General features: G+C 65.4%; 102 protein-coding genes (1 of these 102 only partly in view). 50 read left to right on the top strand and 52 right to left on the bottom strand.

The features are described from left to right. The 4 genes from K7G82_RS06490 to K7G82_RS06475 all read left to right on the top strand — a co-directional run. Positions 1–238: hypothetical protein (locus K7G82_RS06490; protein ID WP_222989004.1), on the top strand; the 238-nt coding region annotated here is incomplete at its 5' end. Position 239: 1 nt separating this feature from the next. Then, positions 240–506 (top strand): hypothetical protein, encoded by a 267-nt coding sequence (locus tag K7G82_RS06485; protein ID WP_222989003.1) that lies wholly within the window; start codon positions 240–242, stop codon positions 504–506. Positions 507–538: 32 nt separating this feature from the next. After that, the gene (locus tag K7G82_RS06480) at positions 539–802 is read left to right on the top strand and encodes a hypothetical protein (protein WP_222989002.1); all 264 of its coding nucleotides are present in this window, start codon (positions 539–541) and stop codon (positions 800–802) included. 13 nt (positions 803–815) lie between these two features. Continuing rightward, positions 816–1,052, top strand: coding sequence for a hypothetical protein (locus K7G82_RS06475; protein WP_222989001.1), 237 nt, complete (start codon positions 816–818; stop codon positions 1,050–1,052). An 838-nt stretch (positions 1,053–1,890) separates the two neighbouring features. Here K7G82_RS06475 and K7G82_RS06470 read toward each other — a convergent pair. Beyond that, a complete protein-coding gene (locus tag K7G82_RS06470; protein WP_222989000.1) occupies positions 1,891–2,301 on the bottom strand; it encodes a lysozyme inhibitor LprI family protein in 411 nt (136 codons plus the stop codon). Positions 2,302–2,675: 374 nt separating this feature from the next. Here K7G82_RS06470 and K7G82_RS06465 point away from each other — a divergent pair, with 374 nt between their 5' ends. Continuing rightward, positions 2,676–4,106: a purine-cytosine permease family protein gene (locus K7G82_RS06465; protein WP_222988999.1), complete on the top strand. Its 1,431-nt coding sequence runs from the start codon at positions 2,676–2,678 to the stop codon at positions 4,104–4,106. 99 nt (positions 4,107–4,205) lie between these two features. On the opposite strand, the gene K7G82_RS06460 is transcribed toward K7G82_RS06465, so the two are convergent. The 4 genes from K7G82_RS06460 to K7G82_RS06445 form a co-directional block, all read right to left on the bottom strand. After that, entirely contained in the window at positions 4,206–4,358 is a 153-nt protein-coding gene (locus tag K7G82_RS06460; RefSeq protein ID WP_222988998.1) for a hypothetical protein, read from the bottom strand. After that, complete coding sequence (locus K7G82_RS06455) at positions 4,355–4,672, bottom strand: hypothetical protein (RefSeq protein WP_222988997.1); 318 nt, start codon at positions 4,670–4,672, stop codon at positions 4,355–4,357. The genes K7G82_RS06460 and K7G82_RS06455 overlap by 4 nt, the downstream gene beginning before the upstream one ends. Continuing rightward, on the bottom strand, positions 4,669–5,091 hold the full coding sequence (locus tag K7G82_RS06450; protein ID WP_222988996.1) for a hypothetical protein: 423 nt from the start codon (positions 5,089–5,091) through the stop codon (positions 4,669–4,671). Before K7G82_RS06450 ends, K7G82_RS06455 begins: the two co-directional genes overlap by 4 nt. Before the next feature lie 104 nt (positions 5,092–5,195). Then, positions 5,196–5,579: a hypothetical protein gene (locus K7G82_RS06445; RefSeq protein WP_222988995.1), complete on the bottom strand. Its 384-nt coding sequence runs from the start codon at positions 5,577–5,579 to the stop codon at positions 5,196–5,198. Between the two features lie 241 nt (positions 5,580–5,820). On the opposite strand from K7G82_RS06445, the gene K7G82_RS06440 reads away from it, so the two are divergent. Beyond that, positions 5,821–6,318, top strand: coding sequence for an FKBP-type peptidyl-prolyl cis-trans isomerase (locus K7G82_RS06440; RefSeq protein WP_222988994.1), 498 nt, complete (start codon positions 5,821–5,823; stop codon positions 6,316–6,318). A gap of 136 nt (positions 6,319–6,454) precedes the next feature. Here K7G82_RS06440 and K7G82_RS06435 read toward each other — a convergent pair whose 3' ends face one another. From K7G82_RS06435 to K7G82_RS06420, 4 genes are all read right to left on the bottom strand, one after another. Then, entirely contained in the window at positions 6,455–7,192 is a 738-nt protein-coding gene (locus K7G82_RS06435) for a VOC family protein (RefSeq protein WP_222988993.1), read from the bottom strand. An 11-nt stretch (positions 7,193–7,203) separates the two neighbouring features. After that, positions 7,204–8,706, bottom strand: a complete 1,503-nt coding sequence (locus tag K7G82_RS06430; protein ID WP_222988992.1) for an amidohydrolase — start codon at positions 8,704–8,706, stop codon at positions 7,204–7,206. A gap of 11 nt (positions 8,707–8,717) precedes the next feature. Continuing rightward, entirely contained in the window at positions 8,718–10,970 is a 2,253-nt protein-coding gene (locus K7G82_RS06425; RefSeq protein WP_222988991.1) for a TonB-dependent receptor, read from the bottom strand. Between the two features lie 551 nt (positions 10,971–11,521). Next, the gene (locus K7G82_RS06420) at positions 11,522–12,001 is read right to left on the bottom strand and encodes an Lrp/AsnC family transcriptional regulator (protein WP_222988990.1); all 480 of its coding nucleotides are present in this window, start codon (positions 11,999–12,001) and stop codon (positions 11,522–11,524) included. A gap of 276 nt (positions 12,002–12,277) precedes the next feature. Between K7G82_RS06420 and K7G82_RS06415 the strand changes: the two genes are divergently transcribed. The 8 genes from K7G82_RS06415 to K7G82_RS06380 all read left to right on the top strand — a co-directional run bounded on the left by K7G82_RS06415 (position 12,278) and on the right by K7G82_RS06380 (position 25,062). After that, positions 12,278–13,774, top strand: a complete 1,497-nt coding sequence (locus tag K7G82_RS06415; protein ID WP_222988989.1) for a S10 family peptidase — start codon at positions 12,278–12,280, stop codon at positions 13,772–13,774. Then, the gene (locus tag K7G82_RS06410) at positions 13,771–15,858 is read left to right on the top strand and encodes an amidohydrolase family protein (protein WP_343228535.1); all 2,088 of its coding nucleotides are present in this window, start codon (positions 13,771–13,773) and stop codon (positions 15,856–15,858) included. Before K7G82_RS06415 ends, K7G82_RS06410 begins: the two co-directional genes overlap by 4 nt. Then, complete coding sequence (locus tag K7G82_RS06405; protein ID WP_246623307.1) at positions 15,842–17,350, top strand: S10 family peptidase; 1,509 nt, start codon at positions 15,842–15,844, stop codon at positions 17,348–17,350. The genes K7G82_RS06410 and K7G82_RS06405 overlap by 17 nt, the downstream gene beginning before the upstream one ends. Further along, entirely contained in the window at positions 17,347–18,681 is a 1,335-nt protein-coding gene (locus K7G82_RS06400) for an APC family permease (RefSeq protein WP_222988988.1), read from the top strand. Before K7G82_RS06405 ends, K7G82_RS06400 begins: the two co-directional genes overlap by 4 nt. A gap of 98 nt (positions 18,682–18,779) precedes the next feature. Then, positions 18,780–19,949, top strand: coding sequence for a pyridoxal phosphate-dependent aminotransferase (locus K7G82_RS06395; protein WP_246623306.1), 1,170 nt, complete (start codon positions 18,780–18,782; stop codon positions 19,947–19,949). 252 nt (positions 19,950–20,201) lie between these two features. Next, positions 20,202–22,478, top strand: coding sequence for a TonB-dependent receptor (locus K7G82_RS06390; protein WP_222988986.1), 2,277 nt, complete (start codon positions 20,202–20,204; stop codon positions 22,476–22,478). Positions 22,479–22,511: 33 nt separating this feature from the next. After that, positions 22,512–24,311: a M61 metallopeptidase family protein gene (locus tag K7G82_RS06385; RefSeq protein WP_246623305.1), complete on the top strand. Its 1,800-nt coding sequence runs from the start codon at positions 22,512–22,514 to the stop codon at positions 24,309–24,311. Positions 24,312–24,594: 283 nt separating this feature from the next. Further along, positions 24,595–25,062: a GNAT family N-acetyltransferase gene (locus K7G82_RS06380; RefSeq protein WP_343228534.1), complete on the top strand. Its 468-nt coding sequence runs from the start codon at positions 24,595–24,597 to the stop codon at positions 25,060–25,062. 100 nt (positions 25,063–25,162) lie between these two features. Here the strand turns inward: K7G82_RS06380 and K7G82_RS06375 are convergent, their stop codons facing one another. Continuing rightward, a complete protein-coding gene (locus K7G82_RS06375) occupies positions 25,163–25,717 on the bottom strand; it encodes a putative immunity protein (protein ID WP_222988985.1) in 555 nt (184 codons plus the stop codon). Positions 25,718–25,846: 129 nt separating this feature from the next. Between K7G82_RS06375 and K7G82_RS06370 the strand changes: the two genes are divergently transcribed. The 3 genes from K7G82_RS06370 (at position 25,847) to K7G82_RS06360 (ending at position 30,066) form a co-directional block, all read left to right on the top strand. Continuing rightward, on the top strand, positions 25,847–26,389 hold the full coding sequence (locus tag K7G82_RS06370) for an RNA polymerase sigma factor (RefSeq protein WP_222988984.1): 543 nt from the start codon (positions 25,847–25,849) through the stop codon (positions 26,387–26,389). After that, a complete protein-coding gene (locus tag K7G82_RS06365) occupies positions 26,386–27,489 on the top strand; it encodes a FecR family protein (RefSeq protein ID WP_222988983.1) in 1,104 nt (367 codons plus the stop codon). The genes K7G82_RS06370 and K7G82_RS06365 overlap by 4 nt, the downstream gene beginning before the upstream one ends. A 99-nt stretch (positions 27,490–27,588) precedes the next feature. Beyond that, positions 27,589–30,066 (top strand): TonB-dependent receptor, encoded by a 2,478-nt coding sequence (locus K7G82_RS06360; protein ID WP_222988982.1) that lies wholly within the window; start codon positions 27,589–27,591, stop codon positions 30,064–30,066. Between the two features lie 19 nt (positions 30,067–30,085). Here the strand turns inward: K7G82_RS06360 and K7G82_RS06355 are convergent, their stop codons facing one another. Then, a complete protein-coding gene (locus K7G82_RS06355) occupies positions 30,086–31,378 on the bottom strand; it encodes an MFS transporter (protein ID WP_222988981.1) in 1,293 nt (430 codons plus the stop codon). A gap of 55 nt (positions 31,379–31,433) precedes the next feature. On the opposite strand from K7G82_RS06355, the gene K7G82_RS06350 reads away from it, so the two are divergent. Together K7G82_RS06350 and K7G82_RS06345 are read left to right on the top strand one after the other, a co-directional pair. Then, positions 31,434–32,021 (top strand): TetR/AcrR family transcriptional regulator, encoded by a 588-nt coding sequence (locus tag K7G82_RS06350; protein WP_222988980.1) that lies wholly within the window; start codon positions 31,434–31,436, stop codon positions 32,019–32,021. A gap of 77 nt (positions 32,022–32,098) precedes the next feature. After that, on the top strand, positions 32,099–32,740 hold the full coding sequence (locus K7G82_RS06345; protein ID WP_222988979.1) for a GNAT family N-acetyltransferase: 642 nt from the start codon (positions 32,099–32,101) through the stop codon (positions 32,738–32,740). A gap of 244 nt (positions 32,741–32,984) precedes the next feature. On the opposite strand, the gene K7G82_RS06340 is transcribed toward K7G82_RS06345, so the two are convergent. Further along, a complete protein-coding gene (locus tag K7G82_RS06340) occupies positions 32,985–33,197 on the bottom strand; it encodes a DUF4287 domain-containing protein (protein ID WP_222988978.1) in 213 nt (70 codons plus the stop codon). Positions 33,198–33,301: 104 nt separating this feature from the next. Between K7G82_RS06340 and K7G82_RS06335 the strand changes: the two genes are divergently transcribed. Genes K7G82_RS06335 through K7G82_RS06325 form a run of 3 tightly spaced genes read left to right on the top strand, consistent with a single transcriptional unit; the run spans position 33,302 to position 34,669 of the window. After that, positions 33,302–33,613, top strand: coding sequence for an ArsR/SmtB family transcription factor (locus tag K7G82_RS06335; RefSeq protein WP_222988977.1), 312 nt, complete (start codon positions 33,302–33,304; stop codon positions 33,611–33,613). Further along, positions 33,613–34,011: an SRPBCC family protein gene (locus K7G82_RS06330; protein ID WP_222988976.1), complete on the top strand. Its 399-nt coding sequence runs from the start codon at positions 33,613–33,615 to the stop codon at positions 34,009–34,011. The genes K7G82_RS06335 and K7G82_RS06330 overlap by 1 nt, the downstream gene beginning before the upstream one ends. A gap of 46 nt (positions 34,012–34,057) precedes the next feature. Next, positions 34,058–34,669 carry an ATP-dependent Clp protease proteolytic subunit gene (locus K7G82_RS06325; RefSeq protein ID WP_222988975.1) on the top strand — a complete coding sequence of 204 codons (612 nt, stop codon included), beginning with the start codon at positions 34,058–34,060 and terminating at the stop codon, positions 34,667–34,669. 14 nt (positions 34,670–34,683) lie between these two features. Here K7G82_RS06325 and K7G82_RS06320 read toward each other — a convergent pair whose 3' ends face one another. After that, positions 34,684–35,067, bottom strand: coding sequence for a VOC family protein (locus K7G82_RS06320; RefSeq protein ID WP_222988974.1), 384 nt, complete (start codon positions 35,065–35,067; stop codon positions 34,684–34,686). 149 nt (positions 35,068–35,216) lie between these two features. Here K7G82_RS06320 and K7G82_RS06315 point away from each other — a divergent pair, with 149 nt between their 5' ends. After that, entirely contained in the window at positions 35,217–36,227 is a 1,011-nt protein-coding gene (locus K7G82_RS06315; RefSeq protein ID WP_222988973.1) for a hypothetical protein, read from the top strand. Between the two features lie 62 nt (positions 36,228–36,289). Here the strand turns inward: K7G82_RS06315 and K7G82_RS06310 are convergent, their stop codons facing one another. Together K7G82_RS06310 and K7G82_RS06305 are read right to left on the bottom strand one after the other, a co-directional pair. After that, positions 36,290–36,682 carry a VOC family protein gene (locus K7G82_RS06310; protein WP_222988972.1) on the bottom strand — a complete coding sequence of 131 codons (393 nt, stop codon included), beginning with the start codon at positions 36,680–36,682 and terminating at the stop codon, positions 36,290–36,292. Then, on the bottom strand, positions 36,679–36,984 hold the full coding sequence (locus K7G82_RS06305) for an ArsR/SmtB family transcription factor (RefSeq protein ID WP_222988971.1): 306 nt from the start codon (positions 36,982–36,984) through the stop codon (positions 36,679–36,681). The genes K7G82_RS06310 and K7G82_RS06305 overlap by 4 nt, the downstream gene beginning before the upstream one ends. A gap of 287 nt (positions 36,985–37,271) precedes the next feature. Here K7G82_RS06305 and K7G82_RS06300 point away from each other — a divergent pair, with 287 nt between their 5' ends. The 3 genes from K7G82_RS06300 to K7G82_RS06290 all read left to right on the top strand — a co-directional run bounded on the left by K7G82_RS06300 (position 37,272) and on the right by K7G82_RS06290 (position 45,114). Beyond that, positions 37,272–39,581, top strand: a complete 2,310-nt coding sequence (locus K7G82_RS06300) for a TonB-dependent receptor (protein ID WP_222988970.1) — start codon at positions 37,272–37,274, stop codon at positions 39,579–39,581. Positions 39,582–39,592: 11 nt separating this feature from the next. Then, entirely contained in the window at positions 39,593–40,978 is a 1,386-nt protein-coding gene (locus tag K7G82_RS06295) for a M14 family zinc carboxypeptidase (RefSeq protein ID WP_222988969.1), read from the top strand. A 239-nt stretch (positions 40,979–41,217) separates the two neighbouring features. Continuing rightward, entirely contained in the window at positions 41,218–45,114 is a 3,897-nt protein-coding gene (locus tag K7G82_RS06290) for an Ig-like domain-containing protein (protein WP_222988968.1), read from the top strand. A 208-nt stretch (positions 45,115–45,322) separates the two neighbouring features. Here the strand turns inward: K7G82_RS06290 and K7G82_RS06285 are convergent, their stop codons facing one another. Beyond that, on the bottom strand, positions 45,323–45,895 hold the full coding sequence (locus K7G82_RS06285; RefSeq protein WP_222988967.1) for a bifunctional transcriptional activator/DNA repair enzyme AdaA: 573 nt from the start codon (positions 45,893–45,895) through the stop codon (positions 45,323–45,325). 127 nt (positions 45,896–46,022) lie between these two features. On the opposite strand from K7G82_RS06285, the gene K7G82_RS06280 reads away from it, so the two are divergent. From K7G82_RS06280 to K7G82_RS06270, 3 genes are all read left to right on the top strand, one after another. Continuing rightward, positions 46,023–46,421, top strand: a complete 399-nt coding sequence (locus K7G82_RS06280) for an SRPBCC family protein (RefSeq protein ID WP_222988966.1) — start codon at positions 46,023–46,025, stop codon at positions 46,419–46,421. 94 nt (positions 46,422–46,515) lie between these two features. Beyond that, positions 46,516–47,463: a M14 family metallopeptidase gene (locus tag K7G82_RS06275; RefSeq protein ID WP_222988965.1), complete on the top strand. Its 948-nt coding sequence runs from the start codon at positions 46,516–46,518 to the stop codon at positions 47,461–47,463. Between the two features lie 55 nt (positions 47,464–47,518). Then, positions 47,519–48,148 (top strand): hypothetical protein, encoded by a 630-nt coding sequence (locus tag K7G82_RS06270; protein WP_222988964.1) that lies wholly within the window; start codon positions 47,519–47,521, stop codon positions 48,146–48,148. On the opposite strand, the gene K7G82_RS06265 is transcribed toward K7G82_RS06270, so the two are convergent. From K7G82_RS06265 to K7G82_RS06235, 7 genes are all read right to left on the bottom strand, one after another. Then, positions 48,120–48,869: a hypothetical protein gene (locus tag K7G82_RS06265; protein WP_222988963.1), complete on the bottom strand. Its 750-nt coding sequence runs from the start codon at positions 48,867–48,869 to the stop codon at positions 48,120–48,122. The genes K7G82_RS06270 and K7G82_RS06265 overlap by 29 nt on opposite strands. Further along, complete coding sequence (gene asd, locus K7G82_RS06260; protein ID WP_222988962.1) at positions 48,866–49,735, bottom strand: archaetidylserine decarboxylase; 870 nt, start codon at positions 49,733–49,735, stop codon at positions 48,866–48,868. The genes K7G82_RS06265 and asd overlap by 4 nt, the downstream gene beginning before the upstream one ends. A gap of 16 nt (positions 49,736–49,751) precedes the next feature. Further along, positions 49,752–51,383 carry a serine hydrolase domain-containing protein gene (locus K7G82_RS06255; RefSeq protein WP_222988961.1) on the bottom strand — a complete coding sequence of 544 codons (1,632 nt, stop codon included), beginning with the start codon at positions 51,381–51,383 and terminating at the stop codon, positions 49,752–49,754. A 371-nt stretch (positions 51,384–51,754) separates the two neighbouring features. Next, a complete protein-coding gene (locus K7G82_RS06250) occupies positions 51,755–52,999 on the bottom strand; it encodes an SEL1-like repeat protein (protein ID WP_343228533.1) in 1,245 nt (414 codons plus the stop codon). Beyond that, entirely contained in the window at positions 52,996–54,069 is a 1,074-nt protein-coding gene (locus K7G82_RS06245; protein ID WP_222988960.1) for a tetratricopeptide repeat protein, read from the bottom strand. Before K7G82_RS06245 ends, K7G82_RS06250 begins: the two co-directional genes overlap by 4 nt. Before the next feature lie 139 nt (positions 54,070–54,208). Further along, on the bottom strand, positions 54,209–55,042 hold the full coding sequence (locus tag K7G82_RS06240) for a hypothetical protein (protein WP_222988959.1): 834 nt from the start codon (positions 55,040–55,042) through the stop codon (positions 54,209–54,211). 40 nt (positions 55,043–55,082) lie between these two features. Continuing rightward, the gene (locus K7G82_RS06235) at positions 55,083–55,631 is read right to left on the bottom strand and encodes a hypothetical protein (RefSeq protein WP_222988958.1); all 549 of its coding nucleotides are present in this window, start codon (positions 55,629–55,631) and stop codon (positions 55,083–55,085) included. A gap of 56 nt (positions 55,632–55,687) precedes the next feature. On the opposite strand from K7G82_RS06235, the gene K7G82_RS06230 reads away from it, so the two are divergent. After that, entirely contained in the window at positions 55,688–56,137 is a 450-nt protein-coding gene (locus K7G82_RS06230; RefSeq protein ID WP_222988957.1) for a hypothetical protein, read from the top strand. Positions 56,138–56,171: 34 nt separating this feature from the next. Here K7G82_RS06230 and K7G82_RS06225 read toward each other — a convergent pair whose 3' ends face one another. Together K7G82_RS06225 and lspA are read right to left on the bottom strand one after the other, a co-directional pair. Then, positions 56,172–56,555 (bottom strand): hypothetical protein, encoded by a 384-nt coding sequence (locus tag K7G82_RS06225; RefSeq protein ID WP_222988956.1) that lies wholly within the window; start codon positions 56,553–56,555, stop codon positions 56,172–56,174. Between the two features lie 384 nt (positions 56,556–56,939). Beyond that, complete coding sequence (gene lspA, locus K7G82_RS06220; RefSeq protein WP_222988955.1) at positions 56,940–57,446, bottom strand: signal peptidase II; 507 nt, start codon at positions 57,444–57,446, stop codon at positions 56,940–56,942. Positions 57,447–57,592: 146 nt separating this feature from the next. Between lspA and K7G82_RS06215 the strand changes: the two genes are divergently transcribed. Then, on the top strand, positions 57,593–58,195 hold the full coding sequence (locus tag K7G82_RS06215) for a zinc metalloprotease (RefSeq protein ID WP_222988954.1): 603 nt from the start codon (positions 57,593–57,595) through the stop codon (positions 58,193–58,195). Between the two features lie 149 nt (positions 58,196–58,344). Here the strand turns inward: K7G82_RS06215 and K7G82_RS06210 are convergent, their stop codons facing one another. Then, the gene (locus tag K7G82_RS06210) at positions 58,345–58,770 is read right to left on the bottom strand and encodes a hypothetical protein (protein WP_222988953.1); all 426 of its coding nucleotides are present in this window, start codon (positions 58,768–58,770) and stop codon (positions 58,345–58,347) included. After that, a complete protein-coding gene (locus K7G82_RS06205) occupies positions 58,754–58,951 on the bottom strand; it encodes a helix-turn-helix transcriptional regulator (RefSeq protein WP_222988952.1) in 198 nt (65 codons plus the stop codon). The genes K7G82_RS06210 and K7G82_RS06205 overlap by 17 nt, the downstream gene beginning before the upstream one ends. A gap of 612 nt (positions 58,952–59,563) precedes the next feature. On the opposite strand from K7G82_RS06205, the gene K7G82_RS06200 reads away from it, so the two are divergent. Then, the gene (locus K7G82_RS06200) at positions 59,564–60,439 is read left to right on the top strand and encodes an OmpA family protein (RefSeq protein WP_222988951.1); all 876 of its coding nucleotides are present in this window, start codon (positions 59,564–59,566) and stop codon (positions 60,437–60,439) included. A gap of 143 nt (positions 60,440–60,582) precedes the next feature. Here the strand turns inward: K7G82_RS06200 and K7G82_RS06195 are convergent, their stop codons facing one another. Together K7G82_RS06195 and K7G82_RS06190 are read right to left on the bottom strand one after the other, a co-directional pair. Next, positions 60,583–61,779, bottom strand: coding sequence for an acetyltransferase domain-containing protein (locus K7G82_RS06195; RefSeq protein ID WP_222988950.1), 1,197 nt, complete (start codon positions 61,777–61,779; stop codon positions 60,583–60,585). Positions 61,780–61,868: 89 nt separating this feature from the next. Continuing rightward, positions 61,869–62,180, bottom strand: coding sequence for a hypothetical protein (locus K7G82_RS06190; RefSeq protein ID WP_222988949.1), 312 nt, complete (start codon positions 62,178–62,180; stop codon positions 61,869–61,871). 999 nt (positions 62,181–63,179) lie between these two features. On the opposite strand from K7G82_RS06190, the gene K7G82_RS06185 reads away from it, so the two are divergent. Together K7G82_RS06185 and K7G82_RS06180 are read left to right on the top strand one after the other, a co-directional pair. Beyond that, entirely contained in the window at positions 63,180–64,523 is a 1,344-nt protein-coding gene (locus tag K7G82_RS06185; protein ID WP_222988948.1) for an AAA family ATPase, read from the top strand. After that, positions 64,523–65,167, top strand: a complete 645-nt coding sequence (locus tag K7G82_RS06180) for a hypothetical protein (protein WP_222988947.1) — start codon at positions 64,523–64,525, stop codon at positions 65,165–65,167. Before K7G82_RS06185 ends, K7G82_RS06180 begins: the two co-directional genes overlap by 1 nt. Positions 65,168–65,298: 131 nt before the next feature. Here K7G82_RS06180 and K7G82_RS06175 read toward each other — a convergent pair whose 3' ends face one another. After that, positions 65,299–65,736 (bottom strand): hypothetical protein, encoded by a 438-nt coding sequence (locus tag K7G82_RS06175; RefSeq protein ID WP_222988946.1) that lies wholly within the window; start codon positions 65,734–65,736, stop codon positions 65,299–65,301. A gap of 158 nt (positions 65,737–65,894) precedes the next feature. Here K7G82_RS06175 and K7G82_RS06170 point away from each other — a divergent pair, with 158 nt between their 5' ends. Beyond that, a complete protein-coding gene (locus tag K7G82_RS06170) occupies positions 65,895–67,034 on the top strand; it encodes a nucleoside hydrolase (RefSeq protein WP_222988945.1) in 1,140 nt (379 codons plus the stop codon). A 13-nt stretch (positions 67,035–67,047) separates the two neighbouring features. On the opposite strand, the gene K7G82_RS06165 is transcribed toward K7G82_RS06170, so the two are convergent. Beyond that, a complete protein-coding gene (locus K7G82_RS06165) occupies positions 67,048–67,272 on the bottom strand; it encodes a hypothetical protein (protein ID WP_222988944.1) in 225 nt (74 codons plus the stop codon). Between the two features lie 30 nt (positions 67,273–67,302). Continuing rightward, positions 67,303–67,446 carry a hypothetical protein gene (locus K7G82_RS06160; RefSeq protein WP_222988943.1) on the bottom strand — a complete coding sequence of 48 codons (144 nt, stop codon included), beginning with the start codon at positions 67,444–67,446 and terminating at the stop codon, positions 67,303–67,305. A 190-nt stretch (positions 67,447–67,636) separates the two neighbouring features. Here K7G82_RS06160 and K7G82_RS06155 point away from each other — a divergent pair, with 190 nt between their 5' ends. Further along, entirely contained in the window at positions 67,637–68,002 is a 366-nt protein-coding gene (locus K7G82_RS06155; RefSeq protein ID WP_222988942.1) for a hypothetical protein, read from the top strand. 85 nt (positions 68,003–68,087) lie between these two features. On the opposite strand, the gene K7G82_RS06150 is transcribed toward K7G82_RS06155, so the two are convergent. Then, on the bottom strand, positions 68,088–68,597 hold the full coding sequence (locus K7G82_RS06150) for a hypothetical protein (RefSeq protein ID WP_222988941.1): 510 nt from the start codon (positions 68,595–68,597) through the stop codon (positions 68,088–68,090). Between the two features lie 281 nt (positions 68,598–68,878). On the opposite strand from K7G82_RS06150, the gene K7G82_RS06145 reads away from it, so the two are divergent. The 5 genes from K7G82_RS06145 (at position 68,879) to K7G82_RS06125 (ending at position 76,072) form a co-directional block, all read left to right on the top strand. Then, on the top strand, positions 68,879–71,224 hold the full coding sequence (locus K7G82_RS06145; protein ID WP_222988940.1) for a TonB-dependent receptor: 2,346 nt from the start codon (positions 68,879–68,881) through the stop codon (positions 71,222–71,224). Further along, positions 71,214–72,701 (top strand): esterase-like activity of phytase family protein, encoded by a 1,488-nt coding sequence (locus K7G82_RS06140; protein WP_246623304.1) that lies wholly within the window; start codon positions 71,214–71,216, stop codon positions 72,699–72,701. Before K7G82_RS06145 ends, K7G82_RS06140 begins: the two co-directional genes overlap by 11 nt. Positions 72,702–72,786: 85 nt before the next feature. After that, the gene (ggt, locus tag K7G82_RS06135) at positions 72,787–74,529 is read left to right on the top strand and encodes a gamma-glutamyltransferase (protein WP_222988939.1); all 1,743 of its coding nucleotides are present in this window, start codon (positions 72,787–72,789) and stop codon (positions 74,527–74,529) included. Between the two features lie 9 nt (positions 74,530–74,538). After that, positions 74,539–75,267 (top strand): hypothetical protein, encoded by a 729-nt coding sequence (locus K7G82_RS06130; protein ID WP_222988938.1) that lies wholly within the window; start codon positions 74,539–74,541, stop codon positions 75,265–75,267. Positions 75,268–75,508: 241 nt separating this feature from the next. Further along, on the top strand, positions 75,509–76,072 hold the full coding sequence (locus tag K7G82_RS06125; RefSeq protein ID WP_222988937.1) for a hypothetical protein: 564 nt from the start codon (positions 75,509–75,511) through the stop codon (positions 76,070–76,072). Positions 76,073–76,101: 29 nt separating this feature from the next. Here K7G82_RS06125 and K7G82_RS06120 read toward each other — a convergent pair whose 3' ends face one another. The 4 genes from K7G82_RS06120 to K7G82_RS06105 all read right to left on the bottom strand — a co-directional run bounded on the left by K7G82_RS06120 (position 76,102) and on the right by K7G82_RS06105 (position 78,250). Further along, the gene (locus K7G82_RS06120) at positions 76,102–76,449 is read right to left on the bottom strand and encodes a hypothetical protein (RefSeq protein WP_222988936.1); all 348 of its coding nucleotides are present in this window, start codon (positions 76,447–76,449) and stop codon (positions 76,102–76,104) included. Positions 76,450–76,461: 12 nt separating this feature from the next. Continuing rightward, complete coding sequence (locus K7G82_RS06115) at positions 76,462–77,262, bottom strand: hypothetical protein (protein WP_222988935.1); 801 nt, start codon at positions 77,260–77,262, stop codon at positions 76,462–76,464. A 2-nt stretch (positions 77,263–77,264) separates the two neighbouring features. Continuing rightward, positions 77,265–77,552, bottom strand: coding sequence for a hypothetical protein (locus K7G82_RS06110; RefSeq protein ID WP_222988934.1), 288 nt, complete (start codon positions 77,550–77,552; stop codon positions 77,265–77,267). A gap of 209 nt (positions 77,553–77,761) precedes the next feature. Further along, on the bottom strand, positions 77,762–78,250 hold the full coding sequence (locus K7G82_RS06105; RefSeq protein ID WP_222988933.1) for an Lrp/AsnC family transcriptional regulator: 489 nt from the start codon (positions 78,248–78,250) through the stop codon (positions 77,762–77,764). A gap of 129 nt (positions 78,251–78,379) precedes the next feature. Between K7G82_RS06105 and K7G82_RS06100 the strand changes: the two genes are divergently transcribed. Together K7G82_RS06100 and K7G82_RS06095 are read left to right on the top strand one after the other, a co-directional pair. Further along, on the top strand, positions 78,380–79,429 hold the full coding sequence (locus K7G82_RS06100; RefSeq protein WP_222988932.1) for a Glu/Leu/Phe/Val dehydrogenase family protein: 1,050 nt from the start codon (positions 78,380–78,382) through the stop codon (positions 79,427–79,429). A gap of 154 nt (positions 79,430–79,583) precedes the next feature. Further along, positions 79,584–81,320 carry a serine hydrolase gene (locus K7G82_RS06095; protein WP_222988931.1) on the top strand — a complete coding sequence of 579 codons (1,737 nt, stop codon included), beginning with the start codon at positions 79,584–79,586 and terminating at the stop codon, positions 81,318–81,320. 143 nt (positions 81,321–81,463) lie between these two features. Here the strand turns inward: K7G82_RS06095 and K7G82_RS06090 are convergent, their stop codons facing one another. Further along, a complete protein-coding gene (locus K7G82_RS06090; RefSeq protein WP_222988930.1) occupies positions 81,464–82,783 on the bottom strand; it encodes a hypothetical protein in 1,320 nt (439 codons plus the stop codon). Between the two features lie 330 nt (positions 82,784–83,113). Here K7G82_RS06090 and K7G82_RS30185 point away from each other — a divergent pair, with 330 nt between their 5' ends. The 4 genes from K7G82_RS30185 to K7G82_RS30180 all read left to right on the top strand — a co-directional run bounded on the left by K7G82_RS30185 (position 83,114) and on the right by K7G82_RS30180 (position 86,449). After that, complete coding sequence (locus tag K7G82_RS30185; RefSeq protein ID WP_222988929.1) at positions 83,114–83,608, top strand: helix-turn-helix domain-containing protein; 495 nt, start codon at positions 83,114–83,116, stop codon at positions 83,606–83,608. A gap of 209 nt (positions 83,609–83,817) precedes the next feature. Further along, positions 83,818–84,087, top strand: a complete 270-nt coding sequence (locus K7G82_RS06080) for a hypothetical protein (RefSeq protein ID WP_222988928.1) — start codon at positions 83,818–83,820, stop codon at positions 84,085–84,087. A gap of 85 nt (positions 84,088–84,172) precedes the next feature. Next, the gene (locus K7G82_RS06075; protein ID WP_222988927.1) at positions 84,173–84,400 is read left to right on the top strand and encodes a hypothetical protein; all 228 of its coding nucleotides are present in this window, start codon (positions 84,173–84,175) and stop codon (positions 84,398–84,400) included. A 156-nt stretch (positions 84,401–84,556) separates the two neighbouring features. Beyond that, positions 84,557–86,449 carry an N-acyl-D-amino-acid deacylase family protein gene (locus K7G82_RS30180; protein WP_222988926.1) on the top strand — a complete coding sequence of 631 codons (1,893 nt, stop codon included), beginning with the start codon at positions 84,557–84,559 and terminating at the stop codon, positions 86,447–86,449. A gap of 105 nt (positions 86,450–86,554) precedes the next feature. Here K7G82_RS30180 and K7G82_RS06065 read toward each other — a convergent pair whose 3' ends face one another. After that, the gene (locus K7G82_RS06065; protein ID WP_222988925.1) at positions 86,555–86,941 is read right to left on the bottom strand and encodes a hypothetical protein; all 387 of its coding nucleotides are present in this window, start codon (positions 86,939–86,941) and stop codon (positions 86,555–86,557) included. 151 nt (positions 86,942–87,092) lie between these two features. Here K7G82_RS06065 and K7G82_RS06060 point away from each other — a divergent pair, with 151 nt between their 5' ends. Next, positions 87,093–88,019 carry an alpha/beta fold hydrolase gene (locus tag K7G82_RS06060; RefSeq protein ID WP_222988924.1) on the top strand — a complete coding sequence of 309 codons (927 nt, stop codon included), beginning with the start codon at positions 87,093–87,095 and terminating at the stop codon, positions 88,017–88,019. On the opposite strand, the gene ilvD is transcribed toward K7G82_RS06060, so the two are convergent. Beyond that, the gene (ilvD, locus tag K7G82_RS06055) at positions 87,950–89,803 is read right to left on the bottom strand and encodes a dihydroxy-acid dehydratase (RefSeq protein WP_222988923.1); all 1,854 of its coding nucleotides are present in this window, start codon (positions 89,801–89,803) and stop codon (positions 87,950–87,952) included. The two genes, K7G82_RS06060 and ilvD, sit on opposite strands and share 70 nt — an antisense overlap. Positions 89,804–89,912: 109 nt before the next feature. Between ilvD and K7G82_RS06050 the strand changes: the two genes are divergently transcribed. Continuing rightward, positions 89,913–90,839, top strand: coding sequence for a LysR family transcriptional regulator (locus K7G82_RS06050; RefSeq protein WP_222988922.1), 927 nt, complete (start codon positions 89,913–89,915; stop codon positions 90,837–90,839). Between the two features lie 6 nt (positions 90,840–90,845). On the opposite strand, the gene K7G82_RS06045 is transcribed toward K7G82_RS06050, so the two are convergent. From K7G82_RS06045 to K7G82_RS05990, 12 genes are all read right to left on the bottom strand, one after another. Then, positions 90,846–91,610, bottom strand: a complete 765-nt coding sequence (locus tag K7G82_RS06045; protein WP_222988921.1) for a class I SAM-dependent methyltransferase — start codon at positions 91,608–91,610, stop codon at positions 90,846–90,848. A gap of 148 nt (positions 91,611–91,758) precedes the next feature. Further along, positions 91,759–92,742, bottom strand: a complete 984-nt coding sequence (locus tag K7G82_RS06040) for an MBL fold metallo-hydrolase (protein WP_222988920.1) — start codon at positions 92,740–92,742, stop codon at positions 91,759–91,761. Further along, positions 92,742–93,398, bottom strand: coding sequence for a Rossmann-fold NAD(P)-binding domain-containing protein (locus K7G82_RS06035; protein ID WP_222988919.1), 657 nt, complete (start codon positions 93,396–93,398; stop codon positions 92,742–92,744). The genes K7G82_RS06040 and K7G82_RS06035 overlap by 1 nt, the downstream gene beginning before the upstream one ends. 63 nt (positions 93,399–93,461) lie before the next feature. Next, positions 93,462–94,094 (bottom strand): hypothetical protein, encoded by a 633-nt coding sequence (locus tag K7G82_RS06030; RefSeq protein WP_222988918.1) that lies wholly within the window; start codon positions 94,092–94,094, stop codon positions 93,462–93,464. 112 nt (positions 94,095–94,206) lie between these two features. Continuing rightward, positions 94,207–94,542, bottom strand: coding sequence for a GIY-YIG nuclease family protein (locus tag K7G82_RS06025; protein ID WP_222988917.1), 336 nt, complete (start codon positions 94,540–94,542; stop codon positions 94,207–94,209). 159 nt (positions 94,543–94,701) lie between these two features. Further along, positions 94,702–95,751, bottom strand: a complete 1,050-nt coding sequence (locus tag K7G82_RS06020) for an alpha/beta fold hydrolase (protein WP_222988916.1) — start codon at positions 95,749–95,751, stop codon at positions 94,702–94,704. A 70-nt stretch (positions 95,752–95,821) separates the two neighbouring features. Further along, positions 95,822–98,131 (bottom strand): TonB-dependent receptor, encoded by a 2,310-nt coding sequence (locus K7G82_RS06015; protein ID WP_246623302.1) that lies wholly within the window; start codon positions 98,129–98,131, stop codon positions 95,822–95,824. Positions 98,132–98,287: 156 nt separating this feature from the next. Then, the gene (locus K7G82_RS06010; protein ID WP_222988915.1) at positions 98,288–100,858 is read right to left on the bottom strand and encodes a TonB-dependent receptor; all 2,571 of its coding nucleotides are present in this window, start codon (positions 100,856–100,858) and stop codon (positions 98,288–98,290) included. A gap of 178 nt (positions 100,859–101,036) precedes the next feature. Then, positions 101,037–102,098 (bottom strand): FecR family protein, encoded by a 1,062-nt coding sequence (locus K7G82_RS06005; protein ID WP_222988914.1) that lies wholly within the window; start codon positions 102,096–102,098, stop codon positions 101,037–101,039. Next, entirely contained in the window at positions 102,098–102,718 is a 621-nt protein-coding gene (locus K7G82_RS06000) for an RNA polymerase sigma factor (RefSeq protein ID WP_222988913.1), read from the bottom strand. Before K7G82_RS06000 ends, K7G82_RS06005 begins: the two co-directional genes overlap by 1 nt. 64 nt (positions 102,719–102,782) lie before the next feature. Continuing rightward, positions 102,783–103,928, bottom strand: a complete 1,146-nt coding sequence (locus K7G82_RS05995) for a serine hydrolase domain-containing protein (RefSeq protein WP_222988912.1) — start codon at positions 103,926–103,928, stop codon at positions 102,783–102,785. A 120-nt stretch (positions 103,929–104,048) separates the two neighbouring features. Next, positions 104,049–105,593 (bottom strand): serine hydrolase, encoded by a 1,545-nt coding sequence (locus tag K7G82_RS05990; protein WP_222988911.1) that lies wholly within the window; start codon positions 105,591–105,593, stop codon positions 104,049–104,051. Between the two features lie 113 nt (positions 105,594–105,706). On the opposite strand from K7G82_RS05990, the gene K7G82_RS05985 reads away from it, so the two are divergent. Continuing rightward, a protein-coding gene (locus K7G82_RS05985) for a nucleotidyltransferase family protein (RefSeq protein WP_246623300.1) crosses the window boundary here: on the top strand, positions 105,707–105,906 show its start. It continues 433 nt past the right edge of the window; 200 of the gene's 633 nt are visible here — the first part of the coding sequence; its start codon is at positions 105,707–105,709; the stop codon falls past the right edge of the window.

Genomic DNA, 105,906 nt, shown 5'->3' with positions numbered 1-105,906 from the left:
ACTCCGGCGACCAGCGCCACAGAAGCAAGTTTCCAGTCATTCAGCCCCCTTTGGGCCAAGGCATAGCGTCTGCACGCCTCATTTGCACGTGCTCTCACCAGTCGCCTTTATGGGTTCACAGCCTAAAAATACTTGGACAGGAAGGATTGCATCTGATTTAGGGTATACAGTAGTTGATGGACCTTTTGATGGTTATGGTTGTACAAAATTTGTATTTTTGAAACCGAAGGAGGATTGATGTGGATTTTGAAAAAATTCTATCCGGTTATCGACCATCAGATATTTTCAAGAAGTATCTCACTGAGAATCCTGGATCTTCAGGAGGTGAAATGGGAATGGATTTTTTTGCGGCTTTTCCAGAGGTGGACAGGTCATTTCAGAGTGTGATCTGGAACTGGAAAGGGGCGATAAAAAAAAGAAGGCCGGGAATTTCGGATGAGGTGTTCGATAAAGAAACGATAATATGTCTCAAAGAGGCTGGATATTTTGTTTTAAAAGACAAGTAGTTGCTGTTTGGAGCTGGGCGTGAAAGCCTTAGGTGATCGTGCTCGATATGGTGCTTAGTGCTATCCGTCGTTTGGAGGCGTATGGTGTAAAAGTCAAAGGTATAAGAGGGTATTGGATCAAAAATGATCGCAGTGATAATTTTAAAGAATACAATAAAAATATAGATTTGGGAATGTCTCCAAAGGAATCTACTTTAAATGCATGGAATGGAAGAATTTCAAAAGATCTTGGGTATGGATTGGTTGGTGAGCCGATATATGTAACAGGAAATATTTTGGTTGTGTTATCAAAATAAGGATTGTTTTATAATGGGGTTTGCAGAAATTTTATCCGGTCATATGCCATCAGATATATTTAAGGAATATGTATTAAAAAATCCGGGAATAAATAGGCTGGATCTGGGTCTGGATTTTGACAAATTTTTTCTTGGGCTTGATGGGCTCTCTCAGATTGTAGTTCGGAAATGGAAAGATGGGGTGCTCGATGATAATGAGTTTGATGAAGTTATGATCTATATTCTTAAAAAGGTAGGATATATAAAATAGTATATTTTAAATTGCTGTGGCATGTGCGGTAATTCCTAAATCTTCGGTTTTGGCTCGCGTTTTCGAGGTTTGAGGGTGCGCTATTGTGCAACGGTGCGTCCGAAGATATCGTCGTGGTTGACCAGAAGAGCGGCATTCGTGGATCGTGCGACTGGGTGTGGCTGGACGTGACCGAATGGAATGATCACGCAGGGCAGTAATTACGGTGCTAGTTTACTAAATTTACGAAATAGGAGCATGTTGCACAAATGGCCCGCTTGCCCCGCCTTGTCCTGCCGGGACTTCCCTATCATGTGACGCAGTGCGGCAATCGTCGGATGCCAGGCCTTCTTCGAAGGCGGCCGAACGGGCCGGGACGGAGATCTGGTGCTGTTGCCTGATTCCCAACCATGTGCATATGATCGTGGCACCGTCCGATGAGGACGGGCTGAGCCGCGCCTTCGTGGATGCGCACTGACGCTATGCCGGGTTCATCAATGCCCGAAATCGCTGGACAGGCCATTTGTGGCAGAGGTGTTTCGGTGCGGTGGTGGTGGGCGAAGAGCATCTGCCGCATGCCGTTCGCTACGTATCGCTCAACCCCGTGCGCGCGCGGTGAGGAGGCAGCCTGGTACGGGTTGCGCCGGTCTTCGATCGCTCTGGCGCCCTTGCTGAGTTCCTGTCCGATCCTGCGGGCGATAGCGCGGCATTGCGCGCGCTGCGCAGATCGGAAACCTCTGGCCGTCCCATCGGCAATCCAGCCTGGGTCGCCGACCTTGAAGCCCGGGCTGGCCGTATTCTCACCCATAAAGGTGCGGCTCTAATTTGCATATTTAGTAAACTGGCACCGTAGTTTCCATCATCTGGTTTTGTATATTTCCAGCCATATCAAGCGCTTGATGGTTTCATACGTAATGCATCCATTGTATAGTATCGTCCAAAACGACCCACCTTCCTCTGATTTTGATTCATTTTTACAGGTTGTGTCGCGATAGTGAATCCATTTTCTCTGCGAGGTTCGTAATTTTATTTTGTATTGATTGGGGAGATTTGACATTGTTATCTTGTAAATATTGTTAAGTTTTGTGTCGTGTAGATCGATTTCTGCTAATTGGCAGTTGACCGTGTCACTCGTCGTTTGAGACATATCTATGCAGCGGCCAAATTCTCGCGAATAGCGTGCATCGATTTCCTCCGGCGTTTGCGCGGCTGCGGGGATGGCGCAGAACAACCCGATCATCATTGCGGATAAGGTGATCGCCCGCTTCATCTTCGTTCCCTTGTTACCGGATGGCATGATCTCGATCCTCCCGCTGGGCAGTCGCTGCCCAACCGGTTTTGATGGCGGCGAGGCCGGTTGCAGGACATCAGATTAGGATCGGGAACGGATCTGTAAATATCCGACCATGTCCATTATCGATCAAAAATTCCCGGCGGTTTCTATTTACAGAGCCCGCAGAACGTGCCGGCGATCGGCTCTCTCAATCTCGCACATTGCGTGGCGGGGCATCCGGATAAGCCGTCCTGTCGATACGCAACTCCATCGCCGCCACCCGTCAATGACATTGACATCGCGATCGGGCGATGGCTGATATGTATATACATAAATGCGCGACAGGGCTGCATCGCGAGGGGGAGGCTGGAATGGGCGCTGGCGCCGGAGGGAAGGGCATCAGCGAGACCCGGACGATCGACCGGATTCCGGAAAACGAACGCCATGGCCTGCCGCGCGATCAGTTCACACTCTGGTTCGCGGCCAATCTCCAGATCACCGCCGTTGTCGATGGGGCGCTCGCCGTCGTCTTCGGGGCGGAGGCGCTGACGGCGATCATCGGCCTTGCCGTCGGCAACCTGTTCGGCGGCATCGTCATGGCGCTGCATTCGGCGCAGGGGCCGCGGCTGGGCCTGCCGCAGATGATCTCCAGCCGGGCGCAATTCGGGGTGAAGGGGGCGACGCTGCCGTTGCTGCTCGTCATCCTGATGTATCTCGGCTTTTCGGCGACCGGCACGGTGCTGTCGGGGCAGGCGATCAACCTTTTGCTCGGCGTCGAAAATCCGGCGATCGGCATGATCGTCTTCGGCGCCGCGACCGCGATCATCGCGATCTTCGGCTACCGGGTGATCCACCTGATCGGCCGGGTCGCCACGGTCATCAGCATCCTTGGCTTCGGCTATCTCGCCTGGCAGCTTTTCCGGCAGCACGATGTTTCGTCAGCCTTCGGCCAGCAGCCGGCGACGATGGCGAGTTTCCTGTTCTCCGTGGCGCTGTCGGCGGGCTGGCAACTCACCTTCGCCCCCTATGTCGCGGATTATTCGCGCTACCTGCCGTCCGGCACCTCGCCTGTGCGGACCTTCTTCTGTACCTTCCTGGGCTCGGCGATGGCGGCGCAGATCGCGATGAGTTTCGGCGTGCTCGTCGCGGCGCTCGGCGCGAAATTCCTGTCGAACCAGGTGGGCTTTCTCGGGGCGCTGGCGGGGCATGGCGCGCCGCTCGTCTATCTCGTGATCGCGTCCGGCAAGCTGACGGTGAACTGCCTCAACGCCTATGGCGGCTTCATGGCGCTGCTGACCACCGTCACCGCGTTCAACCGGCAGAGCCGCGTCTCGCCATTGGCGCGCGCGCTCTGCATCCTCGGCTTTGTCGGCCTGTCGCTCGTCATCGCGCTGCTCGCAAGCGCGAACTTCCTCTCCATATTCAAGAATTTCATGCTGTTGCTGCTGGCGGTCTTCACGCCCTGGAGCGCCGTCAATCTCGTCGATTATTATCTGATCTCGAAAGAGAAGGTCGACGTGCCGGCGCTCTACGATCCGGCGGGGCGCTACGGCGCCTATAACCGCACCGCGCTCGGCTGCTATCTGTTCGGCATCCTCATCCAGATCCCGTTCCTCAACCAGCCGCTCTATGAGGGACCGATCGCCAGTATGCTCGGCGGCGCCGATATCTCGTGGATCGTAAGCCTCGTCGTGACGGGGCTGCTCTATTACCTGATTAAACGCAATTCGCCGGCGGTGCCGGAGAGGATGATCCTCGATGGCGTGAACCGCGAAGGCGCCGATGGGCTTGCGCAATCATAGCCCGATTACTTTGCCCGATTTCGCCGGTTTCCTGCGATTTTGCGCCAGGCCGGACCGGCCTGGCGCGCATGCCGGCACTCACCCGGAGGCGTTTGCAGGTCAGCGCTCCTCCTCGATCCGCCGCAGCTTCGCGGCGGCATCCGAAAGCGCACGCATCGCGGGCGTCGGCCGCTCGAGCGCATCGAAGAAGGCGCCGAAACCGCGTTGCGCGGATGCCATGCAGGCGGCCTGGGTGCGCAGCCGCCGCGTCACGCCGCCGGGCTCCGGGCCGCCCAGATCCGGTCGATCTCCTCCGGCAGGATCGTGCCGGTCGCGGCGGTGGGAAAGCCGAGATCGACGGCGCGGCGGAAATGCCGCTCCGAATAAGGGCGGAAGGGCGACCAATGGAGCGCCCGCCGTTCCCCCGCACGTTCGGCGAAGTGCGTGGTGCCGTGGCGATCGGCATCGCTTTCATCTTCATGGACGTGCGACCAGCCGCGATGGACCCAGCCGCGGCGGGCGGAAAGGGGCGAAGGGGCGGGGGCCGCCGAAACAGCGCATCCCTGGCCGGGGGCTGCATGCGTCACGCCGCACCCGCCGGTTTGCGCCGCCGCGTTGCGGCGCGCACGGTGGCCGCCGTGCGGGTGGCGGTTGCCGCAATCTGGATGCCGGTGGTGCGTGCGCCCGTGCCGCCGCTCTTGCGCCCGGCCTTGGTGCCGGGCTTGTCCGCGCCGGCCAGTGCCGCGTCGCGCTCCGCCAGCGCCTCGCCGAGTGCGCGGCCGGCGGCGCGGGCATTGCGCGTCAGCCGCTCGATCTCGCGGTCTCGGGCCAGGATGGTGCCGGCCTGGCGGACCAGATCGCCTTCCAGCCGGCCGACCAGCGTTTCGAGCTGAACGATCCGCGCATCGCGCCGCTGGATCTTGCCGCCGCAATGCCAGCCACAAGCGAGCGCGCTGAGTGCCGCGCCCGCAAGCCCGGCGACCGGGCCGATGATGAGTGCATCCAAGATATGAACCCTTCCTGCGCCGGGATTGGCGTGGGAAGTGCTGTATGACGGATATTTCCGTCGTTCAAGTAAAATCGACGGAGATTTCCGTCGATTGCTCTAGGTCAGGACGGTCCGCATCGTCCACCGCCGCCTGTACGGCAAGCCCTGATCGCTTCGATCAGCGCCGCGCGAAGCTGCTCGCGGCGGCGGTCCCAGCGCCCGACGAGTTCGTCGGCACCAAGCCCGGGTTCCTGCCGCATCTGTTCGGCGCGGAAGGCGTTCTGGGCCTCCATATTCTCCTGATAGCAGAGCTGGAGCGCGGTCTCGGCGATGCGATCGGGGCCGTCGTCCGCCTGTTTCGCCGCCAGGCCCAGCGCATGGCCGGTCGCGCATTGCCGCAGTGCTTCGGAAAGATCGGATGCCGGCTCGGCGGAGTGGGCCGCGGGAACGGCGAAGGCAATGGCGGCGAGAGCGGCTACGACTGTGGCGGGGAATCGGCTCGGCATGGGCATCCTCGGCTCCGGGTTTTTCCGCACTATCGGGGCGGTCAAGGCTGGATGCTATTCCCGAGTGGCCCGGTTCGCGGAAGCGGGCGGTGCCGAAAGCGGCGGCGCACCGGATTGCCTATCGCGCATCAACAGCCTACCGGCCACCAACGCCCGCACGCGTCATGTGCGGACGTCGCGCGCTCGCGCATCATGTTCGATGTCGGCCCGGTGCGGCGCGACGGTGAAAGGGGAGGTTATGATGGGTTTCACACGGATCGCGCCGGCCATGGCGCTTGCGCTGGCCTGCACCGCGCCGGCGGCCGCGCAGCCGGCCCAGCCCGAGGGGCCGAGCCAGGACGCCGCCTATCATAACCGCCAGATGCTTTATCTGCTGACGCTGCCCGCATCCGAAGGCTGGCGGGCGACGGCGAGCGGCATCCGCTATCGCCGGGTGAAGGGCGACGGATCGGGCCCGCGTCCGACCGTCGCGGATGTGGTGACGATCCATTATGCCGGGCGGCTGATCGACGGCACCGAATTCGACAGCTCGATCGCGCGCGGCGAGCCCGCAACCTTTCCGCTGGGGGGACTCATTCGGGGGTGGCAGGAAGGCGTGCCCTTGATGAGCGTCGGCGACACCTTCGAATTCGCGATCCCGCAGAACCTGGCTTATGGCCCGATCGGGCGCGGGCCCATTCCCGGTGGCGCGACGCTGGTCTTCACCATCGAATTGCTCGGCATCGTCGGGCCGGAATGAGATCGGCGTCGGGTATGGCGCCATCCGACAATTCCATCCGTCATTCCGGCGAACGCCGGAATCTCCTTCGACGTAGAGCGGGAGATTCCGGCTTTCGCCGGAATGACGGGGCAGGTGTGTTTGCAGAGCTCGCTCGTCAGGTGAGCCAGACCTTGCCCGCCGGTGTGTTGAGCTGGAGGTGGATGGCGTGTCGTGCCGCGCGCACGACGGGCGTATCGATGCCCAGGCCGCGGAACACGTCCGCCAGTTGATCCGCCTGTGGGTGCGCGACCACGAACGACGCGATCGTCGCGCCCTTGGGCGAGCTTTCCGACGGATGCGGTCTGGAGCCCAGCCAGTCGATGAAGAAGGGCAGGGCGTCGTCGAACGGCGTGCCCGTCACGTTGAGCAATTCCCAGTTCACCGCGCCGCCATCGGGGCGCACGCGGCCCATCGCACGTGGGCCGGTGAAGCCAAGGCCGTTCGCGGCGATCGCCGTGCGCAGTTTCTCGAAGCGATCGGTGGCGCGCAGCGCATAGCTGACGATCCGGGATTTGCCATCGGCGATCGCCTCTCCCCAGCGCCCCCCGCCGCCGGCGCGCGCCGGCGAGAAGATCTCGAAATAGGATCCGCCGCCAAAGCTCAGCAGCGCATTATGCGGCTGTTCCCGGCCCGGCGCCTTGCCGCCCGAAACCGGCGCGATCCCGGTGAGATCGGTGATCTGCCGGACGGCGGCATCCAGATCCGGCACCGCCCAGACGATATGATCGAGGGCAAGCCCGCTCCTGGCAGGCGAGCGCTTCGCGGCATTGACGAGCGATGCGCCGCCCAGCAGGCCGGCACCCAGGCCGATCCCGGCCAGGCGGGACAGGTCGCGGCGTGAAAAGTCGTGCATGGTGAACCTCCTTATCGATCGGTGTAGTCGAGCGCGGGTTTGCGATCCCCGGCCAGCGAGACATATTTGAAGTCCGGCCCCCGGCGCTGTTCGAACTCGGCCTTGGCGGCGGTGATCGCGTCGGGCGTCAGGAACAGCTCGGCGGCGGTCAGCGCCATCGTCTTGGCGGCGACGAGGGCGCCTTTCTCGCCGATCGGGGTGCCGCTGGTCGCGGCCGCCTGCCAGCTATGCGGCGATGTGCCGCGCACGAAGGTGGCGGTGGAAAGCGACGCGGTCGGCGTCACCCAGCTCACATCGCCGACATCGGAGGATGCCGATCCCTTGCGTTCGGGGCCGAGCGGTTCGATCGCCGAAGGGTCGCTCTCGGCGATCCCGCGATCGGGATAGGTGGCGATGATCTGTTTCGCGAACGCCGCGTCCGCCGGCGTATAGGCATAGCCGCCGACGCGCGTGAGCGCGTGGTGGACGATGCGGTTGAGCGTAATATTGGGGAGCGTGTCGTAGGCGCCCGAGATCAGCTCGACCTGGACGCTCGTGCCGGTCGCCAGCGCCGCGCCCTCCGCCGCCTTCCTGATGCGGCCCCAGATATCCTTGACCACCGCGGCATCGTGGTGGCGGACGAAATAGAAGCTCTCCGCATTGGCCGGCACGATATTGGGCTGGCCGCCGCCATTGGTGATCACATATTGGATGCGCGCGTCCGACGGCACATGCTCGCGCAGGAAATTGGCGGCGACGTTCATCACCTCCACGCCGTCGAGTGCGGAGCGGCCGCGTTCCGGCGCGGCGGCGGCATGCGATGCCACGCCCTGGAACCGGAACTTGCCGGAGATCATCGCGAGCGAACGCCCCGGCGTCGCGCCGTTGCGGTCGCCCGGATGCCAGGTCAGCGTCAGGTCGACATCCTTGAAATAGCCGTCACGGACCAGATAGACCTTGGAGAAGCCGCCCTCTTCGGCGGGCGTGCCATAGAGCCGGATCGTGCCCGGCACCTTGTTCTTTTCCAGCCAGCCCTTGATCGCGATCGCCGCCGTCACCGATGCCGCGCCCAGCAGGTTATGGCCGCAGGCCTGGCCCGCGACCTGGCCCGCGATCGGGCTTTCATGGGGCACGGCGGCCTGGGCGAGGCCGGGCAGCGCGTCATATTCGGCGAGCAGCGCGATGACGGGGCCGCCCGATCCCGCCTCCGCGATGAAGGCGGTCGGCATGCCGCCGGCGCCGGGGGTGATCCGGAAGCCCGCCGCCTTCAGCTCCTGTTGCAGCCGGGCGCTGCTCTTCACTTCCTTGAAGCCGATTTCGGACAGGCTCCACACCTCGCGCGACACGGTATTGAGGCGCGGTTCGAGGGCGGCGGCGATCGGCAGGATCGTCGCCGCGCGGTCCTGCGCAGCAGCGTCGGGCAGGACGGGCGTGTCCGCGAGCGCAGGGGCGTCGGCAAGCGCTGGGGCGGCGGTGCTCGCCAGCAGCAGCGCCGCGCCCAGTTTCGGTGTGCCCAGTTTTAGTATGAATGCCATCGTCATTCCCCTCAAATGCCGAATTTCAGGTTGAGGCCGATGGTGCGCGGCGCGATGGTCGTGATCTGCTCGATCGTACCGCCCAGCACATTGCCCGCCGTCGTCCGCCCGCGCACGTCGAACAGGTTGGAAACGAACAGATAGGCGCCCCATTGATCGGTGCCGACGCCCGCGCGCGCACCGACGGCGGCATAGTCGCCCAGCCGGCGATAGGCGGTGGAGGTGGGGCGGAAATCCGCATAGGAGCGGCCGACATAGTTGAGGTCGCCGCGCACCAGCGCCTTCAACCCGCCGACATCCCATTCATACTGGCCGGCGACGGTGTAGCTGATGTTCGGCGTCTGCGGCACGCGATCGCCCTTGCGGCCGCTGGCGATCACCAGATCGTTGATCTGATCGGTGGTCAGCTTGGCGGAGAGCAGGTTGATATTGGCGGAGACTTGCAGGCCGCGCGTCGGCACCGCGACCGCTTCGACCTCGATGCCCTTCACCCGCGCGTCGCCGGCATTGGTGAGGAAGGCGAAGGTGCCGCTGGTGCCGTTGACCTGCAGGTTCTTCCAGTCGGTGATGTAACCGGTCACGTTGAACAGGAACTGGCCGTTCAGCAGCGTCGCCTTCGCGCCTGTTTCATAGGTCCAGAGCTTGTCCGATTCATAGGGCGTGAACGAGCTGGGCAGGCCGAGCACCTGGTTGGCGCCGCCGGGGCGGAAGCCCGAGGCCGCCTGCGCATAGACGAGCAGCCTGGGCGAAGCCTGCCAGGCGATATTGGCCTTGTAGAGCAGCCCGTCCTCGCGGGTTTCGCGCACCGTCCAGGGCTGGACGGCGAAGTTGATCAGGTCGAAGCCCTTCTGGGTGTCGCCCGCCACGATGCGCTGATAGTCGTAATAGCGGATGCCGCCGGTGACGGTCAGCCCGTCGAACGGCCGGATGGAGACCTCGCCGAACCCGGCGAGCTGGCGCAGGCGATCGCGCACCTGGCGCGTATAGACCAATGGCTCGTTCTCGCGCAGGTCGCCATGCGCATCGACCAGCACGCCGTTCGACCCGACCCAGGAACTGCGCCGCGACCAATAAGCGCCGACCGTCCAGCTCAGGAAACCGTCATCCTTGGATTGCAGGCGGACTTCGGCGGTGCCGTTCTTCATCGTCTGCGGCGAGACATAGGCGACCGGCGTGACGCTGGCGACATAGGCGTTGAAATCCTGGATGCCCTGCGGCGTCGCGCAGACCGCGGCGGTGAAATGACGGCGGCAGAAGGTCTGGTTGTTGGGCGCGCCGGCGAGCAGGTAATAGGGATCGCGGATGAACAGGCTGTCGCGGTCCTGATAGGCGCCGGTCAACACGAGATCGGCGAAGCCGAGATCGGCCTTGGCGGTGCCGGTGTACAGCCGGTTCTTGTCGCGGAAATCCAGATTGACGCGGTTGGCGCCGACGAATTCGCCCAGCCCCGGCGCCCAGACCGGATTGGCGCCGGTCGCGTCGTAATAATGGAAACCGAGATCGAGCGTCAGCCAGTCGGTCGGCTTGGCGCGCAGCAGCAGGCGCACGCCCTCGGTCTCCTCGCGGTTCGTCTTTTCCTGGCCGAGCGCGGGATTGTCGATCCAGCCGGCATTTTCGCGACGGAAGTAGACCGCGCGCACCGCCAGCCGATCGCCGATGATCGGCACGTTGACCATGGCGTTGGCCTGGTAATTCTCGCCGGCATGGCGCGTGGTCGAACCCACCAGGTCGACACCGGCCTCGAACCGGTCGCTGGGCTTGGCATGGATGACGCGGATGGTGCCGCCCATCGAACTGGCGCCATAAAGCGTGCCCTGCGGACCGCGCAGCACCTCGACGCGATCGACGTCGAACAATTGCAGGTCGCCCTGGTTGCCGCCGGAATCGCTCGTCGTGCCCGGCGCGCCGGCCAGCGGGGCCTCGTCATAATAGATCGCGACCTGCGGCTCGCCCGACGAGCGGATGCCGCGCAGCGACACCCGGCGCTGACCGGGGCCGGCATCGGTGACGACCAGGCCGGGGGCGACCTTGGTCAGATCGTTGAGGCCGAAGACGGCCGCGTTTTCGAGCGTCGATCCGGTGACCGCCTGGATGCTCGCCGGGGTCTCCTGCAAACGGGTCTCGCGCTTCTGCGCGGTCACGACGATGTCGGTGTAGCCGCTGTCCTGACCGGCCGGATCGGCGGGAGCGGCCGCCTGATCGGCGGTTTCCGCATCGACCGCCTCGGCATGCGCGGGAATTGCCGACAGCGCCAGCGGAGACACAAAAAACAGTAGCGCTGAGTATTTATTGTTTATTTTCATGGTGTTGATTGTCCGGTCTGGATTCGAGAAATGTCTACCTAATCAATAGACATTATCGGTCAAGCGCATCCGGACGATGGTTCCGGCGCAAGCGGGAAACCATTTCTTCGCTATCGGGAAGGATGGCTATTGCAGTGCAGCAAAAGGGGGGGGCAGGGAATGGCGCGCTCAACGACCGCCAAAGGCCGTACTCCTCCTCCCGGCGCGTAGCGGGGGGAGGGGCGACGCGAAGCGGCGTGGCGGAGAGGAAGGGCGATGTCGACATCGCATTCAGGTTCGGGATGTGCACCAATCCCAAGGATCGGCGGCAAATGCCGCACGGAGGGATGCGCGGCATTTCCCCTCCACGACGCGACTGTGTCGCGCGGTCAACCCACGGCGCGGCAGGGAGGAGAAATAGCCTTCACCTCAAATCCACATCGCGGCGCCCGTGATGTTCAGCGTGCCGCGCGAACGTGCTTGTTCGCTTGAGCAGTGCCGGATTCGCGCCGCGTCGCCGCGATGGGGAGCGCTCAATACCGGCTTTTGCGCACCGGAATCGCCGTGGTCTGCTTGATCTCGGCCAGCGTCACGGTTGACTGGACATCCTGCACGCCGGGCAGCTTCAGGATTACGCGGAAGATGAACTTCTGGTACCATTCGAGCGATTCGGCGATGATCTTCAGGATGATGTCGCGTTCACCGAAAATGGTGTGGCATTCCATGATCTCGGGGATGGTGTCGATCTTGCGGTTGAACGCGGCGCGCTGTTCCTCGCTCAACGTCACCATCTTGAGCGTCGCGAAGATATAGAGGCTGTCGCCGAACTTCTTGCGATCGAGCACCGCGACCTGACCGGTGATATAGCCTTCGTCACGCAGGCGCTGCAGCCGTCGCCAGCAGGGCGATTGCGACAGGCCGACGCGCTCGGCCAGTTCGGTGGTCGATAGCGCCGCATCCTTCTGCACCTGTTCCAGGATCTTCAGGTCGATCGGGGTCAGTGCTTCGGTCATGGGGCTCATCCTTTCCGCGCCATGTGGCGCCGGGGGCGGCGAAGGCGCAACATAAATTTGCCGGCGATCCCGGTGATGCGCGTGAAACCTATTTCAGGATCGCCGGTCCTGCCGTGATGATGTTTCGCGCGCGGGCTGGATTTCGCCCATATTATCGGCCGATGGGGCGGGTGGGCGAGGAAATTCTATGCACGCTTCGGTCGGGTTCACCCGATCTTCGAATAAGTATTTCGCTGGCGGCTCCATAAGGTGGCGGGATCGGAGGACCAATCGCAGATGAAAACCATCGGATCACAGCTTGCCCTGGCGTTCGGCACCGCGCTCGCGCTCGCGCTGGCGGCGCCCGCCGCCGCGCAGCAGCCCGGCGCCGGACCCGTCACCGATCAGGTGGATCATCCCGCCGTGATCACGCACCACCAGGGGCGCTTTGGCGGGCAGGCGGTCGCCTATACGGCGACGGTGGAGGGGATCGCGATCTCGACCGGCCGGAACGAAGCCGCGCGGATCGTGAGCTTCGCCTATACGCGCGACGGCGTGGACGCCGCGACGCGGCCGGTGATGTTCCTGTTCAACGGCGGGCCGATCGTCGCCGCGCAATATCTGCATATCGGCGGCATCGGGCCCAAGCGCGTCGCCTATCCCGACGATGTCCGCGCCGCTCCGTCGACCTTCCGCCTGGTCGCCAACGAATTTTCACCGCTCGATGCGGTCGACATGGTGTTCGTCGATCCCGCCTCGACCGGCTTCAGCCGCGTCGCGCCGGGCACCGATCCCAGGGCCTATTTCTCGGTCGAGGCCGATGCGCGCCAGTTCGCCGCCTATATCCGCGCCTGGCTGAAGCAGCACGGGCGCGAGGGATCGCCCGTCTATCTGACCGGCGAAAGCTATGGCACCAATCGCGCGGCGGAGATTGCCGGCCAGCTTGCCGCCGGCCCCGATCCGCTGCCGCTGGCGGGCATCTTCCTGTACGGCCAGGCCGCCAATATCGTCGAATATTCGCAGCGCCCGGCCAATGTCACCAGCTATGTCGCATCGCTGCCGACGGTCGCGGCGATCGGCTGGTATCACGGCCGCGCCGATCGCAAGGGGCGCGGGCTCGATGCCTTCCTGGCCGATGCGCGCGCCTTCGCGAAGGGCGATTATCTGACGGTGCTTTACCAGGGCAGCGCCGCGTCGGACGCCGATAAAAGACGCGTCGCCGCGCGGCTGGCGGAGTATAGCGGCATCCCGGCCGACTGGTATCTCGCCAACGGGCTGAAGATCAGCAAGGAACGCTATCGCGCCGAACTGTTCAAGGATCGCGGGCTGCTGCTCGGCCGTGCCGATGCGCGCTATACCGCGCCGATCACCGACAAGGGCAATGCTCCCGATCCGTCGGATGTGCTGATGCAGGGCGTCCAGAAATTCCTGCCCATCTATCTGCGCGACGATCTGAAGGTGACGTGGAGCGATCCCTATGTGCCCGCAGTCGGCATCACCAGTCTCGAGGATTGGGGGTGGGGCGACGGCACGAGCCCCTTTGCCGATTGGCCCTATTATCAGGGGATCAGCGCGATGATGGCGCGGAATCCCGATTTCCGCCTGCTGATCGGCAACGGCATCTACGATACCCAGACGACGATGGGGGCGGCCGAACTGCTGGCGACACAATCGGGCTGGGATCCGGCGCGGGTGACGCTGCGCTATTATGACGGCGGCCATACCGGCTATTCGGTGGCGGCGACCGCGAAGACGATCGGCGACGATATCCGCACGCTGGTGCGCCGGCCGTGAGGGGCGTTTTCGCAGGCGCGCTCGCCGCCGCTTTGCTCCTCGCCGCATCGCCCATGGCCTTTGCCGCGACCGAGCGGCTGTCGATCCTGTCCAATGGCGAGAGCGTCGGCTCGCTCGTCATCGAAAGCGAGGGCAGCCGCGCCACCGTCGATTACCGGATCGACAATAACGGACGCGGCCCCAAGCATCGCGAAGAGCTGACCTTCGACGCACAGGGCATCCCGATCGCCTGGACGATCAAGGGCACGTCGCTGATGGGCGGCGCGGTTGTTGAAAGCTTCGCCTGGTCGGGCGGCCGCGCGCGCTGGACGAGCCAGGCCGATCGCGGCGCCGTCAAGGCGGATCGGCCGCCGCTCTACGTGGTCAATGACGACAGTCCCTATGCGATCTGGGTCTATGCGCGCGCGGCGCTCGCGGCGCCGGATCACAGCATCGCGGTGCTGCCCTCGGGCCGGATCACCATGGAGAAGCTGCGCACGCTGACGCTGGGCGAGGGCGCCGCCGCGACGGAGGTGACGGCGTGGCGGCTGACCGGGGTCCAGCTCAATCCCAGCTATCTGCTGCTCGACGGCGAACAGAAGCTGTTCGCGCTGTTCGGCCCCTCGGCCGAAGGAACGACGATCCGCGCCGGCAATGAAGCGGCGGTGCCGCTGCTGGGCAAGCTCGGCTCCGAACTGGAGACCGAGCGCGCGCTGCAACTCCAGCGGAAACTGGCGCACCGTTTCGACGCGCCGGTGCGCGTGCGCAACGTCCGCGTCTTCGATCCCGAAACGGGGACGCTCTCGCCGCTGTCGAGCGTCGTCGTCATGCGCGACACGATCGCGCAGGTGACGGCGGAGGACGGGCGGCCCGTGCCGGCCGACGAAGTGGTGATCGATGGCGAGGGCGGCACGCTCTATCCGGGGCTGCACGACATGCATTCGCACGCGACGCTGCCCGCCGGGCTGATGTACCTGGCCGCCGGCGTCACCGCGACGCGCGACATGGGCAACGACAATGGCTTCCTCCAGGGGCTGTTGACGAAGATCGACGCGGGTGAGGTCGCCTGGCCGCGCATCGTGCCCAATGGCTTCATCGAAGGGCGCAGCCCCTATTCGGCGCGGTTCGGCTTCATCCCGGCGACGGTGGAGGAAGCGCTCGGCAATGTGCGCTGGTATGCCGATCGCGGCTATGCCGAGATCAAGATCTACAATTCGATGAACCCCGATTGGGTGAAGCCGATCGCGGCGGAAGCGCATCGGCTGGGGCTGAAGGTGACGGGCCATGTGCCCGCCTTCACCTCGCCCGACCGGATGATCGCCGACGGCTATGATTCGATCGCGCATATCAACCAGCTCATGCTCGGCTGGATCCTGAAGCCGGAAGAGGACAGCCGCACGCCGCTGCGCCTGACCGCGATGGCGCGCGCCGGATCGCTCGACCTGAATGCGGAGGCTGTGCAGCGCACCGTCGGGCTGATGAAGACGCACGGCACCGCGCTCGACACCACCGCCGTCATCCTGGAACAGCTCATGCTCAGCCGCGCCGGACAGGTGCCGCCGGGGCAGGAGGATTTCCTGTCGCACATGCCGATCGGCTTCCAGCGCTATCGCAAGCGCTCCTTCGTGACGATCGCGAACAAGGCAGAGGACGCCGCCTATCAGGCGGGCGTCGCCAAGATGCTGGAGACGATCGGGATGCTGCACAAGGCGGGCATCCGCCTGCTGCCCGGCACCGACGACGCGACGGGCTTTTCGGTGCAGCGCGAGATCGAACTCTATGTGAAGGCGGGCCTGACCCCGGCCGAGGCGCTGCGCGCCGGCACGCTGGGGGCCGAGGAATTTCTGGGCCGTGCGGACCGGCTGGGCAGTATCGCGCGCGGCAAGCTCGCCGATTTCGTGCTGGTGCCCGGCGATCCGACGCGCGACATCACCGCCATCCGCCGCCCGCGCATGGTGATGAAGGGTGGGGTGGTCTATTTTCCGTCCGAGATCCACGCGGCGCTGGGCATCCAGCCCTTCACCACCGCGCCCGCGATCCGGCCGGCGGAGAAACTGGCGGCGCGCGAAGGGAATGATCATGGGGGGCATGAAGATGCATATTGATCGCGCCATCGCCGCCTTGGCGCTGTTGCTGACGGCCGGAACCGTACAGGCCCAGACACCGCCGTCGCCTCCGCCTCCGCCGCAAACCACGGCGGAGCCGCGCATCTTCCGGTCGGAAGGGCAGGCCGAGATCGGCGGGACGCGGTTGCGCTATGCCGCCGCGGTCGAGGAGTTCCTGCTGCCCGGCGCGAGCATCTTCGCGACCAGCTATGTTCGCGGCGACGTGAAGGATGTGAGCACGCGTCCGGTGATCTTCGCGTTCAACGGCGGGCCGGGTTCGGCCTCGATCTGGCTGCATCTGGGGCTGATGGCGCCGCGCCGCGTCGATTTCGACGATCCCGCGAACCCGCGCACCGTTCCGCCCTTCGGCACCGTCGCCAATCCGGACAGTCCGCTCGATATGGCCGATATCGTGCTGATCGATCCGCCGGGCACCGGCTATAGCCGCGTGCTGCCGGGCGCCAAGGTCGAGCAATATTATGGCGTCGAACAGGATGCGAAGGCGATGGTGGAGGTGGTGCGCCAATGGCTGCGCCGTCATGGCCGCGCCAATTCGCCCAGATATCTGGTTTCCGAAAGCTATGGCACGATCCGCGCGGCGGTGATGGCGCGGTTGATGGCGGGCGGGCCGACCCAGACCGGCGGGATGGACGGGCTGGCGCTCAACGGCGTGGTGCTGCTCGGCCAGGCGCTCGACATGGCGCGCGGCGCGGAGGGCGACGACCGTCCCTATCTGAACATCCTGCCGTCGCTGGCCGCGACCGCCTGCCATTTCGGCAAGGTCGCCGCCGGCTGCACGGCGGAAGGGCAGGGGGATGCGGCGCGCCGCTTCATCGAGGGCGGTTATCTGGCCGCGCTCCATGCCGGTTCGCGCCTGCCCGCCGATCGCAAGGCGGCGGTCGCGCGCGAATTGTCGGCGCTGATCGGTATCGCCGAAAAGGATATCCTCGCGGCCGATCTCCGGATTTCCGGCGCGGCCTTCGCCAGGCTGCTGCTCGCCGATCGGGGGCAGCGCGTGGGCATGTATGATGCGCGCTTCGTGCTGCCGTCGCTGGGGGCGGGCAGCGATCCCGTCGCCGACGATCCCGCCATGGGCCAATATGTGCCCGGCTTCGTCGCCGCATTCGGCGATTATGCGACGAAGACGCTGAAGGTGACGCTCGACCTGCCTTATGAACCGATCGCTTTTCGCGAGGTCAACGGGCGCTGGGATTACGGCTTCGGCCCCGGCGTGCCGGTCGGGCGCAATTACGGCACCGATCTGGCGGCGGCGATGAGCCGCAATCCGGCGATGCGCCTGATGGTCGGCACCGGCTGGTACGATCTCGTCACGCCGATCGGCAGCGCCGAATATACGCTGGCCCATGTCGGCGTGCCGCTGTCGGCGACGCGCTTCCATGCCTATCCCTCGGGCCATATGCCCTATGTCGGGGCGGAGGCGCGCGCCGCGCTGATCCGCGATCTGCGCGCCTTTGTGGGTGGCCGCGAATGACGACGGGGGCCCAGGGCGCCACGCTGCGCAAAAGCGTCGGGCTCACCGGCGTCGTCACCTTCGGTGCCGGCACCGCGATCGGCGTCTCGATCTTCTCGATCCTCCAGCCCACCGCGCAGGTGGCGGGATCGGGGTTGCTCGCCGCGATCGGCGTGGCGGCGCTGCCGATGCTCGTCTTCGCGGTCGCCTATGCCTATCTCGGATCGGCGCTGCCGATCTCGGGTGCATCCTATGAATGGCCGAAACGCTTCATCCATCCCGGCGTCGGCTTCATCATCGCCTGGCTGCGGATCGTTTCCAATGTCGGCGCGCTCACCATCCTTTCGCAGGTGATGATCAGCTATCTCGGCATGGTCGTGCCGGTGCCGCTCAAGCTCGGCATGGCCGTCACCATCACCGCCGTCTTCGCGCTCAACTATGTCGGCGTCTCGATCGCCGCGCGGGTGCAGGCGCAGTTGATGGCGCTGTTGCTGATCATCCTGGCCGTGTTCGTCGCGACCGGCCTGCCGCATTTCAACGGCGCGCTGGTCGACAATCCGCTCGATACCCCGCCGCTCGCTGTCCTGGCGGTGGTGCCGCTGATGATCAGCCTGTTCCTGGGCATCGAATCCGCCGTCGAGATCGGGGAGGAAGTGCGCGATGCGCAGCGCAACGTGCCGCTGGGCATCGCTCTGGCGATCGGGTTGACCGCTCTGGTCTATGGCCTGGTCGCGGTCACCGCGCTCGGCCTGGTCGGGCCGGAGGCGCTCGCCGGGAGTTCCGCGCCGCTGCTCGACGCCGCGAAGGTGTCGCTGGGCGATCTGGCGGTGCCGCTGATCGTCGGCGCTGCGTGCTTCTCGATCGTCAAGTCGATGAACGCCGCGGCGCTCACCTTTTCGCGCAGCCTGTTCGCGATGGGCCGCAACGGCGCCCTGCCGCATGCGATCGGCGCGATCCATCCGCGCTTCGGCACACCGCACCGGGCGATCCTGTTCGGCTATGTCTGCGCGATGTCCGGCCTGCTGATGCCGCCCAGCCTGATCTTCCTGCTGCTCGCGGTCAATGTGCCGACAATGCTCAAATATATGGCCTGTTCCTATTCGGCGACGGTGGTCGCACGCCATCATCCCGAACTGCATGCACGATCGGCGCTGCGCCTGTCGCGCCGGACGGTGGTGATGGTCGGTTATGCGGGCGTGGTCTGTGCGCTGCTCGTCGGCGTCTTCGGGGTGGAGGCCGATCCGCGTCCCTATCTGCTGGTCGGCGGCTGGCTGGTCGTCGGGCTGGTCTACTGGTTCGCGAAGGGGCGGCGGGACTCGGCCGAACAGGCCAAGCGCGCTTTGGGCGAATAGCCGCGCAAATTATGCGCAATCGGCGCCGGCGCGCCCGAGATCGAATAATTACTGCCCGCCGCTGCCGGTAGACAGGCGTCATGTTCAAGGAAGATCAAATGCCGGCCACGCCGCCGATGCCAGAGGGTGAAAGCTATGCACGATGGGTGCGCGGCGCGCTTGCCGTGGCCCGCGCAAGGGACGGGCAGGCTGTCAGCCTGTTCGAAAGCTCGGTGCCCGAACCGCGCGAACTGCTCCGCCAGATTGTTCTCGAAACCGCCGAGCCGCGTTTCTCGAGCTATTATGTGAGCGCCTTTGGCGACGGCAATCCGTTCGTTCTCGACATGCTGGCCAGGCGTTACGGCGTCGGCCGCGATCAGTTGCTCTGCACCACAGGCGCCACCGGCGGCCTCTCGCTCATCTATCGCGCCTATGTGCGCGCCGGCGATCATGTGCTGATCGAAACCCCGGGTTTCGACCTGTTCGCCCATCTCGCCGAAGCGTCGGGCGCGGCGGTCGAGGCGTTCCGTCGCCATGGCGACCGGTTCCTTGTCGACGTCGCGGAGGTGGAGGCGAAGCTGCGCCCCAACACCCGGCTGGTCGTGCTGTCCGACCTGCACAATCCGTCGGGCATGGCGACGCCACAGCCGGTATTGCGGGCGCTGGCGGATCTCGCCGAGCGGCGCGGTTTCCTGCTCGTCGTCGACGAGGTCTATGGCGATTATGCGCCGAAGGACCGGCGCCCCGCCGCCGCGGCGGCGCTGTCCCCGGCGGTCGTCAGCCTGTCGAGCCTGACCAAGATCTATGGGCTCGGCGTGCTGCGCTGCGGCTGGATCGTCGGTGCCCCCGCCGTGATCGAGCGGCTGAGCCGATTGAACGGCCAGATCGAATTCGGCATTTCGACATTGTCGCACGCGGTTGCCGCGCACGTCATGGCCAATGCCGGATCCTTCGAGGAACATTCGCGTCGCGTCGTTGCGCGCTGCCGTCCGCGTTTCCAGGCCTGGTTCGAAACCATGGTGGCCGAAGGGCTGATGGGCGGCGAATTGCCCGATGACGGCTGTATCTGTTTCCCGTCATTGCCGGGCATCGCCGACAGCCGGGCCTTTTCCGAATGGCTGATCGCGCGTTCGGGGGTGATCGTGGCGCCGGGCGAATATTTCGGCGCGCCGGGCCGGATCCGCATCGGTTTCTGCCAGGAAGACGATCGCCTCGATGCCGGGCTTGCGGGGCTGGAAGAGGGGCTGCGCGCCTATGTCCGCGCGGCGCAGCCGGCGCTGGGCGGGTGACGATGCGGGAAATCTTGATCGATCCGGCGCGCGATCCGCGAAAACTTATGCGCGAAGCGGGGCGCGGACCCCGATTCCGAATAAATATGGCGGCGGCGCGCCCGTAAAATTCGCCCGGCCTCGAACAAGGGAGGCCCGCCGGGGAGAGCGGCACTGCACTTCCCGAAGGGCTGGAAACAAGAGGCCGAACCGGATGGCCGGTTCCCCGTCGGGGGATCGTCCGCCCAGGAAGATTCAGTGGAGGCCAGAAGAATGAAGAACCGGAAACTTGCGATCACGATGTCGGCGGCGGCCCTCGCCCTGGCGATGTCGATGCCGGCGATGGCGCAGGACGCGGAGGCGACAAATGAAGCCGTCGAGTCCGGCGAGATCATCGTCACCGCGCAGAAGCGCGCCGAACGTCTGCTCGACGTGCCGGTCGCGATCAGCGCGATTTCGGCGGAGACGCTGACGACGCAGAACATCAACCGCCTCTCCGAATTCTTCGATCGCGTGCCCGGCCTCCAATATTCGGGCCAGCGCGTGTCCTCGATCGCGCTGCGCGGCGTCACCACCGGCGGCGCCACCTCGCCCACGGTTGCGCTGCTGGTCGATGATGTCCAGTTCGGCGGCACCACCGGCACCGGCCAGCCGCCGCTCCCCGATTTCGACGCCAGCGCGGTCAGCCGGGTCGAAGTGCTGCGCGGCCCGCAGGGCACGCTTTACGGCGCGTCCAGCCTGGGCGGCCTGATCAAATATGTGCTGAAGGAACCCGATACGCGCGAATTCTCCGGCCGGATCGAACTGGGCGGCACCGCCGTCTCGCACGGCGACACCGGCTATGCGCTGCGCGGATCGGTCAATGTGCCGATCACCGACTGGCTGGCCGTCGCCGGCAGCGCCTTCAAGCGCGACGATGCGGCATGGCTCGACAATATCAATCCCAAGGCGCTGAAGGCGAAGAACGTCAACACCCGCGAAGTCTGGGGTTTCCGTGGCGCGGCGCTGATCAAGCCGGCCGACAATCTCCGTATCGTGCTCTCGGCGCTCCGCCAGAAGCAGGACGCGATGAACAGCGATCTGGCGATCACCTCGGGCGGCGTGCCGATCTGCGCGGCCTGCACGCTCACCACATCGCCCAACCGCGCGACCGCCGTCACCACCTTCGATCCGGTCTATGGCGATCTGACGCTCAACGCGCTTGATTCGATCAACAAGGCGAAGTTCCAGCTCTACACGGCGCGCGCCGAGCTCGACCTGGGCGGCGTCAACATCACCTCGATCAGCGCGTGGAGCCGCGCGGACAACGTCATCACCAGCGATGTCAGCGCCGTGTTCGGCGGCCTGCTGCGCTCGCTCTACGGCCTGGCGACCGCGCCGACGGTGCAGATCGCCAATTCGGACCGTACGCATAAATTCTCGCAGGAACTGCGCTTCAGCGGCGATATCGGCACCAGCTTCAGCTGGCTGGCCGGCGGCTTCTACACCATCGAGCATGCCGCGACCGATCAGACCCTGATCGCCTCGGGCAGCCTCGACGCCCGGCCCTATATCGGCGAAGGCCCAGGCAGCTATCGTGAATATGCGGGGTTCGCGGACCTGACATGGCACGCCACCGACAAGCTCGATATCCAGGTGGGCGGCCGCTATTCGCGCAACAAGCAGCATAATGAATCGACGCTCAACACGTCCGCGACGGTGGCGCCGGTGTTCGGATCGGGCACCACGATCGGCGATTCGAAGGACAGCGCCTTCACCTGGCTGATCTCCCCCAATTATCACTTCTCGCGCGACATCATCGCCTATGCGCGCATCGCCACCGGCTATCGCCCCGGCGGCCCGAACATCGCGGCGCCGCCCTCGGTGGACGGCTCGTTCGGCCCGGATCGCGTGCTCAACTATGAACTGGGCTTCAAGGGCAAGGTCGTTCCCGGCCTGCTCACGATCGACGCCTCGCTGTTCCAGATCGACTGGAAGAACATCCAGCTCCAGGGCACGGATTCGGTGAGCTCGCTCACCTTCCTGACGAACGGCGGCAAGGCGCGCAGCCGCGGCCTGGAATTCGCGGCGAACCTGACGCCCTGGGCGGGGATGAGCATCGATACCAACCTGACCTTCACCGATGCGACGCTGACGCAGGATCTGCCGACGCTGGCCGGTGCCACCGGCCTCAAGGGGCTGGCGGGCGATCGGCTGCCCTTCGCGGCCAAGGTCACCGCCAACATCACGGCGCAGCAGAGCTTCGCGCTGACCGAGACGCTGGAAGGCAATCTCGGCTTCACGGTGATCTATGTCGGCGATCGTGCCGGCACCTTTGTCACCAACGCCGCCAATGCCACCCGCCCGCGCATCCTGCTGCCCGAATATACCAGCGTCGATCTCCGTGGCGGTCTGACCTACGATCGGGACTGGAGCGTCAACCTGTTCGTCCGTAACCTGTTCGACAAGCGCGGCGTGACGGCGGCGGACAATCGCAACGGCGTGAACGTGCCGACCGCATTGTTCATCCAGCCGCGCACCTTCGGTGTGACGCTGGCGCGGTCGTTCTAAAAGTCCTTGTTCGTCATCCCGGCTTTCGCCGGGATGACGAACGGAAGGTTCAATCTGGCGAAGGATCGGAGCGGCGCGATGCGGCTGGCATTGATCATCACGGGCCTGGCCTCGGCGCCGCTCCTCGCCGCACCCGTGCAGGCGGAACCCGCGCTGTCGCTGACGCTGGCTCCGCTTGCGGCACGCAAGGCGCCGGCGCGGATCGAGACCGTGCGGGTGACGCTGCGGCTGGACGGCATCGCCACCGGGCCGGGCGGCGTGCTGCTCCGCCTGCCCAAGGTCGCGAGCAATGTCGACACCGTCGCCACGGTGATCGCCGGGCTCTCGGCGCGCGATGCCGCCGGGCCGCTGCGGCTGAGCGCCCGCGATGTGGACTTGCCCGAAACCGGCATGCGCGATGCGGTGGGCGGTGGCCCTTCGCGCGAATGGATCGTCGATCGCGCGGTGCGCGGGCCGGTGACCGTGATCTACGACTTGCCCGCCCATGCGACCCTGCCGCCGCGCGGACCCGCGCCGCCCTTCGCCTTTTCCGCCGATGGCGGCGGGGTTTCGGCGGCGGGCCATGTCTTCCTGCTGCTGCCGCCGGGCGATCATCGCTATCGCGCGACATTCGGCTGGGATCTGTCGCGCGCGCCCAAGGGCAGCCGGGGCGTCAGCTCGCTGGGGGAGGGGACGGTCACCGCCGCCGAACCGCTAAACGGCGCCGAATTGCGCATGAGCTTCTTCATGGGCGGACGGATCGGCACCTGGCCGCCGAAGGGACAAAGCCCTTCGGCGGGCTTTTTCGGGGCGTGGCAAGGTGCGCCCGGCTTCGACGCGGCGGCGCTGCTCGGCTGGACGGGCAGGCTTTACGATCATTATGCGCGCTTCTTCGGGCAGGCGGGCGGGCAGCCCTATGGCGTGTTCCTGCGCCATAACCCGATCAATGCGGGCGGCGGCGTCGGCCTTCACCGATCGTTTGTCACCACCTTCGGCGCGGGGCGCGGCGGCGATGTCGCGAAGATCCGCCTGACCCTGGCGCACGAGATGTTCCACACCTTCCAGCCGTTCATCTCGCAGCCGGCGGGGCTGGAATCCTCATGGTTCGGCGAGGGGCTGGCGACCTTCTACCAGGCGCGGCTGCCCTTCCGCTTCGGCATGCTGAGCGCGGAGGATTATCTGGCCGACATCAACTGGACGGCGGCGCGCTACTATACCAGCAGCATGGCGACCGCGCCCAATGCCCAGGTGCCGCTGCGTTTCTGGGCGGATACGCGCATCCGCACTCTGCCCTATGACCGGGGCATGCTCTATTTCGTCACCGTCGACGATGCCTTGCGCAAGGCGAGCGGCGGCAGGACCAGTCTCGACACGCTGATGCTCGCCATGCTGGCGATCGAGAAGGCGGGCAAGGCGACCACCAACGCCGATTGGGAGGCGTTGCTTGCCGGGCATCTGGGGCAGGCGGCGGTCGCGGACTTCCGCGCCTTCCTGGACGGCCGCATGCCGGTGCCGGCGTCCGACGCGTTCGGCCCCTGTTTCCGCCGCACCACGAAAGCGCTGCGCCGTTACGAACTGGGCTTCGCCACCGATGTGCTCGCCCGGCCGCAGCGCATCGTCGAAGGGCTGGTGCCCGGATCGGCCGCCGCGCGGGCGGGGCTGCGCGACGGCGACGAGATCGTCGATCCGGTACCGCAGGACGGCATCCAGGGCGAGCAAGCGGAGATGTTGCGCCTGCGCATCCGCCGCGACGGCAAGATCGTCCCGATCACCTATCTGCCGCGCGGCGAGACGGTCGACGCCTATCAATGGGAACGCGTGCCGGGCACGGATGGACAGGCCTGCGCGCTGTAGGGCGGCGGCACTGTCCGTTTGCTTCGAGCGCAGGTTCGAACGTGCCGGGAGCCGAAGGCGAGAACCCCTTTTCCGCAGCCGGATTCTCGACGGTCGCGTCTCGACAGGCGCGACGTTGCTCCAGGTCGACGGGTTGAGCGGGCTTTGCGCCGACTCCGGACCGGTATCGACACCGGGAAAAGCGCGGCCGGCATGGCGCATCCCTCTTTCGTTCGCTCTGCGCGGGATATAGGCGGAGCAGGGTCGCGCCGGAAGGTCGCGGGCATGACGAGTGGAGAAATGCGTGATCGTTGAAACCATGGCGGACGACTATGCGGCATTGCTGGCCGGGCGCGGACCACGCGGCCTTGCCTTGCCCGATAGCGCGATCGCACCCGACGCGGTGATCGCGATGCTGGCCGGGGTCGCCGCGCAGGTCGGCGAGAGGTTCGCGCCCGCATCCTGGCTGATCGTCGCGGACGGCGAAGTGGCGGGGCTGTGCTCGATCACCCGGCCGCCCGAAAGCGGCATCGTCGATATCGGTTACGGCATCGCGCCCAGCCGGCAGCGGCGCGGGCTGGCGAGCGCCGCGATCGGCGAGATCGTCACCTGGGCGCGGGGCAGGGCCGATGTGTCGGCGCTGACCGCCGAAACCGGCATCGACAATCGCGCATCGCAGGCGGTGCTGGAACGCAACGGCTTTGTCCGGGTCGGCGAGCGGGTGGACGAGGAGGACGGCCCGCTGATCTGCTGGCGTTGTGCGGCGGATTAGAGCATCGTGCGGAAAATATCCGCTCCGCACGGGATATAAAAAGGGTAAGATAACAAATATTTAGAGTGGGCTGTGCGATCCGGATTTCACGCTGCTCGCTTCAGGCTTGATCCTTTTCAATATGGGTGTCGCGAAGCCGGCGGTCCAGCAGGCGGAGCAATGCGCCGACCCGCCCGCCGCCGGGCGGTGGAGGCGGATAGCGACGCAGCAGCCGGACGACCGTCGAAGGCGCGTTCAGCACCGCGCGTTCGATATGATCGGCGCCGGTATCCGGATCGCCCGCCGCCAGTTCGGCGGCATGCGCGCCATGTGCCGCCGCGCCCAGGATATGCCTGACCTGCGTGGCCTTGGGGAGCGGATGAAGCCAGGCGGCGGAGGCGGCGGACATGGCGGATCGCGCGGCCTGTCCGGGGGCGCCGTCCCCGGCGTCCTGCGCGGCCCGCATCGCCGCCCAGGCGGTATCGCGCAGGGCCTTTACGCGCTTGCCGCCTGCCGCGAAGGCGAGCGCCACGTCGATCGCTTCGCGCGGGCGCGGATCGTCCGGCCGGGCGTTTTCGAAGATCGCCAGCACATCGCCGGCGCATGCTGCGGCATATGCGGTCGCGGCGCGCAGATCCTCCATCTCCAGAACGAACGTTTCGGCCATGCCCGTCATCTGATCCTCCTGGAACGAGACGGTTTCTGCACCGATCCGGCCTGATCGCAAAGGGGGCTCGGATGCAGGACGGAGGCGGCTTGCGCGCCGCCGACGCCAGGCGCACCCTCGCGCGCGAGGGAGTGCGATATGGGCGGACAATCCGAAGCGATGGGCTTCGGCGATGACGACAAGGCGGCGCTGGAGCGGCTGAGCCACGGTTTTCGCGGCTCGCTGCTGCGCTATTTCGGGCGCCGCATGCGCGATCCCGCCGATGTCGAGGATATGGTGCAGGAAGTGTTCGTGCGGCTGATCCGGCGCGGCGGCACATCGGCGCTCGAACGCGAAAATCTGCACGCCTATGTCTTCGAAACAGCCAGCAGCGTGCTCAAGGATCGGCTGCGCAAGCGCGTGACGCGTCATGCCGACGCGCACGAACCCTTCGATACCGATCGCCATGCCGATGTGGATTTTTCGCCGGAGCACGTTCTGCTGGGGCGGGAACGGTTGGCGCGTGCGACCGCGGTGCTGCTGGAACTGCCGGAACGGACACGGGTGATCTTTGTGCTGCGGCGGCTGGAAGGCATGAAATATCAGGATATCGCGGTGCGGCTGGGCATTTCGGTGAGCGCGGTGGAAAAACATATGCAGCGCGCCATCACCCATCTCACGCAACGGACCGGCGCGGAATGATCGCGCTCCGCAAATCGCTGCCGATCGGTCTGTCGACCGAAGAAGCCGCCTCGCACTGGCTGACGCGCATGGACGCGGGCAGGCTCGACGATCGCGATCAGGCCGAGTTCGATGCATGGCTCGCTGAATCCCGCGCCAATGCCGATGCCTTCGAACAGGCGCGGCGCGCCTGGTCGCTGTTCGACGATGCGGATGGCGATCCGCATCTGGATGCGTTGCGCGCGGCGGCACTGTCCGCCGGGCCGGAGCCCCGCCGCGGCTTGTGGCTGGGCATGGGCGTCGGCATCGCGGCGTCGCTGCTCGTCGCCATCGGATTGGGGGTGAACGGCCTGCCGGACTGGGGCGGCGATCGCCCGGCCAGCGTCGCGGCGGGGCAGGCGCCGCCGGCTCCGGTTCCGGCGGTGGCCTTGCCTGATCGCGGCGATTTCGCGACGGCCAGGGGGGAGAAACGCCTCGTCAAGCTGGCGGATGGCAGCGCCGTCACGCTTAACACCGACAGCGCCATCCGCATCGGCTATACCGCCGACCGCAGGCTGGTGACGCTGCTGCGCGGTCAGGCGCTGTTCGAAGTCGCCAGGAACAAGGCGCGGCCGTTCGTTGTGCAGGCGGGTGACCGGCAGGTGACCGCGCTGGGCACGATATTCCAGGTTCGTCTGGATTCGGATCGCATGAAGGTCACGCTGGTCGAGGGCAAGGTGGTGGTCGACGGGCTCGACGGCGCAGCCGGGCGGCAGGGTGCTGTGATCGTGCCGACGGTGCTGGCGCCGGGCGAGGAACTGGTGGCGATGCTTGGCGCGCCGCAAAAGCTTGGCCGGGTCGATGTCGATCAGCAGCTTCGCTGGCGTGACGGGTTCGTCGAGTTCGACGACATGCCGCTCGACGCCGCCGTGCGCGAGATCAACCGCTATTCGGGGCGCCAGCTCGTGATCCATGACGGCGCGACCGGAAAGCTGCGGGTCAGCGGCGTGTTCCGCACCGGCGATCCCGAGCGTTTCGCCGCGATCGTCGGAGAACTGCTGCCGGTGCGCGCCCGTGACCTGCCGGACAACCGGATCGAGCTGGTCGCGGCCGGCCCCAATGACGGCGCGACGCCGAAATGAAATAATTCGCGACGGCCGGTGCGGGTTTTTCCCGAGCCCGCGTTCTGGGATCCGAGGCGTCGAAAACAACGGACGCCGGAGAGCCCGAGGGGGGAAGACATGACCGGTTCCGTTTCGAAGCGCGGTTCGTTGCGCGCAAGCCTGTGGCTGGGCGTGGCGATGATCTGCGCCACTGTCGCCGACGCTGCCGCCGCGCAGACCGTCGCCGCCCCCCAGCTCGACATTCCGGCGCAAACGCTGTCGGCGACCCTGACGCAGATCGGCCGCCAGACCGATGCCGAAGTGATCTTCGCGCCTGCCGATGTCCGCGGCAAGCGCGCGCCCGCGCTGCGCGGCAGCTATACCGCCCAGCAGGCGCTGACGATCGCGCTGCAGGGCACCGCGCTCGGCGTGCGCCGCACGCCGCAAGGCGCGTATCTGATCCAGGGGGGCGGCGCGGCGCCGGGGGAAAGCGGCGCCGGAAGCGCCGCGGCGGAGATCGAGAGCGCTGATATCGTCGTGACCGCACAGAAGCGTGAGGAGAATCTGCAGGACGTGCCGATCTCGATCAGCGTCGTCGGCGGCGAGAAGCTGCGCCAGACCGGTGCCAGCCAGTTGACCGATTTCGGGCCGTATGTGGCGGGCCTCCAGGTCGACAGCGGCGGCACGCCAGGCCAGTCGACCCTGTCGCTGCGCGGCATCGCGCCGATCGGCGCGAGCACCACCGTCGGCACCTATCTCGACGATGCGCCGGTCGGATCGAGCTCGCTCTACGCCCGCAGCCCCAGTTTCACGCTCGACCTGCTGCCCTATGATATCGAACGCGTGGAAATCCTGCGCGGGCCGCAGGGGACCCTCTACGGCGCCAGCTCGATCGGCGGCCTGCTCAAATATGTGACGATCGCGCCCGACCTGGACGATTTCTCGGGCAAGGCGGGCGCCGAGATATTCGGCATCCGGCATGGCGAGGACATGGGCTATGCCGGCCAGGCCCGGGTCAACATTCCGCTCGTTCCCGGCAAGCTCGGGCTGGCGGCAAGCTACGCCTACCGCAAGTCCCCCGGCTATGTGGACAATGTCCAGACCGGCAAGCGCGACGTGAACGACTATCGCCAGGAAGGGGCGCGGATCAGTCTGCTCTGGCAGGCGACCGAGGATTTCAGTGTGCGGCTGTCGGGATTGTGGCAGACGATCGACGCCGCGGACACCGCACGGATCATCGAGGATCTGGCGACCGGTGCGCGGATCGGCGACGGCATGTCGAGCTTCTATTATCTCGAACAGCCCTTTCGCAAGAAGCTCCATTATTACGCGGCGACGCTCGATTACGATCTGGGGTTCGCGCAACTCACCTCGGCGTCCACCTACAGCCGGACCAGGACGATGCAGGTGCAGGATGTCAGCCGCATCTATGGCGCGGTATTCCCGCTGTTCGGTGCGCCCGATGCCGGACTGTCACCCGCGACGCTCAACCTCGACCTGAAAAAGGTGACGCAGGAGGTCCGCCTGACCTCGCCGTCGCGCGGGCGGTTCGAATGGCAGCTCGGCCTGTTTTACACCTATGAGAAGAGTGGCAACGACCAGCTCGTCAACGCATATGATTTCGGCGGCGCGCCGATCGCCGGGCTCGATCCCTTCGTTGTCGGATCGCTGCCGAGCACCTATCGCGAATATGCGGTGTTCGGGAACGCCACCTATCGCTTCAGCGACCGGTTCGACGTTACGGGCGGGCTGCGCTGGGCGAAGAACCGCCAGCGTTTCAGCCAGATCAGCGCGGGCTTCCTGTTGCCGCCCGGGGAGGTCCCCGGCCGGTCTTCGGAGGATGTGGTGACGTACAGCGTCAGCCCGCGCTTCCATGTCGGTGACGATTCGATGATCTATGCCCGCGTGGCAAGCGGCTATCGCCCCGGCGGACCCAACCTGACCTTGCCCGGCGTGCCGCCGATGGTGGGTTCGGATTCGCTGGTCAATTACGAGCTCGGCTTCAAGTCGATGCTGTTCGATCGCAGGGTGACGATCGATCTCGCCGCCTTCTACATGGACTGGAAGGACATTCAGATCGGCGTCGTCGTCAATGGCGCGTCCGCTCTCGCCAATGCCGGTTCGGCGCGCAGCCAGGGCGTCGAGGCGGCGATCACCTGGCAGCCGGTCGAAGGGCTCCGGCTGGGCGCCAGCGGCGCCTATACCGATGCCAGGCTGGCCGCCGATATGCCGGCGGGCACGGGCGGACTGGATGGAGACCGGTTGCCGAGCATTCCCAAATGGAGCGGATCGCTCACCGCCGATTACAGCACCGCGGTTACCGACACGGTCGGCATCCGGCTTGGCGCGGGCCTGCGCCATACCGGCAACCGCCTGTCCGATGTGGCGAGCAGCCCGCTGACGCTGCCGATCCGAAGCTACTCGGCGCTCGACCTCAACGCGGCGCTCACCATCGACGATCGCTGGACTGTGCGCGCCTATGCCCGCAACGTCACCGACAGCGGCGGCGCGGTCTCGCGCGGGCTGTCCACCGACGCATTCGGCCAGCCGTCGCATATCCTGGTGGTGCCGACCCAGCCGCGGACCATCGGCCTGGCGGTGGATCTGGCGTTCTGAGCGGGCCCGCGCCGCGCGTTCATCCGCGCAGCGCCCGCCACGCCAGCGCAAATCCACCGAGCGCGACCGTGCCGGCGACGAGCAGGACCATCGCCAGCACGGTCGCCAGCGCATGCGCGCCGCCCGCGCTTTCACCCAGCCAGCCGATCAGCACCGGCGTCAGCGCGAAGCTGATCAGCGCGGTCAGCGCGTTGGATATGCCGAACCACAGGCCACGCAACTCGTTGGGAATGGCGAGCACGCCCAGCGTCGCGCCACCCAGCCCGGCGGCGGCATGCGCCATCATCAGCAGCGCGAGCAGCATGGCGGACAGCGTCGGTGTCGCGGCGAGCGGAAACAGCGCGGCGGGGATCGCCGCCGCCGCCGCGATGACGGCGACAAACACGGCCCCGCCGCCGCGGATGCGCAGCCGGTCCGCCATCACGCCCGCGATCGCCGCGCCCAGCAGCGGCGGCACGAACATCGCGCCGGCGGCCAGTTTGCCGCCATGAGCGGGCGTCAGCCCGAAATCGCGGACAAAGACGGAGACCGACCAGACCGATGCCGCATTGTTGGCTGCGATCATCGCAATCTGCGCGATCAGCAGCGGCCATAGCAGCGCGCCCATCCGCATCAGCGCCGACCAGCTTTCGCCAAAACCCGCGCCCGCCGCCGCACCGCATTCGTGCCGCGCCGGCTCGCGCAGCCAGACCAGCGGAATGGCGGTCGACAGGCCGAGCAGGCCGAAGCCGATCTGGACGGCGCGCCACCCGCCATCGCCCGGATCGCCGCTCCAGATCGCGCCGGCCAGCGGCATCAGCCAACCCGCCAGCGCGAAGCCCAGCGCCGATCCTGCATATTCGCCGACCACGATCAGGATGTTGGCGCGGCCACGCCGTTCGGGTGGAAACAGATCCGCGACGAGTGAGATCACCACCGTTTCCTGGAGCAGCCCAAGCCCGGCGAGCGCACGCGCGGCGAACAGCGTCTCGAACGATGTGGAGAGCCCCGTCGCAGACGATCCCAGCATGGTCAGCAGCGCGAGCACGATCAGGATATGGACGCGGTTTCGCGTGTCGATCAGCCGGCCGAGCCCGATCGCGAGCAGCGCGGACGGGATCGACATGGCAGCCCCCTGGACAAGACCGATGCGGACGTCGTCGAGCGAGAGGTCGCCCCTGGCCAGCTCCTGGAGCGGATTGAACACCGATCGCGCGGCCCAGGCCGATGCCAGCACCGTGCAGAGCAGCACCAGACGGATCACCGCACCGGCGGGCGGTGGCGCATCGCCGAAAGGCGGAGCGGCGGGCAGGGCAGGGGGCAAACAAGCCATTGAGACGGACTAGTCGGTTCCTTATACCCCGGCAATCGAACGAACGGGGACTGCCATGCCGAAACTCGACGAGAAAACGATGCTCCAGCGGCGCCAGCATATCGTCGACGCGGCGATGCGCCAGTTCGAGAAACAGGGCTTTGGCGGGGCCTCGGTCGACGATATCTGCGCGGAGGCCGGAATCAGCAAGGGCGCGCTCTACACGCATTTCCCGAGCAAGGAGGCGATCATGCTGGCGCTGATCGGCCAGCGCGGCGACACCTATCGCGCGATCAACGCGTCGTCGCTGGCCGAACTGGAAGATGTGATCTTCGATCTGATGCTGCGCGGCCTCAGCTATGTCGACAGCCGGCTGGAGATGGAGGCGGTGACGATCGGCGCATCCAACGATGCGGTGCGTGCCGCGCTGATCGCCAATACCGAGCTGTGGGGAACGCGCATCCGCGAGATCGTCGAAGATCTTCATGGCGCGGGCAAGGTGGAACTGGTGAACGGCGCCGATCCGGCCGAAGCCGCGCTGCTCATCCACACCTATGTGCTCGGCCGGCTGTCCCACCAGATCTACAAGACCGTCAATCTCGATGCCGAGGCGCGGCGCGGCCTCGCGATCACCGTTGCCGGAGTGGTGCGCGCGAAATCCTGACGTCGCGCTTTTTCATCTGTCCGATCCCGTGGTGAAAGGATTATGAACCGGCGGCAGGGGGAGAGGGAACAGAGCCCATGGGCGGCACGGCGATCGATCCTGCGATGCTGCATGCCTGGCTGGCCGCGCGGTCGGTCGCGCGCGGGCTGCCGGCGCCCGTCGCCGATCATGGCGGCTACCGTGTCGATACCAATTCGGAAGCGGAGGTGAAGCGCTGGGTGTTTCCCGATATCTGCCCAGGGCTTGCCGAGCTTGCGCGCAGGATCGAGGAACCCCGCCACGCCCTGAAGATGTGTGGCAGCGCGGAGGCGTTTCGCAAGGCGCTGCCACGGCGCTGGCGGATCCACGATCCGGCCTATTTCATGATCGCAACCGGCCGTGAACAGGCGGAACGGCCGATCGCGCCCGGATATGTCGTCAGCACCGAACGCGACGGCGCGGTGGTCGCGGTGCGGGTCAGCTTGGAAGATGGGGAGCAGGTCGCCAGCGGTTATGCGGCGGAGACCGATCGGGCATTCGTCTACGACCGGATCATGACCGCGCCCGATCATCGCCGCAAGGGCGTGGGCAATGCCGTCATGGCGGCGCTGCGCGGCGCGAAACGGAATCCGGAGGCGCCCGAACTGCTCGTCGCCACGGCGGACGGCCGCGCGCTTTACCTGACCATGGGGTGGCGGACACTGTCCACCTATCTTACCGCATCGATCCCCGGGGGATGACGCGGGCCGATCATTGGTTTCCGCATGCGCGGATATGGCGGATGGGACGGCGCGGACGACATGATGCCTGTGACATGGGCGTCCGGGCCGGAGGGCAGCGACACCTCTTGTCCGGTTCGGCCATCTCGCGTTGGGTGTTCCGGGGCGGGGCGGCGGGCGGCGCTTCGCAACCGGCCAATGTCGGCACGGGAAGCATCGATGCGGCAGGGCTTCGGTGCGTCATCCCGTCGGCGCGTCCGCCAGCCTATGCCTTGTCCTGCGCCAGCACATAAGCGACGATCGCATTGGCATGGCCGTGGCCCATACCGTGCTCCTGCTTGAGCATGGCGACAAGCTCCATATGCTTCGCCGGCAACCGGCCTTGCACCAGCGCCGTCCATTCGGCGATCGGCCGGCCATATTTCTTCTCGATGGACGGGAAATAGGACGCGGGGCCCTTGATCGGTTCGTTGGTCATTTCACCATTTGAAGACGCGCGGGCGTTACGGTCAAGCTCTTCGCGGCGTGCGGGTAGGCAATTGGGCGCTTGCGAATCATATAAGTATGTACTTATGTATTGGCATGATCGAGACCGAGATCTTCAGGGCGCTGGCGGATCCGACGCGCCATGCCATTTTCCGGAAGCTGGCGGCCGGCGCCATGAACGCCAGCGCGCTGCGGCAGGGCATGGCGATCAGCCAGCCGGCGATGTCGCAGCATCTGGCGGTGCTGCGCCGCGCGCGGCTGGTGCGGGAGGAACGGCAGGGACGTTTCGTCAATTACAGGATCGATCCCGACGGGCTGGCGCTGGTCGCCCGATGGCTGGCGAAATATCGCGATTATTGGCCAGCGCGCATCGATGCCCTGAAAACCGTGCTGGAGGATATGGACTGATGAGCAAGGCGGACGGCGAGCCGAAACACCGGGCGCGGAAACATGAGCGGGCGGGCCCGCTGGTGTTCGACTATGATCTCGATGCGCCGCCCGAAAAGGTCTGGCGCGCGATCAGCCAGCCGGCCTTTCGCGACAGGTGGCTGCCCAGGGGCGATCTTGCCGGAGCCGAGCCCCTTTCGTCTTCGCCCGGCGAGGAAGTGCGCTATCGCATGCGGGAGCATGAACCGCCTTTCCTCGAAAGCGAGGTGACGTTCCGGATCATGCCCAATGCGATCGGCGGCACCCGGCTCAGCATCGTTCATGGCGTGACGGACAGGCGGCTCCGCCGCGATCCGCCAAGCGCGAGCAATGACGGCGCCTGCATGATGTGTTCCGCCTGCATGATGCGCGCCGCCTGACGCTTCGGCCCGGACCAGTCCATTTCGGAAAGAAAGGAATTCGCGCATGCGCGAAGCGATGCAACTCGTCCCCATGGTCGTCGAACAGTCCAGTCGCGGCGAACGATCCTTCGACATCTATTCGCGGCTGCTGCGCGAGCGGATCATTTTCCTGAACGGAGAGGTGAACGACACCATGTCCGCGCTCGTCTGCGCGCAATTGCTGTTCCTGGAAGCGGAAAACCCCAAAAAGCCGATCCAGCTCTACATCAACTCGCCCGGCGGGGTGATCACCAGCGGCCTCGCCATGTACGATACCATGCGTTACGTGCGCGCGCCGGTGCATACGCTCTGCATGGGCACGGCGCGATCGATGGGATCGTTCCTGCTGATGGCGGGGCAGCCCGGCGAACGCGTGGCGCTGCCCAATGCCAGCATCCTCATCCACCAGCCATCCGGGGGCTTCCAGGGGCAGGCGTCCGACATGCTGATCCATGCCGAGGAGATCAGGCGGACCCGGCACCGCATGACCCGGCTTTACGCCGAGCATTGCGGGCGCAGCTATGACGAATTCGAGCACGCCATGGAACGCGATCGCTTCATGACCGCGGAGGAAGCGCTGGACTGGGGCCTGATCGATCGCATCATCAGCGAACGCGAGATCGCGGCGGAAAACTGAGATCGGCCGTCGCCTTATCCGTTATGGACCACGGCGATCTTGTTGCCGCTCGGATCGCGCAGATAGGCCGCATACCAGTTGGGCCCATAATGCGGGCGCGGGCCAGGCGCGCCGTCATCGCTGCCGCCATTGGCGATCGCCGTGCTGTAAAAGGCGTCCACCTCTGCCGGGGATCCGGCCATGAAGCCGATCATCGCGCCATTGCCGGGCGTCGCCGCCTCGCCGTCAAAGGGCTGGCAGACCCACAGCACGAAACCATCGCCCGTCCCACCTTCCGAATAGGCGCGCCAGCCGGGGAAGGCGGCATGGCTGCTCCAGCCGATCTCCGCCAGCGCCGCATCGTAGAAAACATTCGACGCATCGGCATCGACCGCGCCGACCGTGGCATAGCTGCCCATCGTCCCCTCCATCCTTTCGATCGACGGAGGCTAGGGTTTCGATGTGAACATATCAAGAACAAATATATATCGCGGCGCCGCGCCGCGACTGGCCTGTCCGGCGGGACATCGCTATGGAGGGCGGATCTTCGCCATGGGTGGAGTCTCGAATGAACGCGCAGGCACGTCACATTTCCACGCGCGGGGGGCTCGTGATGCGGGCAGCCCCGGTCGCCATCGTCGCGCTGGCCATATTGGCGGTGCGAACGCCGCTTGCCGCCGCCTATCCCCGCACCGCGCTGCTGCTGTTCCTTTGGGCGGCGTGCGATACGCTGATGCTGGCGGCGATCGCGCGAGCGCCCGGCCGCAATCCCGGCTGGCATGCGGTCCCCGCCGTGCTTGCCGCCGCCAGTCTGATCGTCTGGCTGGGTTCACCCCCGGCGCTTCGGCAGGCGCTGCTGGCGATGCCGGCCATCGCCATCGCCATGATCGCCATGGTGCTTGCGCATATCGCCTGGGCGACGGCACGGGCGCGTCGGATATTCCGGCGCACGCACGCGGCGCCGGGCATGCGATGGACCGCCGCCGCTTCGGCATTCCTGCCTGTTCCGGTCGTGCGCGCCGCAGCCGCCACGCTCTCCATCACCTATCTCTCGCTGGTCCGCTGGGGCGGGCCGGCCGATGTGCCGTCGGGCAGCCGCGCCTTCGCCTATCACAGGCATCTGGCGCCGATGTGCGCGACCATGCTCGTGCTGTCGCTGATCGAGCTTGGCGTCTGCCATCTGCTGCTGGGGCTGTGGAGCCCCAGAGCCGCCCTCATCGTCTCGGCGCTCAGCGGTGCCGGGCTGGTCTATCTGATCGCGCTGATCAAATCGTTCCGCATCCAGCCGGTGCTGATGACGGGGGAGGGGGTGCGGGTGCGGGCCGGGCTCGCGATCGACCAGGCGATCCCGCTCGATGCGATCGCGGCGATCGAAACCGGTTTTGCCGGCAGCGACGTCAACGCGCCCGAAACGCTCAATGCCGCGCTGCTCGCCTGGCCCAATATCCTGCTCCGGCTCCGTCGCCCGATCCCGGGGCGGCGTGGACCGGTCAGCGCCGTCGCGTTCCGGCTCGACGATCCGGATCCGTTCGTGCGGCTGCTCAAATGGCGGATGGAGCATTTTCAAGTTGACCGTTAGCGGTCAACGGCTCGGAAAATGCGACCGCGAAAAACCAGAGCGGAACGCGCTGATCGCGCCGATCAACTCCCCTTCATCTGGATGAGCTGGATCAGATTGCCGCAGGTGTCGTCGAGCACCGCCATCCAGACGGTGCCGGCATCGATCGGCTCGCGCGTGAACGAAACGCCCAGCGAGACCAGTCGCGCATATTCGGCATTGAGATCGTCGACCATGAACGATGTCGCGGGGATACCATCTTCGACAAGCGCGGTTTTCCAGGGCTTTGCGGCAGGATGTTCGCTCGGTTCCAGAAGCAGCTCGGTGCCGTCCGGATTCTCCGGCGAAACCAGCGTCAGCCAGCGATGCGCGCCCATCGGGATATCGTGCTTCACCACGAAGCCCAGCTTGTTCGTGTAGAAATCCAGCGCCCTGGCCTGGTCGTCGACCAGCACGCTCGTCACATAGATCCTCATCGGTCCTCTCCATCAAGATGTTTGCGAAGCCATAGTTCGGCGGCCGCGCGCAGCGGGCCGGGATCGAGCGAATGGAGCTTGGTCCGCCCCGACCATCGGATGCGGACGATCCCCGCCTTTTCCAGCGTATCAAGATGCTGGGTGATCGCCTGGCGCGAAAGGGCGGTGCCGCTTTCGGCGAACGACAGGGCGCAGATCTCGAACAGCGACTGGTCCGGCCGCTCGCGCAACCGATCGACGATCCGCCGCCGGGTCGGATCGCCAAGCGCCTTGAAGACGCGATCGAGTTCGTCCTCGGTCATGCCGGAGAATATGCAATGATATTATTGCATGTCAATGACAGGCTGATCGCCTCCGTCCTCCGTCCTCCGTCCTCCGTTCGCTTCGAGCGCAGGTTCGAGCTTGCCGAGAACCGTAGTCGAGAAGGGGGCGCGCCGTTTCTCGGCTTCGCTCGAAAGGGCTTCTCGACTTTGCTCGAAGCAAACGGGTGGGGGGGGCGTGGGGGCTCTCACTCATACACCCGCTTGCGCCCTATTAGAAAACCGACTAGTCAGTCTCTATAAATCGATAACATCGAAAGGGTGGAGCCATGGCGATTCGGAAAATGCATCTCTTGTGCGCGGGCGCGGCGCTGTCTGTGCTGGCGGTGGCGCCGGCATGGGCGGGGCAGGAAGCCGCGCAGGACAGCGCGAGCGATGACATTCCCGGAGAGATCGTCGTCACCGCGCAGAAGCGCGCCGAACCGCTGCGCACGATTGCGGCAAGCGTCCAGGCGATCGGCGGCGATGCGCTGGAATCGCGGTCGCTGCGCTCGCTTCAGGATATCGTCCGTCTCGTGCCGTCGCTCTCGATCGCGCCTGAAACCGGGATCGGCGATCGCAACATCGTGCTGCGCGGCGTCGCCCCCTCGGGCGGCACCCAGCCCACCGTCGTCACCTATCTCGACGATATCCTGATCCCCAATTCGGTCGATCCCCAGCTCTACGATCTGGAGCGGGTGGAGGTGCTGAAGGGGCCGCAGGGCGATCTCTACGGCGCATCGGCGGCTGGCGGCCTGATCCGCTATGTCGAGGCGCGGCCCGATCCCTCGGGCGTCAGCGGGCGGGCCGAACTCAGCGGCTCCACCATTTCCGGTGGCGCGCGCAACTATGGCGCGACCGGCGTGATCAACCTGCCATTGGGAAGCGACGCGGCGGTGCGCGCCAGTGCGGCATATGACCGGCGCGGCGGCTTTATCGACAATGTCGATCCCTATGACGGCACGATCCGCCGCAACGTCAACGACACCGAGCGTTTCACCGGCCGCATCGCGGCGCTGTGGACCCCGTCCGACACGCTCGAGATCCGCGCCTCCGCACTGTACAATCAGCGCAAGAACGGCGCGCATTCGGAATCCGATCTCAACGACCGGCTGACCGAAGGCTCCCCGCGCGCGCGGCTCACCAGCCGCTTCTTCCCCGAATCCGGATCGGACAAGGCCTGGATCGCCAACCTCACCGCCAATCTGGATGTCGGCATCGGCACGCTCACCTCCGCCACCGGCTATGTCCACCAGAAGATCCGCCGCCGGCTCGACGTTCGCGACATCTACAATCTCGATCCCGCGATCACCGGTTTCGCCTATCCGGGCTTCGATCCGGACGTGAACGGATCCTTCCTCGAGAATCCCAACACGGCTCTGCTGTCGCCGAACCTGACGGGGAACACGCTCCGCCAGTTCACCCAGGAAATCCGCTTCGCATCGGACTGGGATTTTCCCGTCCAACTGCTCGCCGGCGCATTCTATCTTCGCAGCACCACGCGCAGTTACCAGCGGCTGGGCTTCGACGCGCCGATCCCCGAATATAGCGAGGCGATGGGTGGCGATCCCGATGCGCTGGTCGATGCGGGCTTCACCGGCCGCGAAAAGGTGGAGGAACTGGCGGGCTTCGCCAACCTCCGCTGGCAATCCGCCGACGAGCGTGCGGAGGTGAAGGCGGGCGTTCGTTATTACGACCGCAAGAATCCCCGCCATATCGTCGACACGCCGGGATCGCTCTTCCCCGTCGGCGTGGATGCGACTGCGAAGGACAGCGGCGCGCTTTTCTCCGCCAGCGCATCCTACAAGATCGCGCCGACGACCTTCGCCTATGCCCGCTATGCCGGCGGTTTCCGGCCGGGCGTCGGCCGCGTGCTGCCGGGGCCGGTGTGCGGCCCCGATTTCGAAGCGCTCGGCATCGATCCCGCGACGATCCCGCCCTTCACCAAGGCCGAAAAGCTCGACAGCTATGAAGCGGGCATCCGCCAGTCGAGCCGCGACGGCCGCTTCTCCGCCAGCCTGACCGGCTTCGTCATCAAATATCGCGACATCCAGCAGAGCCTGGTGCTGCCGACCTGCGCCAGCATCTTCGACGTCAATGCCGGCCGCGCGACCAGCAAGGGCTTCGAGCTCGAAGCGCGGCTGGCGCCGACGCGAGAGCTGAGCGTGTCGATGAGCATCGGCTATACCGATGCACGGCTGGACAAGGGCGATCCGTTCAGCGGCGGCGATGTCGGCGAACAGCTCCAGTTCGTGCCCGCCTGGACCTTCGCGGTGCAGCAGGATTATCGCACGCCACTGTCGGGCGACTGGGATCTGGTCGTCCGCAGCGATCTTTCCTTCACCGATCGCCGCCAGACCCAGTTCGGCCCGCCGGGCGCGGGGCCGGACCGGATCACCTCGCTCAGGGACTATACGCTGATCAACGCGCAGATCGGCGTCGCGAACCAGGGCTGGGAAGTCGCCGTCTTCGCCGACAATATCGCGAACGTCCTGCCGATCTACGGCACCAACCAGACGCGCTATTTCGGATCGGACGGGCGGACCTGGTCGATCGGCACACCGCGCACGCTGGGCGTCCGTCTGCGATCGAGCTTTTGAGATCGATAGTGATGGCGATGGGGATCAGCCGCCGGACGATGCTCTCCTCCGCCGCATCGACGGTGGGGGCGGCATGGCTGGCGCCCGCATGTGCGCGCGCCGGACAGGCGCATTTCCTTGATGGAGAGGCGCTGGCCGCGATGATCCGGCCGGAACTGACGGTACTGGGCGGCGCGGTTCAGGTGGAGCGACTGGGGGAGAGCGGGCAGGGGCGGCCGATCGACCTGATCAGCATCGGCAACGGCGAGCGTTCCGCGCTGATCGTCGGGGCGCCGCATCCCAACGAGCCGATCGGCTGCCTGACGGTGCTGGCGCTGATCCGGCGGCTGGTGCGCGATCGGCATTTCCGTGAACAATCGGGTTGGCGTTGGCATTTCATCCCCGCGATCGATGTCGACGGGCTGGCGCTCAACCGCGGCTGGTTTTCGGGGCCCCGCACCATCGATCGCTATCTGGCGCATTTCTATCGCCCGGCCTTTGCCCGCCAGCCCGAATATGGCTTTCCACTCGAAATGCCGGGCTATCGCTTCGACGCGGTGGCGCCGGAGGCCCAGTGCTGGCAGCGCGCGATGGAGATCGCCCGGCCCGATCTGCAATCCTCGCTGCATGGCGCCGACAGCGGCGGCTCCTTTTATCTGTTGAGCCAGGATCGGCCCGCGCTGGCCGCGAAACTGTCTCGCCAGCCCGCGACCCAGGGCATCCTGCTCAACGATCTGGGAGAGCCCGGCGCGGAACTGACGCGCTTCGCGCCCGGCGTCTTCTCCTATTTCGATGTCGCGCCCTATGTCGCGCAGATCGTGCGTGAGGGCGGGGCGGTGCAAGACCAGTGGAGCGCGGGCCGATCGAGCGCCGAATTCGCGGCGGAGCGCTACGGCACGTTCAGCGTTACCTGCGAAGTGCCGTTGTGGGAGGATCCCCGCCAGCGCAGCGCCCGGCCGTCCGGCTACAGCATGGCCGATGTCCAGCGCATGCAGCATGCGGCGGCGGCGGAGAATGGCCGGCTGCTCGACGCGGCCGCGCCGCTGATCGCACGCCCCCATGCGGACCCCGAAAGCCGCGCGCTGGCCGATGCGCTGGCAGAGGCGGCGACCCGCAACACCCAGCAGAATGCAGCGCTCGCGGCGCTTATGCGCGCGGGGGCAGGGGCCTCCGAACCGGTGAGCCTGGCCGATCTGGCGCAACTCGAACCCGGGACCGAACAGATGCGCGCGCCCGCGATGCTGGCGCGGCTGGCGCGGCGTCAGGGCGATACCGCCACGGCGTCCGCCGCCGAAACGCTGCTCGCCCGCCGCATCGCCGCGTTGCATGCCAGGTCGCCGCTGCGGCCCGTGCCGACGGATAAGGCGGTGGCGCTGCAGATCCTGTCGATCACGACGGCGATGGAGGAACTGGCATAAGTGCAGGGTATGCGAACAATATATTGATTTTACGTACGTTTCTAACTTCTGCCTTTGGCAGCGGGGCGCGGGATGGTTCCCTGCATGGGCTGCTCTCATGATGCGCGTTTGATCCGGAATGGAGGCGATCGTCCGCCCATTCATGTTGCCAGGCGATCGGGACGGCGGATATGCCCGGTGATGCGGCGCGATCGAAGCTGCCGCACGATCGGCGCGTCGTGGCGTGAGAGGAGCGTAGCTTGAGTTCGATCATCCCCGTCATCGCCCCGCCGGGCATCGCGCCCAACATGGTCGAGGGCATCCGGTTGAGGACCAGCCTGTCGCTCGACGCGAGCGTGGTCCGCTACGGTCAGGCCGAACGCATCAACCTGTATGACACCGATCATGATCTGATCGCCAGTTTCAGCAATGCCGGCATGTTGTGGTCGCAGGCCGGCAACGAAGGCGCGTCGGTGCTGGCGGGCTTCTATATTTTCGATATCCGCAATTCGGGCACGATGGTCGCCAGGTCCGTCGCCGGCAATGTCAGCGGCATCTTCATTGGCGGCGCGGGCGACTATCTGGAGAATAGCGGCGTCATCGCCGGGGTCACCCAGGGCGGGCAGGCCACCGGCATCACGCATTTCGGCCCCGGCATCAGCATCCACAATATCGGCGGCGGCACCATCGCCGCGCAGACGCTGGGCGACAGCCTGGCAGGGGTCGCCGGCTCCATCGGCGTCTACATGGTCAATGGCGGCTATCTGTTCAACGCGCGGGGCTCCTCCATCCTGGCGGAAGGCGGGGTGGCGCGGGGCGTGCATGTCAGCGGGCTCGGCGGCGACATATTGAACGACGGGCTGATCCAGGCGCGGGGAGACAGCGTCGATTGGCCCGCGACGGCGATCTCGCTGAGCTATGCCGCGCCCTATGGATCGCGCGTGATCAACAATGGCACGATCGACGCGGAGATCGCGATCACGGCAAGCCAGCTTTCCTACAATCCGTTCGTCACCGGCACCGCCTGGATCGAGAACAGCGCCGAAGGCGTGATCCGTGGCGATATCCTGCTGGAGCTGGGCGACGATCTGATCCTGAACAGCGGCACGATCATCGGCGATATCTCGACCGGTGAGGGTGATGACCTGGTCGATCTGTCGGCCGGCCTCTGGATCGGCACGGCCGATCTCGGCTGGGGCGATGACGGGCTGATCGGATCGAAGGCCGGCGATATCGTCAATGGCGGGCGTGGCGACGACGATCTGCGCGGCGGCGCGGGCAATGATCTGCTGATCGGCGGCGTCGGCAACGATATGATCAGCGGAGACGGCGGGAATGACGGCCTCTACGGCGAGCAGGACGACGACGTCATTTCGACATCGGGGGGCGACGTCGCCGATGGCGGAGACGGCGACGATCTGATCTTTGCGGGCGATCTGGGCTTCGCGCGGCTGGACGGGGGCGCCGGCTTCGATACGCTCGCATTCGGTACGCAGGGCCTGCGCCTCGATCTGTCCGACGCGCTGGCGAGCGGCCGTATCCATGGCTTCGAAGGGATGATGCTGGTTTCGGGCCAGCAGGTCGCGATCCGCGCGGGCGATGCCGGCACGCTGGCCGACGGCGTGTTGCGGATCGGCGGCGCGGCGGAGGCCGGGGTGGAGCTTGTCGGCGGCTGGACGGACGCGGGCGCCGCGCCGGAGCCCGATATCGGCTATCATCGCTATACGCTGGGCAGCGAAACCATATTGGTGGCGCAAACCGTGCCCGTCACGATCGTGACGACGGCGGGCGCGGGCTTCCACGGGCTCGATCCCGTCGCCGGGGGCGATCCGGCGCCGCTGATCGGATCGAGCGAAGGCGCGATGCCCACCGATGCCGAACTGTCGATCACCGGCTACCGGCTTTTCGGAACGGTGCTGATCCATGCGAGCGAAACCTGGCGCACAAGCGGCGGCGGCGCGGCGTTGCTGGGCGAACAGGATGCCGCGCTGATCAATCACGGCACGATCATTTCCGTCCACGACCATAATATCGTCCATGCCCTGGCGGGCAATCAGTGGGACATTCTGGTCAATCACGGCACGGTGCGCGCGGTCGGCACGGGCAATACCGGCGCTGTCGGCTATGATCCCGGATCGCGCGGGAAACTGGACAATCAGGGGCTGATAGAGGCGATCTCGGACCGGGGCGGCGTGTTCGCCGTCACCGTCGGCGGCGCGGCGGCCGATCCGGCGATCTTTTTCCGGAACTCCGGCACGATCAGCGGGCGGAGCGATGCCGGCGCCGCGGTGGGCGCGGAGATTTCCACCATCGTCCGCGCGGACAATGGGCCGTCGGCGATCAACAGCGGCCGGATAGAGGCGATCGGCGGCGCGGGCACCGTGGCCGTGCAGATGCTGGCCAGCGGGGTGTTCCGCAACGACGGTACGATCTTCGCGGATGGCAGCGCATCCTCGGGTGCGCAGGATGCGGTGGGTGTGCAGCTTTATTACAGCGGCATCAACAGCTTCACCGGGCTGGAGAATAACGGCACGATCGTCGCCGACATCGCGGTGCGCTCCGATGGCGGGGCGGACCGTATCGTCAACACCGGCCGGATCGAAGGCGCGATCCGCCTGAATGCCGACGACGACAGCCTGATCGATAGCGGGGTGATTGTCGGCGCGATCGATCTGGGGGCGGGCAACGACCTCTATGACGGCAGTGCCGCGAAGGCGGCGGCATCGGTTGCGGGCGGCGGGGGCGACGATCGGCTCGTCGGCACCGCGTTCGACGATATTCTGGTCGGCGGCGCGGGCGACGATGTGATCGACGGGCGCGGCGGCGGCGACATTGTCCAGATCGGTGATGCGCTGTCCGATTGCACGATCAGCTTCGACGGCGCGGTGTGCGTCGTTACGACGAAAACCGAGGGTGTCGACCGGATCGCCAATGTGGAGACGATCGCGTTCGCCGGCGTTTCCGTCAGCGTCGCCGCGCTCAAGGCGCAATATGGCGATACAACCGCGCCGTTGCTGCAAGGCATATTGCCCTCTGACGGCCGGACCGCGGTCGCGACCGATGCTGCGGTCGTGCTCGCCTTCTCCGAATATGTCGCGCGCGGCAGCGGGGAAATCCGGATCGTTCGCAGCGATGGCCGGATCGTCGAGCGGTTCGATGTCGCGACCAGCGATCGCATCCGCATCGATGACGGCGTTGTGACGGTCGATCCGCTCTATGCTCTCGCCGCGGGCACGCGATACCGGATCGAGGTGGACGCGGGCGCGATCACCGACCGGGCGGAAAATCCCTATGCGGGGCTCTCCACCCACGGCTTTACGACGCTTGCCGCTCCGTCGCCGGCGACGGGGCAGGCGCGGCTGATCGCGACCGGCGCGCTGACGGCGGAGATCGGCGGCGATGCACTGATATTCGGCACGATGCACGGGCAGGATATCCGCATCGCCGATCAACCCGGCGCGATCGAATTCGACGGGTCGTTCGCGCGCGGCGGCGATGTCGTGCGGTTGACGGGCGCGGCCGCCGATTATCAGGTCAGGGTCGCCGGATCGAATATCGTCTTCGATGACGGCGATACCCGGATCGTCATCCCGGTCGGGATCGCGGGCATGGCGCTGTCCTTCGACGATGGCGTGCGCACGCTGATCTTCGCCGATGGCGCGGTGCGGATCGGCGGGCAGGCGGTGTCCGACAGCTTCGCGCCGCTCGGCAGCCCGGCGGAAGCGCCGCCGCTGTCCGATCCCCCGGCCATTGTCGGGGCGGGGCGGCTGGTTCTTCATCCGGGGGCCGTCGCCACGGTCGCGGGCGATATCGAGATATTCGGCAGCAATGCGGGGCACGAGACGCTGGAGATCCGCGGCGGGGCGATCCGGCTCGACGGATCGTTCGCACGCGGTGGCGACACGATCGTGCTCGACGCACTGTCCGGGGCGTTCGATGCGCGCCTGGCCGGCAGCGCGGTCGAGATGCGATCGTCGGGCATGACGGTCTCCATTCCCGTGGGCACGGCGGGAATCACGCTGCGCTTCGTCGATGGCGATCGCACGCTCGCCTATGACGAGGCGGCCGGAGCGGTGAAGATCGGCGACCAGATCGTCGGCGCGCAATCGATCGGCCTGACCGGCCCGGTGGAGATACCGGTCACGGCATTCGCCTGACGCCCCACCGGATCTGCACGGGGCATCCGGCCTCGTTGTCGGACCGGAACGAGGTGACGGGCGGTTTTTTTACGCACCGTTCGAAAATCGTGGAACCGGATGCTTTCTCGTGGGTTGCGCACCGAACGATCCTGCCCGGTTCCCCCACGACCGGGTACAACTGCCCCGGCCCCCCACGCCGGGGCAGTTTTTACATGGGGGCTCCGTTTCAGCCGCGCAGCGAACTCGGAGCGCGGCGATATGTCTGCCGGAACGCGGCGTTGAAGGTGCGCAGGCTGCGGAAGCCCGATCGATAGGCGATCTCGGTCATCGGCAGATCGGTCTGGTCGATCAGCCGCTTCGCCCGCTGGATCCTGGCCGTGCGGCCCGCCGCGGCCGGCGTGGTATCCAGATGCTTGCGAAACAGCCGGGCAAGCTGGCGCGCGCCGATGCCCAGCCTGTCCGCAAGATCGTCGACGCCGCCGTGGTCGAGCGCGCCTTCGTCGATCAGCCGCAGCGCGCGCGTCACCGTGGCGCGCGTACCCGTCCAGGCGGGCGAATGCGGCGCGGTTTCGGGGCGGCAGCGCAGGCACGGCCGGAAGCCGGCATCCTCGGCGGCGGCGGCGCTCGGATAATAGCGGACATTGCGGCTCAGCGGCTGGCGCACCGGGCAGACGGGGCGGCAATAGATCCGCGTCGAGGTGACGGCGATGAAGATCACCCCGTCAAAGGCGGGATCGCGCGCATAGCGGGCGCGCTCGCATGCCTCGAAATCCAGCGCGAGGGCATCGGCGTCGGTCATCTGGCCGATCATATCTCCGTCTGCCGCCGATGTCGCGGCCGGGCAATGACGAGGTCCGTTTCCTGCCAGCATGGCCTGTCCGCAGGGGCTATTGCCGCATGAACGAACATGATCGGGAGCTTGCGGCATGCCATCCGTCCATCACTGGATCCGTATCGAACGGCCGGCCGAAGCCGTCTGGGATGCTGCGGCGGATGTGGGCGCGCTCCACACCCGCCTCGTGCCAGGTTTCGTCGTCGCCACGGAAATGCTGGAGGATGTGGCGCACCCCACGCGCCGCGTGACCTTCGGCGACGGCACGATCGTCGACGAAGTCATTGTCGATATCGATCGCGGGCGGCGCCGGCTGGTCTGGAGCGTTCAGGGCGTCACCCATCACAATGGCGTGCTGACCGTCCAGGCCGACGGCACCGGTGCGCTTGTCAACTGGACCGCGGATGTGCTGCCGGCGGAACTGGCGGAACGGATCTCGCCGATGATGGCGTTGGGCCTTTCGACGATGAAGCGGCATCTGGAGCGGGGCTGATCGCGAATATCGCGGCGGCGCGCGCGTTCATCCTTGCGGTTCGTCCCGATCCGATGCCATCAGGGGCCGACAGGCAACGGCTCCGGATCCGGGAATGACCCACACCAGCTTTTATCCCGTCGGCACCCCGGGCCAGCCCTGGGGCGAGGCGGAACTGAACCAGTGGCGCGCGCGGCAGCCGCGGTTGCGCCGCTATGACGTGGATGTCGTGCCGCGTATCGAGGCACTGGCGAACCGGTTCGACCGGTCCGTTTACGGCCGGACCGACTATGCCGGTGAAGCCTATGAACTGCTCGCGCTCGGCAGCCGCGATTTCGATCCCGCATTGCCCAATGCGCTGGTGACGGGCGGGGTACATGGTTACGAAACCAGTGGCGTGATGGGGGCGCTCGCCTTTCTGGAGGCGCGCGCCGCCGATTATGCGGGCCGGGTCAACCTGCTGGTGGCGCCCTGTGTCAGCCCCTGGGCGTATGAACGCATCAATCGCTGGAATTACGACGCGATCGATCCCAACCGCAATTTCCGTCCCGATGGCCCGGCGCGCGAGGCGACGGCGCTGATCGAACTGGTGCGCGGGTTCGGCCATCCGTTCCTGATGCATATCGACCTGCACGAAACAACGGACAGCGACGAAGGCGAATTCCGCCCGGCGCTTGCCGCGCGCGACGGCAAGGCCTTCGAACCCGGGCTGATCCCCGACGGTTTCTATCTGGTCGACGACAGCGCCAATCCGCAGCCCGATTTTCAGCAGGCGGTGATCGCTGCGGTCGAGCGCGTCACCCATATCGCTCCGCCCGACGCGGCCGGGGAGATCATCGGATCGCCCGTGGTGGCGCATGGCGTGATCGAATATCCGCTGGCCGAACTCGGCCTGTGCGGCTGTATCACCGGCGCGCGCTTCACGACCACGACCGAGGTCTATCCCGACAGCCCCCGCACCGATGCGGAGGAATGCCTGCGCGCGCAGGTCGCCGCGGTGTGCGCGGCGCTGGATCACGTGCTTGCCCACGGATCGCCAGGATCCTCGCGCCCCTCCGAATAGGGCGTCAACGCGTGTCGAACGGCATCATGCTACCGCGTAGGGGAACGCTTGCGAGGTGGCCGTGATGAAATGGTGCATTGCCTTCGCTTGCGCTCTGATGCCGTCGGCCGCCTCGGCATGCCCGCCGCGGAACGAAGAACTCGCCGCGCAGGCGGCGGAGCTGGCGGGGGCGCGGGTCCAGCGATACAAACGGGATGTCATGCAGGCGGACACGATCCTGTACGACGTCATGGAGAGCCGTGTCGGCTACGCGGCGCGTAAATGGCGCAAGACCGGACTGCTTCGCATCCTTCATGTCTACAAAGGGCCTTATGCGCGCGGGCAGCGCATCAGGATCAAGGGCGGATACTCGCCTTTCGCCGAATGCAGCCTGCTGCCACCGCTGTCCTTCAAGGCGGGCAGTTACGGCGTTATCGCATTCAATGCGCCAACCGGCCCCGAAGCGGTCATGCATACGGGATGGCTGACCCGCGAACTTTTCGACGATCTGGTCGCGCAGGGCATTATCCGAAATGCCCGTCAGTCCGGGATGGCCGACCGGCGGGCGGGGGCATCTGCCGGCTCGGGAAACACGACGGACCGGGGAATCCGGAGGCGCTGGAGCGATCTGCGCTTCGATGGAAGCATCGAACGATTCGAGCCGCAGACCCGCGAAGCTAAAAACGCTGTACGGGCACCGGGCTGATCACGCTCACCTCAAATGATTTGCCGATCCTGCGATAGGCGAATTCCCCGCCCCGGGCGCGGGCCGTGGCGGGCTGGCCGGACGGATCGAGCCCCGGGCCATCATGCGTGCAATAGCCGTCGCTCTTTCCATCGACGGTGCGGCAGAATGCCAGCCGGCCATTGCGCGGCGCCAGTTCGAAGCCGACCCGCGTGGGAACGGTGGCGAGCGCCGCGATATCGACCGGGCTGATCCCGGCGGCCGTGATCGGCTTCATTTTGGCCATCGGCACCTTGCGCACATTGGCGAACAGCATGATCTCGTCGAAAAACGGGAACCAGGCATCGAAGCGCCCGTCGCCATCGCGGTCCGCCAGGCAGATATGCGGGCGGCCCGATCGGATCTTCATCCGGTCGATCGTGCAGCCGATCAGCATCCGCGAACGCGCGAGCGCGAGCAATTGCCCTTCCGCCAGATCGAACCCGTCCTCCGCGCTCGCAATCGCCCGATCGAGCCGCGCGGAGCGATCGGCGAACAGGCCGCCCCGAACCCAGCCGCCATCGCTCGTGCGGGTCTCGCCGATGGCCGGCGCATCCTGCGGCACCAGCAGGGTGTGGAACGAATAGACCGGTTCCTGCGCCGGTTCGGATGCGGCGGCGGGCAAGGGGGCTGCGATCAGCGCCGCCATCGCCAGCGCCATAGTCGGCCGCCGACCCGTCCTCATGCCACCGCGCCCGGTCATGCGGGATCCTTGCCCGGGGCCGCACGCATGCCCATCATCTCGCCCAGGCGCACGGGGCGTTCCGGCGCCCAATCCCTGTTGAAGGCGACGATACCCGGCCCGAACAGCATCACGATCGTCGAGCCCAGCAGGAAACGGCCCATTTCCGCGCCCTGCTTCAGTATGATGTCCTGATCCTCATAGGTCCATTCCGATACGGACCGGCCACGTTTCGCATTGACCACGCCGTGCCACACCGTCGCCATGCTGCCGACGATCGTGGCGCCCACCAGCACCATCACGAACGGGCCATGTTCGGGGGATTCGAACACGCATACGACGCGTTCGTTGCGCGCGAACAGGTTCGGCACGCCGCGCGCGGTGACCGGATTCACGGAGAACAACGCGCCGGGCACATGGATCATGCGCGTCAGCCGCCCGTCGCACGGCATGTGCAGGCGGTGATAATCCCTGGGCGAGAGATAGAGGTTGGCGAAACTGCCATGGCGGAAATGCGCGGCCAGCGTGGCGTCTCCGCCGACCAGTTCGGTGGTGGTGAAGTGATGGCCCTTGGCCTGGACGATGCGATGATCGTCGATGGCGCCGAACTGGCTGATCGCGCCGTCCACCGGGCAGATGAAATCGGCATCCGCCAACGGCCGCGCGCCGGCTTTCAGCGGACGGGTGAAGAAGTCGTTGAAGCTCGGATAGCTGGCGATGTCCGGATTTTCGGCCTCGTTCATGTCGACGCTGTAGCGGCGCACGAACCAGCGGATCAGCTTGGTCGTGCGTTCGCCTCCGTGCGCGCCGGCGACGCGGCCGGCGAGCAGGGTCAGCGCCTGTTTGGGCATCAGATATTGCAGCAGGACTTTCAGGCGATCGGACATGGTCGCAAATCCCGCGTCACGAACCCGCCCGCGCATATTTCAGCCCGCGCGCGCGGCCGGCGTTCAGCTCCAGCGCGCTCGCCCGTCCGCCCGCGTCGCGGGTGAAGAGCAGTTCCAGCCCCATGTCCGGCGCCCAGAACCGGTCCGGCCCGGTCTGCACCAGCTTCATCTCGGGCAACGGCCCGGCCTTCAGCGTCAGCGCATCGCCCTGGCGGATCACCAGCGGGATCGTCGCTTCGGTGCCGCGATATTCGCCCGCATAGGCGGCGCCCGCCGCCGCGCTCGCCACCGCCGTCTCCACGCGCGCGAAGCGCCGTTCCGGATTGCCTTCGGAGATCAGGCGCATCGCCTTGCCATCGGCATCGAAGGCGATGCGGGTGCCGTCGGGATCGGTCGGGAAGGCGAAGGTGCTGCCGGCAAGCCGGGCGAGCGGCCGTTCGGGGCGGACGGTGCCGAGCTTTCCGTCCTTCAGCGCGAATTCCAGATAGGAACCGGCGGGATCGCGATAGACGCCCGCGAAGGGCCGCGCCGCTTCTCCCGGCGCGTCGGCGGCCAGCACCGTGGCGGGCTTCAGCTTGCCCTCCAGGAAGATATTGGCGACCTTGCCCGCCAGTTCGGCCGAACGCGCGTCGCCATTGTTGCACGAAATCACGATGCCCAGCTTCTCGCTCGGGATCCACCAGGTCATCGTGCGATAGCCGCCCAGCGCGCCGCCATGATGGACGATCGGCACGCCGCGATAGCTGCCGGGCGAAAGCCCCATGCCATAGCCGGTCGGCGTGCCGTCCTTCAGCCGGGCGGAAACGCGCATCAGCGCCACCGATTTCGCGCCCACCTTGCCGCTGTCCATATTGGCGATCCAGCGCAGCATGTCGCCGGCGGTGGAATAGAGCCCGCCATCGCCCACCACGTCGAGATTGGAGTTGGACAGCGCCCAGCCCGTGGCGCTCTTCACATAGCCATTGGCCTTTTCGGGCACGGGCTGGTTGTGATCGTGTTGGAAGCGCGTCTGCGTCATGCCCAGCGGCGTGAAGATCCGCGCCCGCGCGAAATCGTCGAGCCTTTGCCCCGATACGCGCTGCACGATCATCGACAGCGCGACATAGCCGCTGTTGCTGTAGAGGTGATCGGTATCGGGCGCGAAATCCAGCCCCTGCTGGCGGCCGAGCAGGTCGATCAGGTCCTTCTCGGTATAGACATGGTCGTTCGAAATGCCGCTGAGCGCGCCCAGCGTGAAGAAATCGCGCAGCCCGCTATTATGGGTGAGGAGCTGGCGAACGGTCACCGCGTCGGCATAGGCGGGCAATTCGGGCAGGATCGCGCGCACCCGATCGTCCAGCCCCAGCTTGCCGTCCTCCACCAGCAACAGCACCGCCATCGCCGTCACCTGCTTGGAGACCGAGGCCATGTAGACGCTGGACGTGGGCGTCAGCGCGCGCTTCGCTTCCAGATCGGCGGCGCCATAGCCGCGCGTCAGCAGCGTGCGGCCATCCTGTTCCACACCCACGGTGCAGCCGGGCGTGGCAGGGCCGTAATCGGCGAACACAGCATCCACCTTCGCCTGCCTCCCCGCATCGGGCGCGGCGGCGATGGCGATGGACGGCACGACGACACAGGCGGCGGACGCGGACAACAGACGCTTGAACATGAAGACTCCCCTCCGAGGTGGCGGACATCTCTCATGAAGGGGCGGGGGCGGGCAAGGGGTGGTTTCAGGGAGGGGTATTCCTTCCTGTCATGCCCGCGAACGCACACTGCTGCCCGGGATTTTATTCGGAGCTTGAGGCAGCAAGAATTCTCCTTCCCACGCTGAGCGTAGGGAGGAGAGCTTGGATCGCTTCAGCCCCAGATCATGTCTTGACGGCAAGTTCGTGGGCATCCGCCCAAAAATCATCGGAGCCGCGGGAAATTCGGACAATAAAATCCCAGTCACCAGTACGCGAAAGCAGGAATCCAGCCATTTCGAGAAGCATCCGGAAGGCACGGGATCGGCATCCGGTCGACCAATCGGGCGGGCCCTCAGTCCCGCGCCGCCACCGCCTCCCGATACAACGCCAGAAGCTGGCGGCGGGTCGCGCGGGCCACGTCGTAATCCGCGTCGTTGCGCGCCAGCCCCGCGCAGCTTTCGATGTCGCCATGGTGAGGGGCGTCGCGATCGCAGCGCGTGATCCAGGCCGCGCGGCCCGCCATTGCCCGCTGGTGGAGCGCGCGGGCTTCGGCGCACACCGTCTCCGCCCCGTCGGTGCAGCCCTGCGCGAGCGCGAGATAGGCGACATAGTCCGCCCTGTCGGCGTCGCGGGGGGCAGGGCCGCGTGTTTCGCGGACCGCCCGGGCCAGGAAATGGCAGCCTTCCGGATCGATCATCAGCGCGTCGTTGTGCAGGAAACAGGCGCGCGCCAGCAGATCGCGCGCGGCGGCGGGATCGCGTTCCACCCCGGTTCCGGTGAGCGCCATCCAGCCCAGATATTTGCAGGCATAGGGGCCTTGCCCCGGATCGTCGCCGTCGCACACGCGCGCCAGGCGCTGCCGTGCGCGCGCATAATCGCGCAATTGCCGGTTGTGCAGATAGAGCTTGCCCGCTTCGTAGCAGCCGGCGGTGATCAGCCCGGCCGCGCACGACTTGTCATGATGTTCCAGCGCGGCGCGCAGGTCGCCGCCGCGCGCGGCGCTGACGCCGCTGCTCCAGCAGCTATCGACGTTGGATTCCGCCTTGCACGGGGGCGACCGGGCGGCGGGCGGCGGATAGTCGATGGGATAATTGGGAAGCCACGCGCCGTCCGATCCCTTTTCCCGCCCGATCGCGCGCATGCCCGCCAGCAACCGATCGTGCACGCGCGCGATCGTGTCCGGGCGGCAGGAGAGGGTGGCGAGCGCCTTGCCCGCGCGGCTGACGGTCAACAGGCCGAAGGGGTGCAGCGCCGTGGGATCGGGCGCCTGCCCGTCGCGGAAGCCGGCGGCGAAGCGATAGGCGGTGTCGCCGTTCAGGAAGGTCGCGATCTCGCCGATCGTGTCGCCCGGCCCGTCCTCGCGCCGGTAATCGAGGGTGGAGAGCGGGCTGGCGAGCGTCAGTTCGGGCGCCTGGCCGGGCCGGCCATAGCGATAGATGGCGCGCGTGCCCGCGATCGATATCGCCGCTTCCCGATCCTGCCCGGCGATCCGGCAGCGCAGCACCGCATCCTCGCCGGGCGGTGGCGCCGCGATGGCGGCGCCTGCCCACAGGCACAGCAATGCCGCGCCGAAAACCCGTATCAGCCGTTCGATCACTTGTCCGTCGCCTTGCCTGTGCCATCGGCCGGATCGCCCGCGCGCGCCATCTCCAGCGCCTTCGCGGCCTCTCCGGCGGATTCGGTTCCGGGATCGAGCGCCAGCGTGCGTTCCAGCAGTTCGATCGCGCGGGCCATGTCGCGTTCACGGCCATTGCCCGTCTGATAGGCGCGGCCGAGCGTGAAGCAGCTTTCGGCTTCGCCCAGGCCGCACGCCTTTTCGAACAGGCCCAGCGCGCGCTGGCGATCCTTGCCGCCGCCGCGCCCGTCATTCACCATCATGCCCAGATTGCCGCAGGCATTGGCGTCGTCCGCGTCGCAGGATCGTTCGAACAGCGCGGCGGCACGGCGGTAATCGCGGCCGACGCCCATTCCATCGCGATAATGCACGCCCAGATTGTAGCAGGCATGCTGGTCGCCCGCCTCGCACGCCTGGCCGAACAGCCGCGCGGCGCGGCGGGAATCGCGCTTCACGCCCTTGCCCAGCGAATAGGATGCGCCGAGATTGGCGCAGCCGCCGCGCCCGCCCGCGTCGCACGCCTGCCGGAAAAGCTGCGCGGCGCGGGCCGGATCGGCGGGCACGCCTTCGCCGTTCACATAAGCGAGGCCGAGATTGGAGCAGCCCGTCGCCTCGCCGCCGTCACAGGCCTTCGCATAATAGGATGCCGCGCGCTCGGCGGAGATTTCGACGCCGCGCCCGGCGCCGTGGAGATAGCCGGACATGGTGCAGCCGTTCATGTTCCCCAGATGGCAGCCGCGCGCGAACAGCGCCGCGGCGCGCGCCGCGTCCGCCGGAACGCCGTCGCCCTCCAGATGACGATGGCCGAGTCCGGTGCAGGCCTCGCCCTCCGCCGCCGCGCAGCGCGCCGCCAGTGCGGCGGGCGCGTCCTCGTCTTCGGCATCGGGCGCGTCGTCCGCCGGTCCCGCATCGGCGCGCGCCGCCTCGGGCTCGGTCCGGACGGTCTCGGCGCGCGGGGCATCCTGCGCACGGAGCGGGGCGGCGAGGCCCAGCGCCATGAGCGCCCACAGGGCGCGGCGGGGCATGGGCGGAAGGCGATACGCGTGTTTCATGGGCAATCCGAAAACAGGGATCATGAACCGGCCAGACCCATATCGCGACTTGCCGCGCGCCGCCACCGCCAGCCGCGATGGCCCGGAATCGGCCGATGTTCCGCCCGAACGCCGTTCTATGGTCTTCGATACTGGTGTTTCAGGGGGAAAGCACTCGATCGACGGGTTTCCCGTCGTGCGGCCGTTTCCGCCTGATCAGGATATAGATCGCGACCGCAGGAATGCTGACGCTGATGATCCATGCGCCCAGTGCGCCTTGTTTTATCGCACTGGCGGAAAAAATCTGAACATAGAGCGGCTGCGCGAAGATCTGCCCCGTGGTCCAGTCGATGCTCACACGGCCGATGCCCGCAAGGCAGCCGAGTGTCGCCAGCCAACGGCGGCGTACGACGCGCCCGCGCCAGATTCGGACGAGCGCCGCCACCGTCACCGCCACGGCGGCGATGGCCAGCAGCAGCAGCGCATAGTGGGTGAATGACTTGCCGGAGAGGGTGAAGGCATTGAGCTCCGCGACGGGGCGATCGATCCGCATCACATGGAGATTGGCGATCGTCGCCAGCTCCTTCGTCCGGACGATCTCTATCCGCGCCAGTGCGCGCGCGTTCGCTCCGGTGACTTCATAGGCGAGAAATGCCCGCCGGATCGGGATGCTTCCTGTCGCGACCGTCGACACAAAACTGGCATCCACCAATCGCATGCCCGGCGTGCGCGTATCTGGCAGTTCGGCGCGCATGCGCGGCATTGCGGCGGCGACCTCCCGTGCGGCTCCCGGCGGCAGTTTTCGCGCCAGAGCCGCCTGATCGCCGGCGGCGACGTCGCGGATCGCAGCCTGGGCGAGCGCGCGATCCTCGGGCGAGGAAAGCGTGTCCAGCATCTGTTGCTGGGAACAGGCCGCAAGCGTCATGGGGGCGATCAGCAGCGCCAGCCAGGCCATGATCGATGCGGTCGATGGTCGCGCGGTTCCTCTGTCCATCTCGCCACTCTGAAGCGGGCCGGGCGCGCGGGCAAGCGGCTCAACCATGATCCCGGCTTTCGAAGGGCTGGGCATAGTTGCCCTCAAGCTGTTCCGCGGGCACGGCGGGCGCGCCCATGTGGTGAAGAAACAGCGCCTTGATCCGCTCGAAGCCGGCCGCGTAGCCCTTTCTGTCCGGTGTGTCCCCTTCGGCCTGGAGCGCCAGCATGGCGAACTCTTCGGCGGTAACGGTGCCGGTTTTCGGCAACAGGTGGGTCACATGGCGATAGACATCCTCGTCATCGAAATAATGGCCGCAGCATCCCTCTACGACGCACAGATCGTGGAGCAGCCTGTCGGCGGGGCAGGGAAGGACGAGATCGACCTCATGATCGGAATCGCACCAGAAAAAGATCCTGTTGCCGGACATGCTGGCATGGCTTCGTTCCTCCGTTCCTTCCCGCAGAGTGTAGCGCACGCCCAGCGTCGCGAGCGGTGGGATCTCATAATCCTGTTCGGCGGGGTCGATCCGCAGGATGAGGGGATCGGAGTTGCGATTTTCGAACAGCGCGATCGGCATCGGCGCGGAGATAGCCGGATTCCCCGGCATGGAAAAGCGGAACGGCGCGCGGTTGCGCGCGCCGGATGGCTGTGGAAGGGCAGGCCATGGCCTATGCGTTCCCTTCCGGTCGGCGGATGTTCTTCGTGCGGGAACTCCATGAGCCCGTCGAACTCCGCCTGCGCGTGGTGATCGCGGAAGGAGGAGTCACGCGCACGGACGACGGGATCTTCATGGGCGAGCGCACCGAGATCGGGACCATCGACGTCAATCCCGCGCAGCCCGTGATCGAACTGGTCTGGGACAATTACGCGACATATCTTGTCCAGGCGGAGCATTTCCATATCGCCGAAGACGTGGAGCCGGCCAGCATGCTGAGCGAGCGCGGCGCGTCTCCACTGCTCGATTATGTGAGGGAAACGACCTTCGCGGAGGCGATCGTGGGCGAGCTTCGGCACTGGACGCTTTCGTGCATGCACCACATCATCCATGTCGTGTCCGCGATCCCGCCCGAGATCCGCGTGCTGCCGCCCGGCGGGGTTTATTCGATCCGTTGAGCGGCGTGAATTCCGGACCGGTTCCAGCGGCCCGTTATGGAAGAATTCGAAAGTCGTCGCCGATGGTCACAAGCCTCTCGTCCGCATCTGGTCCGAACAGGATCCAGGTGAATGGGTTGCCGTCCGCCGTATCGATGGCGCACGTCGATGCCGAACAGCGTGCGAAGGCTCTGGCGAAATCATCTTCCGCGACCGGAAAGTTCCCTTTGCCAATCCGAAGATTGAGTTCAAACGTAAAATCTCCCCTCAGCCGACTGTACACGGCCTGGATATTTGCCTCTTTGCCACCATGTTCGATCGCGCGATCGGCATCGAAGATCGAAATTGCCGCTTCCCCGGTTTCCAGAATGGCGGCGGCTATGCGCCGGCAAGCCTCCGGATCGATGCGCGCCGCGCCGAGAATGTTGATGTCTCCCATTCCGAGCTCTCCGGAACTCCTGATATGGCCATCGGTTAGCCGTGTCGCGCATGACGAGCAAATGGTGAGCCTTCACGGCGTGCGCATGATCACCGACCGGATGATTATGGCGCGGAGTGGATCGGCGGCGATGACTGCTTCGGCGTTCCGTTCCTCCGAAGCGGGGATCGCATGTCGAGCCGTGAAGGGCCGCTAGATCGATCGGCAATTATCTGGGTGAAGTGAGCCGCCGCTGAGCATCTTTCGATCCGGTTTTCCGAGGTTCTTTCCGATAAGCCACATAGCCGTCCGCTTTTCATTGAGCCGCAACTCCGTGACGCGAAGCGGATCGTCAACCGTCAACCGTCAACCGTCACCCGTCATCCGTCGCCGGGCGGTCCAGCCTCAGGCCAGCGCGCCCCGCGCCTCGTCACGCGGCAGCAGCGCGCGGATCACGAACAGGAGCGCGCCGAGGGCGATCGCGGCATCGGCGATGTTGAAGACCAGGAAGGGGCGGAAATCGCCGAAATGGAGATCGGCGAAATCGACGACATGGCCGAAGCGCACGCGATCGACGATATTGCCCAGCGCGCCGCCCAGCACCAGCGCCAGCCCCGTCACCTCCGCGCGGTGCTTCTCACGCCACATCCACAGCATCACGCCCAGGCTCATCAGGCCGGTGAGCGCGACGAGCGTCCAGCGCATCGCTTCGCTGTCCGCGCTCAGGAAGCCCATGGAGACGCCATTGTTCTCGACATAGGTGAGGTTGAAGAAAGGCAGCACCTCCAGCGACTTGCCATGGCCGTCTACCCCCAGCGGGCCGGTGACGGCATATTTGACGAGCTGGTCGACGACGAGGATCGCGAGCGCCACGATCAGGCCAAGGCGGCGGGCGGGAAGGGTTCCGGTCATGACCATGCCATACCGCGCTTTTGGCGAAAGCGGAAACGGGCGGGCATGGACGGCGCGCCCCGATACCGGCATGACATCGGCTTACGCGGCGAGCGGCGTTCGCCCCGCGATTGGGGCGACGGCATGCGAACCGGGCGATGTGGCGGATGACCAGGATATCGCGCGCGGCATCGCGCCGCCCCGGCGGCATCGAATGGGCGACGCTGCTGATCACCGCGCTGCTCGTTCCCGCCGTGATCCTCGCGCATGAACTGGGCCATTATCTCGCGGGGCTGGCCTTCAACGTTCCGCACCCCCGGCTGGGATTGTCGGGCTTCAGCCATGGCCCCGCGCCCTGGCTGAGCCGGCGGCAAGTGGCGATGATCGGCGTCGCCGGGCCGGCGGTCAGCCTGGCGCTGGCCGCGATCGGGCTGGCGCGGGTCAAGCCCGGCCATGCGCGCTTCGCGGCGGCCCTCGGCGTCGCCGCGTGCATGCGGCTGTGCGAATTGCTGCCCTTCGCGGTGGCGGCGCTGGCCCGCCTGGCAAGGCGCGCGCCCTATCGCCGGACGACCTTCGACGAGCCGCGCGTTTTCGATGCGCTCGGGCTGAACGGCGATATCGCGCTTGTCGGCGCATCGGTGATCTTCGCCGCGATCCTGTTCGCCGTGCTGCGCCGTCAGCGGCGCGGATCGGGAAAGAGCCTGATCATCGGCGGGCTGATCGGCTGGGGCGCATGGCGGATCATGCTCGAACAAGGCCTGCTCGCCTGAACGAAAGGCGGCCGGCCGGTGCTGGTGATTGCCTGGTGGCCTGGTCCCGGGCAGGGGAAATCAGGCCACCAGGCAATCTGAGTGGATCGTGCTTCCGATGGAACTGGGGTACCCGGCCGGATACGATCCACTGGCCGATATCGTCGGTGTCAGCCGAACCACCGCAGCCACACCCACACCATGCTGCCGATGGATATGGCGCCCACCATCGCATGTTGGGGGTTCACCGGGCCGACAACGCCGGACTGGCTGAGGACAAGCCAGGGCATCAGGATGGCGAAGTAGGCGAGGAAGGCTATCGCGAAGGCCCATAGATTAGCCCTTCGGTCATGCTCGTCGGTGCGCGCCAGGTGATAATATGTGATGCCGACGAACCCTGTCGTCACCACGCATGCCATCATGATGCCGAAGGCCGGATCGAATATCCTCTCGCCGGGAATGGTAGACTTGTTTCCGATGCTCGTCAGTGCTCTCATGACAATGAAGAGCACAAAATACGCCAACATGGTCTTGAGATAGACATGGCGCGCCGATCCGGTCGATCCCGCCGATAATGTTTTAGCCCTCTCCATCATCGAATATCTCCTCGATCTTCATGTCGAATATCCGTGCGATCCTGAAAGCGAGCGGCAGCGATGGATCGTGTTTTCCAGTCTCTATGGCGTTCACCGCCTGTCGCGAGACATCCAGCCGCTGGCCCAGATCAGCCTGGGTCCAGTCACGCTCCGCCCTCAGAACTTTCAATCTGTTCTTCATGACCGACTCACATTACAAAATGTAGTGCAACTATGACAATGTGTCAGGCAAACTTGACATCGTCAAGCGCATATCGGCGGTGCCCGGCTGCGATTGCATTCAGGCGACCTGGGCCATGGCGCGGGAGCGAGCGGGGGACGGCGATTGGGCGCCCCGATGCGATGCGCGCCGAAGAAGGAACGATCGCGCGCCCTGTTCCAAGATCTGTCGCCTGTTCCGCCGCGATTCGGCGCCTCGGGCAAAGCAGCCGAACGAATCGGCCGCGATCGAATTCATGGCCGCAACTTTATCGCGACTTGCTCGTTTTGGCGGCCCCGACGCCGCATTAAATCGATCAACTGTCGCGAAACAACGGCCTGCATCGGCTCGCCGCAATATGCGCTCCGATTACCGGGCCGACGCGCCCGCGCCCCGGAACCGTTCATCTGCGCGAAAGGTTCGGCTGAACACCCAAACGGTCCCGATATCCAGGGAACGGCCCAAACGTCGTGAATTTTTTTTGAAGCGTGATGGAGAGGAATCCGAAATCCGGGCGTTATCGCAAGCTCGGCGGTCGGATGAGAAGCTGTGATCACGCAGGCCATGGCCGTTCGAGTTAAAAGGAGTAGCGCAATGAGTCTCATTTCCAAAAGTCCCCGCGCTGTGTTGCTGATCGCCCTGCTTGCCGGGCCGGCCACCGCCAGCCTCGCCCTGCAACCGCAGGATCCGCCGGAAGCCGAGCTTTCGACCAGCGTCGCCGTCGATCCGGCCGGCGCCACCATGGCCAAGGGCCCGGTGATCGAGGGCATCATCTCCGCGCGCAGCACGGACAGGATCCAGATCACCTCGGCGGACGGCACCAGCACGCTCGTCGCCGTCAATGACGAAACCCGCATCAAGTCGCGCGGTGGCTTCCTCGGCCTCAACAGCAGCAAGCTCGCCTCCGCGCAGCTCGCCAACGGCCTGCCCGTCACCGTGAAGACGCTGCAATCGGGCGACAGCCTGATGGCGAGCCAGATCGACCTGAAGAACAAGGATCTGCGCACCGTCGCGATGATCCATGGCGGCACCGATCAGCGCTTCGCCGAACAGACCGCCGCCACGGAAGCGCTGCGCGGTCGCGTCGGCGATATCGGCGAATATAATATCAAGGGCACGACCAACGTGAACTTCGATACCGGCAAGGCCGTGCTCTCCGCGCAGGCGAAGAACGATCTGTGCGCCACGGCCACCCAGGCCGAAGGCACGAAGAACGCGCTGCTGCTGGTGGTCGGTTACACCGATTCCACGGGCAGCGAGGAATTGAACCAGGTGCTCAGCGAAAAGCGCGCCGCCCGCGTGGTCAACTATCTGCAACAGGCCTGCGGCTGGAAGCCCTATCGCATGCTTACCCCCACCGGCATGTCCGAAGCGGACCCGATGGCGGACAATGAGACGCCCGAAGGCAAATACCAGAATCGCCGCGTCGCGGTGAACATCCTGGTCAGCAAGGGCCTGGACGGCATTTGATGTGGGCACGGGATGGGCGGCGCCCATCCCGGTTCCTTGGGCCCGGATGAACCGGAGCCCCTGCGCGGGATCGCGCGATGAGAGATCGTCGCGGGATTGATCGTCGTTTCAAGGCGAGCCGGTAGGCCACCATCCCCCGCAATTCAAAGATAGCGCATCCACCATCGCGAACTTGCGCGTTTGCGCGCCGCGAACCAGCGGCAGGCGAACCAGCAGGGAATGGCCGTCGCCATGGCCAGCAGCCACACCCAGCCGACGGATTGCACGCTCACAAGGCCCGTTTCGCCCGCCGGCCATGCCGTGGCGGCCAGCCGGTTCATGATGTGCAGCAGATAAAGATGGAGCATGTAGAAGAAGAGGGGCGCCGCCCCGAAGATGACGAGCATGCGCCGCAATCGAGGCGCGAGGCGTTCGAAACCGGCGAGCAGCAGCGCGCCGATGCCCAGCGTGAGCAGGAGGAACGCCGCCGATGGCGGATATTTGGTGAGGTTGAAGACGCTCATCACCGTGCGAAGCGGATCGGCATGGGCAGACCATGGCAGCGGCTCGCCATGGAAATTGCCGGAACGCAGCACGACGAAGATCACCAGCGCCGCGGCCCCCGCCATCGCGAGGCGCTTCCGGCGTGTCGCGGCCGATACGTTTGCCCGAAACCAGGGCCCGATCGCATAGCCGAGTGCGATGACGCCGATCCATGGCAGAAGGGGGTAGGACGTCCGCGCCGTGGCGCCCCAGGGAAGCGCGATATGGCCGCGATCGTGCAGCACGGCCCATGCGGCGTGGGCGCCGGTTCCATCCTCGAAATGCACGCCGTCGATCAGATTATGTCCAAGGATGATGAGCCCCGCGATCGCGATCAACGCGGAACGCGGCAGATGAAGCAACGCGGATAGCGCGATCATCGACAGTCCGATGGCCCAGATCACCTGCAGGAAGATCGTCGCCGGCGTAAGGTCGAAGGTCCAGGCGAAGTTTATCACCGTCCATTCGAGCGCGACGAGAAACAGGCCGCGCTTGAACAGAAAGGCGGAGGCGGCCTGATCACTGCCTTTGGCGTCTCCATACAGAAACGCGGCAAGGCCGGTCAGCGCGATGAAGACCGGCGCGCAGAGATGCGCCGCAACGCGTGTCGCGAACAGCGCTGGGGATGTCGCGGCAATGTCCATCGGGTCGCTGACCTGGGCGTGGAGAAAGAAGAATTCGCGCGTGTGATCGACCAGCATCAGCAGGATGACGAGGCCGCGCAGCGCGTCGATCGACTCGATCCTGGCGGGCTTGAGAGTGGGGGAAGGGGGCGAGGCGGCGGCCGCCCGGGCGGCGGTTGGCGGATGAATGTCCATGTATCGTTGCGTAATGATACAACATAACAATCAAGGCAACCCCATGTTTTTCTCTCCGCCGGATCAGGCGGAGAGTGATGTCCGATCGATCATTTTCCGCTCAACGCCTTGCGCGCCGATCGCGCCAGCGCGCAGTTCCGCCCGGTCACGGCGCATTCCCGCTCCAGCATCTCGACCACCTTGCGCTGTTCCTGCTGAACGAACTCGTCGTTGCGGATATCGGGCGAGAACATGTTCCTGCCGACGGGCGGCGCGGCGCCGGGATCGGCACGGCGAACCTCGCCCGAACCGGGCAGGACAAGCGACGCGGCACGCGGAACCGCAAGCCCGATCACGACCCCCAGAACCAGACATACCCCCGCCACGGCCACTGTCCCCATGCGTCGGCGCGGATGCGTCATGACCGGTCCTCCGTCTTGATCGGCCCAGACTATCACGGCGGAGAGAGGCCGGCACGTTGCTGGATCTGGTGGCGACTGTGGCGGGGTTTGGCGGCTTGAGGTTGCGGCTTGATTGCGGTTATGGCTTGGGAAGGCGGGCGCTCGGAACCGGGAATGCGCCGACAGGCGATTATCTCCATATTCGCGCTACCGCCGTAATGCCCGAGCAAGCCTGCCGATACAGGCGATCGACAGACGAGCCGCCGCACCCAGGCAAGAGGTCGTGAGGGCGCCCACTACAGCGGCCAATGGCGCATCTTCGTTTCGCCGCGCCACCGCACCCAGATATTCCCGGGTGCCGGGGTCCGGGCAATGCCCGTCCGGACAAGGCAGAACCGGCTGACTACCATCATAATAGACCCACAAGCCGACGAGCGCGGACAATGCCAGCAATCCGTACCAATAACGGTGCCTGAATCTGGTTTCCCGTCGTGTCACACTGTTTCGATGCGACGAAATCGGCGGATCGACAATCGCGCCACATGGAGAAGCTGGCGGCGGTTGCGCCTCACGACGCAAGCGGCGATCCTATCACAGCGATGAGTGCAGCAATCCAATACTCTGTAATCATCAGCCCATTTTCATATTTGGGTTTCATGCCCTTGTCGCCACAATGCCCGGGTACAGACCCTACAACCGAGCATTCTCGCCTCCGCTTTTCCCGACGAATAACGGCAGAAACGTTGAAGACTGCCCAGAATGGAAGGATTCCTCAAGCCGACGCTGGACCGCTCTAGCCGGCGCAATAGCCTTACCCCTCAAGCAGGCGGGCTCCCTCTAGGATGTGCCGCGCAGGCTCCCGCGCCAGCCGCGCGAACTGGAGCTTTGCGCATCAACGTAGCCAGAAATTTGACTGCCTCCATCAAGCTTGCCAGAATTGCGAAATTTTGCAACCTTGTGCAGTGAACAGAAGGCCTTGCATGAGCGTAAGGTTCGTCCAGATGACGTGGCAGGTTTTTCTTGATTACCAGAATTGAAATAGATGGTTTTAAAACCTTCCGCATGTTCTCGGCAGACTTGAAGCCGTTCGTAGCTGTTGTTGGCCCGAATGCCACCGGCAAGTCAAATCTTTTTGATGCATTAAAGTTTCTTTCAAGGCTCGCTCAGGTCGACGTTCGCCAAGCTATGCAAGAACTTAGAGGGGAGCCCGAAGAACTTTTCCGTCAAACCCCTTCTGGAAACGAAACCATAATGGCATTTGCTATAGAGGTTCTTTTGCCTGCGCGGGGAGTTGACGATTTCGGCGCCTCCTTCGAGACTCCTGCCCAACGTCTGCGATACGAGATATCTATAGAAATGAGGGAGGACCCTCACGGTATATTTGTTACTCATGAAGATTGTAGGGTGATTCGCGCAGAAGACGACAAGATGGTTTTCAAGACGCCGGAAAAAATTAGCCGGTCAGGTCGAAAAACCCCGTTTCTGGAAACAGAAAAAGACACCCAAGGGCGATCACGAGTTTTCACCATTAGACAAGACGGTGTCGCAGAGAGTGGTACATCAAAGAGAGGCAATCCGTTGCAACTACCAGCGGCGGAGGCATCACGCAGTGCGCTTTCAACTATCGCGACCTCCGAATTTCGGCATTTATATGCGCTTAAAAAGCTCATTGCCGGCCCGCAGTTTCTTGAGATCAATCCATCCGAGGCGCGCAGAGCAAATGATCGTTTTGAAGATAAACGCCTGAGGAGCAATGCTTCCAACTTAGCGGCCAGCCTCTCTGAAATTCAACGCCTATCAGCGACCGAAAATAGGCCAACGGGAGCCATTGCGGATATTTCTGCTGATCTTGCGCTACTGATACCTCAAGTAAGAAGCGTTCGATTGTTAGACGATACAAAGAACAGAGAATATGCATTTGAGGTTCAAATACGTGATGGAACCTCTTTCAGCTCTCGTGTAATAAGCGACGGAACTATCCGATTGTTGGCCCTTCTCGCCGTAGTTGACGACCCCAATCGTCAAGGCATTCTCTGCTTTGAAGAACCGGAAAATGGCGTGCATGAAGGCAGGATTCCGGATCTGATAACCCTCTTGCGCGAGGCCACTGAAATTCAAGATGAGGATGGCGACTATTTTCAAGTCCTTCTCAACACCCACTCACCGGCTGTAATGCGCACGTTAAATCCGGATGAAGTTCTGTTTGCTGACATGGTCCGCAGCATGTCGGCCGATGGAGAAGATTCTCAAGTTCGCACGAGAATGAGGCGGATAGCTCCCTCGAAGGGGCTATTCGATGACGAGCATCACTTATACCCTGAAAAAGTTGAGGAAATTCTACGAAACAAGGCTGGTGGTATTTAATGTACCTTTCGTGGTCGGCATTTTACGAAGGCGCAAGCGACGCGCAATATTTTAATATTATTATACCCAGGCTTCTAGATGAGATCATTAGAGAGTCAGGGAGAAGGCCCTGCGACGTCGGCGAGTTTCCTGCTGTAGAGTTTGGGATTGGCGATCGCTCTTTCGAACATGTCGCTGCAGATATATGCGCACGAAAGAACGAATTCCATATTATATTTGTTCATGCCGACCTTGGGGGGCGGGGACAAGCTGCGAACGTTGCGCAGCGCAGGGAGCAACTCATTCAAATAGCTCACGCAATGTGCGAATTTGATCCCCGCATTGCCGTCATGCTTTCTCCAGAAAAGGAAATTGAAGCGTGGGCGCTAGCGGACTCTGCTGCAGTTAAGGCAGCCCTAGGTGTCAACACGATACCTGGAGATCTAATGCCCGACACACCAGCGGCGGCCGAGAGATTGCTGGATCCGAAGTCTAATCTCAATGCAATTATTAGAAGCGTGGTAAGAAGAAGGTCTTCCGATCGACAGATTCTAGTTAGAATTGCTCAAGAGCAAAGCATTGACAATTTGCGCCGCGCAAGCTCATTTAGATCATTTGAATCATGCTTACGAGAGGTTCTTGCGAGGACTGGTTTTATTGAATAATTCGACAGATTTTCGCTTCCAATCAATTGTATTTGACATATAATTATAGGATGTAGATTGAAATCCGACCTTCATTGCTGCATCTAACCCATTGAGTAAAAGAGCGGTGCGATCGACAGCTTCATCAGCAGCTAAGAATTATCACTCCGCCCCCCAGGCCGTCCCTCGATGCTCCCGATCGACAGCCGCCGCTTGCGCTTGTTCCCCGCCGGTTTCCCCGGCGTGCGCTTGCGTTTCCAGTGATTGGGGATGGCGGGCGGCAATTCCTTCCCCCTGCGTCTGCCGAAATGCAGGGCGATCGCGGTCGGCAGGGTGAGCGCGAACAGCGCGGTGAAGCATATGCCGCGGATCTCCCCCGCGCCGTACCAGCCAAAGGCGATCGACAGGATCGCGGGTGAGAGGAAAATCATGGCGAACCACAGCCTCGCCTGATAGGCGAAGCCGGGCTTTTCGCCGCGTTCCAGCCCGTTGCGCGCGAACCATCGCGACAGGCGATAGCCCAGCCCGGTCCCCGCCATCGCCAGCGCGACATACAGGATATGCAGCAGGAGCACGCCTTCGATACGCATGGCATCGGCGTATCGGCGCCGGCCGTGCGTGGCAACCGCCTGTCCGTTCAGCCGCCTATCCGCTCAACCGTCGCCCGGGCGAACGCCCTCTTGTTGATATTGATTGTATAATTCATGTATACGATCTGGGAATGTGAGAAGGGGGCGACGATCGGGCGATGCGATACTGGATGAGCCCGTTGACCGCCGCCGCGCTGGCTATCTCGCCAGCCCTCACCATCGCCCTCGCACGCGCGGAAGCACCCGCCGCCGCGCGTGCCGCGCCGCATCAGCCTGTCCGCGTCATCCTCGATACCGATATGTGGGGCGATATCGATGACGTGCTGGCGCTGGCGATGCTCCACGCGTTGCAGGATCGCGGAGAGGCGCGGCTGCTGGCGGTGACGGGATCGACCGACGATGCCTCCTCCGCCGCCTTCATCGATGCGCTCAACGGCTTTTACGGCCGCCCCGCCATTCCCGTCGGGCTGGTGCGCGGCGGCGTGACGGCGGAGCGGACGGCCCGGCGCTTTCCGTTCCTGAACGCCGTCACCCCCTATACCGAGGCGCTGACGCGCGCGGCCAAGGCGGACGGATCACCGCTGTTCCCGCGCGGGCTGAATGATGGACGCGCCGCGCCCGATGCGGTCGCGCTGCTCCGCCGCACGCTCGCCGCCCAGCCCGACGGCAGCGTCGTCATCATCCAGATCGGCTTCGCCACCAATCTGGCGCGGCTGCTGGAAAGCCGGGGCGATGCGGCCAGCCCGCTCGACGGGGTGAGCCTAGTGCGGCGCAAGGTGCGGCTGCTGTCGGTGATGGCGGGCGGCTATGCCGATGCGCGGGGACGCCCGCTCGCCAAAAGCGCGCCCGAATATAATCTGGAGCTGGACGTGCCCGCCGCCCGCGCGCTGTTCGCCGCATGGCCCACGCCGCTGGTCGCCAGCGGGTTCGAAGTGGGCGTGTCGATGCGGATCGATGGCCGCGCGGTCGATCGCCTCTATGGCCATGCCGCGCCGCACCCTGTGCTAATGGCCTATCATCATGTCGATCCCGCCTATCGCACGATCCGCCGGACCGCGCCGGGCGCGCTGCACGATCACGCCACCTTCGATCTCACATCCGTGCTCTACGCGGTCCGCCCCGATGACGGCTATTTCACCCTGTCCGCGCCGGGGCGGATCAGCGTGGCGGCGGACGGATCGAGCCGCTTCACCGCGCAACCCGGCGGCACGCACCGCTATCTGAAGATCGACGACAGCATGCGCCCGCGCGCGCTGGAGGCGATGACCCTGCTCGCCAGCCAGCCGCCCGCGCGCTGAGCCGGAGCACCGGCTAGCCTTTGCGGCGGTACAGGATCAGCGCGAGGATGCACGACCCATATACCCCCGTCAGAATGGTGAGGTCGCGCAGGCTGCGCCACCTCGCCTCCGCCATGAAGGAGGTCATGTCGCCATCGGCCGCCGGGTGAACCAGTGCATTGGCCCAAAGCCGCGCCCATATCGCCAGCGCGTAAAGCGCCGTGATGATGAGGGCGAATACAAGCTTTCGGCGGGTCATGGATGGCAGACCGGAATCTCAAGGAAAGGTTCAGTCCGAATAATCGCGGCCCGAGTCGTACATCGACGTGCTGTCTTCATTCCTGTCGGATGGCCCATCGCCGCCTCTTATGAACTGGACAACGCACCAGAGCATGAAGGCGCCGATCGGGATCATCCACCAAAGGCTGCTCATGCCTGCCCTCACCTTTCCCGCCCGCGCGGCCCGGGTGCCGGGGCGGTCCGCCGATCATAAGCGCGATGCCCGCCATTCGCCACCCGTGCCGCGCGGATCGCACCGCTTGCGGCGGCCGGGGTTTCCGTGCTCAAATCGCCGGGCGATCGCGCGGAAATCAGGCGAGGGCTGAACCATGTCGCGAATGATCATGGCGCTGCTGTTGACGGCCCTGCCGCTGCCGGCCGCTGGCCAATCGCTGACCAGCGAACAGGCCATGGAGAATTTCCGCGCGAAGACGATGCAGCCGCCGCGCTGCGTGGCGAGCGGCGACCCCGACGACATCACCGTCTGCGGCAGCCGCAACCAGGGCGCATACCGGCTGCCGCTGGATGAACCGACGCCCGGCGCGCGCATCCGGGGGGAGGCCGCCTCGGCGGTCGCGGTGGCCGAAACGCGAGACACCTGTTCGGCCGTCGGCCGGAATCAAAGCTGCGGCGGCGGCCTGCCGATCATGGGCATGGTGATGATGGTCGCGAAGATCATCGAGAAGAAGATCCTGAACCCGGACGATTGAAGGCGGTGCCGCACCACCCTCCACAGGCATTCCAACGATGCTTCGCATCGCCGGAACCTTCGCCTGTTCCGCCCGCTCCCCTCCATCAAAGCGCCATGAACAGCGCCGCCGCGACGCCGCCCACCGCCGCGATCGCGGCCGCCGCGCGCAGGATGTAGCCGCGCAGGTCTCCGCCGCCGCGCGGTTCGGCGAACAGCGGCGCGGCATAAGCGGTCGCGTCCGCCTCATGTGGCAGATCCCGGATGGCCGCCGTGCGGGAGATCAGGCCCGGACCGCTGACGCCGCTGGCCAGCGCCAGTTTCTCGAAGGCCAGCTCCATCTTCTCCTCGCGCAGATAGCGCGCGATCTCCACCATGCGCGCGTCGGGGGCCGGGCCGGAAAGCCGGCCGACAAGCTGCTCCACCTCGATATCGAAGCGGTGGAGCTGGTCGATCGCCTCCATCGCGCGGCGGCGGTCGCCGCGTTCGAGCGCGAGTTGCAGCCGGGTCAGCGAAAGCATGCCCGCGCGGCAGAACTGCAGGCCCAGCGCATGGTCGATCGCGGTCGCGTTCCCCGCGTCGGGCAGATAGTCTTTCCGGGCCGAAAAGGCGTTCATGGTGTTTGCTCCCTGCATCATCGTTCGCCCCGTCGACACAGGCTTAGAAGCGGGATCGGTCAGGATGACAGCCCCGATCCGATCCGTCGTGTCGCGGATACGCCCAATGGTGATCGCGATCGGGAGAGGGGCCTGCGCCAGGCCCTGCGGCAATATTTCCCGATACTTCGAGATGACTTCGAATTGTAGCCGAAGCGTCATCAACGCGTGGAATAGGCGCGCTCCTCAAATGCCCGGTGCCGCGGACGATCGTCGCGCGGCGCTTTCGTGAGGGGGGTTCAATGTTGCATAAATCCGTGTCCGCTCTGGCGGTGTCCATTTGCCTTGCGTGCGCCACACAGGCGGCCGCGCAGGACGTTCCGCCCGCCGATGCCGCGGATGGCGGCGATGCCGGCGATATCGTGGTCATCGGCAGTGGCCAGACGCGTTCGGTTTCCACGCTCTTGCCGTCGAACCTGGATGTGCTGCCGCCGGGCGTGAGCGCGCAAAAGGCGCTGAACTTCCTGCCGGGCGTCAGCGCGCAGTCGATCGATGCGCTGGGCGTCAACGAAAAGTCGATGACGCTGCAGGTGCGCGGCTTCAACACCACCCATCTCGGCTACACGCTCGACGGCATGCCGCTGGGCGATGGCGCGTACAATAATTACAACGGCCTCAGCATCAGCCGCGCGCTGATCTCGGAAAATCTCGGCCGCGCCGAAGTCGCGACCGGCATTGCCGGCCTCGCCATTCCGTCCACCAGCAATCTGGGCGGCGCGGTCACCTATTTCTCCAGCGATCCGCGCAAGGACATGGGGATCACTGCGAACGCGACCTTCGGCAGCGAGAGCGCCAAGCGCGTGTTCATGCGTTTCGACACCGGCGAACATGGCGGCTTCTCCGCCTATCTCTCCGGCCAGTATCACGAATATGACCTGTTCGTTGATCAGGCCGCTTACAACAAATCCACCGGCAAGCAGTTCAACGGCAAGCTGATGTACGAATTCGACGGCGGCAAGATCACCGCCTTCGCGGACATTTCGCGCACCAACCAGGCGAGCGACGCCTATATCTCGAAAGACATGCTCGCGCGGCTGGGCTGGGATCAGGGCGGCTATGCGCCGAACTGGCAGGCCTATCTCGATCGCGCCTATTGCGCGGTGACCGGCCCCACGGCGCCCGCGAAATGCATCGATTCGACGGCGCCCGAAAAGCGATCCGACGTTACCTTCACCAACGGCCAGATCCTGCGCGACGACAATCTCTATTATCTGGCCGGCGATTTCGATCTCACCGGATCGCTCGGCGTGCGCGTGCAGGGCTATCACCACAAGAACAAGGGCGCCGGCAACAACTGGATCATGGGCTGGTCCAAACAGGGCACGGCGGACACGGCGGACGACGTGCCGGTGCAGATCCGCGACACGCGCTACACCATCGATCGCAGCGGCGTGCTCGCCAGCCTCGGCTGGGATATCGGCTTCAATCACGTCCAGGCGGGCATGTGGTTCGAAGACAATAGCAGCAGCGCCGCGCGCTATATCTGGACCAACGTCAAAGGGCCGTTCAGCCTGGCCCAGTATCTGAAGGGCCAGCCGGACACCGCCCAATGGGTGCAGGAAACCCACTGGAAGACGTGGCAATTCTATGCGCAGAACACGATGAAGCTGCTGGATGATGCGCTGACCGTCGATTTCGGGTTCAAGAGCACCTATTCGAAATCCGATGCCCGCGCGATCGACGGCATCGCCAAGGCGGCACCGCCGGCCTCCAGCCAGTTCGCCAGCGGCACGCTGGTCGCCAAGGACAATTTCCTGCCCGAAGTGGGCGTGCACTGGAACGTCGCGCCCGGCCACGAACTCTATGCCAGCTATGCCGAGAATATGGCGATGTTCCAGGGCGGCTTCAAACTCGGCCCGCAATCGGTGTCGCAGGCCGTCTGGGATCTGCAGGGCAAGCATCTGAAGCCGGAAACCTCGAAAAGCTTCGAAGGCGGCTATCGCTATGTCAGCGGTCCGCTCCAGGTTTCGCTGGCGGCGTACAACACGCATTTCAACGATCGCCTGTTGCAGTATAACCCGTGCCCGACCAACCAGCAGCAGAATCCGGGCTGCGGCAATTCCTTCCACAATGCCGGCGGCATCACCAGCCGGGGCGTGGAACTGGGCGTGCTGTGGCGTCCGGCACCGTGGCTGAGCTGGTACAATTCGGCCTCGTACAACAAGTCCACCTATGACGAGAATCTGAACTGGTGCACCGGCGCCACCTGCGTGGTGAAGCAGACCAAGGGCAAGCAGCAGGTGGATACGCCGAAGGAGATGTTCGCCAGCGTGCTGACCGTCACCGAAGGCGGCTTCTCCGCATCGCTGATGGGCAAATATACCGGCCGCCGCTATTATACCTACACCAATGATCAGAGCTTCGGGGGCTATGCCACCTTCGATCTCGGCCTGGGCTACCGGTTCGGCGATGTCGGCCCGGTGAAGGGGGCGAAACTGTCGCTGAACGTCACGAACCTGACCAACAAGCGCTATGCGACGAACTTCGACAGCAGCGTGTTCGCGCCTGATGATGCCACGGGCAGCCTGGTGGTGTTCCACGCCTCAGCCCCGCGCCAGATCTTCGGATCGCTCAGCTTTGGGTTCTGATCGCCCGGTTCCGGGTTTCGGATGGGCCGGCGCCGTCGCGCCGATCCTGATATTGTTCTTCCCCGGCCTCGCCGCCGGGGAAGAACCCGTCACCCGGCCGAATATCGATCGGACGGAGGGCGCGCGCACCGTTTCGCTGAACGGCCGCAGCTTCGTGAACCTGGGGCTGGTCGGCGCCGGGCGTCTTCCCGCCGATACGCCCGATTTTCTCGGCGATACGCTGGGCTCCTTCTCCTCGCTCCAGGTCGCGCCCGGAAGCTGGGCGCGCATCGGCGATCACTACGAAGCCATTCTCTGGACGCTGCCCGATCGGGGGCGCAACGATCCGGACGCGAAACTCTTCTTCGACTATCCCGCGCGGCTGCACCGTTTCCGCATCCGCTTCACCCCCGCCGATGGCCGCGTGTCGCTCGTCCCCGATGGCGGGCTGGAATTGCGGGATTTTCGTGGCCGGCCCTTCACCGGCGCGGATCCGGGCGCGGGCACGCTGAAGCAGCGCGGCATGCTGCTGCCGGCCCCGGCCGGCGGCGTTGGCGCCGGCAAGGTCTCGCTCGACGCCGAGTCCCTGCAATTCGCGCGCGACGGCAGCTTCTATGTCGGCGACGAATATACCGCGAACATCTATTATTTCGATCCGCGCGGCCGTCTGCGCGGCGTGATACGGCCGCCTGCGGCAATCGTTCCGCGCTGCGACGGGCGCCCATATTTCGGTTCGCTGCAACCGCCCGAAACCGGCCGGCGCAACAATCAGGGGGTGGAGGGCATGTCGCTCTCGCCCGATGGCCGCAGGCTGTTCGTCGCGCTGCAAAGCGCCCTGGTCCAGGACAGCGCGGCCGGCAACGCCGCCGGGCGCACCGCCACGCGCGTGCTGGTCTATGATGTCGGCCGCACGCCGGTGCCGGTGCGGCCGATCGCGCATCATGTCGTGCAATTGCCGGCTTATGACGATGCGGGCGGCGGCGGACCGCCCGACCGCACCGCCGCGCAGAGCGAGATCCGCGCGATCGACGACCGCAGTTTCCTGATGCTGGCGCGCGACGGGGCGGGGCGGGGCGCTGGCGGAAAGGCGCCGATCGTGTACAAGAGCGTCCTGCTGGTCGATCTGGCGGGCGCGACCAATCTGGCGGGCAGCGGATATGAAACCGGCTCCGCATCGCTGCTGCGCGATCCCGCCGGTACCGCGCTGCGGCCGGGCATCGTGCCCGCCGCGCGGGTGGAACTGGTGAACCTGCTCAATCCCGCGCAGCTTGCGCGCTTCGGCCTCGATATCGATGCGCTGTCCGAGAAGTGGGAGGCGCTGGATCTCGTCCCCGCGCTCGATCCGGATCATCCTGACGATCATTTCCTGATCGTCGGCAACGACAATGATTTCATCGCGCGCCATTGCCGGATGTCGGGCCGATCCTGTGATTCCGCCATCGACAACGACAGCCGGATATTGCTGTACCGGCTGCGCCTGCCGCGAACGGCGGGCTGAGCGGCGGGGCGGGGGCCTTCCCCCCTGGCGATTTCCCGCATCCCCGCTCTGGATTTCCGCCGTCCGCTCCCGCAATAGGGCGCGCATGATCCGTCGCGTCCTGCTTCTCCTCGCCGCCGTCAGCCTTCCGCTCGCCGCCGCGCCCGCCAAATCGCCGCCCGTCATGTCGGGCACCGTTTCCGCCGCCGATCCGCGCGCGGCGGAGGCGGGGATAGAGATATTGCGGCAGGGCGGCAGCGCCACCGACGCCGCGATCGCGATGATGCTGGCGCTGAACGTGGTGGAGCCGCAAAGCTCGGGCATCGGCGGCGGCGGCTTCCTGGTCAATCACGATGCGAAAAGCCGGGCGGTCACCAGTTTCGACGGGCGCGAGGCGGCCCCCGCCGCCGCCGATGGCGAATGGTTCTTTCGCGACGGCAAGGCGATGGACCATGCGGACGCCATTCCCGGCGGGCGCAGCGTGGGCGTGCCCGGCAATCTGCGCATGATGGCGATGGCGCATGCCCGCCACGGCAAGCTGCCCTGGGCCGCGCTGTTCCAGCCCGCGATCCGCCTGGCGCGCGACGGTTTCGCGATCACCCCGCGCCTCGGCAATTCGATCGACCGGTATGGCAAGGCGATCGTTTCGGACTGGGGGCGCGCCTTCTTCTTCAATGCGGACGGATCGCCGAAGGCCGCGGGCACAATCCTGAAGAATCCCGAACAGGCGGCACTGTTCGCGGGCATCGCCGCGAAGGGCCCCGATTATTTCTATCATGGCGCGACCGCCGAAAAGCTGGTGGCGACCGTCAACGGCGCGCGGATCAACCCGTCGCGGATGACGATGGCGGATGTCGCCGCCTATCGCGCGAAGGAACGCGATCCCGTTTGCGGCACCTATCGCGTCTATCGCATCTGCGGCATGGGGCCGCCATCCTCGGGCGGGATCACCGTGCTGCTGATCCTCAAGCAGCTCGAACGGTTCGACATGGCGGCGCTGGGCAAGGACAATCCGGTCGCCTGGCACCTGCTGGCCGAAAGCGAGCGGCTCGCCTATGCCGATCGCGACACCTATCTGGGCGACGCCGATCATGTGTCCGTGCCGGTGAAGGGCCTGCTCGATCCCGCCTATATCGCGTCGCGCTCGGCGCTGATCAGCCCCGATACGACGATGGCGTCGATCGCGCCCGGCGTCCCGGCCGGCGCGCCGCCGCGCGTGCGGGTGCAGCCCGGCCCGGAACATGGCACCTCGCACATGTCCGCCGTGGACGCTCAGGGCAATGTCGTCGCCGTCACCTCCACGATCGAGGATGTGTTCGGATCGGGCCTGACGATCGACGGCACCGTGCTCAACAACGAACTGACCGATTTCGACATCGCGCCGGTCAGGGACGGCTATCTCGCCGCCAATCGCGTGCAGGGCGGCAAGCGGCCGCGCAGCTCCATGTCGCCCACCATCGTCTATGGGCCGGACGGCAAGGTGCGCATCGCGCTGGGCGCGGCGGGCGGATCGACGATCATCGCGCAGATCGCCAAGGCGCTGGTCGGCGTGCTGGACTGGAAGATGAGCGCGCAGGACGCGATCGGCATGGGGCTGATCTACACGCCCGGCCCCGGCGGCGTGGTGGAACGCGGCACCCAGCTGGAACCCATGCTGCCCGCGCTCGCCGCGCTTGGCGAACAGCTCCGCGCCGGCCCGCTGGGGCTGAAGGCGAACGCGGTGGAACAGGTGAACGGCCAATGGACCGGCGCCGCCGACCCGCGCAGCGAAGGCGTGGCGATCACCATCACCGGCAAGGACAGCGTGACCCACAAGGTGGCGCGCGGAGCCAACGCGGCGCACGAATAGGGGCGCGGAGTGCCTGTTCTGGAGAGTGAGGTGTTCGGCCGAATGTTCAGTTTTGGGGGTGGAAGCCGTCGGCGGGATGAGCGATCCATCCTTGGCCAACAGATTGAAGCGACGCTGTGCGCGGGAATGTCGCTGCCCGAACCGCTTGAACGCCTCTTCCGCTGGATCGAGGCGAGCCGATGCTTCGTCGACACGCCGAATGGCCGGATAGGATTGCTGTTCCCCGAAGCGGAGATGAAGCGGGGCTGGACCGACGACGGCCGCCCCGGCGGCACCGACATTGGCTTTGCAGCGGAAGGCAATGTCAATCTGAGATACTGGTTCAGAACCACCAATCCGGAGGTCATGAACAGGCTCTGCGTCTTCGCCAAAACGGGCGGCGACGGGTCGATGGCCGCCTTTTGGTTGGCGGACGATGGCACCCAGAAAATTGTCCATCTGGGCTCGGGCTCTGGATCGGTGACGCTTTGCATTCTCGCAGACGATCCGGTCGATTTCCTCCGATTGCTGGCGATCGGCTATGACGAGATCTGCTGGGGTGATGCCTACGCCCAGCCACCGAATGTCGGCGGAGAGTTCTTCGTTCAGCCGAACATGCCGTATCGGGCTTGGGTGGAGGAGAATTTTCGCGTTTCGATACCCGTTCTCGCGACCGAAATAGTTCGACACCCCTCATCCATGGACGACGAGAGTTCGGAAGATGCCTTTTGGCAATGGGTGAAAAAGCACGTCGGCTGAGCCAGCCCCACCATTGCCTTTTCCCCCGAACCGGCCATGCTTGGGCCTCATGTGTGATTCTCTGTCGTTGCGGCGCTCTGCGCACCACGCGGGCCGGCTGCTGAAAGGCTAGCTGCCCCGGAACCGCGCGTGGCGGGGCCGGGGTGTTTTCCGTGTCATCGCCGAATTGTCGGGGGCCGCCGGTCTGGCGGGCCGGGTGAGGCCGCACGGCGCGCGGCGCGGTTCCCGATCGGAGAAATCCATGTGCATTCCCACCGAACAGCGCGGGCTGTTCGATATTCATCTGCGCGTCGGCGCCCGGCGCGCGGAGGATCTGCTGCGTTCGCCCGACGATCATGCGCGCGTCCGCGCGATCAGCGACGACGGCTTCAGCGCGATCGAGCGGCTGGAGCATTCGCCGCTGGCCGACGACCAGTTCACCGCGATCGCGCTGCGGCTGGCGGTCGCGCAGCCGCCGGCGGAGCCGATCGCCGACGCGATCGAGCGACATTTCCGGAATCCCCCATCCGCGCTGGCGCTGGATGCGCATCGTCGCGCGGTGTGGCGCGGGGTGGAAAGCATGGGCCTGCCCGTCGAACGCGCCACGCGCGCGGTGGATCGGCTGGCGGCGCGGCTGGCGGAGCGGCCGGCCGGGGGCGGTGTGGAGATCGCCGCGTCGGTGCGCGACCATGCCGGTTTCTATGCCTGGCTATGGCCCGATCCCCGGCTGCGCGCCGGCATCGCCGCGCGCCGCGTGATGATGGCGATGGTGGATCTGCTGGAAACCCATGAGGAGGGTCCCCGCCGCGCACGGGCCCGATCGTGAGCGCGGCGGGGAACCTGCCGGCGGGGGTGCTATTCCACCGCCGGCAGGATCCGCATCAGGCCAAGGCTGTCCAGAAATCCGTGAAACCCCACGGTGCTGCCGTTGGGGTTCTCGACGATGCGCGCCTGGATCATCGGCATCGTCGCGGCGATTTCGGCGTCCTCGAACAGCGCGGCCAGGCCGTCGTCCCAGGCATGGGTGCCATAGTGCGTCGCCGGCATGTCTCCGGTGGCGGAGATCGGCACGGTGATGTTGCCGATGCCGCGATTGCCCACGGTGGGATCGGCGGGGGAAAGCGGTGCGAAATTGAGCGCCAGGTTCGCCGCGCTCAGTTCGGCGGCGGTGCAGATCAGCGATACGGATTTGGGATAGGGCATGATGATGGTCCTTCAGGCGAAATAGCTGCGCAGCGTGGCGATGGCGTCGGTGCCGGGGGCGCCCAGATAGATGGCGAAGCCGCCCCAGAATGACGGGGTGACGGCGCCTTGCCCCGGCACGCCGCCCAGCGAGACGCGGCTGGCATTGTTCACGATGTCTCCCGTGATCGCGATCGACGCGGTCGTGCCGTTGGGGCTGGTCGTGGTCGTCGATGTTGCCGAGATCTGGCTGGTCGTGATGCCATAGGCCGAAAGCGGGGCGGACATGCTGGCGACGATCGGCTGGAAATTGCCGCCGGGACCGCGCACCGCCACCGTCAGCCGGCTGTTGGTGATGATGCCCGAGATCCGCCAATAGCGGACATTGCTGAGATAGGTGGCGCAATAGCTGGTACCGCTGTTCCCCTCACGCCGTCCGGCGAGCAGCATATAGCCGTCGCTGCCCTGGTTGAGGCTGCCGACGCCCGCGCTCACCTGGTGCCACAGCACGTCGTCCACCCCGTCGAACGCCAGTACAGGATGGCCGTCGATCACCGTCAGGATCGGCCGCTGCGTCGGGGTAGCGTTCGTGAGGTGGCGGCCATTGCCCGACTGGTCGGCCAGATAACCCACGGGATCACCGATCGCGACCGCGCCGGTGCCGTCGCTGTTCTGCTTCAGGGATGCCGGGTCCGACACGTCGTACCAGGACCCCGCATTGCCGGCGAACACCGCCGCGACGTCGGCGCGCAGCGCGCGGCTGCCCGCGCGCGGCGGGCGCATGCCCAGCCCCATCGATCCCATCGCGCCGGCGCGCGCATTGCCGCCCCGCATGGTCAGGCCGTCGTCCAGCTCACGATGGCGCCTTCGCTGACGCCCCAGAATTCGGCGGTGTTGGCGAATTGCAGGTCGTCGTCGCCATCGGCGCCCGTGCCGTTGCGGCGGATGCAGATCGCCGTATCGGTGGCGACACGAATGAAACGGGCATTGTCGGGCAGGGGATCGCTCTGTCCGGTGGTGCCGAAACTGTCCTTGTAGAGCGGATCGGGCGGGGCGATCGGCAACAGGCCGGAACCCAGCCCGCGCGGAAGATCGGAATATGCGCTGATCGTAACCTTGGCCATGAAAACTCTCCTGATCCGTGACGATGGATAAGGAAGAGCGTCCCTTTCAGGCCGGCGCTTCGCTGATGCCGGTGATGATAACCGGGAACGCCGCGCCGTCAAAGCGCGGGAACGGCGCAATGCGACGAGAAGAGTCGATCGGGGCCGGCACGGGTTGCCGGTATGGGTTGGCAATATGGGTTGCCAATATGGGTTGAAAGTCGATCGGCCTATCGCGGATCGGGCAGGTGGTGCAGCGGCAGCGGCACGCCATCCTTGATCGTGTCGATCGCGAAGCTGGTCCGGAAATCGCGCACGCCGGGCAATTTGATCAGCGTCGTCATCATCAGCCGGCGAAAACTGTCGAGATCGGGCACGACGATCTGGAGCAGCATGTCGTACTCGCCCGAGGTGACGAAGCATGAGATGATTTCGCGGATGCCGCCGATCGCCGATTTCAGTTGCTCGGCATCCTCCTCCCGGTGGCGCTCCATCTTCACCGAAACGAAGCAGGTCAGCCCCAGACCCACCTTCCGCTCGTCGATCCGCGCACTGTAGCCGGTGATATAACCGTCCTGCTCCAGGCGCTTGACGCGGCGGAGGCAGGGGGAGGGGGAAAGGCCGATCAGCTCGGCCAGGTCCAGATTGGTCAGCCGTCCGTTGCGCTGGAGTTCGGTCAGGATCCGCCGATCGAAACCATCGAGATCAATGTCGGGCATGATTCACCAAAAAGGCTGCGAATGGGTGTGGCAGATGCTCAAAATTCTAGTTTTCAGGGCGAAAATCGCAATCAAAAACCTTGGATTCCATCTCATCATTGCGTCCGAAGTTGCCGGAGGGGATTGAAGATGCGCTATTGGGATTTGCCCGAATTCGATGATCACGAGCAGACCTGTCTGTTCACCGATCGCGAAACCGGTTTGCGCGTGGTGGTCGCGATCCATTCCACCCATCTGGGGCCGGCCTGCGGAGGAACGCGCTATTGGCACTATGCCAGCGATGGCGATGCCGTCGCGGATGCGCTGCGTCTGTCGCGCGCCATGTCGTACAAAAGCGCGCTTGCCGGGGTTGCGATGGGCGGGGGCAAGGCGGTGATGCTGCGCGATCCCGCGCGGCCGCGCACGCGCGAGCAACTGCTGGCCTATGGCGGGGTGCTGAACCGGCTGAACGGCCAGTTCGCGACCGGGGAGGATGTCGGCTTTTCGGTCGCGGATTGCGAGATCATCCGCACGGTTTCACCCTATGTCGGCGGTACCGAGAGCGCGGGGGCGGGCGATCCGTCGATCCATACCGCCACCGGGGTGTTCAACGGCCTGCGCGGCGTCGTGAAACGCGCACTGGACCGCGACGATCTTCAGGGCGTGCACGTCGCGGTGCAGGGGCTGGGCAATGTCGGCTGGCGGCTGGCGGAGGGGCTGGCGCAGGCGGGCGCCCGTCTGACCGTGACCGATATCGACGCGGACCGGCTCGAACGCGCACGCGTGGCACTGAACGCCGAAACGGTGGCGCCCGACGCGATACTGGGCGTCGAGGCCGATATATTGGCGCCGTGTGCGCTGGGTGGGCTATTCGATTCCGTGACGGTGGCGGGGCTGCGCGTCCGCGCGATCGCGGGGGCCGCCAACAACCAGCTCGCGACCGCCGATGCCGGGGCCGCGCTCCGCGCGCGCGGTATTCTCTATGCGCCCGATTTCGTGATCAATGCCGGTGGCGTGATCGGCGCGGCGGAGGAAATCGCGGCGATGCCGGGGCGGAACATCCGGGTAACCCGGCCGATCGAAGACCGGCTCGCCGATATCGAGACACGGCTGCTCGATATCTTCGACCGCGCCGATCGCGCCGGCGAAACGCCGGAGGCAACCGCGATGGCGCTCGGCCGGGAATTGATCGGTCGATAAGCGCGGCGAGCAGCGCGCGAAACCGGGCCTGTCGCGGGGGCGATGCCGCCTTGTTGCCGATCGGCAACGAAAATCTCGGCCGACCGGTTGGACGAATCGATTTTCATGATATGAAATCGATTTTCTGTTTCCCCAAATCATCGCGAGATCGTCCATGCGCCTTGCCAAGACCCTGCAATGCCCGCTGTTTTTCGCCGCGCTCATGGCGTCCGTCGCTTCGCCGGCGCTGGCGCAATCCGCCAGCCCCGCGGCGGCGGAGGCGCTGGAGGCCGGGCGCGAAGCTGCCGTCGATGCGCTGTTCTCGAGCATCGGGGCCGGCGATCCGGGCGCGGCGCTGGGCGTCTACAGCAAGGGCAAGCTCGTCTACGCCAAGGGCTATGGCATCGCCGACATGGAGGATGGCCGCCCGATCACGCCGCAGACGCAATTCCATGTCGCGAGCGTTTCCAAGGAATTCGCGGCCTTCGCGATCGCGCTGCTGGCGCGCGACGGCAAGGTTGATCTCAATGCCGATATCCGGCGCTACCTGCCCTATGTCCCCGATTTCGGGGAGGTCATCACGGTCAATCACCTGATCCATCATACGAGCGGCCTGCGCGACCAATGGTCGCTGTTCGTGCTGGGCGGGCAGGATATGGACAATCGCCTGCGCCAGAAGCAGGTCGTCAACATGGTGTCGCGCCAGCGGGCGCTGAACTTCAAGCCCGGCAGCGAATATACCTATTCCAACACCGGCTACACGCTGCTCGCGGAAATTGTGCACGCGGTGAGCGGGCAGACGCTGCGCCAGTTCACCGAGGAACGGATCTTCAAGCCGCTGGGCATGAGCAAGACCTTCTTCTTCGACGATGTCGACGAGATCGTGCCCGGCCGCGCGCAATCCTATAATCGGGAAAACCCGGACAAGCCGTGGAAGCGCGAACTGCTCAACTACGACAATGCCGGTGCGACCAGCCTGTTCACCACCGTCGAGGACCTCGCAAAATGGGCGGGCAACTTCACCAATCCGGTGGTGGGCGATCGCGCGCTGATCGATCAGGTGACGACCAACGGCACGCTTTCGGACGGAAAGCCGATCACCTATGGCTTCGCGCTCCAGCGCACGAAGATCGGCGGACGCGAGGTGATCACCCATTCGGGCGCCGATGCCGGTTTCCGTGCGATCTTCGTCTATTATCCGGGGCAGGATTTCGCGGTGGCGATCACCGCCAACACGCCCTTCGACGCGGCGGGCAAGAATTTCGGGCTGGACCTTACCGCGCGCGTCGCGGCGATTGCGGATCTCTATCTGCCCAAGGTGCCGGCGCCCGCCGTTCCCGCCATCGACAAGAAACCCAATCCCGCGCCGCTCGCCGGCACCTATTTCAATCAATATGCGCATACGCTCAAGCTGGAGGCGCGCACCGACGGGCTTTATCTCGACGGCGGCTATGGCAAGCCGACCAAGATGACGCAGCGCGCCAATGGCAGCTTCGATTCCGGCCCGCCGGTGCGCAGTTATTTCACCACGGTCAAGGGCGCGAACGGCACCATCACCGCGATCGAGCAGGTGTCGCCCGATGAATCGCGCGTCACGCGTTTCGACAGGATCACCTTGGCCACGCCATCGGCCGCGGCGCTCGCGGATTATGCCGGCAATTATTACAGCGACGAACTCGACGCGACCTATACGATCGCGGTTGAAGGGGATCATCTGTCGGTCCGTTCGATCTGGATGCCCGATCCGGTCTCGCTGAAGGCCGTGGTGGCGGATCGCTTCGAATCCCCGTCCTGGACGCTCGGCGCGGTCGCCTTCGATCGCGATGCCCAGGGCAAGGTCAGCGGGCTGAAGATCCATGCCGGCCGCGTCCGCCATGTCGCGCTGCGCCGCCTCAACGGGCCGCTGCCCTGATCGACAAGGACGGCCGCCGCCGGGTTCGATCCGGTGGTGGCTGCCATGGCTTGGGTTGATCGGCGCGGGCCGCGCGAAATCTGAAACGCGCGGCCTACCGGATCGATTTGCGGGTTGATGGGAGCATCGAACTGCAAGTCATTCTATGCTGTATGAATCTGCTCCTCCAGCGCGTGCATATTCGCCGCGGAAAATCGCAACCTCGGTGAGCATCCGACAATGGAGCGGAAGCAGCGGCTCAGGACATCACCGGCGAGATCGACCTGCGATACCGGGATGATGATGCTGTCGTGCACGGGCAGGGCGGGAATGCCATGGTCGAATGCGAGCGTGGTGATCGTCGTCCAAAGCGCTTGGCTTTCCAGGAACTGGATTTTCGTCCAGTCGACAGGGTCGGATAACAACGGAAAGCGCTGCCTGATCTTCCGCCTGACGCTTTTGATCGGATATGCTTCCTGCAGGGCCTTCTCGTTCCTGAAGCGCAATTCACGGGCGATTTCCCATCTCCAGGCGCGTGGCAGCCCGTGCGGCCCGAACTTTTCCACGATGAACGCTTTGATGAGCTTCCTCGGAAGGCCGTCAAACACATAAGGATCGACGGAAAGGTCTATCGGCGTCCCGGTCAGCGCATGCGCTATGCTGAGCCCGCACGCGACTACGTCTATTTCAACGATGCTTTCGCCATTGATCGTTATTCTGCGTCTGGCGCGCGCACTGGCCTGCTGGAAGTTCCGGGCACCTTGCGCCGCGATGCGACCTCCCCGATCCCATTGCAGGGGCTCCCCTTCCAACTGGAAGAATGTGCGCTCGAACGAGGTTGCTCCAAAGGGTTCGACGCGCTGTTCGCCAAGAAACTCCGAAAATTTATCGATCCCGATTATAAGCCGCCTGGCGGTCTCTTCCTGGTTGTCGATCGCAATGGCGCCGCCGATGCGGATGCCGTGTCCCGACCGGCGCGCTTCCTTCACGTAGAGCGGGCCCTGCTCGGATACCTTCTCCCGGATCTTGGTGGGGGGAAAGTGAAGCCGGGCGTTCTGCGGCGAGATGTCGTGCCGCGCCGCCAATGCAAGAAAGGCTGGTGTGGCCCGGATCCGGCTGAAATCCCGACCATTGCCGCATTCGAGATAACCAAGGCGGTGTGCCGCAAGCACAAGCCCCAGCCATTGATGATCGATCCAGCCATCCTTGTGCCACCAGCATTTGCGCCCCGATCTGCGGATGTTGTCGAGAAGCTCGGGAACGAACTCCAGCGACAACGGCCTGAGCGCTGTCACGGTCAGCGTGTCGATCGCGGGCTTGCCCCAGAAATCCAACAAGAAAGCTTCCGCAAGCGCGATCGCCTGCGCGGAAGGGCGGCAAGCGCCTGCGGACAGGCCGGGCCCATCATGGTGGGGCCTATCTGTCTCCGGCGCGTCGGCTTGCCCGAAGCGGCTGGCACGTTCATCGCTGATCATCGCCAACACATGATTGCCCCCACCAGCGAACATGATTGCCATGATTGGACGAGGACGGACAGCGCGATCATATGGAAATGGTCTTTGGCGCTTGAGGACGGTGAGGCGTCTGCTCTTGTTTCGGTCTTCGAAAGCCAAGAGGAGAGCCAGCGCCATCCGGTTCACAAACGCATCCGGGGGCTGGCTCGAAGCGCGAACCCAGGCAAGCAGGTGGCGCAGCGATCGCCCAATCCGGATTTGCGACCACCGCCATGTCTGGCGGGCTGACCCGAAGGTTGCGGCGCAACGCGTTGCGGACAGGTGCGTTTGACACCAATTCCGCCGGCTCGCCGACGAGCCGTGCCGCGCGACGAGGCACGCGCCAATCCGGCGAGCCATGTGCTCCAGAACGATCTCCGTCGCGCGCCCGGCCATGGGCGCGGCGGCCATGGTCGTTTCGCCGTCGAAAGGCGACCGATGAACAATACCGCCATGGAGGCTTCGCCGTTCCTGCGGTTCGCGCTCCAGATCCATCGCGAGCGGCAGCGTAGAAAGCTGGCCTTCGCCGACTATGGTTCGCTGTTCGGAGAACCGGCCTGGGATATGCTGCTTTGCCTGTTCATCGCCGCGGAGCGTGGCCGGATCCTGACGATTTCGGAGGTCGCGAAGTCGATCGATGTGCCGCTCAACACGGCGCTTCGCTATGCGGAGGATCTTGAAGCCAGGGGATTGCTCCGGCGCGCGCGCGATACGCGCGACGCCCGCCGGACCCTTCTCTATCTGAGCCCGGAGGCGGACGAAAAGATGCGCGCTTTTCTGCGGCGGGCCGAACCCATGCCGCCTGCTTCACCATAGCCGATGGCAGGGTTAGATACTTAAGGCGTAAAGTGAATGATACCGAAAGAATTGAGAGCGGTCGCGCCAACAGGGCGAGAAACAGGATCGGTGGACGATCCCCTACAGGAATATATGGTTTAAGACCTGAAAAACGCCTTCAAAATGGGTTTTTTTGGATTGGACATCCGTATCGATTGAAGGAAATCCTGCTCTTCAGGGAGAGTCGGATGTCTGTTCTTTTGGTTGCGTGCGATTTGAAGCTTCCGGATGAGAATTACTCGGAGGTGCGTCAGTTCCTCGCGAAGTTCACGCATTGCCGGAAACTGGATTCGGTCTGGCTTATCGATACCAAATGGTCGCCGGACCAGATGAGAGATGGGCTCAACGCGTTGATCGATCGGGACGATGCGGTGTTCGTCACCAGGCTGGCGATGAACTGGGCGAGCAGCAGATTCGGCGGCGCGGACTGGCTGAACGACATGAACAGGAACTGGTGACGGAGCCGGGCTGGCGTTCGGTCAGGTTGCGGCGTCGCGGGTTCAGGCTCATCATGGCGATGTGACCAATCCCGCCGGCACTGTGATGACGATCGAACATCCCGACGGAAGCGTGCGCGTGTTGATCGTACGTCGGTCTGATGGCGTCTATGCCTATCGACTGCAATGGCGTTCGGTCCCGATGGCGATCGCTGATCCGGATAGCGACGATTGGGGGCCAGCCGGCCCCGATTGCGGGCTTTATGACAGCGCGGACACGGCGGAGACGGAGGCCAGGCAGCGCGTCGCCTGGCTGAAAGCGGGATTCCACTGACGGTAACCGACCCGCCATTTTCGGGCGCTCGTTCAATTGAGGGCGGGACGGCCGGAGCTCGGGCGTGCCGTTGTTCCCTTATTCTTTTGCGCCACTCCGCTTGTGTCCCTGCCTTCCCGGACTATCGTCGCCGAATTCGAGCGGAGAATCCCCGACGTGACGCGATCCTGGCTGTTTCCTTTCTTGTTGTTCCCCACCGCCGCATCGGCGGCGCCCGGCGCGCCGCATTACGATGTCATCATTCGTGGCGGCACGATCCAGGACGGCACCGGCAAGCCGGGTTTCGCGGGCGATGTCGCGGTGGCGGGGGATCGCATCGCGAAGATCGGCGATCTGGGCGGCGCGACCGCCGATACGGTGATCGACGCGCGCGGCCAGTTCGTCACGCCGGGCTTCATCTCGGTCCACAGCCACGCGATTCGCGACGCGGTGGCGCGGTCGGAGAATATGCTGCGTCAGGGCGTGACGACCGAAATCATCAATGCGGACGGCGGCTATAGCGGCGTCGGCGGCGAGGAGATTGTCGGTCAGCTCGCCGATTTCGCGAAGAACGGTTTGGCGGTCAATCTCGGCGCTTATGTCGGCTTCAACAATGTCTGGCAGACGGTGGTGGGCGAGGATGAACGCCGGCCCACGCCCGCGCAGATCGCGGAAATGCGCGAGTTGGTGCAGCGCAATCTCGCCGCCGGCGCATGGGGCGTCGGCGCCGGGCTTGATTACAAGCCCGCCTATTTCGCGACACAGGACGAGGTGATCCGGATCGTCTCGCCGGCCCGCGCATGGCGCACGCTGTTCAGCAATCACGATCGCGTGACGCCGCCGAACTTCAGCTCGATGGCCGGGATCGACGAGACCATCGCGATCGGCAAGGGGGCGGGGCTGGTGCCCGTCATCACCCATATCAAGCTGTGGCCCAATGAAATGGGCCGTGCGCGCGATGTCGTCGAAACCATGCGCGCCTCCACACGGGCGGGCGATTATGTGGCGGCGGACATCTATCCCTATATCCATGCCAATACCTATCTGGGGGCGCTGATCATCCCGTCCTGGGCGCAGGAAGGCGGGCGGGATGCGCTGCTCAAGCGGCTCGCCGATCCTACCCAGCGCGCGCGGATCGCGGTGGAGACGACGGCTGCGATCAAGGCGCGCGCGGGCGGGCCCGATGGCCTGTTCCTGCCCAGCAAGGGCAAGGAGCTTACCGATTATATGCGCGAGACCGGATCGACCGACGCGACCGAAACGGTGCTCAAGCTGGTCGAGACCGAAAATCCCTTCGGCATCTTCCGCTTCGGATCGGAGGAGGATCTGACCGCCTTCCTCCAATATCCCGACACCGCGATCGCCTGCGATTGTGGATCCACCAACGCCACCAAGGTCCATCCGCGCAACTATGGCGCGTTCCCGCGCGCATTCGGCCGCTATGTTCGCGAACGCGGCGCACTGAGCTGGGAAGAGGCGGTGCGCAAGGCGACGGCGCTGCCCGCCGGGATGCTCGGCATGGTCGATCGCGGCACGATCGCGCCGGGCATGGTCGCGGACCTGACGGTCTTCGATCCAAAGACGATCATCGACAAGGCGACCTTCGTCGAGCCGGCCCAGTTCGCGGTCGGCGTTTCCAACGTGCTCGTGAACGGCCGCCCGGCCATATTGGCGGGCAAGCTGACCGAGGCGAAGAGCGGCCGGCGGTTGTTCCGCGCTGGCGACATGCCGACATATCGGATGGGCGCCACCGATCGCGGCCTGACGGTGCGATCCTTTGCCATCACGATTGACGGCGTTCGCTACAAGGGCGCGATCGCGTTGAAACAGGCGGCGAATGATCGCCTGGCCTCGGGTTCGCTCGCGCTGGCGTCAGCGGCCGCGAAGCTGAGCCTCTCCGGTGCCGGGCCATTGTTCACCGCGCCGGGCTGGAGCGGGTTCACCGGTCGGCTCAGCAATGGCGAAGCGATCACGGTCACGCTCGATGCCGCCAATCCCGCGGCCGCGAAGAAGGGGCGGCAACTGACCATCCGGATCGGCGATCGCAGCGGCGTGACGTCCGTGCCCTGATCGTCCGGTGCATCGTGCGGAAAAGCGGGAACCGGTTTTCTGCAAAAATATGCGATCACAAATGGCTGGGGCAGGCTTCGCGATTCAGCTTTTGCGTCGTCCGCTCTAGCGGCGGCTGTCTTCATCCACCGGTTCGCAGACGCCCTTTGCCCAGACCGCGACCGTCCGATTGCCATTGGCCGCCTGACGATCGTGCATCAACCACTCGATGGTGAAGCGGCCTTTGGACGCCGGTTCGAGCACGGCCCAGCGTTCCCCGCGCATCCCATCCAGGCCAAGGCCTCTCACATGGATCTCGCCATTGGCCAGCCGCAGCGCGGCGATCCGATCCTGGCCCTCGATCGCCGGCCAGCCGGTGATCGATCCTTCGCCATCGCGCGTGACGAGCGACATGGCGTGGCGTTCGGGGCTGGCGGCGCCGGTCAGCGGATCGACGGTCTGGAGCATGCAGGCGAGCGCGAACAGGCCGGCGATCGGGAAGGCTTCGATCATTTTCTACCTCGTGTCGGCTTTGCCAGGGCCTATCAGCAATCGACGCGTCCGCAAGCATCGTCGGGGAGCACGTGTCGTCGCCGTCGCCCTTGACGGGCGTTGCCCCATATCGCCCGATATGCAAGCCTTTGCTCGATTGTGGGGAGAAGCGATGATCAGGTCGGTTCTGATGGCGGCGGCACTCGCTTTGTCGGCGCTCGGCATGGGGGCCGCGATGGCGGCCGAGCACTGGGAGACGCTTCCGGACCTGCCCGCGATGCCGGCGTCCGCCGCATCCGGCTCGGTGCCGATCAATGGCGCCCGGATCCATTATGCGATCCATGGCAAGGGACCGCCCGTCATCCTGTTGCATGGCGGGATGGGGAATGGCGAATATTGGGCGAACCAGATCGGGGCGCTGTCGAAGAAACGGCGTGTCATCGTCATCGACAGTCGCGGCCATGGGCGAAGCTCGCGCGACGCACGCCCCTTCACCTATGAATTGATGGCGGAGGATGTGCTGGCGGTGATGGATGCGCTGCATGTCCGCAGGGCCCCGATCGTCGGATGGAGCGATGGCGCGATCATCGGGCTGGTGATGGCGATGAAGACGCCAGCCCGCGTGGAGCGTGTGCTCGCCTTCGGGGCGAACATGGATGCGAGCGGCCTCGATCTGAAGGGCGGATCGGCCGCGACGATGATCGCCTATGGTGCGCGGGCGAAGGCCGATTATGCGCGCCTTTCTCCCACCCCCGCGGCCTATGCGGATTTCCAGGCCGCGATGGAGCGGATGTGGACGACCCAGCCCGATTACAAGCCCGCCGATCTCGTAGCCATTCGCGTGCCGGTGGCGATCGTCGATGGCGAGCATGACGAAGTCATAAGGCCCGAGCATTCGGCTTATCTGGCGCGCACCATTCCGGGCGCGCGCCGGATCACGTTGCGCGGCCTCAGCCATTTCGCGGTGATGCAGGAGCCGGCCGCATTCAACGCGGTGATGATGGCGTTTCTGGACGGCCGCCCCGGCGATCAGCTCCGGTTCACCTGGCTCACGTCGCGTACCGCGCCCTTCGCCGCGTTGGTGGTGAGCGCGGCATAGGCCTGGAGCGCGGCGGAGACGTTGCGCTTGCGGCCCAGCGGTTTCCAGGCACGGTCGCCGCGCGCCCGCATCTCCGCGTCGCGGCGCGCCAGTTCGGCGTCGTCCACGTCGAGCCTGATCTCGCGCTTCGGGATATCGATCACGATCGCATCGCCGGTCTGGACCAGCGCGATCAGCCCGCCTTCGGCCGCTTCGGGCGAGACATGGCCGATCGACAGGCCCGATGTGCCGCCGGAAAAACGGCCATCGGTGATCAGCGCGCACGCCTTGCCCAGCCCCTTCGACTTCAGATAGCTGGTGGGATAGAGCATTTCCTGCATGCCGGGGCCGCCCTTCGGACCTTCATAGCGGATGACGACGACGTCGCCCGCCTTCACCTCATTGCCCAAGATGCCCGCGACCGCCGCGTCCTGGCTTTCATAGACGCGCGCGGTGCCGTGGAAGGTCAGGATGGATTCATCGACGCCCGCGGTCTTCACGATGCAGCCTTCGGGCGCGATATTGCCGGAGAGCACCGCCAGGCCGCCATCCTTGGAGAAGGGATGTTCTGCGCTGCGGATCACGCCCGACTGGCGATCGATGTCGAGTTCGTGCCAGCGATTGCTCTGGCTGAAGGCCTGGGTGGTGCGCACGCCGCCCGGCGCGGCGCGGAAGAAATCGCGCACGCTTTCGCTGTTGGTGCGGGCGATGTCCCAGCGGTCGAGCGCGTCGGCCAGCGTGGGCGCGTGCGTGGTGGGCAGGCTGGTGTCGATCAGCCCGGCGCGATCCAGTTCGCCCAGGATCGCCATGATCCCGCCGGCGCGGTGGACATCCTCCATATGGACGTCCTGTTTTGCGGGCGCGACCTTGCACAGGCAGGGCACGCGACGGGAGAGCCGGTCGATATCGGCCATGGTGAAATCGACGCCGCCTTCGAACGCAGCTGCGAGCAGGTGGAGCACGGTGTTGGTCGATCCGCCCATCGCGATATCCAGGCTCATCGCATTCTCGAACGCGGCGAAGCTGGCGATGTTGCGCGGCAGCGCGCTGGCATCGTCCTGTTCGTACCAGCGCCTGGCGAGGTCGACGATGGTGCGGCCCGCTTCCAGGAACAACCGTTCGCGATCCGCATGGGTGGCGAGCACCGATCCGTTGCCGGGCAGCGACAGGCCCAGCGCTTCGGTCAGGCAGTTCATCGAATTGGCGGTGAACATGCCCGAACAGCTGCCGCAGGTGGGGCAGGCCGATCGCTCGATCACCTTCACTTCCTCGTCGGTATAGCTTTCGTCGGCGGCGACGACCATCGCGTCGACCAGGTCGAGCGCCACCGTCTTGCCGCGCAGATCGGCCTTGCCCGCTTCCATCGGGCCGCCCGAAACGAAGATCGCAGGGATGTTCAGCCGCATCGCCGCCATCAGCATGCCCGGCGTGATCTTGTCGCAGTTGGAGATGCACAAAAGCGCGTCGGCGCAATGCGCATTGGCCATATATTCGACGCTGTCGGCGATCAGGTCGCGGCTGGGCAGCGAATAGAGCATGCCGTCATGCCCCATGGCGATCCCGTCATCGACCGCGATGGTATTGAATTCCTTGGCGACGCCGCCCGCCGCCTCGATCTCGCGCGCGACGAGCTGGCCCAGGTCCTTCAGATGGACATGGCCGGGCACGAACTGGGTGAAGCTGTTGGCGATGGCGATGATCGGCTTGCCGAAATCCTCGTCCTTCATGCCCGTGGCGCGCCACAGGCCGCGTGCGCCCGCCATGTTGCGGCCATGCGTGCTCGTACGCGAACGATAATGCGGCATCGCGCTATCCTGTCCCTCGATTGTCCCTGCCCGTGGGTTTACCCGCTCGCATGATAGGTTGTGAAATATATTTATATGCTCTGATAAAGTCGTGATAGGAATGATTGCGATGGACCTGCGGCAGCTCAGACATTTCCTGGCCCTGGCGGAAGAGCTGCATTTCGGCCGCGCGGCGGAGCGGCTGGGGATGACGCAGCCGCCGCTCAGCCAGTCGATCATGGCGCTTGAGCGTGAACTGGGCGCGCCGCTGTTCACGCGCACCAAGCGCAATGTCGCGCTGACGCCGCTGGGCCGGCAATGGCTGGATCATGTGCGGCCCGCCGTGGCGGCGATCGGCGCGCTGCCGGCGGCGGCGCAGCGGCTGCGCGATGGCGTCGCCGGGCGGCTGACGCTCTCCTTCGTCAGTTCCGCCGATTACAGTATCCTGCCGACGCTGGTGCGCCGCTATTCCGCCGCTTTTCCGCATGTCGAGATGACGCTGGCGGAGGAGACGAGCGACCTGCAGATCGCGGCGCTGGTGGAAGGGCGGATCGATGCCGGCCTGCTGATCCCGCCCGAGGCGGCGCTGCCGGCGTCACTCGACTATCGCCCGCTGCTGCGCGAACCGCTGGTCGCGGCGGTGCCGGAAGCCTGGGTCACCGACGGGCGGATCGCCGTGCGTACGGAGAGGGAGGGCGAACCGAGGCTGGCGGGGGAGGGGTGGCTCGATCTGCCGCTGCTGATCTTCCCGCGCCATGTGTCGCCGACCTTCCACGATCTCATCCTCGAGACCTGGCGGGCCAAGGGGCGCCAACCGCTGATCCGTCAGCGAGCGATCCAGATGCAGACGATCATCAGCCTGGTTTCGGCCGAAATGGGTGTGGCGCTGGTGCCGTCATCACTGCGCAACCTGGCGCGCACCGGCGTCCGCTATCTGCCGCTGCCCGCTGCCGCGCCGATGCTGGAAACCGGCCTCGCCTGGCGCCGTGCCGACGGGACGCCGACGGTGCGCGCGCTGGTCGGGATCGCGCTGGAGAGGGTCAAGCCTGCGCCTTGATCCGGTTCAGTTGCGTTTGCGGGCATAGATGGTGGCGCCGATGATGCCGCCATGATCGCAATGTTCGATGCGGATATCCTTCATGCCACTGATGTAGAACAAGCCGATAACGCGTGAAAGATCATAGTCGTACATCATCATTCTGCCACGGGGAATCATGTTCGGCTTCACCCTGGACCGGGCGGGTCGCACATCGTCGGGATCAATGATGAGGCGGGCGCCGGCGGAATTGGCATGGGCTTCTGCCCTGCCGAACATGATCTGGATCGTGGCGCCGCCGTCCGGCGCCACGCGGTCCAGCAGCGTCCGGATGATCTCGTAACCCCGTTCTGGGGGAATATGCTGCAGCACGATGAGCGATACCACCCAGTCGAACCGCTCGTCCGGGATCGTCTCGACGAAGCGGAGGTCCGGGTGATCATGTTTGCGCGCCTCGGCAAGCATGCCTTGGGATACATCGACGCCAGTTGCCGTGCCCGTTATCTCCGCCAGCGGTACGGTCAGGCGGCCGACGCCGCATCCGAAATCAAGCGCGGATCGGGGCGTGAAGGGGCCGAATGCGGCCCGCATCCTATCGAGGAAATAGTCGATATTCTCCTTGCCGGTGCGGAAGAACTCGGCCCGGCCTGCATCGTCCAGATTTTCCCGTTTGAACTTGTCGTTCGTGATGACGCCGAAATAGGGATCCTTTTCCCCGATGATTGCCCAGTCGCGATCGGTGTCCCGGGTTTGAACCGGCTGTCTTGATTTCGGGAACAGGCGTCGAAACATAATTATCCCTTGAAAAGGATGGCTGCACGCGGGCGGGCATTGGTGTGGCCGGTATAGTGCCGATGGATATGGCGCAAGGTGTGGCGCGGTCCGTCGAAGTCGAGCCACGGGCAAGAAATGCCGCCCGGATATTGCAACCATGACCGGTTCAGCCGAAATCCACGGCGTCCGCCGGGCGCAGCGCGGGAAAGACATCCGGATCGATGCCCTGTGCCTTCAGTCCGGCGGCAAGGCGCTCGGCGGGCTCTTCCCATGGCTCGTCGGTCAGCTTGAAGCTGCCCCAGTGGATGCCGAGCGCCGCTCGCGCCTCCAGGTCCCGCATGATCCGGATCGCCTCTTCCGGATCGGTGTGCTGTGCCGCCATGAACCAGCGCGGATCATAGGCGCCGATCGGCAGCAGCGCGAGATCGACGGGGCCGAAACGCGCCCGCATCTCGCGGAAGATCCGGCCGGTGCCATAGCCGGTATCCCCCGCGAAATAGATCAGCTTGCCCGCCGCGCGCAGCATGAAGCCGCACCACAGCGCCATGCGCCGGTCGCGCATGCCGCGCGACGACCAATGGGTGGCGGGCACGATATGGGCCTCGGCTCCGGGCCCGATCTCGAAACGATCGCCCCAGTCGCCCGTCACGATCCGGGCGTCGGGAATGCGGCGGCGGACGATGGTGTCGTTGCCGAGCGGTGTGACGATCAGCGGCGCGCTCCGATCGTGCAATGCGCGCAGCGTGGCGATGTCGAGATGGTCGTAATGATTGTGCGACAGCAGGATCGCGTCGATCGGCGGCAGATCGGCCAGCCTCACGCCGGGCGCGGTGATGCGCCTGGGGCCGGCGAAGCGGAGCGGGCTGGCGCGATCGGACCAGACCGGATCGGTCAGGATGTTGAGCCCGGCGATCTGGATCAGCAAAGTCGCATGGCCGATCATCGTCACGCGCAGCTCTTCGACGCGCGTTTCGGGCACGACGGGCGTCACCGGCACCGATCCCGGCCATGGATTGTCCGGCGCGGTCCTCCGCCAGCGCAGGAGTTCGCCAAGGCTGCGGTCGGTTTCCGGTTCGCCGGGATTAAGGAAGCGGCGGCCGTCGAAATGATCGGTAACCGGCCCCTGATAATAGGGATTGCGCGCCGCCATCAGGCGCGGCCCTTCGCGGCGGCGGTCGCGATCCGCGCGGCAGTGACGATATGTTTGCCCGGACTGCCGTTCAGCGCCGCGTCCACCAGAAAGACCGCAACCGTCGCAGCCGGGCTGATCCGGGCGCCGGCGGGCAGGATCGGCGCGGCGATGCGCAGCAGCCGGCCGACGAACCGCTCCATCGGGCGATGCCCGCTGCGCTCTCCGCCGAGGAAACCGGGGCGGACGATCGTCAGTGATGGAAAATCGAGGCGGATGACGGCGTCTTCGAGTTCGCCCTTCGTCCGGGGATAGAGAAACCGCGATCGCGCATCCGCGCCCATGGAGGAGGTGAGCGCGAAGCGCGTGGCGCCGCGTTCGCGGATCCGTGTGGCGACGGCTAGCGCGAAATCATGGTCGATCGCGCGGAACGCGGCGGCCGATCCAGCCTGCGCGCGCGTCGTCCCCAGCGCGCAGATCGCGCCGTCGGCGGCCCACCAGTCGGCCTCGGGATGCAGATCGCGGCTGTCGATGATCGGATTGAACAGCCTGGGATGCGGCGGCAGCGGCCTGCGCGTCGGCGCGATCACCTGCGTCACGCGCGCATCCGCAAGCAACAGCTTCAGCGCCTCGCCGCCGACCAGACCTGTGGCACCCGCCAGGAGAAGTGTCGTCATCCTTGCCTATCTAGGCGCGCATGCGCGGGATGTAAGAGCGGAACCAGGATGCGGCGACTTCGATCAGTCCCCGGCCATAAGGGATGTCAACTGCCAGCGCCCCTTGCTCAACGCGAAGACGGCCCGGTAGTCGATATCCGCACGGACATCGGCGTATCGAATGAAGCCAGACTTGCCGCTTGCGGTCCTGACCCTCAGCCAGCGACTTCCGTTGGGTGGGAATTCATTGGCGAATAACATGTCCCAATGCGTCATGGTGACGAGCTTCGAACCGGCTCGTGGCCTGAAATAGATCGGTACTGCATCGCGAATTGGCAGGAACATGAACTCCGTGCCGAAATCATAATCGGGCGTCCGGCCCCACCAGTAGGGCATGGACATGGCGCCATTATCCATCGCGCACCCCAATTTGAGCAGGGCGGTGAGTTCGGCCCAGAGCTTGGATTTCGCGGGCTGGTGAAGTCCCCAATGCTCGACGAACTCGGCCCACCCGCCATCCCCGCCCAGGCTGGTATCGACCTCCGGCGCGGTCAGCTTGCGAAGCGCGGCCACGTCGCGCCTCTGTATCGCCGCCACCAGCTTGGCCCGATAGGCCACAAAGCTCGGAACCGCCGCGCACTCGTCGCGCGGCGGCAGCCGCGTCGGCCGCGCGGCCATGGCCTCGGCACCGAACGTCAGCAATGCGGCCATCAGCATCGCGGCTTGTTTGTGCATCGGATTTCCCCCCGGATATCCCCGGCTTTTGGCATGGCGGGGGAGGGCGCGCAATTCCGTAGGAGCAGCACGTCCCCGTTGCGCGGAGACCGTATCAGATGCGGGTCGCCTGCAGCCGTTCAACCCAGTGGACCAGCCGATCGTTCAGCACACGATCGCGGATATAGGCGCTGTCCTCGTCCTCCAGCCGCTCGACGATCTCGAAGGCGAAGGCGTCCGGCCCATGGGTATTCCAGGCCTGTTGGAGCGGGCGATTGCTGTGGATCCCCTGGCGCAGCGTGAACCAGATCCGGTTGCCGATCGTCGACAGATCGGGCGCGCGGCCCACCCAGGTCTCGCCGGAGGCGGCGCAGCGCACCGCATAGATGCCGGCCTCCACCTTGCGTTCCTTATAGGCGCTTACCGCCGCCTTTCGATCTTCCGCCTTCACGCGCACCTCCCTTGTCGGCCGCGTGCCGCTACACCAGCGGGTGATCCCTTGCAATATTATCCGGATAATATTTAAACCGGTGGAGCCGGGCATCTCCCCGTGATGCCCGGCTCCGGGATCGGCGCCTCCCTGCGGTCACGCCGATCCGGCCTGATCCTGTCAGCGCGCGATGCCTTTGTCGGCACGCACCTCGTTCACCACATCGCGGACGGCGGCGATCACCGTGTCGGGGCGATCGATCTGGATGTAATGGCCGGCGTCGGTCACGATCCGCTGGCGGCCGCGCGTCGAGAGTGCGGCCTGTTCGGCATGCATGGCCTTCCATTCCTGCTTGAAGCGCGCACCCTGTTCCGGCGTCATGTTCCCCGCCTTCAATTCTCCGGGCTTGAATGGCGCCAGGGCGGTCAGCGCGATCAGCGGGCGGCTTCCGAAACCGCGCACCGCGCGTGCATCGTCCATCGTGCGGTCGAAACCGTCGAGTTCGGCCGCCATGCCCTGCATCGATTTGCCGGCATAGGCGTCCAGCCGGGCCGCCGCGTCCTTCGGCAATTTCCCGTCGGCCGCATTCGCCATCATGAAGCGCACGATGCCCGTCCACGACAGCGCCGATGCGGTGTGCAGCAGCAGCGACGCCCGCTTCGGATGGGCGTCCATGTTCGCGGCTTTCCCGAGCCGCGCGACCTGATCGGGGTGGGATCCATCGACGAAGACGAGCCCGGCCACCTGATCGCCATATCGCCCTGCATAGGTGCGGATATAGGGTCCACCGATCGAATGGCCGACCAGCACCAGCGGGCCGGTGATGTCGGCCCCCTTCAGCAGGGCGTGGAGATCGTCGGCAACCGCCCCGGCGTGCTGCGGCGTATCCTTGGCATCGCTCCACATGATCCCCGCCCGGTCATAGGCGCAGGCCCGGGTGAAGCGGGCGATCTCGTCATGGACCAGCGTCCAGTCGAGCGTGCCGCCGCTGCCCAGCCCGGATTCGAAAACAACGGTCGGCGATCCCGTGCCGCGACAGTCGATATGCATGCGCCGCCCGCCGATATCGATCATCTTGCCGCGCGGCGGATAGTTCGCCGCCGCATTCCTGCGCCCGAGCGCCTCGTAGATCGCCCCCACAATGGTGAGCAGGATCAGCAGCCCGGCAAGGCCCAGGCCGATCCGCTTCATCCAGCGCCCCAGTCGCCGCCAGCCTGTCGGTTTCGTCATGTCACCATCCTGTCTTGCGCCATTCGCGTGACGAAGCCGGGCATCGTCCGTCGATGCCCGGCTTCTTATGTCAGAACGAGACGCCGACCGAGGCGCCGATCGTGCGCGGACGGATGCCCGCGGCGGTGAGATAGTTGACGTTCGATCCGCCGATCGCGGAGGGCGCGGCGGTGAAGGCCGAGCCCAGGCTGGACAGGGCATAGGTGTTGGTCAGGTTGTTCGCGAACACGCTCAGGTTGAACCGCTCGAAATTGACGCCCGCGCGCAGGTCGACGGTCTTGTAGCCGTCGATCTCCGGCGCCCGCCCATAGGCCGCGCGATAGGCGGCGCTGAACGTGCCCGGCTGATCGCTCACCAGGCGGACATTGGCGCCGACATAGGCCTTCGCGCCCGCCGAGATCTCCCAATCATAATCGACCGAGATGGTCGCCGCGAACTCGGGAACATAGGGCAGGCGATCGCCCTTGAGGCCGCCGGTCAGGTTCAGGCCGCCCGATGCCGGCACCGTATCCTGAAGCAGCTTGGCATCGGTATAGGCGCCGTTGATCATGACGGTCAGCCCCGCCGTCGGACGCGCCGTCACGGCGAGTTCGACGCCCTGGCTGCGCGCCTTCTGGCCGTTGCCGTTGACGCCGACGGGGCCGGTCGGTGTGTTGACGGTCGTGGCGATCAGGATGTTCTTCCAGTCGAGATAGAAGATCGATCCGTCGAAGGTGAAGCTGCGGTCCGCCGTTTCCGCGCGCAGGCCCGCTTCGTAGCTGATGATCGTGTCGGCCTTGAACTGTGACGGGAAATCGGCGGGTGCGCCGAGCGGTATCAGATTGGGGCCGCCGGGGCGGAAGCCCTTGGCGACGCGCGCATAGACGGATGCGTGGTCACTCAGTTCGAAGCGCGGCGAGACCGACCAGGTGAACACGCCCTGCGACGATTTGCCGGTGTTCGCGCTGCCGACGCCGAGCTGGATCACCGCCTGCTCGGACTCTTGCCTGTTGTGGCTGTAGCGTCCGCCCGCGGTGATGTCGAAACGGTCGCCCAGGTGCAGCGTGCCGGTCGCGAAGCCCGCAAGCTCCTCATAGCTCGCGTTGATGTACGAGATCACGAAATCCTCGAAGGTCACGCCGCCCACCGTCAACCGCGTCGGCATCAACTGGCGCGACGAGAGCTGGAAGGGGATGTAAGTTTGATACAGTCGCGTCTTTTCCTTGGTGTAATAGCCGCCCACCGTCCATTCGAAGGTCTCGGAATCGCTGGAGGCCAGGCGCAGTTCCTGCGTGAACTTCTTCACCTGCTGGTTGTTGACGAAGACGAAGCCCACGGTATTGGGCGCGGTCGGCGCGTAGAAGGCGTTGATCGTCGCGCGCAGCGCATTGGTGCTGGCGTCGGTCACCGACTGATAGGTCTGTTTGGAATGGCTGGTGATCGACGACAGCGTCGCGCCGCCGAAATCCCATTCGAGCGTGCCGGCGAACAGCCGGTAGCGGATATCATAGCCGTCGGGATAGAGCACGAAGCGCGTGCGCTCGCCCGTCTGCACCCCGCCGGCCGCGGCGTTATAGGGCTTGTGCGAAACCGGATCGATATCGAACGAGGACGGCGTGCCGCCGTCGATATTCTGCAGCACAGATTGCAGCCGGATCGAGAAATTGTCGGTCGGCGCGAACAGCAGGGATGCACGGCCGCCATAGCTTTTCGACGCATTGGCATTCTTCACGTTGAAGCCGACCGAGTCGATGAAGCCCGGACGCTCGCGATAGAAGCCGCTGGCGCGCACCGCCAGCGTATCGCCCAGCGGCACGTTGATCATCGCATTGCCCGAAAAGCCGGTTCCGCCGCCCGCGACCGCTTCCACGCCCGTCTGCGCGCGCGCCTCGAATGCGGCGGTGGAGGGCAGGTTGGTCACATATTTGAGCACGCCGCCCAGCGAGTTCGATCCGTAGAGCGTGCCCTGCGGGCCGCGCAGCACCTCGATCCGCGCCACGTCGAACGGATCGAAGTCGGCGGCGGCGGTGCCGGCGTTGATCAGGCTTCCGCTCGATCCGAACGGCATGTCGTCGATATAGCTCGCCACGGTCGAACCGACCGATCCGGTATTGGCGCCGCGCAGCACGATGCGGACGATACCGGCATCCTGCGCCTGCACGTTCAGGCCGGGAACCAGCTTGGTGTAGTCGGCCAGGCTGAGCGCGGCCTGGCGCTCGAGCTGCTGCTCGCCGACCACCGTCAGCGACAGCGGAACCTCCTGCAGCGTCTGTTCGCGTCGCTGCGCGGTGACGATGATCTCGTTCGTGCCTTCGTTCGCGTCCTGCGCGAGTGCCGGCGTCGCCGTGACGCAGGCGCAGAAAGCCATTCCGGCAAGCAGCCGGTTACGTAGATTTGCCATGATAATCCCCCAGTTTCCTATGATGGTGTCGAGTTGCGGGTGCTTATGTTCTTGGCGCCTCGCTCATTGTTGAGGCGCGATAGGCAGTCGATTTCCCGAAACCCGCGTTCCGTTCGGTCGAACTGAAATGATGAGCCGTGACCATCGGTCTGGATCCTAAAAAGACGCGCTCAGCGTCGCACCCATCGTGCGCGGCGGAATGCTGGTGGCGACGAAAGCGGGGTGATTGGCGCCGCCGAGCTCGGTTGCGTAGGTGATGGGAAAGCCGACGGCGGAGACGATGCCGTTGCTGTCGATAAGGTTGCGGACATAGGCGGTGAGCGAATATCTGCCGAAATTCACGCCGGCGCGCAGATCGAGCGTGGCATAACCGTCGAGCATGGGTTGCCGGCCCATGGCGGCGCGGCTGGCCGCATTGAACAATGTTGGCTGGTCGCTCGCAAGTTGAACGGTGCCGCCGACAAAGGCGCTGGCGTCGTCCGACAGCGGCCATTGATGATCGGCAGACACGGCGATCTTCCATTCCGGCGTGCCGGGCAACCGGTCGCCCGCCCGCCCGCCCGTCAGATTGGGACCGCCCACACGCGGCACTGCGTCGTCGCGCAGCCGGGCATCGGTATAGGCGGCGTTGACGGCGACGGTGAAGCCGGTCGCGGGCCGAACGGTCGCGGCCAGCTCGAACCCCTTGCTGCGCGCGCGCCCGCCATTGCCGTTGATGCCGGTGCCGCCCGAATCGCCGCTGAAAAGCGTCAGGATCAGGATGTCGCGCCAATCGATGTAAAAGACGGATGCGTCGATCGAGACGCTGCGATCGCGCGTCTCGGCGCGGACGCCGCCTTCATAGCTGATCACCGTATCCGCCTGGAACGCCGTCGGGAAATCCGGGGGCAGGCTGGACGGGATCGCATTGGGACCGCCGGGTCGATAGCCCTTGGCGACGCGCGCATAGATCGCGGCGTCATCGTCCAGTTCGAAGCGCGGCGAGACCGACCAGGTGAAGACGCCTTGCGAGGATTTGCCGAGCCTGTTGGCGCCGATCCCGAACTGCAGCACGCTCTGGTCGGATCGCTGGCGATTGTGGCTGTAGCGACCACCGGCGGTGATATCGAACCGCTCTCCCAGATGGAGCGTGCCCGTCGCGAAAGCGGCAATCTCGCGATAGCGGGCGTCGATCGTCGCCAGTGCGAGTTCGTCGAAATGCTGGCCGTTGATCGTCACCCCGCGCGGGATCAGGCGCTGCGAAGCGATCTCGAACGGCAGGGCGCGCTGGAACAGCAATGTGCTCTCGTCGGAGAAATAACCGCCGGCGATCCATTCGAAGACAGCGGAATCGGCGGAGGCGAGCCGGACCTCCTGGGTGAACTTGTCGACAAACACATCGTTGCGCAGCGTCAGGCCCAATGTGTTCGGTGCGTCCGGCGCATAAAGCATGTTCATCGCCGCCCGCGCCGACGAGTAGGAGAAGTCCATGAGTTTCGGACGGCGCTGCGTGGCATGGCTGGTGATCGAGGTCAGTCGGACCGGGCCGGCATTCCAATCGATCGTGCCGCTATAGATACGATAGTCGGTCCGATTCCATTGCGGATAGAGCTGGAACTGCAATCGCTCTCCGCCGGCCGTGCCCGTCGCCGGATTGAACGGCCTCAGCGTATCCGGATCGGCGAAGAACCAGGAGGGCGCCCCAGTGTCCAGCCGTTGCGCGAGCGCCGAAAGGCGGATCGACAGCGACGCCGTCGGCATCAGCAGCAAAGAGACCCGGCCACCGTAGCTGTCGGTGGAATTCACGTCCCTGGCGACGCGGCCGACGCTGTCGATATAGCCGGGCTGGCGGCGGCGAAAACCGCTCGCGCGCAGCGTGATCCCGTCGCTGATCGGCAGATTGACCATCGCATTGGTCGTCCAGCCGATGCCGGCGCTGCCGCTCAATGCCTCGACACCGGCCTGTACGCGCGCTTCGAAGCGCGACGGGTCCGGCGCGGTGGTGATGTATTTGACGACGCCGCCAAGCGCGTTCGATCCATAGAGCGTGCCCTGCGGCCCGCGCAGCACTTCGACGCGGGCGACGTCGAACGTGTCGAAATCGCCGGCCATGTCGCCCGCGTTCGACAAGCTGCCGCTGGAGCCGAAGGGAATGTCGTCCATATACACGGTGACGCTCGATCCGACCGAGCCGGCATTGATGCCGCGCAGGATGATGCGCGCCTCGCCGGGGCCGTATTGCGTGACGTTCAGGCCGGGGACGAGCTGCTGGAAATCGATGACGCTGCGGAACTGCTGACGTTCCAATGCCCGGCCCGAAACGACGGCCAGCGATTGCGGCACCTTGAGCAATGTCTGTTCGCGCCGCTGCGCGGTCACGATGATGTCGGCGGCGCCTTCACCGTCCTGATCGCCGAAACGCGTCCGGCCAAGGGCGTTTCCCGCCGCGCCCACCCTTACCAGCGCCACGCCGCCATGGCCGCCGCGCACTGCGCGCAGGCCGGTGCCCGACAACAGCCGCTCCAGCGCCTCCTCGGCGCTATAGCGCCCCTTCACGCGCTGCGAGCGCTTGTCCTTCACCAGATCCATCGGCGCGAGCACGAACACACCCGACTGGCGCGAATAATCGAGTACAGCCCTGGCGAGCGGCTGCGCGGCGATATCGTAGGCGCGCTGCTGCTGCGCCACCGCCGTCGCCGGGCACAGCGCGAGCGACAGCGGCGACGCCACATATATGGCGATGATCAAAAGGCGTGTGCGAATGCCCTTCAAGATCGACCGTCCCCCGCACCGTTTCATACGGTTCATGGACTACAACGCGGCGGAGGGGATGGTTCGTAGGGGCAGGTGAAATTTTTTTGTAACACTGGGAATCGGCTGGCGCGGTTCTGAAAATATGCTCTTCCGCACATTTCCAGACAGACTCTCAACGCACCCGTTCGATCACCACGGTCCCGGTCCCGCCCTTCCGGATGCGGACCGGCGCGACGAGCTGGAGCGCGCCGAAAAAGGCGTCGGTATCGCCCGGCCGCAATTCCATCGCGACGCGCAGGTCGCCGAGCGACGGATCGGCGAGCGTCACGCCCGGCGCATAATAGCGGTTGAGATCGGCGAGGACGTCTCCCAAGCGCGCGTCGATATAGGTGCGCCGTCCGCCGCGCCATTCGCCGGCGGGCACATGTTCCGCCGCGATCGGCGCGGGCGGCGCGGCGCTGAAGAACGATGCCGGGCTGTCGGGCGTCTCGATCCCCTGACCGGCACGGAGCGTCTGGACCGAGGCTGTGGCCAGCAGCGGCGCGGACTCGCGAACCTTCACCACGCCTTCGAGCACGGAGACATGCACGCGCCCGCCCGATCGGCTGACATCGAATTTCGTGCCGACCACCTGGATGCGCGCATCACCGGCTTCGACATGGAAGGGCCGCGCACGATCGTGCGCGACCTCGAAAAAGGCCTCGCCGGCAAGCAGAGTCACGGTCCGCTCATCGGCATCGATCCGGGTGGCGATGCGACTGGCCGGGCCCAGGGTGACACGGCTGCCATCGGCAAGCGCCAGCACCCGCGTTTCGGCGATGGCGGTCCTGACGGGCGCGCCGGCGGGGCCGCCCGAGACCATGTCCAGCCCGATCGCGAGCGCCAGCGACGCCGCCAGCGCGGCGGCCCCGCCCCAGATCAGCGCCGGCCGCATCTTCGCCCGGCGGGGCGGGGCGAGATGCGCCAGCGGATCATGTCCGTCATTGGCGGCGCTTGGCGTCGCCGGCACGGCAGCGCCGGCGGACGCTTTCAACTGGGCCAGTAGCACGCCTTCGCTCAGTTGCAGCGCGGTGCGCGCGGTCAGGTCGAAGGCGTGCGCATGGCGCGGATCGGCCGCGAGCCAGGCATCCAGCGCATCGAGATCGGCATCGCCGATCGCGTCGTCCAGCGTCAGCGCATACCATTCGGCCGCCTGCGTTAGCACGCCATCGTCAAGATCAAGGGCGTTCGCCATCAGCGTGCCCCGCTTTCATCCGAGGTGCCGGTCGGGCCCGAGCCGGAGGCGTTTATCGCACCTGAGCCGGAGGCGTTTATCGCAAGCGTGCACTGCGCCAGCGCCGACGCCATCAACTGGCGGACGCGCGTTTCCGAAATGCCCAGCCGGCGGGCGATTTCGACATAACGGAGATCGTGCACGATATGCAGCGTCATCACCTCGCGTCTCTTGGGCTCCATGCCGTCCAGCGTCGCGCCGACGATCGCCAGATGCTCCTTCGCGATAAAGACGCGCTCGGTATCCAGATTCGCAGGGGTGTCGCCGGACTGGATCAATTCGACGTCGTCGCGCGCCGCCAGGCGCACCTTCGCGCGGCGCCGCTGATCGAGCACGAAGTTGCGCGCCGCGATGAACAGATAGGAACGCGGATTGCTCACCGTTTCGGGCGTATCGAGCTTCGCGAAGCTTTCGAACGCGCTCTGAACGGCTTCCTCGGGCTCGGGTGGGCCCGCGCCGAATTGCCGCTCGATCGCGCGGCACAGATCGGCGCGATGCGTCCGGAAGGCATGTTCGACCGCCGCGCGCGAGCGGTCGCCGCGCGCTGCTGGGTCGAACTGATGCACATCCGGTTTCGCCACGACCTTTCCTTTGGTGCCGACGGTTCGATCCGCCGGCTTTATGCCTTCGGCGTCGCCTGCGCCATCATTTCTCCGGCGGCAGGCCGATCGCGATCCGCTCGATCTTCGCGGCCACCTTGCCCGCGCCGGCATCCTTGCCGATCGCATTGGCGATCACCGCCACGGTGATGTGATCCTTGGGGAATTCCGACAGCGACGAATTGAAGCCTGGAATGCCGCCGCCATGCGCGATCTTCTGATGACCCTGCACGTCGGACAGAGCCAGCGCATAGCCATATTCGCCGCGCAGGCCGTCCACCTTGGGCATGCCCGTGCTGCTCAATTGCCCGTTGGAAAGCTTGCCCGGCGTCGTCATCTCTGCGAGCGAGGCGGGTTTCAGCACCTTGCCGCCGAACAATGCGGCATTCCAGCGCGCGAGATCGCTCGCCGTCGAGCGCATCGCGCCCGCGCCGCCGGGGAAGGTGAGCGAGATCAGCCTGGCGTTGCGGAACTTGCCCGGGGCGCTCGCGTCATAGCCGGCGACGCGGCCCGGCACGATCTCGCCTTCGTCGTCCAGCGCGGTGCGCGTCATGCCCAGCGGATCGAAGAAACGCGCCTTGAGCACGGTGGCGAGCGGCTTGCCCTCCACCTTCTCGACGATGCCGCCGAGCAGGAAATAGGCGGTGTTGCTGTAGTCCCATTTCGCGCCGGGCTCGAAATCCTGGGTGACGGGCATCTTCGCGAAGGCCTGCACCCATTCGTCGGTGGTGCGCGTCATCGCGCCTTCGGCCATCACCGGCGCATCCGCCGTGTAATTGTGCAGCCCGGATGTGTGATGGAGCATCTGGCGGATCGTGATGTCCGCCGCGCGCGGATAGTCCGGATAATATTTGGCGAGCTTGTCGTCCATCGACAGCCGCCCCTCGTCGCGCAGTTGCAGCAGCGCCGCCGCGGTGAACTGCTTGGTGACCGATCCGATGAGGAACACGCCGTCATTGGTGACGGGCGTCTTCAGTTCCAGGCTGGCGGTACCATAGGATTTGACGAGCAGCGGCTTGCCGTCCTTGAAGATCGCGACCTGCAGGCCGGGCGTCTCGCCGGCCGCGATCGAAGCATTGACGACACGATCGACCTCGGCGCCGATCGCGGCGGGCGTGGCGGCACTCGCCCATGCCGGCAGTGTCGCGCCCATCAATGCGGTCGCCAGAACCAGGCGCCTCGAAATCGTCATATCCCATCCCCTTATCTGAATCGTCTCCGGCGCATGCCGGCCCTGTTCGCATGGCTAGTCGAAATCGGCGGTGGCGCGAAAGGGGCGTCTGCAGCACGGCATGTCTTTTGGGCGCGTCGGCTATTGCCGCTTGAAGATGTCGGTGCCCAGCGCCAGCGATGCGATCTGGCCGTCCGCGCCGAAGGTGAAGCCGACAGGCGTTGGTCCCATCACGGCGATCATGCCCAGGCTTTTCCACTGCGCCTTGAACCTGTCCTTGCCTTCATGCTCCAGCGCCGCCGCCTCGAGCGGGCGGGCGATCTCCAGCTTGCCGCCGACCAGGCGGACGGTCACGTCGCCCAGCATGGTGTTGGTATAGGTGCCGGCATAACGATCGAGCGGCAATGTGGGCGGCAGCGCCGCCGGCTTGGGTTCGGCCGCCGCCTTGTCGCGCGCGGCCTTCGCTGCATCGTCGCGTGCCTTGAGCATCATCGCGCTATAGTCGGTCAGCGGCGCGCCCAGGAACGCATCGAATATGCGCATCTCGATCGCGTTGGTCACCATGGTCGGCATGCTGTTGGAAAGCACGATCACGCCCAGCTTCTTCGCGGGGATCAGGCCGATCACGGTCTGCATGCCGTCGATGCCGCCCGAATGCTGCACCACCTTCTGCCCGCGAAATTCCTGCACGCCCCAGCCCAGGCCATATTCGCTGAACTTGAAGGTCGCGCTGCCGCCGCCGCGCGGCACGATCTGGCCCGTGTGCATTTCGGCGAGCGTCGCCGGCGCGATCAACTGCTTGCCCTCGAAGGTGCCGCCGCCCAGTTGCAGCCGCACCCATTGCGCCATGTCGCGCGCGCTGGAATTGATCACGCCGGCGCCGCCGACATTGTCGATCAGGCGATAGGGGATCGGCACCATCTTGCCGTTCGACGGCGCATGCGGGCTGGCGACATTCTCCAGCCCCTTCAGTTTGGTGACGCTGGTATTGGTGCGGCGCATGCCGAGCGGTTCGAAGATCCGGCTGGTGATGAATTGATCGAAGCTGGTGCCGGTGACGGCGGGAACGATCTCGCCCGCGGCGATGAACATCTCGTTCTGATACTGGAACTGGTTGCGGAAGCCGAGCGACTCGGTCTGGAAGCGCATCCGGCGGATCACCTCGTTCCGGTCGAAGCCCGAACCGTACCAGAGCAACCCGTTGGTGACGACGCCGGTGCGGTGCGACAGCAGGTCGCGCACCGTCGCGTGGCGGGTCACATAGGGATCGTCCATCTCGAAGGCGGGCATGTAATCATGCACCGATCCGTCCCATGCGATCTTCTTTTCGTCGACCAGCATGCCGAGCGCCGCCGCCGTGAACGCCTTGGTGGTCGATCCCATCGCGAAGATCGTGTCCGCATCCACCTTCTCTGGCTTGCCCAGCTCGCGCACGCCGAAGCCCTTGGCATAGACGATCTTGTCGTCCTTCACGATCACGATGGAGAGGCCGGGCATCTGCCAGTCCGCGCGCGCCTTTTCGACATAGGCGTCGAGCCCTTGAAGCGCGGCCTCGGTCGTGGGCGCACCGGCATCGGCCACCGGGGCCTTGGCGGGCGCCTGCGCCGTGGCGGGAAGCGCCGACGCGATCAGCGTCGATGCCGTGGCGGACAGGATGATGTGCTTCAGGCGCGTGGTTGCGATCATGGATCTGGCTCTCCCCCGATTTTCTGCAATGAACATCGCGCAGATTTCTTGAAAATGCAACCCAACGGAGACAATATTGTCCTGATCAGATAATTTTCTACGGCATTGTCTGCATGATGCAGGCGGTGGGATCGGGCGTGCCGATCTGGCAAGGTGGTCTCTGGTTCGATGCGGGAGATATGCGGGTGACGCCGGCTGAGTTCGTTGATTGCGCAATGGCGAACCCCGCCAATGCGGCGCTGGTGGCACGTCTGCCCGCCCTGGGCCTGAACCAGTGCCATCTGGTGGCGGGTTGCCTGTTTCAGGCGGTGTG

It is taken from the genome of Sphingomonas colocasiae, assembly GCF_019880585.1.
Taxonomy (GTDB): domain Bacteria; phylum Pseudomonadota; class Alphaproteobacteria; order Sphingomonadales; family Sphingomonadaceae; genus Sphingobium_A; species Sphingobium_A colocasiae.
Note: the sequence above shows the minus strand (reverse complement) of the source record. Positions and strands in the feature narration are given on the sequence as shown.

Excerpts from the sequence above, each read along its gene's own strand:
- lspA (WP_222988955.1), bottom strand. The coding sequence starts at position 57,446 with ATGACCGGAACCCTTCCCGCCCGCCGCCTTGGCCTGATCGTGGCGCTC.
- K7G82_RS06240 (WP_222988959.1), bottom strand. The coding sequence starts at position 55,042 with ATGGACAGAGGAACCGCGCGACCATCGACCGCATCGATCATGGCCTGG.
- K7G82_RS06145 (WP_222988940.1), top strand. The coding sequence starts at position 68,879 with ATGTTGCATAAATCCGTGTCCGCTCTGGCGGTGTCCATTTGCCTTGCG.
- K7G82_RS06445 (WP_222988995.1), bottom strand. The coding sequence starts at position 5,579 with ATGCCGAGCCGATTCCCCGCCACAGTCGTAGCCGCTCTCGCCGCCATT.
- K7G82_RS06470 (WP_222989000.1), bottom strand. The coding sequence starts at position 2,301 with ATGAAGCGGGCGATCACCTTATCCGCAATGATGATCGGGTTGTTCTGC.
- K7G82_RS06295 (WP_222988969.1), top strand. The coding sequence starts at position 39,593 with ATGGCGATGGGGATCAGCCGCCGGACGATGCTCTCCTCCGCCGCATCG.
- K7G82_RS06225 (WP_222988956.1), bottom strand. The coding sequence starts at position 56,555 with ATGGGAGACATCAACATTCTCGGCGCGGCGCGCATCGATCCGGAGGCT.
- K7G82_RS06300 (WP_222988970.1), top strand. The coding sequence starts at position 37,272 with ATGGCGATTCGGAAAATGCATCTCTTGTGCGCGGGCGCGGCGCTGTCT.
- K7G82_RS06150 (WP_222988941.1), bottom strand. The coding sequence starts at position 68,597 with ATGAACGCCTTTTCGGCCCGGAAAGACTATCTGCCCGACGCGGGGAAC.
- K7G82_RS06210 (WP_222988953.1), bottom strand. The coding sequence starts at position 58,770 with ATGATGGAGAGGGCTAAAACATTATCGGCGGGATCGACCGGATCGGCG.
- K7G82_RS06200 (WP_222988951.1), top strand. The coding sequence starts at position 59,564 with ATGAGTCTCATTTCCAAAAGTCCCCGCGCTGTGTTGCTGATCGCCCTG.
- K7G82_RS06120 (WP_222988936.1), bottom strand. The coding sequence starts at position 76,449 with ATGCCCTATCCCAAATCCGTATCGCTGATCTGCACCGCCGCCGAACTG.
- K7G82_RS06105 (WP_222988933.1), bottom strand. The coding sequence starts at position 78,250 with ATGCCCGACATTGATCTCGATGGTTTCGATCGGCGGATCCTGACCGAA.
- K7G82_RS06415 (WP_222988989.1), top strand. The coding sequence starts at position 12,278 with ATGAAAACCATCGGATCACAGCTTGCCCTGGCGTTCGGCACCGCGCTC.
- K7G82_RS06350 (WP_222988980.1), top strand. The coding sequence starts at position 31,434 with ATGCCGAAACTCGACGAGAAAACGATGCTCCAGCGGCGCCAGCATATC.
- K7G82_RS06075 (WP_222988927.1), top strand. The coding sequence starts at position 84,173 with ATGACGATCGAACATCCCGACGGAAGCGTGCGCGTGTTGATCGTACGT.
- K7G82_RS06370 (WP_222988984.1), top strand. The coding sequence starts at position 25,847 with ATGGGCGGACAATCCGAAGCGATGGGCTTCGGCGATGACGACAAGGCG.
- K7G82_RS05990 (WP_222988911.1), bottom strand. The coding sequence starts at position 105,593 with ATGATCGCAACCACGCGCCTGAAGCACATCATCCTGTCCGCCACGGCA.
- K7G82_RS06170 (WP_222988945.1), top strand. The coding sequence starts at position 65,895 with ATGCGATACTGGATGAGCCCGTTGACCGCCGCCGCGCTGGCTATCTCG.
- K7G82_RS06180 (WP_222988947.1), top strand. The coding sequence starts at position 64,523 with ATGTACCTTTCGTGGTCGGCATTTTACGAAGGCGCAAGCGACGCGCAA.
- K7G82_RS06365 (WP_222988983.1), top strand. The coding sequence starts at position 26,386 with ATGATCGCGCTCCGCAAATCGCTGCCGATCGGTCTGTCGACCGAAGAA.
- K7G82_RS06310 (WP_222988972.1), bottom strand. The coding sequence starts at position 36,682 with ATGAGGATCTATGTGACGAGCGTGCTGGTCGACGACCAGGCCAGGGCG.
- K7G82_RS06430 (WP_222988992.1), bottom strand. The coding sequence starts at position 8,706 with ATGGCATTCATACTAAAACTGGGCACACCGAAACTGGGCGCGGCGCTG.
- K7G82_RS06175 (WP_222988946.1), bottom strand. The coding sequence starts at position 65,736 with ATGCGTATCGAAGGCGTGCTCCTGCTGCATATCCTGTATGTCGCGCTG.
- K7G82_RS06405 (WP_246623307.1), top strand. The coding sequence starts at position 15,842 with ATGAAGATGCATATTGATCGCGCCATCGCCGCCTTGGCGCTGTTGCTG.
- K7G82_RS06255 (WP_222988961.1), bottom strand. The coding sequence starts at position 51,383 with ATGTTCAAGCGTCTGTTGTCCGCGTCCGCCGCCTGTGTCGTCGTGCCG.
- K7G82_RS06245 (WP_222988960.1), bottom strand. The coding sequence starts at position 54,069 with ATGAAACACGCGTATCGCCTTCCGCCCATGCCCCGCCGCGCCCTGTGG.
- K7G82_RS06475 (WP_222989001.1), top strand. The coding sequence starts at position 816 with ATGGGGTTTGCAGAAATTTTATCCGGTCATATGCCATCAGATATATTT.
- K7G82_RS06045 (WP_222988921.1), bottom strand. The coding sequence starts at position 91,610 with ATGTTTCGACGCCTGTTCCCGAAATCAAGACAGCCGGTTCAAACCCGG.
- K7G82_RS06325 (WP_222988975.1), top strand. The coding sequence starts at position 34,058 with ATGCGCGAAGCGATGCAACTCGTCCCCATGGTCGTCGAACAGTCCAGT.
- K7G82_RS06465 (WP_222988999.1), top strand. The coding sequence starts at position 2,676 with ATGGGCGCTGGCGCCGGAGGGAAGGGCATCAGCGAGACCCGGACGATC.
- K7G82_RS06040 (WP_222988920.1), bottom strand. The coding sequence starts at position 92,742 with ATGGCGGCGCGCAATCCCTATTATCAGGGGCCGGTTACCGATCATTTC.
- K7G82_RS06360 (WP_222988982.1), top strand. The coding sequence starts at position 27,589 with ATGACCGGTTCCGTTTCGAAGCGCGGTTCGTTGCGCGCAAGCCTGTGG.
- K7G82_RS06320 (WP_222988974.1), bottom strand. The coding sequence starts at position 35,067 with ATGGGCAGCTATGCCACGGTCGGCGCGGTCGATGCCGATGCGTCGAAT.
- K7G82_RS06080 (WP_222988928.1), top strand. The coding sequence starts at position 83,818 with ATGTCTGTTCTTTTGGTTGCGTGCGATTTGAAGCTTCCGGATGAGAAT.
- K7G82_RS06195 (WP_222988950.1), bottom strand. The coding sequence starts at position 61,779 with ATGGACATTCATCCGCCAACCGCCGCCCGGGCGGCCGCCGCCTCGCCC.
- K7G82_RS06440 (WP_222988994.1), top strand. The coding sequence starts at position 5,821 with ATGGGTTTCACACGGATCGCGCCGGCCATGGCGCTTGCGCTGGCCTGC.
- K7G82_RS06190 (WP_222988949.1), bottom strand. The coding sequence starts at position 62,180 with ATGACGCATCCGCGCCGACGCATGGGGACAGTGGCCGTGGCGGGGGTA.
- K7G82_RS06305 (WP_222988971.1), bottom strand. The coding sequence starts at position 36,984 with ATGACCGAGGACGAACTCGATCGCGTCTTCAAGGCGCTTGGCGATCCG.
- K7G82_RS06065 (WP_222988925.1), bottom strand. The coding sequence starts at position 86,941 with ATGATCGAAGCCTTCCCGATCGCCGGCCTGTTCGCGCTCGCCTGCATG.
- K7G82_RS06315 (WP_222988973.1), top strand. The coding sequence starts at position 35,217 with ATGAACGCGCAGGCACGTCACATTTCCACGCGCGGGGGGCTCGTGATG.
- K7G82_RS06115 (WP_222988935.1), bottom strand. The coding sequence starts at position 77,262 with ATGCGGGGCGGCAATGCGCGCGCCGGCGCGATGGGATCGATGGGGCTG.
- K7G82_RS06100 (WP_222988932.1), top strand. The coding sequence starts at position 78,380 with ATGCGCTATTGGGATTTGCCCGAATTCGATGATCACGAGCAGACCTGT.
- K7G82_RS06280 (WP_222988966.1), top strand. The coding sequence starts at position 46,023 with ATGCCATCCGTCCATCACTGGATCCGTATCGAACGGCCGGCCGAAGCC.
- K7G82_RS06035 (WP_222988919.1), bottom strand. The coding sequence starts at position 93,398 with ATGACGACACTTCTCCTGGCGGGTGCCACAGGTCTGGTCGGCGGCGAG.
- K7G82_RS06165 (WP_222988944.1), bottom strand. The coding sequence starts at position 67,272 with ATGACCCGCCGAAAGCTTGTATTCGCCCTCATCATCACGGCGCTTTAC.
- ggt (WP_222988939.1), top strand. The coding sequence starts at position 72,787 with ATGATCCGTCGCGTCCTGCTTCTCCTCGCCGCCGTCAGCCTTCCGCTC.
- K7G82_RS05995 (WP_222988912.1), bottom strand. The coding sequence starts at position 103,928 with ATGACGATTTCGAGGCGCCTGGTTCTGGCGACCGCATTGATGGGCGCG.
- K7G82_RS06265 (WP_222988963.1), bottom strand. The coding sequence starts at position 48,869 with ATGACCGGGCGCGGTGGCATGAGGACGGGTCGGCGGCCGACTATGGCG.
- K7G82_RS06050 (WP_222988922.1), top strand. The coding sequence starts at position 89,913 with ATGGACCTGCGGCAGCTCAGACATTTCCTGGCCCTGGCGGAAGAGCTG.
- K7G82_RS06355 (WP_222988981.1), bottom strand. The coding sequence starts at position 31,378 with ATGGCTTGTTTGCCCCCTGCCCTGCCCGCCGCTCCGCCTTTCGGCGAT.
- K7G82_RS06005 (WP_222988914.1), bottom strand. The coding sequence starts at position 102,098 with ATGGCGAACGCCCTTGATCTTGACGATGGCGTGCTAACGCAGGCGGCC.
- K7G82_RS06155 (WP_222988942.1), top strand. The coding sequence starts at position 67,637 with ATGGCGCTGCTGTTGACGGCCCTGCCGCTGCCGGCCGCTGGCCAATCG.
- K7G82_RS06015 (WP_246623302.1), bottom strand. The coding sequence starts at position 98,131 with ATGGCAAATCTACGTAACCGGCTGCTTGCCGGAATGGCTTTCTGCGCC.
- K7G82_RS06030 (WP_222988918.1), bottom strand. The coding sequence starts at position 94,094 with ATGCTGATGGCCGCATTGCTGACGTTCGGTGCCGAGGCCATGGCCGCG.
- K7G82_RS06125 (WP_222988937.1), top strand. The coding sequence starts at position 75,509 with ATGTGCATTCCCACCGAACAGCGCGGGCTGTTCGATATTCATCTGCGC.
- K7G82_RS06215 (WP_222988954.1), top strand. The coding sequence starts at position 57,593 with ATGACCAGGATATCGCGCGCGGCATCGCGCCGCCCCGGCGGCATCGAA.
- K7G82_RS06235 (WP_222988958.1), bottom strand. The coding sequence starts at position 55,631 with ATGCCGGGGAATCCGGCTATCTCCGCGCCGATGCCGATCGCGCTGTTC.
- K7G82_RS06060 (WP_222988924.1), top strand. The coding sequence starts at position 87,093 with ATGATCAGGTCGGTTCTGATGGCGGCGGCACTCGCTTTGTCGGCGCTC.
- K7G82_RS06400 (WP_222988988.1), top strand. The coding sequence starts at position 17,347 with ATGACGACGGGGGCCCAGGGCGCCACGCTGCGCAAAAGCGTCGGGCTC.
- K7G82_RS06335 (WP_222988977.1), top strand. The coding sequence starts at position 33,302 with ATGATCGAGACCGAGATCTTCAGGGCGCTGGCGGATCCGACGCGCCAT.
- K7G82_RS06385 (WP_246623305.1), top strand. The coding sequence starts at position 22,512 with ATGACGAACGGAAGGTTCAATCTGGCGAAGGATCGGAGCGGCGCGATG.
- K7G82_RS06435 (WP_222988993.1), bottom strand. The coding sequence starts at position 7,192 with ATGCACGACTTTTCACGCCGCGACCTGTCCCGCCTGGCCGGGATCGGC.
- K7G82_RS06345 (WP_222988979.1), top strand. The coding sequence starts at position 32,099 with ATGGGCGGCACGGCGATCGATCCTGCGATGCTGCATGCCTGGCTGGCC.
- K7G82_RS06375 (WP_222988985.1), bottom strand. The coding sequence starts at position 25,717 with ATGACGGGCATGGCCGAAACGTTCGTTCTGGAGATGGAGGATCTGCGC.
- K7G82_RS06095 (WP_222988931.1), top strand. The coding sequence starts at position 79,584 with ATGCGCCTTGCCAAGACCCTGCAATGCCCGCTGTTTTTCGCCGCGCTC.
- asd (WP_222988962.1), bottom strand. The coding sequence starts at position 49,735 with ATGTCCGATCGCCTGAAAGTCCTGCTGCAATATCTGATGCCCAAACAG.
- K7G82_RS06230 (WP_222988957.1), top strand. The coding sequence starts at position 55,688 with ATGGCCTATGCGTTCCCTTCCGGTCGGCGGATGTTCTTCGTGCGGGAA.
- K7G82_RS06420 (WP_222988990.1), bottom strand. The coding sequence starts at position 12,001 with ATGACCGAAGCACTGACCCCGATCGACCTGAAGATCCTGGAACAGGTG.
- K7G82_RS06395 (WP_246623306.1), top strand. The coding sequence starts at position 18,780 with ATGCCGGCCACGCCGCCGATGCCAGAGGGTGAAAGCTATGCACGATGG.
- K7G82_RS06340 (WP_222988978.1), bottom strand. The coding sequence starts at position 33,197 with ATGACCAACGAACCGATCAAGGGCCCCGCGTCCTATTTCCCGTCCATC.
- K7G82_RS06160 (WP_222988943.1), bottom strand. The coding sequence starts at position 67,446 with ATGAGCAGCCTTTGGTGGATGATCCCGATCGGCGCCTTCATGCTCTGG.
- ilvD (WP_222988923.1), bottom strand. The coding sequence starts at position 89,803 with ATGCCGCATTATCGTTCGCGTACGAGCACGCATGGCCGCAACATGGCG.
- K7G82_RS06390 (WP_222988986.1), top strand. The coding sequence starts at position 20,202 with ATGAAGAACCGGAAACTTGCGATCACGATGTCGGCGGCGGCCCTCGCC.
- K7G82_RS06285 (WP_222988967.1), bottom strand. The coding sequence starts at position 45,895 with ATGACCGACGCCGATGCCCTCGCGCTGGATTTCGAGGCATGCGAGCGC.
- K7G82_RS06110 (WP_222988934.1), bottom strand. The coding sequence starts at position 77,552 with ATGGCCAAGGTTACGATCAGCGCATATTCCGATCTTCCGCGCGGGCTG.
- K7G82_RS06020 (WP_222988916.1), bottom strand. The coding sequence starts at position 95,751 with ATGACGAAACCGACAGGCTGGCGGCGACTGGGGCGCTGGATGAAGCGG.
- K7G82_RS06275 (WP_222988965.1), top strand. The coding sequence starts at position 46,516 with ATGACCCACACCAGCTTTTATCCCGTCGGCACCCCGGGCCAGCCCTGG.
- K7G82_RS06205 (WP_222988952.1), bottom strand. The coding sequence starts at position 58,951 with ATGAAGAACAGATTGAAAGTTCTGAGGGCGGAGCGTGACTGGACCCAG.
- K7G82_RS06330 (WP_222988976.1), top strand. The coding sequence starts at position 33,613 with ATGAGCAAGGCGGACGGCGAGCCGAAACACCGGGCGCGGAAACATGAG.